Genomic DNA, 115,343 nt, shown 5'->3' with positions numbered 1-115,343 from the left:
CACCCGGTCCACCAGGTATACGCTGCAACCCCGGCGGAAGGCCTCCTCGTCCAACGCCGACCCTTCCTTGACGTAGTAACTGACATCGGCGATATGCACCCCGAGCAGCCAATTGCCGTTCGGCAGCCGTTCCAGGGAGACAGCATCATCCAGATCCTTCGCGTCCTCCCCGTCGATGGTCACCATGGCGCGATCCCGGAGATCCCGCCGTCCCACAAGGTCCTCGCCCTGAACCGTTTCCGGCACCCGTTCGGCCTCCGCCAACACATCCTCGGGAAATTCCTCGGGGAGTTCATATTTGCGCACCACGGCCAGCACGTCCACACCGGGGTCGCCCGGCCGCCCCAACACCTCTATGACCCGCCCTTGGCAACTGGTGGCCCTTTCGGGATAGACGGTGATCTCCACCACCACTTTGTCCCCGTCATTCGCCCCGCCGAAATCGTCCGGAGCAATAAACACGTCCACGGGAATTCGCCGATCGTCCGGCCGAACAAAGGCGTAGTAGCGCATCGATTGGAACGTTCCCACCACCGTGTGCAGGGCGCGCTCCAGGATCCGGATCACCTCCCCCTCCGCCCGTTCCCCGTGCCGCTGGTGAATCCGGGCCACCACGCGGTCGCCGTGCATCGCGCCCCCGAGATCCCCGGAACTCACGTAAAGGTCCGGAATCCCCGGTCGATCGGGGATCACAAAACCGTACCCCCGCTGTTTCATCTGCAGCCGCCCGACGAGAAGGTTCATCCGCTCAGGCACGCCGTACCGATGGGTTCGGGTGCGGACTACCTGCCCGTTCTCCTCCATGCGCTGCAAAAGCGCAAGAAACGCCTCCTGTTCACCTTCTTGTATCTGCAAAGCCCTCTGCAGTTCCGCTGCCGCCATGGGCTTATATGATAATTCTCTCATCAGCGATAAAATCTGTTCTTCCATATTCACCCTCTCATCCCCTCCGAGGGGGACAGACCCGCCACGCCTCACCCGGATCTCGACTCGTTGTTCTAGTATGTGCGCTGGCTGCAAGTTGTAACCCATTCCCTTGTCATCATGGCGCCAAATCGTGTCCCCTCAGCCATTCGAGCACATCCCGCCACACCGCTTCCCGGTCCCGGTCGACAGTCAGAATATGGCCGGACTGCTCGTACCAAAGCAACGCTTTGTCGGACGTGCCAACCCGGGCATAAATATACCGGGCGGACTTCGGGCGCACCGTTCGATCCCGCCGGGCCTGAAGCACCAAGGTGGGGACGCGCACCCCGGGCAGCAATCGCTTGGTCCGCCGGATCAGGGTCATCAGTTCGCCGACACATCGGGTGGGCGTGATGTCATAACCGGCGAGATACCGTCGAATCTCCGGAGGATACCCGGCACTTCCGTCCCGGTGAAACCGGTGAATGGGCGCGACAAAACGGGCCAAGTGCGCCCGCCGATCCTGTAAATAGATAGGAGCACACATGGAGATCACCGCATCCACCACAACCCCCGCCACCCCGGACCCGAGATACAAAGACAAAGCACCCCCCATAGACAGGCCCGCCGCCACGATCCGGGAACTCCGTTCCCGCAACTTTCTCGCTGCATCCCGGGCGGAGGCCACCCAATCCCTCCAGCTTGTTCGTTCCATATCTAAGGGAGACGTGCCGTGCCCCGCCAACAGCGGCCCCGCCACGGTGTACCCCTGCTGGGCAAGCCACTGACCCATCGGTCTCATTTCCGAAGGCGAACCGGTAAACCCGTGCACCAGCAGAATCCCCACTGAACCCCCGGGGAAGAAAAACGGCTCGGGCGACGCCTCCGTGAATTCCTGGTCTTCCTTCACCCCGACCCTCCTCTCGAAGACAAAGCCGCCCGCGGAGCGGACGGCTGCTCTCTTCCCATCCCCTATGAAACTCTTCCCTTTCAAGATCCCCGGGCAATCAACCACGCAACGACGAGCGCCACGATAAAAAATACAGTGCCCAATATCGTCGTCGCTTTCATCAACACAGCGTCGATACCCCTGGCTTTGCGCCCGACCAGCTGCTCGGCGCCCCCGGCGATCGCTCCGGACAACCCAGCGCTCCGGCCGGATTGCATGAGAACCACCCCGATGAGGGCCAAGCTCACAATCACCAGTAAGATCTTCAAAATCGCCAGCCACATGGGCCACGCCCCCGCCTTTCATCCTTTCCTGCCAGGTCACCCCCGGCCTTCATCCCGCCTTCGAGACTTCCCGGGCATCCCAATCATTCCACATCCATCGTATCATGAACGAGCCCAGGAGCACAACCACTATCGACGCAGGTTATAGAAGGCATCCCGGCCGGCGTACCGCCCGGTATACGTCAACGCATCTTCAATCCGAAGCAACTGATTATATTTGGCCACCCGATCAGTTCGGGAAGGTGCCCCGGTCTTGATCTGCCCGGTTTGGGCCGCCACGGCGATGTCGGCGATGGTCACATCCTCCGTCTCCCCGGACCGGTGGGAGATCACCGCCGTGTAGCCCGACCGTTTCGCCATTTCAATGGCCTCGAAGGTCTCGGTCAAAGTGCCGATCTGGTTGACTTTTACTAGGATCGAGTTGGCCACTCCCCGATCGATCCCCGTCCGCAGCCGAGACGTATTGGTGACAAAAAGGTCATCGCCCACCAACTGGACTTTCTTTCCCAGCCGGGCGGTCAGCGCCTCCCAACCTTCCCAATCGTCCTCCGCCAACCCGTCTTCCACCGATACAATGGGATATTTGGCGATCAATCGTTCGTAGAGGGCGATCATCTCCTCGGCCGTGCGGGTGACCCCTTCGCCGGCAAAGACGTAACGGCCATCTTTGTACAACTCACTCGACGCCACGTCCACGGCCAGCATCACGTCCTCGCCCGGCCGGTATCCCGCCTTCTCCACGGCCCGCACAATGACCTGGAGCGCCTCTTCGTTCGATCCGAGACTCGGCGCAAACCCGCCTTCGTCGCCCACCGCCGTGGCCAGTCCCTTCTCCGAGAGCACTTTTTTCAGGGCATGAAACACCTCGGCCCCCATCCGAAGGGCTTCCCTAAAGGTCGGTGCCCCCACCGGCAGGATCATGAATTCCTGGATGTCCACATTGTTGTCAGCGTGTTTGCCCCCGTTGAGGATGTTCATCATCGGCACGGGCAAAGTCCGGGCCGCGAATCCCCCCAGGTACACGTAGAGGGGAAGCCCCACGGCTTGGGATGCGGCATGGGCCACCGCCATGGACACCCCGAGGATGGCGTTCGCCCCCAGCCGGCCTTTGTTGGGCGTTCCGTCGAGGTCGATCATCAGCCGGTCGATCCCCACCTGATCCAGGGCGTCCTGTCCGATCAACTCCGGCCCGATGGTCTCATTGACGTGGCCCACAGCTTTCCGGACCCCTTTTCCGCCGTAGCGCTCCCCGCCGTCCCGCAATTCCACCGCCTCGTGGGCGCCGGTGGAAGCTCCGGAAGGAACAATGGCCCGCCCCGTCGCCCCGCCTTCGAGCTCAACTTCCACTTCCACAGTCGGATTGCCCCGGGAATCCAGCACTTCCCGGGCCGTGATTTCATAAATCGTCGTGTTCACAGCACCAACCCCCGCCCCGTCATGTCCTTTGGCTTCTCCAATCCTAACAAATCGAGTATCGTCGGCGCAATGTCGGCGAGGACGCCGCCCTCCCGGAGGTGAACCCCCGGTTTCGTCACGATGAAGGGCACCGGATTGGTGGTATGGGTGGTGCACGGGCCCCCCGTCTCCGGGTCGACCATCACATCGGCGTTTCCGTGGTCCGCCGTAATCAGGGCCACCCCGCCTTGGGCGAGCACCGCCTCCACCACCCGGCCCAGGCATTCATCCACCGCTTCCACCGCCCGGATCGCCGCCTGGAGATCACCGGTGTGACCCACCATATCCGGATTGGCAAAATTCAACACCACCACGTCCAGAACCCCGGAGCGAATCCGCTCCACCGCCTCATCCGCCACCTCATAAGCGCTCATCTCCGGCTTCTGATCGTAGGTCGCCACCTTGGGGGAAGGAATCAGCACCCGATCTTCCCCTTCGAAGGGCTCCTCCCGTCCGCCGCTGAAAAACGAGGTCACATGGCGGTATTTTTCCGTCTCAGCAATGCGCAACTGGCGCATTCCATGTCGTTCCAGAATCTCCCCCAGAGTATTGGTCAAAGACTCCGGCCCAAAGGCCACTTCAGCGCGAATCGCCTCGCTGTACTGGGTCATGCAGACGTAGTCCACCACCGGCGGCTTCGGCCCCCGATCGAACTCCTGAAAATCCTTCTCTGTAAAGGCCCGGGAAATCTGGACCACGCGGTCCGGACGAAAATTAAACACAATCACCGCATCACCGTCTTCCACGGAGCCCACCGGCCGCCCGGCTTCATCCACCATCACCATCGGGACCACGAACTCATCCGTCACCCCCCGGCGAAAGCTCGCCTCCAGGGCTTCGAGCGGATCGGTGTACGTTTCCCCCTCCCCATACACCATCGCCCGGTAGGCTTTGGCGGTTCGCTCCCATCGCCGGTCCCGATCCATGGCGTAATAGCGCCCCGACAAGGTGGCAATCTGCCCCACCCCGAGCTCCCGCATCCGTTCGATCAACTGCCGCACATACATCCGGGCCGACTCGGGCAGGACATCCCTGCCGTCCAGAAACGCGTGGACATACACCCGGTCCACGCCCTCCCGTCGGGCCATCTCCAAAAGCGCGAACAAATGCTCAATATGGCTGTGCACCCCCCCGTCGGAGAGCAGCCCCGCCAGGTGAAGCCGGCTGCCCAATTCCTTCACGTGGCGCATCGCCCCGAGCAGTGCGGGATTGCGGAAAAAATCCCCGTCCCGGATCGCTTTGGACACCCGGGTGAGATCCTGATACACCACCCGGCCCGCGCCCAGATTGAGATGCCCCACTTCGGAGTTGCCCATCTGGCCGGCGGGCAGCCCCACCGCCTCCCCGCTGGCCTGAAGCTGGGTGTGCGGATATTCCTTCCAATAACGATCAAAATTCGGTTTCCGGGCCTGGGCCACCGCATTGCCTTCCCGCTCCTCCCGAAGTCCAAAACCATCCAAAATAATCAGCGCCACGGGACGTGGACGATTCATTGTGCCTCTCCTTCCCCCGCCTGGGCAGTGGCGGCCTTCGCCGCCGAAGCCACCAAGGCGAAAAACGATTCTGGACGCAAACTCGCCGTGCCCACGAGCCCGCCGTCCACCTCGGCCTCCGCCAAAAACTGTGCAAAATTATCCGGGGCCACGCTACCCCCGTACAGAATCCGGATCTCCTCCGCCGCCGGACCCGCCAACTCCCGCAGCCGGCGCCTCACCGCCGCCGCCATTTCCCCGGCATCCCGGGACTCGGCGGACCGCCCGGTCCCGATCGCCCACACCGGCTCGTAAGCCACCACCACCCGGGCCGCCCGGCCGGTGTCAAGTCCTTCTAAAGCGGCGGTGAGCTGGGCGGCCACCACCTCTTCGGCCCGCCCCGCCGTGCGCTGTTCCAACGTCTCACCGACACAGAGAATCGGCGTCATCCCTTCTTCGAGCGCCGCCCGGAGCTTTCGCTTCACCGCCTCGTCCGACTCGCCAAAATAGGCCCGTCGTTCGGAATGGCCCACGATCACGTGGGAACACCCCACGGCCCGGAGCATTCCGGGCGACACCTCTCCGGTGAACGCCCCCCGGGACTCCCAGTGAACGTTCTGGGCCCCCAAATACACCCCCCGGGCCCGGAGGTCCGCCCCCTGCAGGGCGGGCAGAGCGGGGTAAGGCGGACAAATCACCACCTCCACCCGCCCGGTTTCCCCGGATAGCCGCCCCGAAAACTCGTGCCAAAAGGACAGGGCCTCCTCGGGCGTTTTGTTCATCTTCCAGTTCGCCGCCAAAAGCGGTTTCCGGGCCGCGTTCATCCCCGCACCGCCTCCCGGTCCAGAAGGGCCGCAACCCCGGGCAGCACGCGCCCTTCGAGAAATTCCAGCGACGCCCCGCCCCCGGTGGACACGTGGGTCATGCGGTCTGCCAGTCCCATTTTGGTCACTGCCGCGGCGGAATCTCCCCCGCCGACGATGGTGGTGCCCTTCACCCCGGCCATGGCCTGGGCCACCGCCAAAGTCCCGGCCGCAAAAGGTTCCATCTCGAATACCCCCATCGGCCCGTTCCAGATCACCGTGTGGGCATCCGCCAGCATCGCCCGGCAACGCTCAACCGTCTCCGGGCCGATGTCCAGGGCCATCCAGCCCTCCGGAACCCCCTCTTCCACCCGCACCGTCCGGCGCTGGGCATCGGCGGAAAAGCGATCGGCGATCACCAGATCCACGGGCAAAAGAAGGGCTGTCCCCCGGCCCTCCGCCGTCCGCAAGGTCTCCCGGGCGGTCTCCAGGCGGTCTTCCTCCACGGAGGAACTCCCCATGCGATAGCCCCGGGCGGCGAGAAACGTGTTGGCCATTCCGCCCCCGATGAGGAGCCGGTCCACTTTTTCCAGAAGACGGGCCACCACGCCGATCTTGTCGCTCACCTTAGCCCCACCGAGTACCGCCGCAAAAGGGTGTTCCGGGTGGCTGAGGGCCCGGGAGAGCACGGTCAACTCCCGCTCCATCAAGAGCCCGGCCACCGCCGGCAAAAACTGCGCCAACCCCGCCGTAGAAGCATGGGCTCGGTGGGCCGCCCCGAAGGCGTCGTTCACGTACAGGTCGGCCAAACCCGCCCAAGCCCGGGCCAGGGCAGGATCATTTTTCTCCTCCCCGGGCTCAAAGCGAACATTTTCCAACAACAGCACATCTCCGGGACCCATTCCCGCCGCCGCCTGTTCCACTTCCGGTCCCACCACAGCATCCACTTTATGTACGGGCCGGCCGAGAAGCTCCTGAAGGCGCCGGGCCACCGGGTCCAGCCGATACCGCTCATCCACCCGGCCTTTCGGGCGGCCCAGGTGGGACGCCAGGATCAACCGTGCTCCGCCCCGAATGAGATACTCAATCGTGGGCAGAGCCGCGCGGATTCGGCCATCGTCCACCACCCGGCCGTCCTCGATGGGCACGTTAAAATCCACCCGCACAAAAACGCGCTTTCCCTGAACCTCCACATCCCGAATCGTTGCTTTGTCCATCCCCCATCTCCCTCCGTTCACAGGCTCTCCCGCACATGCAAAGAGGAGAAGGGCCGCCTCCTCCTCATCCAACCATTCTAATCCTAACAGATTTTGCAGCGGGACGGAACTGGACCCACATCATCCCATCGGGTCAGTTTACGTCCCGGGAATGCAATCAAACGGAACTCCCTTCCCGGCTTTTAACCGCCAGCATCCGGGATGTTTACACCCCGAGGGCCGCCAGCGCTTTTTCCCGGGACGGGAATCCCTGGCGGGCCATGTACCCCGCCAAATCCACCACCCGGTTCGAATATCCCCATTCGTTGTCATACCAGGCTACCGCCTTGATCATCGTGCCCTCCATCACCATCGTGGACAGGCCGTCCACCACGGAAGACCGGGGGTCCCCATTGAAATCTCTCGAGACCAGGGGCTGATCGGTATAGCCCAGAATGCCGTTGAGCGGCCCTTCTGCCGCTTCGCGCAAAACGGCGTTCACCTCATCCACCGTGGTGGAGCGCCGCACATCCACCACCAGGTCCACCACGGAAACGTTCGGCGTGGGTACCCGCATGGCAAACCCGTTCAGTTTTCCCTTCAGCTCTGGCAGGACCAGGGCAACCGCCTTGGCCGCCCCGGTGGTGGTGGGAATAATGGACAGCCCCGCCGCCCGGGCACGGCGCAGATCTTTATGGGGAAAATCCAGGATTCGCTGGTCGTTGGTATAAGAATGAACGGTGGTCATTAAGCCCCGTTCAATCCCGAACTGCTCGTGAAGAACCTTCGCCAAGGGGGCCAAACAGTTGGTGGTGCAGGAGGCATTCGAGATAATAAAATGCCGCTCAGGATCATAAGCCCCCTCATTGACCCCCATCACCACCGTCAGATCCTCATTCTTGGCCGGCGCCGTGATGATCACTTTCTTCGCCCCGGCTTGCAAATGGGCCTTGGCCTGCTCCCGGCTGCGGAACCTCCCTGTGGACTCCACCACCACGTCGATGTCCAACTCCCCCCAGGGCAGACGGGTAGGATCGGCTTCCGCACATACCTTTATCCGCTTGCCGTTCACCACCAGGGCGTCCCCTTCCGCCCGGACCTCCGCATCAAAAATCCCGTGCACCGAGTCGTATTTTAATAGCATTGCCAAAGTTTCGGCGTCGGTGAGGTCGTTCACCGCCGCGATTTCCACATCTCCTCGGCGGTAAGCCGCCCGAAACACATTGCGCCCGATTCGCCCAAACCCGTTGATCGCCATCCTCATGCCCAGATCCCTCCACTTTTTCAATGCCACTTCGCCACCGGACCGCCCGGGCGGCCGGTCGCTCAGGAAATCTCATGAATTTCGGCGGTTTTGGCGCCCTCGCCCTGGTCTCCGCAACCCTTGTACCGGGCCAGGATCTCCCGGGCCGCGCCTTCGTCCGTCACCAACATGTGGGGCGCCACCGCCTTGGCCACCGCGGCAATAGCTCCCGCCTTGCCGCGACCGCCCGCTACGGCAATCACCGCCCGCATACCGGAAATATCCCCCAGGCCCAGGCCCAGGGTATGTTGTTGATACACGATTCGCCCATCTTGGTCAAAATAGTATCCAAAAGCTTCCCCTACGGCGCCCCGCTCTTCCAGCACGGCGATTTCTTCTGGCGGCAAGCGCCTTCTCCGGGCCATAGCTATAGCCTGGCCGATCCCGTGAACGACAATGCTCGCTTGTCGAATGAGGTGCAGTTTTTCTGCGATCTGAGGCTCGCCGGCCAAGGATCGGTACGCCTCTTCGCTGAGCCGGTCGGGGACATGAAACAGGAGGTACTCCGCCCGGAGTCGCTCGGCGAGATCGGCCGCAATGGTGTTGGCCTGGTATTCCACCCGCTCTCCCACCCCGCCCCGGGCCGGGACCACCAAAATATTCCCCGGGTGAACAGGCGGCATCCGGGCCGCCACCGCGGCCACCGTCGTCCCCCCGGTCACCGCCACCACGTCCCCCCGGCGGAGAACCTCCCGCAAAAACCGGGCGGCGGTAAACCCGAGATCGCCCTTGACTTCGGGATTTTCATCCACGTCACCGGAGACGACCCGCACGGCTCGCAACCCCAGCACCCGGCGCAATTCCCGCTCCAGATCCGCCCGCCCATCTAGAATCCCCATCACTTCCCCCAGGGCATCCAGCAGGGACTCCCCCAAAGGCGTTAGACGCATCCCGCTGCTGTCCACGGCCACGAGGCCCTGGTCCTTCAAAAAGTCCACCTCGCCCCGCAAAATGCGCTCGGTGGTGTCCATCACCTGGGCCAGGGTCCGGCGGCCCACCGGCTGCATGTCGTACATCTGCCGCAGGATGCGAAACCGGCCTTTCATCGTCTCGATCACATCGGGCACCAACCTCTGCTGCAGGGTCAGCAGACTTTTCATGGCTTCATCCCGCCGTTCCACGTTCCACGGATCCACTCGCCTCTCCCACCTTCTTTCGGGACATAATGTGTCCCGCATGTACTTTTTTTGTCCCGATCAGGGCTAAATAAGAGGCGGCTCCGTTCCATGCGGAACCTCCTTTTACTCCAGTATACGCAGGACCCTTTCGGCCGGCAAGAGGGGAATGGTCCCTCGCCGGCCTTTGGGGGGCCTCAGGAACCATGGCGCCGGCGCTGGGCTGACGAGGCAATGCGGAGTTCCTCGCGGTATTTAGCCACGGTTCGGCGGGAGATCCGAATGCCCTCTTGCTGCAAAAGGTCGGCCAGGCGCTGGTCGCTCAGAGGGTCTGACCGATCCTCCTCCTGGATCCATTTGCGAATCTTCGCCTTGATGCTCTCCGCCGATGCCCCTTCTCCGCCTCGGGTCTGAACCCCTGAGCTAAAGAAATATTTTAACTCCAATACTCCCCGGGGCGTCTGGGCGTATTTGCCCGTGGTGGCCCGGCTGACGGTGGATTCGTGCACCCCGACCCGCTCCGCCACCTGGCGCAGGGTCATCGGGCGCAAGTACTCCAATCCCCGGTCGAAAAAGTCCCTCTGCAGCTCCACAATGGCTTCGGTCACCCGCAGAATCGTCTGTCTTCGCTGCTCCAAACTGCGGATCAACCACATGGCCGATTGGATTTTTTTCGACAGATAGGATTTCGCCTCCCGGTCCGCCCCTTGGGTTGAGGCGATCCGGCGATAGATGGGATTAATATGCAAATGCGGCGTGAGCCGATCGTGTACCATCACCACGTAGTCCCCGCCCACCCGCTCAATGGTCACATCAGGAATCACAAACCGGACCTGATCCCCAAAAAACATCCTCCCGGGTTTCGGGTCCAAAGTTTTCAAAAGGTCGGACAGACGCTGTACTTCTTGGAGGTCGATCTGCAAAGCTTGGGCGATTCTCGACTGACGCCCCTCGGCCACATCCTGAAGGTGATGATCGATCAGATCCTTCAGACCAGGCTCGTCGGGATAACGTTCCCGGGCCTGAATGTTGAGACATTCCCTCAGGTCCAGCGCCCCGATCCCCAGGGGCTCCAGGCCATGCAACCGACGGCGGCACCGCTCGACCAACGCTTCCTCCACCCCGAGCTGTGCGGCCATCTCGGCGCTGGACATGGACACATAGCCGCGTTCGTCGATATTCCCGATGACGTAGCGCAGCACCCGTTTTTCTAAGGGGCTCAGTCGGAGATCGGACAACTGAACCATCAAATGGTCTTCGAGATTCTCGGATCTGGCCGCCACATCCGCCGGGGGCTCCCGATACGACTCGCGCATCGAGCGAAGCAGCCCCGGGTCTGGACCGGATTCCCGCAACCAAGCGTCAAATTCCCCCCATCCCTCAGCCCCGGCCGCCTCTTCCCATTCCATCACCGGATTCTCGGCCATCTCTTGTTGTAAGTATTGCGATAACTCAAAGGAAGACAATTGCAGAATTGCGATCGCTTGGCGCAACTCTTGAGTAAGGATCAACTTTTGCGTTTGTTGCTGCCACAGTCCGAACCCCATCTGCATCCGTCCTCACCTCCTGTTCATCCCCGCTTCAATCCTTCTTTACAGTTTAACTATTTCGCGATATAGCGCAACATTCCTGCCGCGGGTTCGACAAAAATCCCTGGAAATCGGCATGTTGTTGCCCGGCAGGCCGTACAATTCAATAATGACCACGCATCTCTGGGAGGGTTGGTCATGCGCATTGGGTGTATCGGGACCGGGACCATCGGAAGCATGTTGATCGAGGCGTTGTCTTCAAAACTGCCCGAACCCCCGGACTTTGTCGCTTGCAATCGCAGCCGGGACAAAATTGCCGCCCTCGCCCGGCGGGTTCCCAGTCTGGTCATGGTGGCGACGGCAGCGGAAGTGGCCCAGCGGTCACAAACCCTATTTATCTGCGTTAAATCGCCAGATCTCGACCCGGTGATCGACCAAATTCGCCCCTTTCTCTCGCCGGACCACGTCCTTCTGATCACCGCCAGCGGGTTTGAGGTGGAGCGCCTCGAACACCGAGTTCCGGCCCGTGTGGGAAAAATCATTCCCAGCATCACCCAGTTGGCAGGGGGCGGCGCAATCCTAACCCAGTACGGACCCCGGATGGACCGGGAAAGCTGCCGGAGCGTGGACGGGCTCCTGTCCTTCATCGGCACCCCTTTACCGGTCACCGACGATCAGATTCGGGTGTACGCAGACCTCACCAGTTGCGGGCCGGCATTCTTCGCCGCCATCCTTCAAGCCTTCGCCCGGGCAGCGTCAGCCACGGGCCGAATCGGTGCCGGTGACGCCGAGCATCTGCTACAACTGACATGGAGTGCCACCGCCCGCCTCTTTGAAAACGGGATTACCCCCGAAGACGTGCGTCGGAGAGTTTCGGTCCCCGGCGGCGTGACCGAAGCTGGGCTCGCCGTGCTCGACCCCGGTGCCGACACCCTATTCCGCGATCTGTTCGCCGCCACCCAAGCGCACCATCTCAGCCACCGGCCGAGCCCCGGGCAAACCCGGGACAAATGGCCCGATACGGACAGACCCGGCACATCGAGAGGTCCTCTGTAAAAGGATACGCTTCGATGCGCCATTCTCGCGACAAATGATTGAGCCTAGCATCCACGCGTTCCAATGCTTCCCTCACGTTCTCGGGATCGACCGGCACCGGGGCGAGTACGCCCGGGTCTGTGAAGTACAGATACGCCTCATCCACAAGGGCGAGATTTCGTCCCACCGCCCACGCGTACAGTTGGACTTGAAGCCGATAATGATCCACCAGGGCCCCCACCCCGTCCGGCGCCGTGCGGTTCGTCTTAAAATCCACCACCACCGTGCGGCCGTCGGCGACAAAGATTTTGTCCACCTGCCCATGAAGGTCCCAGACCCGTTCTGCTCCTTGTAACCGGAGGTAGAAAGGCCACTCACTCCACACGCGCTGGGCCCGGTTTAGCCGTTTGGACAACTCCCCGTCGGCGTAACGGAGCAACTCCTCCCGCACCTCTTCCCGAGCCCTGCGGCCGAGCGGGCCCATTAAACGAAATTCCTCCAACACCTGGTCCAAGCGGTCCAGAATCGGTTCCGCCCCGGTCCAGCGCTCACACACCCGGTGAACCACCGTACCTCGGAGAAGAGGAGACCAACCGACTCCCTCGATCTCCGCTGGCCCTTGATCCCCACCCATCTCTGGGTCAGGGATCTCCTGTTCACCTGGCACTCCGTCCCCACTCGCCGTTTCAAAGGCCTGATCGAGGGCGGGCAGGCGCAAAGCCCAGTGATAGTAGTAGCGCCGGGGGCAGATATCATACTCCAACAAACGGCTGGCGGACACGGTGGCCATCTCCGGACGTCCGAGAGGCCCGCCGCCAGGCGTGATCACGAAATCCTCTCGATCCCAGCCCCCCTCGGCATCCCCCAGGGTGAGAATGTGGTGGACCAGTCGGGCGGCCTCTCCTTTCGCCTGGCCCTCCGCCATCTGTGCGCCGGAATCAAGGGATTCGATCACCTCCGGGCCTTCGCCGGGCCGGTCCTCGCTGACGCCTCTGTTTTTGGGCTGCGGGCGGGCCGCGTCTATGGACCCGACCATTGGATCCGGCGCTGCCACCCGGGTCCAGATCACGCCTTCGCCTGCATGGCCAACCAACTCCTCGGCGCCCGAAAGGTCGCCCTGAGCGAGGGAACAGATCAGCCAATCAAACCAACTCCGGGCCTGGTCCACCGTCAGCGGATCTTTTTCCTTGGAGGGCAGCTTTCGAGTGCCAAAAAGGGCGAGGTGATCCCGGGCCCGGGTCAATGCCACATAAAATTTGCGCATCTCCTCCTCCCGGTCTTTGCGCGCCTCTTCTTCCCGCACCCGCTCATACCACCCGAAGCCGGCGTACTCCCCGACCCCGGGCCATTTAACCGCCAAAGCCCCGTCTTCGTCCATGCACCACATCTCTCTCCGGGAGCGAAAAGGCCGGGCCAAATCCGGTAGCACCACCACGGGAAACTCCAGACCCTTGGACTGGTGGACCGTCATCACCGTCACCGCATCGGCCCCGTCGACAACCTGGGCTTCCTCCTCGTCGGTGTCGTCCTCGATTTGCCATTGAATCCAGGAAAGAAAAGCGGATAGGGACACCCGTCCCTCAGCTTCCCTCTCGTAGGCCATTTCAATAAAACGACGCACGTTCTCCGCCTTTTGCCTGCCACCTGAGGTTTGCAGGAGAGTCGGCACGATCCCCGTTTCATCCACGATCCGCTCCACCAGGGCCCCCGCCGATTCCCAGGCGGCCCGTCGGCGCCACTTGGCGACCTGCCGTGCCGCATCCTCCGCCGCCCTTCGATCCCATGGGGAAAGGGGAAGTTTGTGACTTCCGTCGACCCACCCGAGCGGATCCGCCGAGAACGCCAGCAGTCCACTTTCTTTCCTTCGGCCCGTGGCCAGGGCGATGATCGTCAGCCCATCGTCCGACATGCCGAACAAGGGCGAACGCAGCGCTCCAATCATGGCGACCTCATCACCGGGATCGTACACCCACCGCAAAACCTGGATGAGATCCCGGACTTCCTGGCGGCGAAAAAAGTTCCGGCTTCCGGCGATGCGGTACGGCACCCCGGCCTCTTGAAGGGCGAGTTCGTACACGGGCAGGTGTGTGGAGACGGCGAGGAGCATGGCCACGTCACCGTAGCGGGCCGGACGGGGACCGGATTCGTCCCCCACGGTACCCCCGCTTTGTATAAAACGCCGGATCCAACGAGCAGCCTCGGTGGCTTCGACCAGGCGACCGGCCAAACCTTCGGAATCGATGTGCACGATTTCGACCGATCCCCCCATTTTCTCGCGGGTCGGGACGAGGGGTTCGTACTCGATTTTGGAGGATTGCGGGGCGGCGTTGTTTTCCCCGTTCTCCGATTCACCCATAACCGGACCGAGGACGCGGTTGACAAAGTCTAAGATGGGGCCCTGGGAACGGAAGTTGTGTCGAAGGGACACGGCGACCCCACCCTTTTCCTGCACCTGCTGGCGGGTTTCGACGAACACAGACACATCGGCTCCACGAAACCGGTAAATGGACTGTTTCCCATCCCCGACGACAAACAGCCGCGCGCCGCCATCGAGTAAGAGTCCCACCAGGCGGGCCTGAAGGCGGTTCGTATCCTGAAACTCGTCCACCATCACATACCGCAAGGAAGCGATCCAGTGGCGGCGCACCTCAGAGTCTTCCAGCAGCCGCACCGCCCTCAGTTGCAGATCTGTGTAATCGAGAGCCCGGTGTCCGGCCTTTTTCTCTTCGTACCGCCGGGCGACCCGATCCCACAACCGGCACAGCCCCTCGGTGACCTCAGGGAGATCGGCCGCTTGGACCGCTTCTGCCGCCGCTTTCACCGCGGCCTTCCACTCTGCCACCGCATCGCCGAGGACCTTGGGAGCGTTACCGCTCCACATCTCTTTATCCAGTCGGCGCAGCCGCTCCTCCCAGTCTTCGGTGACCCGGCCGTCCCAGGAAGCTAGGGCCTCCTCCATCTCCGGCCAACTCGCCGCAAACTTCATGATTTTCTCGTAAGCCTTCGTGGTGGACGACACCTTTTGTCCGTCCTCCACCATTCGCCGTCCGGCATCGAGCAGGGCTTCCCGGACCTGCAACCACCGCTTTGCTTCCCGGGCCAGGGATTCCCGGGAGACCGCCCACACCTCAGCCCCGGTTCGGTCCTCCTCCCGCCAGGTGGTCCCCAGTTGCAGGACCAGGTCCATCGCCCCTGTCTCCCCGTAGACGAGCAGGGCGGTGCGAATCGCCGGCTCCTCTTCCTTCAAGGCCTCCAGGATGGCCTCCTGGGCCGATTCCCGGAGGATTCGCCGGGCCTCGGGCTCGTCCAGCACCACGAAGTCCGGGTCCACCCCGGCCTCAAAAGGATACCGCCGGATCAGAGCCGCGCAGTAGCTGTGGATCGTGCTAATCGGGGCGGTTTCCAGCTCTTCTTCGTAGGGCAAGAGCCTCGTTTCCCCCGCTTCGATCAACTGCCTCAGCCGGGCCCGGATTTTTCTCCGCATGTCCGCCGCCGCCGCTTCGGTAAACGTAATGGCGATGATCTCCCCCGGCCGGCAAGGCGCGCCGGTCGGAATGGGCGCATCTGTGTCCTCGGGCGGAGGAAGGGTAGGCCGCCCATTCAACATGGCCGCATATCGCTCGGTCAACACCCAGGTCTTCCCGGAACCCGCCCCAGCGGTCACCACCACATCGGACCTGAGGGCTGTAATCGCCTTCCACTGATCTTCAGTCGGCCTCAGCACCGCTCTGATCCTCCCCTTTGGACCCCACACCTTTTCGCAACAGCAAGACGTCATGTTTGCGGCATGCGTGCCCGAATTCACAACTCCGCTCCAGACAAGCCCCGGGAGCCACCGGGTAATCGCCTGCCCGCATCCGGCCGTGATATTCCAGAATATAGTCCAGGGCTTGATTGATCAACGCCCGCCACTCCTCGTCCCCAAGGCCCACGCGGGGGCCCAAGCCGTGGTCCGCCCCTTTACGCCAGAGGCCTTCCTTTTGACGATCCGGGCGCTCTATCCCATAATACGCCGCACCCAGGGGTTCCCCATCCGGGTAAAGCGCTTGGCGGACAATTTCCATATAAAGGGGCAGTTGCACATCGATTCCTTTCGCGATGGCCGCTTTGCCATGCCGCCCGCCACCGGTGGTCCGTTTGTAGTCGTAAACGATGAACCGGCCCTGGGCATCGGCGTCAATCCGGTCCACTCGCCCCTGAAACAAAAGCCCCTCCACCGCCATGGGGGTCGGAGAAGATGCCGGGTCGGACGAATCGTCCTCGCCCCCGAAAGCCCATTCAAAATACCTCGGCCGCAGGCCAGATCCCCGGCGCTGGCTCCAGTCGTAAGCGACCCACTTCCAAATTCGGTTCCTCATCCGTTCTCGTTGGAGGGACCAGGTCGGGAATTCCTTCAACCCCAACCGCTCTTCCAGGGCCTGCACTTCCTCCCCCCACCGTCGGTCCAGCAGCCCCAGCACCCGGTCGATATCGAACCACAGGTTCCCGTCCCCTGCTTCTGCCAGATCCCGAACTTCGCGAAACAATCCGCTCAGCACCCGGTGATACAGCAGGCCCGCCTCCAGCGCGTCCAAAGGTTCCCGGGCCCCCCTCTCCACTTCGATCTTCCAGACCCGCCGCAGTAAAAAGCGAAACGGGCACGTCCCGTAATCGTTGAACATCGATACGCTGTAAACCCGGTCCTCGGAAAAGCGCTGGCCGAACTCGGCCTGGGCAAAATCACTGGACAGTCGGCCTTCCCACGGGGAAAATTCCGGACTTTCGCGAAGTTTTTCGATCATCGCCTTGGCCGCGAGCCTTCGCCACCGTCCGGACAGGGGATCGCCAACCGGATCGGCAGGAGCGTCCATCCAAATCTCTGGCGCACCTGCGGCAAGCGCCCTCTGCGCCTCCCACTCCCGCCACTGGGCCACATGGGCAAAGGGAGGTCCGGCCTCCCTGGGATCTCCGGGTTGTTGGGGAAGCCCTGCGACCGAGCCGAATTCTTGCCCACCCCCGGGGAGACATTGCCCACTCCGCCACAGTTGCTCAAGAATCCGAGACGGAAGCTTCCCTTCCGCTTCTATGTAAGTCAAAGCCACCTGGATACCCGGGGTTGCCAGGAGACGCAACAGGTGTTCTTCATGTTGGGTTCGCACTTCTGCCGGCCGGGGCCATTCATAGCCCCGGCGTTCCAGTACATCGTAGAGGGATTCGGGAAACCCTTCTTCCCGCTCCGGGGGAGGCCAGATCCCTTCGTTCACATCCGGAACCACCGCCGCTTCGAGATCCAAAACCCAGGCCGTCTCCGGAGACACCACCCGGATCCCATCTTCTTGACCCGGCCGAACGATCAACCGGCGACCCTCCAGCTCTTCCCGCAACCAACGCGCCCATTCCCCCCGGGTACACCTCCCCGGCCATCCCACCCAACTGTCCGTCTCCCGCCACTCCCGCAGCATGGCCCGCAACACGGCATAAGCTTCTAGATCCTGGCGTATCCCCTCCCATTCCTCCGATCCAGCTTCTCGCGCCCGACGGCGCAGGGCCCGCTCTACTTCCATCTCTTCCAGCAAGCCTTCCAGGGCGTCCGCCCATTCGGACAACGACCCCTTCTCCGGCATCGCCGCCAGCCGGTCCCGCAACTGTGCGAGCCATGTGAGAACATCCTCCAGTTCCCTACGCTCCCCGGGTAAAAGATCGGTCTCCGCCTCCAGGGCTCTCCGGACACCGGCCATCCACCCGTCGGCCCCCGCGCGTTCCAGGCGTGGGTCTGCCCTCCGGGCCAACACCCAGTGCCGCGGTCGTCCGTCCGGGGCGTACACATCGGACGCCACGGTAAAAAGCGCCGCCCGGCTCCAAAGCCCCTGTGCCAACTCCAATAAACTGAGCACAAATTGAATCAACGGCGCCGCCGTTCCGGGGCGTACCACCGGCTCGGCCAGGGAGATCCCCCGATCCGCCAAAGCCCGAACCAAAGCCGAGTCCGGCGTCGGCGGCCGGCTGGTGACCACGGCGATCCGCCGGGGTAAAAGGCCCTCCGCCAGCCGATCCGCCACCCAGCCTGCGACTCCCGCCCACTGGCTCGCTTCGTCGGGAAAAGCAAGACTTGCCGCCGCTGGGCGACGACCGCCTTGAGGCAACAGATTGCCCCCTGGTTGCATGGTAAAACCCTGGCGGGTCAGAAGCCTCCATCCACCCCGTTCCAAAGGCCCGCTATCGCTGAGCACCCCCGGGATCTCGACAGGGGGAAGACAGACCTCCACCGCCTCAACGCCCCGTATCGCAGCCACAAACCGGACAGCCGCGGCACTCAACCTGGAAAATCCGTACACAACAACCCGGCTCACCCCGGGCAGCCACTCCGGAAGGGGGCGCTCCCCGAGGAGAGCCGCCGCCCGTCCCAACATCTCCGCCTCGTCCGCCGCCCCTCCGCGCATTCCCTGGGCCTCCACCACCGCCCGAAGCAGCCCGGCCAGCCAGCGCACCCGGCCCGCCTCCCGCCGGGGCAATCCTTCCGCCGCCTCTTCCAAAATCTCCGGGGGGATTTCCGCTTCCCGCAGCCGCTGAATGAGCCTCGCCGCCCTGCGCCGGACACCCGGCCAAGCGAGGGGATCCAGCGCCGGTCCTCCGCAGGGCGCCCCGAGCCGAGCCATGGCACGGCCGACCAGACGCATTCGGACGGCCCTGGAGATGGGAATCCAGCGTTCTCCGGCGGCCGAAAGAAGACTTGCCGCCGCTTCTTCCAACGTCCACACTCTACCGGAGCCGAGGCTGTCAGCGACCTCTAGCCACCGGTCCCGGACCGCCCGGGCCACCGCCCCGTCCGGGACCAACCACAGGACCCCGGCCCCGGGCGCTGTCTCCGACCGATCAAAGGGCGAACCGGCCACGATCTGCCTCCTCGTACTCACCCATTCACCCCTCCTCTGGGCCGCTCTTTCTCACACGTCCCGGTGCCCCCCTGCCTTTTGCCAACCCGGCCCCCCATATCTTTGTCCGCCAGCGCACACCCAGTCCGCCCTCCTGCATACACTGGCCTAGGTGACCCCGGCGGAAGGAGGCATCCGTCATGATTCAAGAACACGACCGGGATCTCAGCGAAGGTTGGTGGAACGGCAAGCCCGTGCGCTTCCTCGCCGGTGGGCCGACCGCTCTGGCACCGGCGGGAATTTATATCGCGGTGCGAAGCTGGAGTTCAGAAGGACGTCCCCAACTCGTCGAAGGCCATCGGCCCATCCTCGATGCCCTGCCGGGGCGGCCGGGCTACAGCGCCCTTCGCTTTGTGCATTATTTTGAACTCCACTCCGGCCTTCAGCCCGATGCCGTCCGCAGCGTGACCGACGTTCTGAACCGGGCCAGCCGCATTCACACCCCCGGACACGTCGTGCATACTCCCGTGGTCCCCCCATCTACCCGGACGCTGTGGCCCACCGTGCTGGCCTGGCACGACAGCAACGAAGTCGCCTTTTTGGACGGGGGCCTCGCTCCCCTGGCCGTCAACCGGATCTACCTCGGCATTCGGGGCGTCGACCGCAAACAGAACCGCCTCATCTACATCCCCGGACAGCGGTGGATCTTCGAATGGGCACCGGGTCATCCGGCCTATGGACCCATCGCTCGGGTCCACTACGTAGAACTCGCCGACCCCGACTCCGGCGGAGGGCCGCGCAGTGTCGCCGACCTCCTGAAACAAAGCCGGGCCCTTCACATCACCCGGACCTTCGTCACGGCGGCGATTTTGGAAATCGACGGCAAACAAGCCTCCCCGACCCCACCCCCGGGCCGTCCATGAGGAAGAGACTAACCTCCGGACTCCCTCACCCGCCTGGCCCACTCGTCCAGTTTGCGCAACCGATGATTCACCCCGGATTTCGTCACCCCGCCACCCAACAACGCCCCCAGCTCTTTCAGATTGATGTCTGGGTGGCGCAGGCGCAGTTCGGCGACCTCCCGGAGTTTCGGCGGGAGGTTGTCCAAGCCGATGGTGCGCTCTAAGAGGCGGATATTCTCGATCTGCCGCACCGCCGCCTGAACCGTCTTGCTTAAATTCGCCGTTTCGCAGTTTACGAGTCGATTCACTTGATTGCGCATGTCCTTCAAGATGCGAACGTCCTCGAAGCGGAGCAGGGCTTGGTGGGCCCCGACGAGGTTCAGAAATTCGACGATCTTTTCCCCTTCTTTGAGATAAACGATCTCACCCCGTTTGCGTTGGATCGCCCGGGCATCCAAATCATAAGTCCCCAGAAGTCGGAGAAACCCTTTACTCAACTCCGCATCGCCGAGGGCGATCTCCAAATGATACGAGGCGCCCTCGGGGTTGTTCACCGAACCCGCCGCCAAAAATGCCCCCCGCATATACGCTCGGCGACAACAGTCCCGACCCAGAAGCCGCGTCGGCACTCCTCCTTCCAGGCTCTCCCCTCGCCGGGAGATCTCCAAAAACTCGAGCACTTCCTCTGCCCGCCTGGAGATTCGAACCAGATACACATTATTTTTTCGTAGCCGCATTTTCTTGCGGACCAAGACCTCTGCGTGCACCTGAAAGACATCTTTCAGCAACAGGTAGATCCGCCGGGCGATGGCAGCATTTTCCGTGGCAATGTCCAGGACCTCTCGATTCTCCACCGTGTGAAGGCTGCCGTTCAACCGCAAGAGCGCGGACAGCTCCGCCCGCTTGCAACACGGTTTGTTCACCACCCCGGTCAGCTCTTTTTTCGTCTCCGCCGCAAAAGACACGGCCGATCCCCCCTTTAACGGCGCCGCCGCCATGACCTCCGGGCACGCCTGGCCAACTGCACGATGCGTCGGCTCACTTTTTCGGCGTCGTGCCACGCATACCGGTCCAGGCGGAGAAAATCCCCGGTGATCACCCGGACACCCATGCGCTCCAGGGCCGAGACGTCCGCCGCCACGGGATGCGCCCCCTCGTTCCGATACCGGCGCAGGGCCTCCTCCGGAATGGGAGCTGTGTGTACTACGGCAAAGTCAAAAAAGGGAAATCCAATGTGGTCGTATATCGCTTTCACATGATCGGAGGCTGTGAACCCGTCCGTCTCGCCGGGCTGGGTCATCACATTGCACACATAGACTTTCCAGGCCCGGCTGCGGCGAATCGCCCGGGCGACCTCCGGGACGAGCAAATTCGGAATGATGCTGGTATACAGGCTCCCCGGTCCCAGCACCACCACATCGGCTTTCTCAATCGCCTCCACCACCTCTTCGGGCGCCTCGGCATCCGCAGGGGCGATGGCCACCCGCACAATTCGCCCCCCGGCGGCGGGAATCCGAGACTCTCCGGTGATCTCCCGACCGTCCTCCAACCTCGCCTTAAGAACCACTGCCCGCCGGGCTGCTGGCAACACCCGACCCCGCACCGCGAGTACCCGGCTGGCCTCCCGGACCGCCGTCTCAAAATCCCCGGTCACGTCCGCCATCGCCGCGATAAACAAATTGCCGAAGCTGTGCCCGGCCAGGCCGTCGTCATCACCCTGAAAGCGGTGCTGCCACAACTGTTCCATGAGCGGCTCCGTGTCGGCCAGCGCCACGAGACAATTGCGTATATCCCCCGGGGGAGGCATCCCAAAAGCCGAGCGCAGCCTCCCGGAGCTCCCTCCGTCGTCGGCCACCGTCACCACGGCGGTCAACTCCACCTCGTGCATCTTGAGCCCCCGGAGGAGCACCGATTGACCCGTTCCGCCGCCGATCACCACCACCCGGGGCCGGTGCAGGGGAGCCAACCGCTCCCGCCAGTTCCGGCGCTTTTCCCACCACGCACCTAGAATCAGCACCAGAACGCCAAACACCAGGGCCGACCACCCGAACACCGCCCGCTCGACCCCCGCGGGTCCCAGTTCCCGCCCCGCCGCCAGAACAAACCCCAGCCCGAAGGCCGCTACTCCCCAGCCCCAGGCCCACCACGTCTTACCCATCCACATCGGCGCCTTTCGCCAGATCCCGGTGAATATCCCGGTGGTACACGTGGACCTTCTCCCGGGCTTGATAATGTCGGCGCAACAATTCCACCATCGCCACGGACCGGTGTTGCCCACCGGTGCACCCCACCGCCACCACCAATTGGCTACGCCCTTCTTTCACGTATTGGGGGAGCAGAAAGTCCAGCATATCTGTGAGTTTGTCGGAAAAGGTCTTCGCCGCAGGCCATTTCATCACATACTCGTACACGTCGAGATCCAAACCCGTCAAAGGGCGAAGGGCGTCCAAATAATACGGATTGGGAAGGAATCGAACATCGAATACGAGATCTGCATCGATGGGTACGCCATACTTGAATCCGAAAGACACCAAATGCAAAGTCAGCCGATTGATGTCCGACCCGCTAAAATGCGCCGCAATCTTCTCTTTCAGCTCCGCCGGCTTGAGAAGACTGGTATCGATGATCCAGTCGGCCCGGTCCCGGATCTCCTCCAAGAGCCTGCGTTCTTTTGCAATCCCTTCCAGAATCCGGTTGCCCTGGGCCAAGGGATGCCGTCGCCGGGTCGCCTTGTACCGCCGCACGAGCACCTCGTCCCGGGCTTCGAGAAACAGGATCCGGTACTGCACTCCGTATTGTTCCTCCAGGTCTTTCAGCGCCATCAGCAGATGCGAGAACCAGGAACCGCCGCGGATGTCGCACACCAGCGCCAACCGGGACACCTTCCCTTCAGATTGGCGCATCAATTCCGCAAACTTGGGGATCAGCGCCGGAGGCAGGTTATCCACGCAAAAATACCCCAGGTCTTCGAGACTTTGTACCGCCACGGTCTTTCCGGCCCCGGACAATCCCGTGATGATGACCAACTGCAAATCTCTCTCCACCTGTTCCTCCTCCATGCCGTCATCCCCCCACCTCTTCACCCATAAGCATATCACGGCACAAAAAGAAGAGACAATGAAGTATTCTTAATACCAAAAATCCAGGGCCGGGTTCATTTTCTCCACAAAAAAAGAAGGCGTCCCAAGACACCTTCGCAACTGTATCAGATCAAAGGGGGTCAGATGTGATACATCTATATCTTAAACCGATCGTGCCGAGGATGGGTGATGATCTTCTAAAGAATGTGTGGAGATCTGTTTAGAATTCCGCCCACGTTCATGCCGATCCCCCCAGACCACCGGACGACCAAGCCAAGCCCAACTTAATCGGTCAACATACAGGTCTCGATGATCAACCACAGCCGATCCCCCAGCCCCTGCTGGGAGACCTTGTAACGCTCGGCCACCTCTTTCCGGGAGAAGGGCAAATGACACCGATGACGGGCCGCACACTCCAAAGCTCCGGCCCACAACTCCGGCTTGCGCACCCGGGGGGCCTGCAGATGAATCAATTGGGTGAACTCCGACCAAATCTCCATCGCCACTTTGGCTAGCGTCGTTTCCCCCCTGCCCTGGAGTTCCTGAACCGCCAGTTGTACAATCCGCTGCCACTCCGGGCGCCCGGCCAGGGATCTCGCGGACTCCGGGCGAAAATCCACCGGCAGAATCCTGGAAGGGAGGCCAATCTCCACAATCTCCTCGGGCTGAAGTTCAAACATCCCTTTCAGCGCGGCCTGTTTCACCGGCAGATACTCATCGTCATCCAGAAGCAAAAAGCGCAGCGCCCGCTCCACATCTTCTCCGCCAAAACTCACCACCAACGGAATGACTTGCTTTTTCGTGACGGGATCCCCGTGGCGGAGCACCCACATGAGAGACGAACGGACCACCGACTCCGGCGGCCAAAGTTCCCGCCCCAACTTCGACCCCGGGTCTTCAGAACCGGGACCGTTTAAACGAGTGGTATCCGCATAAGGAAGAACATATTGATAGCTGACAGGGAGCACCTCGAGGCCGCGGCTGATCGCCTCCCGAACTACCTCTTCGTAATAGCGCCCGATCCCGGAAGAAGGATCCAGGACATGCACCTCTTCCCAGAGGCGGGCCGCCTTTCGCAACCGCCCCAGGTTCGCGGCCGCCGCCGCCAAGGCGTGAACCACCGGCGCCTCCGGGCGCGGTAAGAACCTCACCAGATGGTTAAAAATATCATAAGCCGTGCGGTGTTCTTGAAGAATGCCCATGGTGGTCCCCAGTTTGTACGCCAGTTCGGGCTGTATCGGCCTGAGTCTCCGCAGTTGATCGAGGAGGGCTTGGGTTTGTTCTTCCTTTCCCGCAGAACGGTAAAAAATCGCCAAATTGCACACCGCGTGGAGGTTGCCAGGCTGAAGCTCCAGGACCCCTTTGGCCGTTTCGATGGCTTTTTCGACATCTCCGAGGTAATAATACGCTAAGGACAGGTTGTTTCGGTCCACGGTGGCGTCAGACGACTCTTGAACCTTCGCTTCAAGGTAAGCCGCCGCATCGAGAAACCTTCCATCTTCCAGAAAACGCCGCGCCACGTCCTCGTCGCCCCTCAACCGAATCCGACCGTCTCGGCGCCTGCGCACCATGCGGGTCCCGAACTCGGTCACCAGGATATCCAACATTTCTTCAGCTTCCTCCGCGAATTCCCCTTCGGGATCCACTTCCAGGTAACGCGAGGCATATTCCTGGGCGAGGTCGTACAACCCGAGGTTGGCAAAATTATTGGCCATGTAGAAATAACACTCGTACATTTTCGGATCCAGTTCGAGAAGAACCCGCTCCAACACTTCATTCGAAGCCTGATAATCCCCGAGCTCGGACAGTACCCCCGCCAAATTGCAGTGGTTGACCGGGTTCGCCGGCTCATATTCCACGACTTTCCGGAAGTATTTCAAGGCCCGGGGAAGATCGTGTCGATCCAGCGAGCGCACGGCCCGTTCAAAAAAGAACGTCGCATCCATGCGCACGAGCGCCACCTTGTGACCTTTGGGTTTGCCGCTGGTACCCCCCTGCTTCGCCATCCCCAACACCTCCTCAACCCCGCCTTTGGGAAAACCTCTGCCTCCAGTGTACCAATGATCCCCATCTTACGATAGAGGGATTTTTTCACACCGTCTCACGGTCTGACCGCCATGCCAGATAGACCATAAATCCCGCTGCCAGCACAACCACCGCCACGCTGGTCCACTGGGCAGCCGTCCAGCCGAAAAGAAACCGCGGGCTGTCCCCCCGAAGCATTTCTAAGAAGAACCGCGCTCCATTGTACAGGATCACATAAATGAAAAACACCCACCCCTTGGGCAATCTCCACTGTTTCAGGATCAGGAGCAGGGCAAAAATCACGACGTCTGCCTGGCCTTCCCAGATCTCAGCCGGCCACAGGGGTTGGTCCCCGTATACCTGGCGGGCCAGTGATCCTTGGGGATACAAAATCCCGAAATCCCCGCCCGTGGGCCCCCCAAAAGCGTCGCCGTTCATCACATTGGCCGCCCGGCCAATGCTCTGCCCGAGCACCAACCCCGGGGCTGCGAGATCCATCAATTCCCAAGTGTTGAGCCTATGCCGCCGAACGTACCACAGACCCATCACCAGGGCTCCGACAACCCCGCCTTGAATCGATAGGCCCCCGTGCCAAACTGCGGGGATCTCCCAGGGATGCGCTCGGTAAAACGGCCAATCAAAAAAGAACACCTGCCAAAACCTCGCCCCCACGACCCCGGCCAGAAACAGCCACGGAGCGAGATTCCACAGGTGTTCCACATACCGCTCCTTGCGTTCCACTTTTGCCAAATACAAAGTCACACCGAACCCGAGCAAAAACGCCAGCACGAACAAAGTGCTGTAAGCTCTGACGGGAAATGGGCCAATGTGAAACCAATACGGATGCATGCCTCAACCCCCTGGGCCGCCGCCCCAGACGGCAAACTACGGTACGCTGACGGTGGCCTCCCGGGGGGTACCCACCGGCCGGTGATCCCGATCCACCAAGACCACCCGCACCCGGTGGACACCCGGGTCCACGCCTTGCAACACCACCTTGGGGCTGTAGAGCTCGGCCAGTAAACGACCATCGAGGAACACTTGCGCGCCTCCGGTTTGCGGGGCCGCGGACGCATGATCACCCACCCAGGCAAACCCGTGGGGCGTGATGCCCACCTCCACGCCGTCGGACACGCCCTGTACCCTCACATCCACCTCGGGTCCCGGTCCCCCAGCGGGAATCCGCCCGGGTCCACCGTTCACTTCCAAGAATACCATTCCCACCACGACAACGCCAAGCACGACCACCGCCATCTTTAGCCGCTCCGCCGCGAACGTCCAACCCGAAACCCTCCGCATGCCGCCACCCTCCCTGTCCACCTCGGAGTTCTATCCGATGTGTACGCCAAAGAGGGCAAGGACATGACCCTTGTCAGCGCCGACCGCGCGGGGCTTGGGCCGACCTGGCCCGCTCCTCACCGCCCTGAAACAGCCAGGACTTCGGGCGCCCGGAGTCCCCGTGCACCTCTGCCTCGGTCTTTTCCACGCAAAATGGACAAATGATTTCGTTGTTGTGGGTATTGTCCTCCCGCTTTCCGATAAAATGGCGCCCACACACGACGCAAAAAAGCATCACGGGCACCCACTCCTCCTTTGGCACACGATGTTGAGGGTTAGCGCGGCACGGATCCGGCGCAGTCCGGCATCCACCCGGCTCGGCGACGGCAACCACCCCGCGTTGGCTTTAAGTTTACCGCATTCCCCCGAGGAAGTACCAGACCCTTTTTGTGGGTTTTACAAAAAAATGTGGTGTCCGTCCACACCCCCTTGTCGGGGAGTGGCATAGGAATATGGCAGAGCGTCGACCATTCACCTTCGGCGCGTGAGGAGGAAGGCCATGACCCCGAACCCGCAACAGACCCGGAGGCCGTCCGTTCGCCCTGGACAGCGCATCACCGTCGCCACGCCCCAAGGCACATACCGGGGCATCGTGTGCGCCGTGCATCCCGAAGGAATGTGGCTCATGTCCCCTGAGGATCAAGCGCCGCCGATTATTCCGTTAAATCAGGCTCCCGGCGGGCAGATCGAACCTGCATTTTTAGGACTATTCCGACTTATGCCTATGCTTAGAGGCCGGGGACGGCCCCCTGCACCCGATCCCCCCGCTGCAGACGGTTGGGCGCCGGGGCCGCCCTTTACGCCCCTGCATGGAACTGTACAGCCGGCGGGACCCTGGTTCGGCCAAAATCCCGGTGGAGCGCCACCTTCCCCTTCGGCCGAGTCTTCCGCCGAGTCCGGCTCATCCCGGGGGTTCCTCGGTTTTCTGGCCGGTCGGAACCGGTTTTGGTGGCTGCCCCTGGCCTTTTACGGGCTGCGGCTTTTTTTCTGAAGGGCCACAGCCCTTCCCGGTCATCGAAGTCCGTTGAAACCCCTTCGCCAGTCTGTCACTTCGCCGGTTTTCGTCCGGTCACCACCACATAACCTAAGTGCTTTGCGTGTCGCGCCATCAGCTCGGTGTTAGCCCGGAGCACCTCCCGGACTTCGGCGTCGTCCAGGGCGGTGGATCCCAGATCCCATCGATCCGGGTCGTCCCATTCGTCCTTCAAAGCCCGATTCAGGTCGATTCTCCGGGCCTCGACGAGTCGCACGTCCGAGAATCCAACCCGACGGTACAACGCCTCCCAATCCCCATAGAGTGGTAAATCCTTCACTCCGTACAGATCCTCGATCGCCCGGGCGGTCTCGGCGGGCAGGGCGTGTCTGGCCGCCATTTCCACGTCCAGGACTCCGCCCCCCGGCACCAAAAGCTTTCGGTACTGCTCCACGGCCTTCTCCCGGGACACGAACACCGTCACCGATTCGGCGATCACCCAATCAAAAGACGCCTCGTCGAAGGGAGGGGCGAGCAAATCCCCCGGGACGAACTCCGCCGCAACGCCTTCCAGGCGGGCCCGACGCCGGGCCTTTCGAATCATCAGTGGCTGAAGGTCAAGACCTGTCACCTGACAGCCAAACCGTTTTGCCATGTAACAGGCTGTGCGCCCCGTGCCGCAACCCACGTCCAGGACCCGGGTATCCGGGCCGAGGGACAATTGACCGATCCATTTTTTTGTCAGGGCAAAGCCACCGGGATGGGCGCTCCCCGCCCCGACTTTCGCCAGCACTTCCTGGTACCGATTCACCACCGACGATCCCTCCCTGCTGTGACCATTGTATGGAGAAGCAGGGAAGACCGCCCGGGCGCGGGACAGGTCCCGGGGCGGACAGGCAGGAGGAGCCCAAAGGGCTCCCCACGGGACTCGACAAAGGTCGGTTCTGGACGCGCGAAATCATTGCACGCGCTTGTCCCGGCCGGACCAGTACCGCTCCCGAAGCTTGAATTTCTGCAGTTTTCCCGTGGCCGTGCGGGGAAGCTCGTCCACGAACTCGTAGTCTTTCGGGCACTTAAAGTGGGCCAGGCGCGCCCGGCAGAATTCGTTCAGTTCTTCCGCGGTAACTTGATGGCCCGGTTTCACCACCACAAGCGCCACCGGCACCTCACCCCACCGCTCGTCGGGCCGGGCCACGACCCCGACATCCGACACCGCCGGGTGTTGATAGAGCACCCCTTCCACTTCCACCGAAGAAATGTTTTCACCGCCGGAAATAATCACATCTTTGAGCCGGTCGACGATCTCGATAAATCCGTTCGGGTGCACCACGGCGAGATCGCCGCTGTGGAACCAACCGTCCCGGATCGCCCGAGCCGTCTCCTCGGGCTGCTTGTAATACCCTTCCATGACCACGTTGCCCCGGGCCACGATCTCCCCGATCTCCCGACCGTTCCACTCCACCTCGGAACCGTCCTCCCGAACCACCTTCGTTTCCCCGCTGAAAACCATCTCGACCCCTTGGCGGGCCTTGAGAACCGCCTGTTCCTCCGGCGACAAGCTCTCGAATTCCTTGCGCCACTCGCAGTAGCTGATAAAAGGGGAAGTCTCCGTGAGCCCGTAAACGTGGATGACTTCCATGTGGAGGTATTTTTGCACCCGGTCGATGATGGCAGCGGGGGGAGGTGAACCGGCCGTCCCCATCCGAGGCCGGGTGGTGATGCGCACCTGTTCCACGTTCGGGGCTTGGACCAACATACTGAGCACCGTGGGAGCCCCACAGGCCAGGGTGATCCCCTCTTTCTCGTAGAGGTTCAGGATCTTCACCGGATCCACCTTGCGCAGGCAGACGTGGGTCGCCCCTACGGCCGTGATCGCCCAGACCCCACCCCAGCCGTTGGCGTGAAACATGGGCAGGGTGTGCAGGTACACGTCATCATGAGACACTCGAAGATGAAAAAGAAAATCGGCGGCATTCAGATAATTCCCTCGGTGGGTCATGACCACCCCTTTGGGTTTCGACGTGGTGCCGCTGGTGTAGTTAATGCTGATCGTCTGGTTCTCATCGATTTCCACATCGATCGGCTCGGGGGAAGATTCGGCCAAAAGGGCCTCGTAATCCATGGCTTCCAACGGGGAGGAGAAGCCGGAGTCGATCTGGATATACTGGCGGACCTTCGGCAGCCGGGAACGAATGTCGTGAATCCGTTCGCCCCATTCCGCATCGACGATGACCACTTCGGAATCGCTGTGGTCGATGACGTACCCGAGCTCATCGGGATTGAGGCGGATGTTGAGGGGTACAATCACCGCTCCCATTTGACAAATCCCGTAAAAGCATTCGAGCATTGGATGGGTGTTGGGCACCATCACAGCAACTTTTGTGCCCGCCGCCACCCCAAGTTTGCGGAGAGCATTCGAGAGGCGGTTCACCCGGTCATCAAACTCCCGGTACGTGAATCGTTTGTCCTCGTCAATCACTGCGATCTTGTCTGGATAGAGTTTCACGGCACGGCGTTTCCAATCCAGTGGCGTCAGTGGCGTAATCAACGCTTGTCCTCCTTTACCCGTCATTCATTCTCCACTCAAGTGTAGTATAACAGAACACGCCCGACGCTGTTGCAAAAAAAGGTGCCTGTCTGGCACCCGTCTCACTCCCCTGTTGCCATTGCCACCACCGTCACCACCGGAGGTCCGCATTACCTGCTCCCACGCCAATGTCTGCCTGTGTCCTCCGATTGGGGGTAAGATCGGGTTATAATGGAAAAGTCGGAAACTGTTTCAGCGAGGGAGGCCGAGCCCATGTTGACGGGGAATGCACTGCGCGACCAGTTGCGCAAATACGCGGAGTTAGCGGTCAAAGTCGGGGTGAACCTGCAACCGGGGCAACACCTGGTGATCGGCTACGGAATTCGCCAGGTGCTGCCGGAACACGTGGAATTCGCCCGGATGTTGACGGAAGTGGGGTACGAGGCGGGAGCGAAGTTTGTCCACGTGGACTGGGGGGACGAATGGTGGGTGCGGGAGACCATTTTGCGGGGGGATCTGGAAACCTTTAAATCCCGGGCCCGCCACCAGGTGGAATGGGTGCAGCGCCTGGCCGACGAGGGGGCCGTGTATTTGGCCCTGCCCGCCACGGACCCGGACCTGTTTGCCGGGATCGATCCAAAGCAAGTGACGGCCTTCCTCAACGCCCAGGCGGAGATTTTCCGGCCCTTTAACGATAAGCGGACGAACGACGAGTACGCCTGGTCCCTCATGTCCGCACCGACCCAGGCCTGGGCCGACAAGGTCTTTCCGGAGCTGCCGCCGGAACATCGTCTCGACGCCCTGTGGAACGACATCCTGATCTGCTCCCGGGCGGACGGGCCGGATCCCGTGGGGGCGTGGCGGGAGCATTTGGAGAATTTGAAGAAGCGGGCGCAGTGGTTGACAGACCTTCGGATCCACCGCCTCCATTACCGCGCTCCCGGGACGAACCTCACCGTTGAGTTGCCGGAAACCCACTATTGGGCCGCGGCGTCGAACCAAACGCCCCAAGGGGTGGCCTTCGTGGCGAACATCCCCACCGAAGAAGTGTATACGGTGCCGCTTCGGGAGGGCGTTGAAGGCACCGTGTCCAGCACCATGCCCCTCAACCACAACGGCTCCTTGATTGAGGGCATCCGGTTGCGCTTTGAAAAGGGGAAGATCGTGGAAGCCACGGCGGACCGGGGCGAAAACGCCCTGCGCCACATCGTAGAGACAGACGAGGGCAGTCGATATCTCGGGGAGATTTCCTTGGTCCCGGTGGATTCGCCCATCTTCCAGCGGGGGCGACTCTTCTACAACACCCTGTTCGACGAGAACGCCTCGTGCCATCTGGCCATCGGGAACGCCTACCCCCTCATTGAGGGCGGACATGATCTCGATCGAGCCGCCTGGCGGGCGGCGGGGCTCAACCAGAGCCTGGTGCACGTGGATTTTATGGTCGGATCCGACCAAATGGACATCGACGCCGAAACCCGGTCCGGGGAGACCGTGCCGATTTTTCGGAGCGGGCGATGGGCTGAGTCGGTGTGAACCCGGCCTCATCCGGGCCATGGGCCCCCCGCCCGGCCCGGATGATTGTTCTGCTATCGTGCCGTTTTACTCTTCCTTTTTTGACCACACGGTCGTTCCATCCTCCAACCAAATGGCCTTCGGGGGGATTTTCCATCGATATCTCCTTGAGGGCTCCAACCTTCACCTGATCCCGGCCCTGAACGGCTGCCCCCGCGGCGGGAAGGAAAGACGCCGCCCGCCGGAGGGTCTCGGGATTGGCCTGAAGTGTCACAGTCCCTCCCTCCTCCGAAAAACCCTGACCCCATTGATTCACACCCGAATTATACGGAAGTCTAAAAAACCAGGTCAAGAGAGAGTTCTGACGATATCGGTTATGATTGCCCCCACCAGGCGCCTGCGGATATTGACAAATCTTTAGCGATGCGTTTGAATTTTTCCGTAACGCGATAAAAGTAGGGGGGGTCGGAATGGACGGTCAAATTGCGGCGAGGTTGGACCGATTGCCGGTGACTTCGCTCCACCGCAAGCTCATGTGGTTGGTAGGCATCGGGGTATTTTTCGACTTATACGACGTATTTTTGGCAGGAATCATGGTGAACGTGTTTAAATCGACTTTCGGTATCGGTGCCGGCCAGCAGTCCGCCTTCATCGCCGCCGGGTTTATCGGCATGTTTGTCGGGGCCGCGACCTTGGGAGGATTGTCGGACCGCTATGGCCGAAGGACCATGTACCTGGTCAATCTCGGGATTTATTCGCTTTTCACCCTCTTGGCCGGATTCGGGCAAAGCTTCGAATGGATTCTGGTCTGTCGCATCATCGCCGGCTTGGGGCTGGGGGCGGAGCTACCCCTGTCCGACGCCTATCTGAGCGAGATGCTGCCGGCTCGGGTGCGTGGGAGGTATATTGCTATCGCGTACACCCTCGGCTTCTGTGCCGTACCAGTGGTCGGGTTCATCGCCCGCTGGCTGGTGCCCACCCAGATACTGGGATTGGCAGGATGGCGGTGGGTGTTCATCCTCGGGGCAGTGGGAGCCATCCTCGTATGGATCGGCCGGCGAGGCTTGCCAGAATCACCGCGTTGGCTCGAGGTCCACGGACGCCGGGAGGAGGCGGAGCGATACGCCGCCCAGATGGAGGAAACGGCAATTCAGGAAGGCCGCGGGACCCTGCCGCCACCCCAGCCCCTCGCCGTGGAGCCGAGTGAGCGGATTCCCATCGCCGACCTCTTTCGCGGGGAGTACCGGAAGCGAACCATTATGCTCTGGTTGTTTCAAATCCTCCAAACGGTAGGGTACTACGGGTTTGGGTCCTTAGGGCCTTTGGTGCTGGCTCACAAGGGATTCGACATCGTGAATACGCTCATGTACTCCGGAATCATGTTTCTGGGTTATCCCATCGGATCATTGCTTTCCCTTCCCATCATCGAACGTTGGGAACGGAAGGCGTGGATTTGCAGCACGGCCTTTGGGATGGCCGTCTTTGGCCTACTCTTTGCGTACAGCACATCGGCGGCTGGTGTTCTCATCTTCGGATTTTTGTACACGGCGGTGAGCAATATTTTCTCCAACGCATTCCACGTGTACCAGGCGGAGATCTATCCCACCAGGGTCAGGGGGACGGCGGTGGGAAGCGCTTACAGCCTCAGCCGGCTGACCAGCGCGGTGATGCCTTTCGTTCTAGTGCCCCTGCTCCAGTCCCGGGGCGCCGCTGCGATGTACGGGGTGGTGGCTTTGGCCATGCTGGTGCTCATCGCAGATATCGCCTGGCTAGGACCGCGGACCACGAAAAAAGCCCTGGAACAGGTCTCGGCGTGAGAGACCGTTGTGAGGAAACGAACACCGCCGGGTCAGTATAAAAAAGGCACAGTACGGATGCACGTATGAATTCCGGCGTGGTAGAATATCCTTGAAGAAGCAGGAGGGGCAACAGCTCCTCCTGCAGCGGTCATCAGCGGCCTGCTCTCCTAAACCTACACAAATCTCACATTGCACAGGGTTTGGGTTTGGGGCTATCATGTCTCGCCCGGTGGATCCCCCCGCCGTGGGGCGTGTAATCCCCCACAAACACCCCGTCATACTCCCGATACAGCCGGTTCGCCACCGTCCGCAGGTACGCCTTCGTCTGTTCTCGGCGCACCCGCCACAGCTCGTCCAACCGCTCGTTCAGCTTCTTCCACCTTCGCGACGGCAACCACACCTCCGACCCGTGTTCTCTCACCACCCGAACGGACTTCCTCTTGCACCGGTCCCGAAGGGACTTCACTTCGGCAATCCTGCGGTCCAGAATCTTCCCTGTCACAGGGCGACCTCCCGCCCGATCCGGGCGGACCGATACGCCGCTTCCACCACCCGCTCCACCGCCCACCCGTCCTCCGCCGGGGCCAAAGGGCTCTCCGGTGGCATGCGACCGGCCCGCACCGCCTCGACAAAGGCCTCTACCATACATATATAGGGGTCATCCCCGTAGATCCGCCGGTGCACCCCCTGTTCCCCATACTCCTTGACAAACTCGGAAAAGGCGTCCATCTCCGCCGTGCCCTTTTCCCCCACGAGGCGAAGCTGAAGCCCGCCCCAGGTGGGATATGACGCCGGCCTGGACCAGCTGGGATCGAGCCCGGCGATCCATCCCCTTGAAAATCTCAACTGCAAATGAGCGGCGTCCTCCACTTCAATGTCCGGATGGAAAAGGGTGGCGGACCGCGCGAACACAAACTTGACCTCATCCCCCGTCATCCAGCGCAATAAATCGATCAGGTGGACGGCGTGGTCCCAAATCGCACCGCCTCCAAACCCCTTCTGGGCGAACCAACCCCCGGGCATTTTTCCGCAATTGGCCCCCACCGCAGCGACAAGGGCCCCGAGAGCTCCATTGTTCATCAGAGTTTTCAAGCGAATGGCCGCCGGGCTGAAGCGAACGGCGAAGGCCACCGCCAGGACCCGCCCCAGCCGCTGGGCCCGGGCCACCAGATCCCGGGCCCGGCTCGCCGCCCCAGCCAAGGGCTTCTCGCACAGGACGTGTTTCCCCGCCTGCAGGGCGGCCAACACCACGGGGTAATGGCGACTGTTCTCCGCCGCCACCACCACGCCATCGCACCGCTCCAGCAGGCGATCGAGATCCGCCTCAAAGAGCACCCCGTGACGTTCCGCCAGATCCCGGCCGCGGTGAAGGACGTGATCCCAGATCCCCACCAACTCCGCCCCGGGAAGCTGCCGAAGGGTGGAGACGTAGGTGTCCGCATGAACATGGGCCCCGGACAAAACGGCCATCCGCACGGGATTCATGAGACCACCTCTTTCGGGGATACCGGCCGCCGGCTTTCCGCGGAACGAAGGGCGGCCCAGGCCACGGCCGCCGATTCCAATGCCGCTTCCCAGGTCACCGGAGGTGCTTCGTTCCGGCGCAGGCTGTCGAAAAAAGCTTCGAGCTCCCGCTGATACGGGGTCTTCCCCAGGGGCAGCCGGAAAGCCCCGGCCGCCGCCCCGTCATCCCCCCGGGTCCACACCCGCAGGGGCACCGCAGCCGCACTGCTGTACTGGAGCAGGTACCCCTTCCCCGCCAGCTCGAATTCCATGGTGAGGCCAGGGGCATCCAGCCAGCTCCCTTCGATGTGAGAGAGACTTCCATTGTCGTGCACCAAAGTTGTGAGGGCGTACCGTCCCCCCGCCGCCGTCCGGCAGAACACCTCCCGCACCGGCCCCAGGGTCCAGCGGCAGAAATCAAAATCGTGGATGGATAAATCCAGCACTACGCCTCCGCTCTTCCCCACGTCCCCGTACCAGTCGTCTTCCCCCGCCGGCATCGAAGACCGCCGGGCGGCCCCGGCCACCCCTTTCGCGCCCCGGGCCAGGGCAATTCGGTGTAACTGTTGATACTCTGGAAAAAATCTCAACACGTGGCCGACCATCAACTGAACCCCCGCCCGCTTGATGGCATCCCGGATCGCCGGAACCTGTTCCGGGCGACGGACCAAAGGCTTTTCCAAAAAGATGTGCTTGCCGCACTCCGCCGCAAGCTGAACCGCCTCCAGGTGCAGGTGGGTCGGAAGACAAATGTCCACCACGTGGACATCTTTGCGCGCCACCAAAGGCTTCATCTCATCGTATCGGGGCGCCGGCCAGACTCCCGGCACCGGTCGGCGGGTGTAGATGCCCACCACCCGAACGCCTTGGATCCGGCGAAGCGCCTCCACGTGAACCCGCCCCATGGTTCCATACCCCAAAACGGCCACCCCGAGCACAAGGATCCCCCTTCGGGTCGACGTGCGGCCGTTTTCATCTCCGGCCGCCCTTTTCCCCATGCATATTCGCGCGGGAAGGCAACTAGAAGTCAGCCAAAGCAATCGGCAGCGGCCCGGCCTGCGCGCGGACATCCGGCAGTCGCCAAATCGGCCGGGCCACCTGCAAAAAAAAAAGGCGGGCTACTGATCCCGCCGCTTGAATCCCGGCCCTTTCCTGGGGCTGACATCCTTGACCAAGTGGCGCCCCTGCAGTTCCCCCCACACTTCCTCGGGTTGCAGCCCGACCTGGCGCCACAACACCATCAGGTGATACAACAGATCTGCCGACTCGTAGCGCACCTCCGCCAAATCCGGCTCCCCGGTCTTTCCCTTGGCCGCCACGATGGTCTCCGTGGCCTCTTCGCCGATCTTTTTGAGAATCTTGTCCAACCCTTGCTCGAACAAATAGGTTGTATACGACCCTTCCGGACGGGTGCGGTACCGCTCGTCGATGGTCTCCCAGAGTTCAGCCAAGACCGTCTGCGGCGGCCCCCCCGGCGACCTGTCCGCCCCCTCCTCCTCGTCCGGCTCCCCGAGGCTTCGGTAAAAACAGGTCCGCTCCCCGGTATGACAGGCGGGGCCGGCAGGTTCAACCCGCACCAACAGGGCATCCCCGTCGCAGTCCACCCGCACCTCCACCACCCGCTGGGTGTTGCCCGAAGTTTCCCCTTTGTGCCACAGGACAGCCCGGGAGCGACTCCAAAACCAAGTCTCCTTCTCGGCCAAGGTGCGCTCCAGGGCCTCCCGATTCATATACGCCACCGTCAGGACCTCCCCGGTCCGGGCGTCTTGGACCACCGCCGGGATCAGCCCTTTTTCATCGAAGGACAGCGCCTCGGGATCGATCAACGCACCGGCACCCCCTTCTGCCTCAGGTAGCGCTTTACTTCTTGAATTGTCGTCTCCTTAAAATGAAAAATTGACGCGGCCAGGGCGGCGTCCGCTTTCCCCTTGGTGAACACCTCATAAAAATGCTCCTTTTTCCCCGCTCCTCCCGATGCAATAACGGGGATGTTCACCGATTCGCTGATCACCCGGGTAAAGGTCAGGTCATACCCGTCCTTCCGTCCGTCCTGATCAAAACTGGTCAACAAAATCTCCCCCGCCCCGAGATTTTCCATTTTTTTCGCCCACTCAACGGCAGAAAGACCGGTTCGGGTCCGCCCCCCGTTGATCAGAACCTCCCAATCCCCTTTTTGCCCGTCGTATTTTCCATCGATGGCCACGACGATGCACTGCTGCCCGTAGCGCTTGGCCGCTTCCAACACCAGCTGCGGGTGTTTCACAGCGCCGGTATTGATCGACACTTTGTCCGCCCCGGCCTTGAGCAGCACCCGAATGTCGTCTACGGATGTGATCCCTCCACCCACGGTGAGGGGAATAAACACCTCGGCCGCCGTCCGGGCCACCACATCCACCATCGTGGCGCGCCCTTCCACCGAAGCGGAAATGTCCAGCAGCACCAGTTCGTCCGCCCCGGATTCATCGTAATACCGGGCCAACTCCACCGGATCTCCGGCATCCCGCTCGTTCGTCAAAAAGCTGACGTTCTTGACCACCCGACCGTTCTTTACGTCAAAACAAGGAACAATGCGCCGGGTCAGCATACCCGTCCCCCCTCTCCGCCGTACCGAACACCTTCACTGCCATCCTCGGCTGGGGAGGGCTCGTCCCACTCGTCCTCCATTTCGTGGTCCGTCGGACCGGACCGAAGCCAGGCCGTGGCCTCTTTCAGAGAGAGATCCCCGGTATACAAAGCCCGGCCCGCCACCGCTCCCGCCACCCCGCGGTGCCGCAGAGCGTAGAGCCGTTGAATGTCCCCGAGATGCCGCACGCCCCCCGAGGCAATCACGAGCAGTCCCGTCTCTTCCGCCAACTCCGCCGCCGCCCTGCCATTGGGCCCGGCCATAGCCCCGTCCCGGCGGATGTCGGTGAACAGCGCTCTTCGCGCACCCCATTCTTTCAGGCGCCGGCCCAACTCCACCGCCGCCACCCCGGTGTTCTGCAGCCAGCCCCTCACCGCCACCTTCCCGTCCCGGGCGTCCAGCCCCACCACAATGCGCTCCCCGTATTCGGCCAGCACCTCTTTCATCCAGACCGGATTCTCCAGCGCCGCGGTGCCGAGCACACACCGGGCCACCCCGAGGGAGAATAAGGCCCGCAGGCTCTCGCCGTCCCGGATGCCGCCTCCGACCTGGACAGACAGGCCCGCGGCCTCCACCATCCGCCCGATCAGCGGAAGGTGCATCGGATGGCCCTCCTTCGCACCATCCAGATCCACGACGTGCAGCCACCCGGCCCCCTCGTCCCGCCACCGCCGGGCCACCGCCACCGGGTCGTCGCCGTACACCGTCATTTGCCCGTAATCCCCGTAGCGCAGTCGCACCGCCCGGCCATCCGAGAGGTCGATGGCCGGATACAACTGGAATTCCGCCGACTCCGTCACGCCTGCCCCACCCTTTCGCCGCACAGATCTGCGAAGTTCCTCAACATCCGCAGCCCGATATCGCTGCTCTTCTCCGGGTGAAACTGCATCCCCATCACTTGATCCTTGGCCACAATGGCCGGAACTTGCACGTGGTAGTCAGTATCTGCCACCACCACCCCGGGATCCTGGGGCTCCGCATAATACGAATGAACAAAATACACAAAATCGCCATTTTTCACCCCGTCCACCAGAGGGTGGTCCGGCCGGCGAATCGTCAAATCGTTCCAGCCCATGTGGGGAATTTTAAAATCCCCCTGAAAGCGCCGCACTTTTCCCGGAATCAGATGCAGCCCCACGTGACGGCCGTGCTCCTCGCTTTCCGAAAACAGCAACTGCATCCCCAGACAAATGCCGAGCAGCGGGCGTCCCTCTTTCACCACCCGCCGAATCGCGTCCAACATCCCGAGGTGCCGAAGATTAAACATCGCATCGCCAAAGGCGCCGACGCCGGGCAGCACCACACCATCCGCCTCGACCACCGCCCGGGGATCCGAGGTGACCCGGGCCTCGACCCCGACTTTGGCAAACCCTTTGGCCACACTGTGCAAATTCCCCATGCCATAATCGATAACGGCGATCATCTTTCTATAACACCCCTTTCGTCGACGGGACTTCCATCGGCCCGTCCAGGAGCACCGCTTCCCGCAAGGCGCCGGCAAAGGCCTTGAACAGACCTTCCACCATATGGTGGGCATTGCGCCCGTACAAAACCTCCAAATGCAGCGTCACCCCGGCGTGGTGAGCGAAAGCCCGGAAAAACTCCTCCACCAGTTCCACGGAAAAAATCCCCACGCGCTCCATCGGAAAATCCGCCCGGAACACCAACATCCCCCGGCCGCTGACATCCACCACCGCCCGGGCCAGTGTCTCGTCCATCGGGGCATAGCGGGTGCCGTACCGCCGAATCCCCCGCTTATCTCCCACCGCCCGGGCGAAAGCCTCCCCCAGGCAAATCCCGATATCTTCCACCGTATGATGATCGTCCACTTCCGTGTCCCCGGTGGCCTGGACCGTCAAATCGAACCGTCCATGTTTCGCAAAAAGATCCAACATATGTTTCAAAAAAGGCACCGGCAGCTCAAGACTCCGCCGGCCCTCACCGTCCAAATCCAGCATCAGCCGGATGTCCGTCTCCCCCGTGGTCCGATGGATCTCACCGCGCCGCGCCATCCCGGCCCCTCCCTCCCCGCTCCATGCGAGCTTCCACGGCTTGGGCGTGGGCCTCCAGCCCCTCCGCCCGGGCGAAAAGGGCGATCCTCGCCGCCTGGGTCCGCAGGGCCGCCTCGCTGTACTGAATGACGCTCATCCGCGTGACAAAATCGTCCACCGATAAGGGTGAGGCAAAACGGGCCGACCCGCCGGTGGGCAGGACGTGGTTCGGCCCCGCAAAATAATCCCCCACCGGCTCCGGACTCCAGGGGCCGAGAAACACCGCCCCCGCCGATTCGATCATCCCGAGCCAGCGGTGGGGATCCGCCACCATCAACTCGAGATGCTCCGGGGCCACCAGGTTGGCCACGGCCACCGCCTCCTCGATGCTGTCCACCAGGAGAATCCCCCCTTGCTGTTCCATGGACTGCCGGGCGATATCCCGGCGGGGAAGCTTGGCGAGCCGGCGCTCCACCGCCTTCATCACGCCCTGGGCCAAGGTTTTCGAGGGCGTGACCAGCACCGCGCTGGCCATCGGATCGTGTTCCGCCTGGGACAATAGGTCCGCCGCCGTCCACTCGGGGTCGGCAGCTTCATCAGCCACGATCAGAATCTCGCTGGGCCCGGCCATCATGTCAATGCCCACCCGTCCGAACACCGCCGACTTGGCCAGGGCCACATAAAGGTTGCCGGGTCCGACGATCTTATCCACCGCCCGGATGGTCTCCGTGCCAAAAGCCAGGGCCGCCACCGCCTGAGCCCCGCCGATCCGGTACACTTCCCGGACCCCCAGTTCCCGGAGGGCCACCAGCACCCCGGGATTCCACTGCCCCTCCGGCGTCGGCGTCACCACGGCCACTTCTTTCACCCCGGCCACCTGGGCGGGGATGACGTTCATCAACACCGAGGAGGGATAGGCGGCCCGGCCACCGGGCACATAAACCCCCACCCGGCGAATCGGCCGCACCACCTGACCGAGAAAACGCCCATCCTCTTCGGACATGAACCAGGAACTGCGCCGCTGATGTTCGTGAAACCGCCGGATGTTTCCGATCGCTTCCCGGATCACCGCCCGAAATTCGTCGGTCACCTTCGCTTCCGCCGCCTCAAACCACGCCTCGGGCATCCGCAGATCCCCGAGTTCCATGCGGTCAAAAGTTTTCGTATAACTCCGCACGGCCTCATCGCCGCCTTCCCGGACGGCGGCAATGATCTCCTCCACCACCCGCCGCTCTTCCTCGAAGCGGAATCCTCGGCGCCGTCGGGATAAAAACGACTCGACATCCCACATATTCAACACGAATCCCCCCCGCCAACAACCCTCTGAAGCGCTTGGGTCACCCGATCGATGGCTTCCCCTTTGAGGCGAAAACTCATGCGGTTCGCCACCATCCGCGTCGTAATGGGCGCGATCACCTCGTGAATCACCAGCCCGTTCTCTTTCAAGGTGCGCCCCGTCTCCACCAAATCCACAATGGCATCAGCCAGCCCGACCAAGGGCGCCAATTCCACCGAGCCGTTGAGGTACACCACCTCGACCTGCTTACCCTGGTCGCGAAAGTAATCCGCCGCAATGTGCGGATATTTGCTGGCCACCCGGTGAGTCCGCCACACCAGATCCGGCAGCCCACACAGGCACATGCGGCAACGGCCAATGCCGAGATCGAGAAGCTCGTACAAATTTCGCCGAGCCTCCAATAGCACATCTTTCCCGACAACTCCCAGATCCGCGGCACCATATTCCACATAGGTCGGCACATCCACAGGTTTCGCAAGAATAAACTGAAGCCGTCCGTCTGCGCTCGGGAGGATCAGCTTTCGGGATTCGTCCAGATCCTCGGGAACCTCCAGACCCGCCCGGCGGAACAGGGCAACCGTCTGCGGCAGAATCCGCCCCTTGGATAAGGCAATGGTAAGCGGTTCCATCATCGCAAAGCTCCCTCCCGCTGACCGGATCGTCGCCATTCTTCAAACCAGCCGGCCATCTCTGCGCTTCCGGACGTCCCTCCGCCATCCAACCAGAACACCGGCTCACCGTCCGCATCCCGTCCTTGCAAGCTACCAGCTTGTCCCTCCCCGCTGCCGGCCGGGTGACATTCCAACGCCACGTTCCGGCCCTTCTCCCGAAGCCAGAGAGCAAAAGCCACGGCCTCCTGGCGGCGCTGAGGCACATAGTGAATCCGGGGCACCACCACCGGCGGGCTCGGCGCCTCCCGCTCCAGGGCATCCAACACTCGTTCCACGCCAATCATAAACCCCGTCGCCGGACTGCGCCGTCCGAACCGTTCCAATAACTCGTCATAACGCCCTCCGGCGCACACCGGAAAGCCGACTCCGGAGGCGTATCCCTCAAAGATCATGCCCGTATAATAGGATAAATCCAGCATCAGACTGAGGTCGATCTGAACCCGGTGGCTCACCCCGTACAAGCCGATGATTCCCCATAATTCCCCCATCCTGTCCAGGGATCGCCTGGCCCTTGGGTGGGTGGTGAGGGCTCGGGCCCTCTCCACCACTTCAGGACCCCCCCGCAATCCGGGGACAGCCCGGAGTGTTTCCCGATTCGCTTCCGGCAAGTCCGCGTCCTCCAACTCTTGCTCGAATCCGACAAAATCTTGCTTCACCAAATGGCTTCGCAGCCGCTCCGCCAGAGGCTCCCCGGCGTGCTCAGCGAACAGACCCTCCAAAAACCCCACGTCCCCCACCGCCAACCGAAACACCCGAACCCCGGCTTCCTCCAGGGTCCGGACCGCCAAGGCAATCACCTCCGCGTCCGCGTCGACGGATCCGTCCCCGATCAACTCGATCCCGGCCTGGGTGAACTCCGCATCCCGACCCGCCACCCGCTCCTGCCTGCGAAAAATGGCAGCCGTATAAGACAGGCGAATGGGCAAGGGCTCGGCCGCCAATTCCGAGGCCACCACCCGGGCGATGGGAGCCGTCATGTCCGGGCGCAGGACCACCGTCCGGCCCGAACGGTCGATCATCTTGAACACGCGGTCTTCTCCGCTGCGGAGCGCCCCGTTCTGAAACGTTTCCAAGAACTCCATCGTCGGGGTGATCAGTTCCTGGTATCCCCAGCGGCGGAACACCCGCTGGCAAGTCGCCTCCAACTCCCGTTTTCGCCGTGCCCAGGGAGGCAGATAGTCTTTCACACCGTGCGGTTTTTCAAAAATCAAGGGTTTGTCCACTCTGTTCACCTCAGCCTTTTCGGTCAGGCCAACCGGACAAAAGGACACTCGTATCGTACCCGGCATCCCAGACACTGTCAATCCAAACGGCCTTTCTTTCATGATACACCAAAATCGCCCGGGGACAGCGGCCTCCCAGCTTCCCCGATCGATTTCCTGAATCCGTTTAGCCTGTCGGTTCTAGTCCGAGCCGCGCACAAAAAGATAGGCAACCAATCCAAGAGGACCGAGAATGAGGACGATCAGCGACCACAAACACCCGAGATTGCGGCCCCGGCGTTTCGAGGCATCGGCGAAAACCCACCACATCGCCAGAAATCCGATAATCCAACTGGCGAATACCACCCACATGGCAACTCACCCCTGTCCATCCGGCCCACCGGACCATAGCCCTGTTTTTATCGCCTATATATGCTGAGAGGAAGCCGATGGCCACAGAAATCGGTGGTGGGAGCCCGAGGTTTTTTGTACAATAAAAAACGGAGTCGAGATCATGTCGAAAAAAGGAGTGATACTCATGGACGAACAAGCCAAAAAGACAGCACTGCGCGGCATTACATATGGACTCTACGTCATTGGTACCAAAGTGGGCGACGATGTGAATGCTTTTACCGCCAACTGGGTGACCCAAACTTCCTTCAATCCGCCCTTGGTGGTAGTGGCTGCGAAAAAGGGGACCACCTCCTGCGATGGTATCAAATCCAGCGGCGTGTTCTCTGTCAATGTTCTTGAAACCGGACAAAAGGATCTGGCTTTCGCCTTTTTCAAACCGGTTTCCCGGGTGGGGAACAAGTTTGGGGACATCGAATTCTACACGGAACAAACGGGCAGCCCGATTCTCACGGACGCCCTCTCCTGGTTCGAGTGCAAAGTGGTGGATGTCAATGAGCGGGGCGACCACACCATTTTCGTCGGCGAAGTGGTGAATGCGGGGGTTCATCGGCAGGGCGACCCAATGACCTTACGGGAGACCGGCCTCAACTACGGCGGCTAGAGCCATCAGCGTCAAAACGGTCACGCCCCCGGGTGCACGTTCTCCCGGGGGCGTTCGTTGTCCATCCCATGCCATGCGCCGGGGAATTGAGAGCCGCCGCCACGTGGCCCGCCACAGGCCTGATCAACTGTACGGCATCGGATTGACCACATGACCACCCACGCGAACCTCGTAGTGCAAGTGTGGCCCTGTGGCTTCGCCGGTGGCGCCGACATGTCCAATCACTTGACCCTGGGCCACCGCCTGACCCGGGGACACCAGCACTTGGGACATGTGTCCATAGATCGTCACCACGCCGTTGCCATGATCGATCCTCACACAATTGCCGTAACCGCCTGAATCCCATCCGGCAAAAATCACCCGACCTCCATTACTGGCATAAACCGGCGCCCCATATGGAGCGGCAATATCCACCCCGGGGTGGGATTCGCGTCCCCGCCATTCCCCGTAGGGCGAGCTGATGAGGTGCGCGGTGGTCGGCCAGATCCAGTTCGGCCCGGCATATCCCGCCGCCGGCCCGGTCCCCCGGGCCACAATCTGATCCACTTTATCTTGAAGCACTTGCTCGCTTAAAACCTCTTCCCGCACGGGACGTCCGTTCTCGTAGTGAATGCGGACCGTCTGCTGCTTCCGCCCTTCCGCCCCATCCCGGATCACCTTCGATTGGCCGGTGGGCATGGACGAGTCATCCTGATACTGAACATCGTAGGGAATGGCCACCTCCCGGGTGACCGTCTGCACCGCTTCCACGTGCACGTAAGGTTGCACGGCGTTGAGGTTAAGCGTATCCCCTTCTTGAATCTCGTCCGGGTTCGCCAATTGCGGATTGGCAGCCTGCAGTTGGTCCACGGTGGTGTTGTGGGCCGCCGCAATGGTCCACAACGTATCTCCCCTAGATACCAGATAATGTTTTTGCACGTTCGTCCCCTGTTGGAGAATCTGCACCGCTTCATCGACCGTTCGCACCGTGGCGCCGCTCCATCGATCGACCGGGCCAAAGTCTACCCTTTCCCGAAAGGCCACCTGATCCACGTGGCCGCCCGGAGGGGTATACAGGGCTTTCACCCTCTCGATCGCCGCCTTGGCGTCGTCTTCTGTGGCCACTGCCACCACCGGCTTCCCATTGACATAAACGGCGTACACTTTTGGCACTGCCGGGGAAGCCGCCAGGGATCGCCAAAACTGCTCGGCCGTCGACGCCGGCAAAGCCATATGTACTGTTCGCACATCCACTTGGGCTTCTGGTCCCAAACGGTTCCTCAGCCGATCCACGCTATGTATGTCCGGCGTCACCCCGACATAAATCCCGTTTACATAAACCATGTAAGCGAGCGGAGCCCGATTGATGTGAGATTGGACCACCGCCACACCCACCGCCGCTACGGGCACCATCGCCGAGAGGACCACCACCGTCCGCCCGCTCAACTGCCGGCGGAACTCCCCCACCACCGATCGGAATCTCAGACGGGAACGTAAGCCGATCCATTCCTCTTGGACATAGTTTCGACAACTTTCGACAAACTCTCGCCATGTTGTGCTTCTCTCTTCTTTTCCCGGCATCAAACCCCTCCCCCGCGCACACACACAACGACATTAAGAATTCGACATCCTTCGCGAAATTCCTCCCCCACTGCATAAAAAATCCCCCTTTGGAGGGAGGAGCAGTGATACCGTGTCAATGATACGCCTCTATTGTATTCAGAATCCCGTTTCTTGATGAATCTCCTCGGATTAAGGCTACAGAATGCTGATCACTTTGTTGACAATAAAACTCACCACGGTGACCAAAAGACTGCCGAGAATGGCGGCACCCAAAGTGCGGACTTCAAACCCTTGTACCAAATTCCCCACAAGGTAAAACAGGAAACCGTTAATCACAAAGGTAAATAACCCCAAAGTTATGATGTTCAAGGGGAGGGTGAAAAAGAGCAGAATCGGGCGGATGAGAGTATTCACAATACCGAGGATCAAGGCGGCGATCACCGCCGACCCAAACCCTCGAACGTGAATGCCATCGATCCACCGGGCAGCCAGGAGCAAAGCCAGCGCATTAACAATGAGAGAAACGATCCAACGCATGGGACACCCCCTTTCTCCAATCACCCTGTGGAAGGCACGGCCACACTCGGGCGGTCGCGGCGGCCCGCTGACCGTTTGCGGTCCCGTTCAAGAATGGGACCCAGGAATCGGCCGGTGTGGGACGCCGGATTGGCCGCCACGTCTTCGGGAGCACCTGTGGCGATCACCTGGCCTCCGCCATCCCCGCCCTCCGGGCCGAGGTCGATGAGATAATCGGCGGTTTTGATGACGTCGAGGTTGTGCTCGATGACAATGACCGTATCCCCAGCCTCCACCAGTCGTTGGAGGACATCCAAGAGTTTCCGAATATCGGCGGCGTGAAGGCCTGTGGTGGGCTCGTCGAGAATATAGACGGTCTTCCCGTTACTCCGGCGGTGCAGTTCCGAAGCCAACTTGATCCGCTGGGCCTCGCCACCGGACAGCGTGGTAGCCGGTTGCCCCAGTCGCATGTAACCGAGGCCCACATCGGACAAAGTCTGCAGCTTCCGCGCGATCCGGGGGACAGCCTTAAAGAACTCCGCCGCATCTTCCACAGTCATGTCAAGAACTTCAGCGATATTCTTCCCTTTATAACGGACCTCCAGGGTCTCCCGGTTGTACCGCCGCCCTTTGCACACCTCGCAGGGGACATAGACGTCGGGGAGAAAGTGCATTTCGATCTTAATGATGCCGTCACCCCGGCAGGCCTCGCACCGTCCACCCTTGATGTTAAAGCTGAAGCGCCCCTTCTTGTACCCGCGCATCCGCGCCTCGGGCGTCCCGGCGAAGACCTCGCGGATATCGTCGAACACCCCGGTATACGTGGCGGGGTTCGAGCGGGGCGTCCGGCCGATGGGGGATTGATCCACATCGATCACCTTATCTACGTATTCAAGGCCGCGGATTTCCCGATGCTCCCCCGGCCGCACCCGGGTGCCATTGCACTGGGACGCCAAGGCCTTATAGAGAATCTCGTTGACCAACGTACTTTTTCCGGATCCAGACACTCCGGTCACACAGGTAAAAAGACCAACGGGAAACTTCACGTCGATCCCTTTGAGGTTGTGCTCCGAAGCCCCCACCACTTCAATCCATCGGTCGCTGGGCTTTCTTCGCTCCGCAGGGAGGGGGATAAACTCCCGGCCGCTCAGGTAACGGCCTGTCACCGATTGGACGTTCGCCATGACTTCCCGGGGCGTCCCCGCGGCCACCACCTCGCCGCCGTGCACCCCGGCGCCCGGCCCGATATCGATGATGTAATCCGCAGCCAACATCGTCTCCTCGTCGTGTTCCACGACGATCAGCGTGTTTCCCAGATCCCTCATCCGCTCCAGGGTGCGGATCAACCGCTCGTTATCCCTCTGATGGAGGCCGATGGAGGGCTCGTCGAGAATATACAGCACCCCGGTCAGACCGGATCCAATCTGGGTCGCTAAGCGAATGCGCTGGGCCTCGCCGCCGGACAGACTCCCTGCCGGCCGGTCCAGGGTGAGATAATCCAAGCCCACATCCCGGAGAAAACCGAGTCTGGCCCGAATCTCTTTGAGGACTTGCCTGGCAATGTGCGCTTGCTTGGGGGTGAGCGACAAGTTTTCGAAGAAAGCGAGGGCTTCCGTCACCGACAGCGCCGTCACCTCGGCGATATTTTTCCCGCCAAGCTTAACAGCCAAAGCTTCGGGTCGCAACCGCCGCCCTTGGCATGCAGGACAAGGCTTTGTACTCATAAATTCCTCAATGAACTCCCGTACGTGTTCCGATCCCGTCTCCCGATACCGCCGTTCGAGATTGGGAATGACCCCCTCAAAATACACTTCTGCAGTCCGCATGTGGCCAAAATCGTTCTCATACGAAAACCGGATTCTCTCCCCCGGCGCCCCGTACAGCAACTTCTCCACCAGTTCTGGATCCAAATTTTCCACAGGAACGTCCTGATCCACGCCAAAGGCTTTGCATGCCGCTTCCAGCAGTTGTGGATAATAATTCGACGTACTTCCCACCCAAGGCACAATCGCGCCTTCGGCGATGCTGCGGGTGCGGTCCGGAATCACCAACTCCGGGTCGATCTCCATGTTCGTGCCAAGACCCGTACACGCTTCGCATGCCCCGTACGGACTGTTAAACGAAAACATCCTCGGGCTCAGCTCCCCAACGCTAATCCCGCAATCCGGGCAGGCGAGATTCTGGCTGAATAACCATTCTTCCCCATCGATCACAGACACGGTCACCAGGCCTCCGGCCCGATCCAAAGCCGTTTCGATGGAATCTGCCAACCGCTGCTCAATGTCGGGCTTGACAATAATGCGATCCACCACCACATCCACCCGGTGCTTGCGGTTTTTCTCCAGGCGGATGGGTTCTGTCAACTCCCGGATCTCCCCGTCCACCCGCACGCGCACAAAGCCCTGTTTCGCCAAATCCTCAAAAAGCTTCACATGTTCCCCTTTGCGCCCCCGGACCACCGGGGCGAGAATCTGAATCCTCGTGCGCTCAGGCAGTGTCATGATGCGGTCCACCATCTGTTCCACCGTTTGAGAAGTGATGGGACGACCGCACTTGGGACAGTGAGGTTCCCCGGCCCGGGCGTACAGGAGCCGCAAATAATCGTAAATCTCCGTCACCGTTCCCACCGTGGACCGTGGATTTCGGCTGGTGGTTTTCTGATCGATGGAGATGGCCGGGGACAATCCGTCAATACTGTCCACATCGGGTTTATCCATCTGACCCAAAAACTGGCGCGCATAGGCGGACAGCGACTCCACGTAGCGCCGCTGCCCTTCGGCATAGATAGTATCGAAAGCCAAAGAGGATTTCCCCGATCCGCTCAATCCGGTCAATACCACGAACTTCTCCCGGGGTATCGTCACATCGATATTTTTTAAGTTGTGCACTCGCGCGCCTTTGATCACAATCGCTTCCTGCGGCATGCCCTTTGAGTCACCTCGTCCCTTCGACACACTGATTGATTTCCCGGGAAATATGTCGAACTAAGACGCCGACAATTCGACAATTAAATCCCGAAGTTCCGCTGCCCGTTCGAATTCCAGGGCTTTTGCCGCCTCTTTCATCTCTTTTTCCAATCTGCGGATCAGGTCGGCTCGTTCCCGTTTGGACAGTTTCTGGGCTTTTGGCACCACTTCATAAACGGCAGGTTCTTCCGCCGCCTTGGTCGCCTCGATGATGTCCCGAACCGCCTTGCGCACCGTCTGTGGCGTTATCCCGTGTTCCTGATTGTACCGCATTTGTTTGGCCCGTCTGCGTTCCGTTTCGCGGATGGCCGCCGCCATGGAATCGGTGATGGTATCGGCGTACATGATGACGTGGCCGTCGGCGTTTCTGGCCGCCCGGCCGATGGTCTGGATCAGAGAACGCTCGGCCCGCAAAAAACCTTCCTTGTCCGCGTCGAGAATTGCCACCAGCGAAACTTCCGGAAGATCGAGACCTTCCCGGAGAAGGTTGATCCCCACCAGCACGTCGAAGACGCCGAGGCGCAAATCCCGGAGCAACGCCATCCGTTCAATTGTTTTAATATCCGAGTGTAAATATCTGACCTTGAAACCTAACTCTTTGAGATAATCGGTCAGATCTTCCGCCATGCGCTTGGTCAGGGTGGTCACCAGCACCCGCTCGTCCCGGTTGACCCGTTTTCGGATCTCACCCACCAAGTCATCGATCTGGCCCTGGATCGGACGGACTTCCACCTTTGGATCCAATAGCCCGGTGGGACGAATGATTTGTTCCACCACCTGTTCGCTATGTTCAAGTTCATAGGGACCCGGCGTGGCCGAAACGTAGATAACCTGGTGCACCTTTTTCTCAAATTCCTCAAAGGTCAACGGGCGGTTGTCCGCCGCCGAAGGCAGGCGAAATCCGTGCTCAATCAACGTATCCTTGCGGGTTTTGTCCCCTCCGTACATCCCGTGGATCTGGGGCAATGTCACGTGGGATTCGTCGATCAGCAGCAGGAAATCGTCAGGAAAATAGTCGAACAGCGTATTCGGGGGGCTCCCCGCCGGCCTCCCCTCTAAATGCCGAGAATAGTTTTCGATGCCAGGACAAAAACCGAGTTCCTGCATCATCTCGAGATCGTAATTGGTGCGTTGCTCAAGCCGCTGAGCCTCCAGCAACTTTCCTTGACTGCGAAGCACCTCCAGTCGTTCCGCCAATTCGACGCGAATATCCCGGATCGCCCGCTCCAGGCGCTCCCGGGACGTGACAAAGTGAGAAGCCGGAAACACCGCCACGTGCTCCCGCTGCCCGACCACCTCGCCGGTGAGGACGTCCACCTCGGTGATCCGGTCAATCTCATCTCCAAACAGTTCCACCCGAACGGCCTGCTCACTCCGGGATGCGGGAAAAATCTCAATCACATCGCCACGAACTCGAAAGGTCCCGCGGACGAAATTGATATCGTTTCGTTCGTACTGCATGTCCACCAAACGGCGCAGGATCTCCCGGCGGCTTTTCTCCATGCCCACCCTGAGGGACAAAACATGGGTCCGATATTCGTCGGGATTTCCCAACCCATAGATACAGGAGACGCTGGCGACGATGATCACGTCCGACCGCTCAAATAAAGCGCTGGTGGCAGAATGGCGGAGTTTGTCAATCTCATCGTTAATCTTGGCGTCTTTTTCGATATAGGTATCCGTATGCGGAATGTACGCTTCAGGCTGATAGTAATCGTAGTAACTCACGAAATACTCGACGGCGTTATTCGGAAAAAACGCCTTGAATTCCGCAGCCAATTGGGCCGCCAAAGTCTTGTTGTGGGCGATCACCAAAGTCGGCTTATTCACTTGGGCGATGACATTGGCCATCGTATAGGTCTTGCCGGAACCCGTGACCCCCAGCAGCGTTTGATGTCGGTAACCCCGGCGGACCCCTTCGGTCAGCCGGGCGATCGCCTCGGGTTGATCCCCCCTCGGCTCATAATCAGAAACCAATTGAAACCGTCCCGCCGTCATGGACACTCCCCCTCGGCCGGCATCGGCGGCTTTCCCCACTCTCTTTATTATAATACGTCCAGGATCCAGGCGCGACCGTTCCCACAAACAAATGTACGCGAGCCCTCGGGTATGAGCCGCCGCCGTTCTCGGCATTCTAACATTGCGAAAGCCCGATCTTAGATACAGGAGGCGGTCTCGATGGAGCGGCAGGACCCAAAACCGGACAACCGCGCGGACAACAGCGCGCGTAACATGGAAATTGCCAGGGAAACCAAAGAAAACCTGCTGGAAGCTGAAGATTATTTAGCGGAGCGGGGGGATTCCCTGAGTGAGGAAGAGCGCCGAAACATCGTCAACAAAAACCGGCGCCGCATGGAAAGTATCCGGGCCCATATGGAGGAAGCTATGGACGAGCTGGACGAGATCGGCGAGAACGCCAATCGGTTAGAAGATTAATTCCCACCCCCCCCGGAGAAACCGGGGGGCTTTTCCGCTGCAGACTCTACCGCCCCGGACCCTAGGGATGCGGATCACAACGGAACGAGCTCCCGTCGATTGCCATCTCTGTGGCCGGGAACACTGCCCGGGCTTCTGCCAGGAGTTCCAGTTCCCGGCCAGCGTAACGGGGGCTCAGGTGGGTGATCACCAACTTCCCCGCCTTGGCTCGCCGGGCTAGATCGGCCGCCTCCGCCGCGGTGGAATGTCGGCTCCTGCGGGCGAGGGGCTCATCCCGGCTAAGAAATGTCGCCTCGTGCACGAGCAGATCCGCTCCCTCGGCCAAAGTCAGAGCCCCTGTACACGGCTCGGTGTCGCCCAGCAGGACCACCCGTCGACCAGGGCGGGGCGGATCGGTGACATCCCGGCCCGCCACAATGCGCCCGCCCGGAAGCACCACCGTCTCGCCCCGTTTGAGCCGGGCATAGGCAGGCCCCGGTTCCACTCCCAACGCCAAGGCTTTATCCGGGTGAAAGCGCCCGGGCTGCGGGGGTTCCTCCACCCGGAACCCGAGCGATTCCACCGAATGGCACAACTTCCCGCACCTGACCGTCCAGCCGCATGCAAAGGTTCGAGCCCAGCCGTCACCGATCTCTTCCACCTCCAGTGCAAACCCGAGGTGGGTATCGGTAAACTGGAAGACACTCTCCAAATATCCCCGAAGCCCGGAAGGTCCGAAAATCGCCAGGGGGGAGGTCAGTCCCAGAAGGGAGCGGCTTGCCAGGAGGCCGGGCAAACCAAACACATGGTCGCCGTGCAGATGGGTGATAAAAACCGCCTCCAGGCGATTCCATTTAAAGGGCGACTCCGCCATTCGATGCTGGGTCCCCTCGCCGCAATCGAATAGCCACCACCGTCCGGTCCGGGGCTGCCTCAGCCCCACCGCCGACACATTCCTCTCTTTGCTCGGCGCACCGGCCCCCGTTCCTAAAAAATATAGCTCGATTCCAACTCCCTCCGATCCGCGGCAGGCTTTTTACTAGTTTATCCCAGTCCACCAGCCATCCGCCGTCGAGCCGTGATTTCCGCAGCCCGATACAATCGGCCAATTCCCATCTCAAGGGCCGGACAGATTAGGCGCCTGATCAGCAGGTCCGTTGATTGCGCTCGTGCGTTCAATGGTGATGTTCACCCGTCGGTTCAACGCCTGCCCCTCGGGATTGTCGTTTGAAGCCACCGGTCTCCACTCTCCGTACCCCGTGGCGGACAGGCGCTTCGGATCAATGCCCTTGGCCTGCAGGTACTCTAGCACCGTCAGCGCCCGGGCCGTGGACAACTCCCAGTTCGACGGAAACTGGGCGGTATGGATCGGACGATTGTCCGTATGCCCCTCGATCTCCAGAGGATTGCCCACCTGGGCGAGAAACGGGAGAAGGCCGTCCAACAACTTGCGGGCCTCGGGCTTGAGATCCGCCTTTCCCGTATCGAACAGGATGACGTCTCTCAGACTAATGAGCAGCCCTTTGGGTTTGTCCTCCACCACCACTTGGCCGGCGACGCCCTGTTTCTGAATGAACGACTGCAGCTGGAGCTTGATCTGGGCCAACTGGCGCTCTTCCGCCACCTGCTCCGGCGTTTTTAGAAAATCTGGCGCTGGAGGGACCTGCCCGGGCGGACCCGCCGACGGTTGGGCCGCGATGAGTCCGGTGGTGCCAAGCCCCTTGAGCTGCACCTGGTTCTGGTTATACAGCGCTTGGGACAACGAGGCGGAAAGATTGACGAATTTATACATGTCTACCTTCGACATGGTGTACATGATCACGAAAAAAATCATCAACAAGGTGATCAAATCGGAGTATGTGATCAACCAGCGTTCCTGGTTGATCTTTTCAGCCTCAGGCCGCCTACGCCGCCTCACGACTGTCGCCCTTCCTCTCCTCGACTTCGCGCCATTTCGGCGGTAAGAAAGCCTTCAATTTCTGGCCGAGCAAAGTCGGATTCTCTCCGGCCTGAATCGAGAGCACCCCTTCGATAATCAACTCCCGGATCATGATTTCTTCTTCACTGCGCAGTTTCAGTTTGGTTGCGATGGGAAAATAGATCAAGTTGGCCGATGCCACGCCGTACAAGGTAGCAATAAAAGCGGTGGCGATAAGGGGTCCGAGGGACTGTACATCGCTCAAATTGCTGAGAACGTGGACCAATCCCATCACCGTGCCGAGGATGCCCATGGTCGGCGCGTATCCGCCGGCGGACTCGAAAATCGCTACCCCTTGGCGGTGGCGATTTTCCAGAAACTGAACATCGGTCTCGAGCATGGTGCGCACCAACTCCGGATCAACCCCGTCGACGATCAATTGAATGCCTTGTTTCATAAAAGGATCCTCGAACTCCTCAATTCGTTCTTCCAGAGCCAGCAGCCCTTCTTTGCGGGCGGTGCCGGCCAACTCCACCAGATCGCGGATCAACCGGTGCGGGTCTTTCGTCTTTCCAAAAAAGGCCACTTTCAATAAAGCCGGGATGGCCCGGATCTGGTCCCGGGACAAGCCCACCACCGTCGCGGCGAAAGTGCCGCCAAAAACAATGAGGGCCGCCGTGCCCTGAAAGAGTGCATAGATGTCTCCCCCTTCGAGCACAAAGGCGGTCACCAATGCGCCGATACCGGCGATCATACCGAATACCGATGCAAAATCCATCACCCTTCACCCCTAACCGGTTCTTTCCTGGTCGATCGCCCGCGGAGGAACTCGCTCAATATCGAAAAAGTACGGCCGAGAACGGTCAGAACCTGCGCCTCCACTTCTTCTTCCTCACCCGGAGAGGCGACCACCCCCAGAAGATGCGGTTCGCCTTCATAACGGCTGCGGGAGCAGATCCGCACATCCCCGGCGGGATCCCGCACTTCCATGCGCACAAAGGCCGGCTGAAGGCGGATCGCCTCATACAAAGAGGTCAAAGAATGAACCTCCCGCCCGTTGACCTCCGTCACCGTGTCCCCGGGCCGAAGTCCAAGAGCCGCCGCTGGGGAGCCGGGCACCACAGCCAACACCCGGATCCCGCCCGGCCCTTGGGCAAAGCGGGGCGACCCCGACCACTCCCGCCGGAAACTCCACAAGCTGATCCACTCCCGGGCAACCGGGGCAAAAAGGGCGGCCACCCAGGCGAGGGCGGAACGTTCCCGCGCCACCCAAGCGAGGGCCAGGAGGATGCACCCGAATAACGCGATCATCCCTGCACTGGCCAGGGCTCGCTCCCGAGGTAACCGGGCCACCGCCGCCGTTTCAAAGCCGACCGTGATGGGAACTGGCGCAAGGCCGCCAGGAAGAATCGCACCCGCCGGCCAAGAAAGGAAGGAGGCTGTCGTCACCGCAGGCATCACCCAAAATTGCTGCAGGAGGTACCCTCCCACAGCTCCGCCCCGGCGTCCGGGCAAGTGCGCGGGGATGGCCCATAAGTGGCCGATCACCGCCACGAGCGCACCTTCCACCACCCCGAAAACCCCGGCCGCCCCCAGCATCGAGGACACATCGAGATGAGTCAAGCCCGCCCAAAACCCCGCCCATCCTGTTGGAATCCATCCTTGGGGGAACCATCCGGCCGCCAGGCTCGCCAAGCTGACAACTCCCGCCCCATAGGCGAAAGTCATCCACCGACTGCGCACCCATCCCAAAACCAGGGTGACGGCAGCTGCCCATGCCACGCCCGGCCCCTCCCCGGCGAGCCCCAGGACCCACAGCACCATTGAGGCCACGAATCCACCGGCCATCCCCAGGACCAGGGACATCACCCACCGAATCGACGCCGGGTGCATCCTGACCCCGTGCAACCGCCGTTCCACCCGGACCTGGGCCAAGTACCTGAAAAGGACCGTCAGGGCGGCCCACCACGCGAAAGGTTCCGCCCACACCGCGACAACCGCCGGAACCACTGCGCCCCAACCGGCCATGGTTTCATCCCCCCGAAAACAAGAAACCCCACAGATTCCTCTGCAGGGTATAACTTCGACACCGGATCCTCCGATCCCTGTTTATGTTTAACCGTGATCCGGATCCTCAGACCTTTATTAAAGACTTCAGCACCTCGATCCCTTTTTGCATCACCGGGTCGCTCTGCTTTTCCTTGGCGATGACCGCATCATTCAAAGCCATAGCCGTATCCGGGTCGAGGATGCCGGTGGGCGAAAGCCCCTTCGCCTGCTGAAACGCCCGCAAAGCCTCCGTAGTCTGCGGACTGAAATACCCATCTGTCCGTCCCGGGGAGTACCCGAGCGCCTCGAGAAAATTTTGCATGATCTTCACGGAGGTGTCTGTACTATCAGGAGTTATCGGCCTTGTAATGGACAACGGAGGCAACTGCCAATAGTACGGCAGGGCCACCGGGTAATTCGGTTGGATTCCCTTTTGGTGAATCCAATTCCCATCCGGCGTTAGCCATTTGGCCATGGTGTACTTGATGTTGCTGCCGTCGGGAAAATCAAGCTCCGTCTGGACCGTTCCCTTGCCGAACGATTTTTGTCCCACCAGGGGATCGTGGGCCGCCTCCTGCAGGGCCGCGGCGAGGATTTCCGCTGCACTGGCGCTGCCGCCGTCAATCAGGGCGACCACCGGAAAGGGCGCCCTGTCCAGGGTCGAACGATGGACGTCCTTCCTCCCCGCCCGGTCCACCACTTGAACGATAATCCCGTGGTTCGGGATGAGTTTATTGGCGATTTCCAGGCACGCCTCCAGATACCCCCCGGGATTCCCGCGCAAATCCAGGATCAAGCCGCGCATTCCCTGGGCCTGCAGCTTGGCGAGGGCATCGTCGAACTCCTTGCCGGTGTTCTCGTTAAACTGGGTAATGGCGATTCGCCCGATTCCCGGCTCCACCATGGACGAATCCACGGTGGTCAAGGGAACGGTGTCGCGTACCACTTTGATGTGCAGGACATCTTTCACCCCTGGGCGCTGGATCTCCAGATCCGCCACAGTGCCCTTTTTCCCGCGGATTAGCAAAACCGCGTCGTTGACATTCATGCCTTGGAGACTTTTTCCGTTCACAGACAGAATTTGGTCGTTGGCCCGAAGGCCCGCCTTTTCCGCCGGCGAACCCTTGATCGGCGCCACCACGACGATCTTCCCGTTCTCCGCTTTGACCTCAGCGCCGATGCCCTCGAAAGAGGACCCCAGCGATTCGTGAAACTGTTGAGCCGTCGATCGGTCCATGTAGCTGGAGAAGGGATCGCCCAGAGCCTGGACCATGCCTCCGATGGCGCCGTCCACCAATTTTGCATCGTCTACCGGTTGGTAGTACTGCGCTTTCAAAGTTTGAAAGGAACGAAACAACTTTTCGAATTCAGCCCGGTCCGCCGCCGTCAACGGTACCCCGGGACTGAGCAGGTCGCCCCGCCACTGGAGAATTCCATAGGTGCCGGCGCTCCCCACGATCAGGGCCAGGACCACGGCGATGACCAGACTGCGAAAACGAACTTGCATGAACGCAGCACCACCCCTGACTCAATGTACGGCGCCCATCGACACCGTCTTACCTTGTATCTTGGCCAATCTCAGCCGCCGAGACAATAGCTGCATCCAGACAATCCGGGCGGTTCACCCGACCCGGCGCCCCGTCGCTCCGGGAGTCGTGGCAAACCGCCCGCGCTCGCCCGTTTTCTTCCATGAGCCACTGGCCGTCCCGGCGCACCCTGCGGAGCCCGAGCCGAGGAAACTTTTTACCTTTCCTCACACCCGCAGGAAGCGCCGCATCGATACCACGCTGCCCCAAACCCCGATAAAAGCCCCCACCCCCAACAGCAGGGCCGCCATCTGTTCAAGCAGGGGATGAGCAGGCACCAACTGAAAATAATAGAAGCTCGGTACGGCATCCACGAGGTATCGATACGCGACGACGATGACCACGATGGGGAACAGTGCCCCCAGTGCCCCGAGGAAGATCCCTTCCACAAAAAATGGCCAACGGATGAACCCGTTCGTGGCGCCCACCAGTTTCATGATCTCGATCTCCCGCCTCCGGGCGAAAATCGTCAGTTTAATGGTGTTGGCGATGAGAAACATGGCCGTAAACAAGAGCCCGACGATGAAAATCAAACCGATGTCCCGGACGATCCGGGTCACCTGGAACAACCGCTCCACCATGTCCCGGGCGTAACGCACCGAGTCCACCTCGGGCAACTTCTCGATGGCCGCCGCCACCTGTCCCGTCATCCGCGGATCCTTTGCCTGCACCACGAATTTGTCGGGCAGGGGATTTTGCTTATCCAGCCCATCGAGCAAATTGCTGTCCTGTTTGAGCGACGCCCGCAAATTGGCCAGCCCCTGCTCCTTGGACACGAAGGTCACCTTCGCCACATCCGGGCGGGCCACCAGCCACTGTTGCACCGCCTTGATCTGCTCCGGCGTGGTGCCGTCTTTTAGAATCACGTTCATCTGCACCTGCTGCTCCACTTGCCTGGACAGGTTCTGGACGTTCCAGGCCATTACCACAAACACGCCCAGGATGAGCAACGTCACCGCCACGGCGCTGATCGAGGCGACGGTCATCCACCCGTTACGCCCCAGGTTCAGCAGGCCTTCGCGGCAATGTCGACCCAGGGTACGCACCTTCATAATCCGTAAACCCCCCGCTCCTCGTCACGGACGATCCGGCCTTGCTCAATGGCGATCACGCGCTTTTTGCGGGTGTTCACAATATCCCGGTTGTGCGTCGCCATGACCACCGTAGTTCCGCGGTCATTGATCTTTTCCAGCAAGCGAAGAATCTCCCAGGACGTTTCCGGATCCAGGTTTCCCGTGGGCTCGTCCGCAATGAGCACCACCGGATTATTCACCAGAGCCCGGGCCACCGCCACCCGCTGCTGTTCCCCTCCGGAGAGCTCATTAGGCCGGGCGTGCATCTTGTGGGACAGCCCCACCAGCTCCATCACATCCGCCACTCGACGTCGAATCTGCCGCCGGGGCATCTCGATCACTTCCAGGGCGAAGGCCACGTTTTCCGCCGCCGTCAGCTGTGGAAGCAATTTGAAGTCCTGGAACACAACGCCAATATGGCGGCGCAGATAAGGAATGCGCCGCTCCCTCATGCGGTCGATATTGAAACCGTTCACGAAAATCTGCCCTTTCGTCGGCCTCTCCGCCCGGTACATCAACTTGACGAAGGTCGACTTTCCGGCGCCGCTCGGTCCGACCACGTATACAAATTCCCCCCGGTCGATCCGGATATCGATGCCTTGAAGGGCCGTCGCACCGTTCGGGTACGTCTTCCATACATCGTGCATCTCGATCATGCCGGCGATGTCCCTCCCTCTGCGTCCGCCGCCCGATGCGAGGATGATCCATAACCAGATTCGACACTGTAAATAAAAATTCCTGTCCGATTCGCCAAATCGGACAGGAATCGACACAGTCGTTTTTTCCCATCTCGCATCCGGGCAGCCACCCGCCACCCGCAGCACCCCTGAGCCCGTCCTGGGTTCTACGGGTGGGCCGTCACCCGCTCCGCCGGACGGGGCGGACCGAGGTGCAGATCGGTCTTCCCGCCGTTTCAGCCCCATAGAATCAAAGGTAGTTCCATACCCGGCGCCGGCGATGCCACCGACGGACCGGCTTCGGCCGGTTCGCCTCGCCGGCGGCCGTCAACTCGTCGATGCTCTCCTGGAGTTCCATGTGGCGCACCAAAAGCTTTACCCGATCCTCCGGCGAAGCAAACAGATACATCTCCATCACTTCGTCCTTTTGGCGCTCCAAGTCGCGCAGCGTCTTCACTTGCGCCATCCTCCCCATCCTCCTCTCGGGTATCCGCAGATCGGCGTCGGGACCGGAAAACCGGCACCGCCGAGGCCTTTATTGTTGCGTTAGCTAAATGGCAACTTTGCTTATTTGTACTGTACCAAAAAGAAACGTTATATGTCAAGTTAACCTAACGTAAAATTGCTCCAAAAATCGCCGCTTCTTTACGCGCCCTTCAAATAGATCCCGGCTTCCGCACCGGCCAAGCCGGACTGCCGATCAAACACGGCCGCAGAACTTCCCTGACACGGTACACCCATGCCTGCAACGGCCGCACCGACCGGCTCAGGGCACGAAGGACACAGCCCCCTCGCTCCAGGCGGGACACGCCACCGTAAATCTCCTCCTCACCGGCCTCCGTCACTTCCCGAAGAAGTTCGATTTCCTCCTCTCCCAACTGATCGGACACCACCCACAGCGTGGCCATGTGGGTAAACTCCCCCCAGGCGGTACCCATCGGCATCCCGGCCGGTTCTATCCACAGCGAATCCCACGCCGTCCACACCCCATCGCAATAAATGGACGTTTGCAGGCGCAAGTCCGCAAACCGAAACACCTCCCCCATTCCCCACCGCCCCGGCGTCACCGTTTCCGCCACCAAGGCGACTCCTCCCGCAGCCACTTCCAGCACCGTCTCTCCGCGGTGGCGAGACCCGGCAAAGGGCACCACCGGGTCGGGAAAATATTCCAAAACGGCGCCCCGTTCCACCCGGAACCGCTGAATGAGCACGCTCTCCGCCTCTTCGGCCCCGGGGTGGAGGCGGCAGGACGATTGGGTGGTCAAAAAGAGGCGCGCCCCGGGACCCAAGGCGCACGCGATCTCGTACCGATCGCCGCCCAAAAGACCCGGGGACGCGTCCATAAGGTAAATCACCATGGTTCCGTCCTCGGCGTAGAACGGTTTCGCCACCTTCAGCGGCGCCTGTTGGTAACTGTCGGCAAGCACCGTCCGGCCCCCGCGCACCGCCGCCGTCCCCCGCCACACTCCGTGGACCCGCCGCTCCATCCTCAGCCGGCCGCCTCGGCCCTGTGATACTGATCGGCCAGCCAGCGGGCGATATCCGCCACCCCGACATTTTTCATCAAATTCGTGAACACGAACGGCCGGTCGCCCCGCATCGCCCGGGAATCCCGGTCCATCACATCCAGGCTCGCGCCGACGTACGGAGCCAGGTCGATCTTATTGATCACCAGGAGGTCCGACTGTCGCACCCCTGGGCCGCCCTTCCGGGGAATTTTGTCCCCCTGAGCCACATCGATGACGTAAATGAACAGATCGGCCAATTCCGGACTGAAAGCCGCCGCGAGATTGTCTCCGCCGCTCTCGATGAAAATCATATCCAGATCCGGAAAACGCTTCTCCAATTCTTCTACGGCATCCATGTTCATCGAAGCGTCCTCCCGGATGGCGGTGTGCGGACAACCTCCCGTCTCCACCCCAATGATGCGCTCCCCGGGAAGAACGCCGGTTCGGACCAGAATCTCCGCATCCTCTTTCGTATAAATATCATTCGTAATTACCGCCACACTGTAAGTATTTTTCAGCTCCGCGCACAATTTTTCCACCAAAGCCGTCTTTCCGGATCCCACCGGCCCTCCGACCCCCACCCGCATCGGCCTGCCGCCGGCAAAACTCCGATGCCGCCACTCGTGATGATGATGATCATGACCTTGACACACGGACTCTTCCTCCTTGGTCTCACTCGATTTCTTGTCCGCGCGATCGCTGGCCGGAGACGACGCCGGCCGATCACGACATGAACAGCCTGGAATACAGCGTCTCGTGGCGAATTCCCGCCACCTCTTGAAACACACACGCCGCCCCCATCTGCCAGGGTTCCGGACGGAGCCGAACGATCTCCCCCGCCACCGCCTCCACATCGGGCAAAAGATCCCGAATCGTCCTCTGGGCGTCGGTCTGGCCCACCACCGACAGGCGGAGCGCGCATTGGACCACCCCGACCACCCCGGCATACAGATACCCCGCCACGGCGTCCTCGGCCCCGCCGCCGAGATGCGCCCACAACCATCCGTGGACCACCGGGGCCTGGCCGAAGCACCCCCCTTCTTCAATCCATCTCCGGTACCTTTCGATGCCGGCTTCCGGGTACACCGCTTCCGCCAGTCGAACATACCGCCGACCGATCTTCACACTCCCTTCCCGGGATTCCCGCGCCAGCCGGATGAGAGTGAGACGCCGGTCCACCTCCTGGAGGCGCTCCTCTCCGAGCGAGCCCGGGGAGGTGAGTCCGCCTCCCGACACGACGGCGTGGGCACAAAACACCCCCACCCCGTCGGTCCGACCGGTTCCCGCCCACACCGACGCCTCCAGCCATCTGCGCAGCTCCCCCGGACCGGACACGCGGCCTTCCCGCACCGCGGTCTCCAGGCCGAACGAGTGGGCGAACGCGCCGGTGGGAAATGCGGAATCCAACAGAGGCAGCCCCCGCAGATCGAGACGCATTGCCCGTCCCCCTTCAAAAAAGAAAATACCGCTGACCCATGGAGACGGTCCGGATCGGTTCACACGCCGCCAGGACACCGTCCACCCAAACCTGATAGGTTTCCGGATTCACCTCGATCCGGGGCGTGGCGGAGTTGTTCACCATATCCTTTTTTCCTAGGTTTCGACAGTTCTTCACCGGAACCACCTCCCGGCGCAATCCCAACCGATCCCGAATGCCCGCCTCCCAAGCCGCTCTGGACACGAAGGTAAAACATCGACCCGGGGCGGCCGCCCCGAACGCCGCGAACATCGGCCGGCCGAACACCGGCTGGGGCGTGGGAATCGACGCACCCGCATCTCCCATGGCGGCATGGACGATCATCCCGCCTTTGATCACCAGTTCCGGTTTCACCCCGAAAAAAGCCGGTTTCCAAAGCACGAGATCCGCCCATTTGCCCGGTTCCACCGAACCCACGTAATCGGCGATCCCGTGGGTGATGGCCGGGTTGATGGTGTATTTCGCAATGTAACGCTTCACCCGCTCATTGTCGTTGTCGCCCCGTTCTTCCGGAAGGCGGCCCCGCTGTCGCTTCATTTTGTCCGCCGTCTGCCAGGTCCGGAGAATCACCTCGCCCACCCTTCCCATGGCCTGGGAGTCGGAGCTCATCATGCTCAGCGCTCCGATGTCGTGAAGAATATCCTCGGCCGCGATGGTCTCCGGGCGAATGCGCGAATCGGCAAAAGCCACATCTTCGGGGATCCGGCTGTCCAAATGGTGGCAGACCATGAGCATATCCAGGTGTTCATCGATGGTGTTCACCGTAAACGGCCGGGTGGGATTCGTCGAGGACGGCAGGACATTCGCCTCGCCCGCCAGGCGAATGATGTCCGGAGCGTGGCCGCCGCCGGCCCCTTCGGTGTGATACGTGTGAATCGTCCGCCCGGCGATGGCCGCAATGGTCGTCTCCACAAACCCCGCCTCGTTCAAGGTGTCTGTATGGATCGCAACCTGCACGTCATGCCGGTCCGCCGCCCGAAGGCACGCGTCGATGGCCGCCGGGGTGGATCCCCAATCTTCGTGAAGCTTCAGCCCGGCCGCCCCGGCCAGGATCTGCTCGTCCAAGGCGGCCTCGGTCGAGGCGTTGCCTTTGCCTAGAAAGCCGAGATTGACGGGGAAACCCTCCGCCGCTTCCAACATGCGATGAATGTTCCACGCCCCCGGGGTACAGGTGGTGGCATTGGTGCCCGTGGCCGGCCCGGTCCCGCCTCCGATCATCGTCGTGATTCCCGAAGCCAGGGCGACCTCCACTTGTTGCGGACAAATGAAATGGATGTGGGTATCAATCCCGCCCGCAGTCACGATGCACCCTTCCCCCGCCACCACTTCAGTGGAAGCGCCGACAATCATGTCCGGGCGCACCCCGTCCATGGTGTCCGGGTTTCCCGCCTTTCCCACTCCGACGATCCGCCCATTTTTGATCCCGATGTCCCCTTTGACAATGCCCCAGTGGTCGATGACCAGGGCGTTGGTGATCACGAGATCGAGGACGCCGTCCCGGCGGAGCGCCCTGGCCGACTGTCCCATCCCGTCCCGCAGCACCTTCCCCCCGCCAAACTTGCATTCATCGCCGTACACGGTAAAATCTTTTTCCACTTCGACGACCAACTCGGTATCGGCCAAACGAACCCGATCACCGACCGTGGGTCCGAACATCCCCGCATACGCCTCCCGGGTCATCACCAGCCCCCCTCCCGGGGTCGGGGAGCCGTCGGCTCCCCCGGCAGGACCGTTCACACGCCCGCGATGGCCGTACACCTCCCGGGTCCCGCCGAATTCCACCAGGGTGACCTGTTTCTCCTCCCCGGGCTCGAAACGCACCGCCGTCCCGGCGGGGATGTTCAGCCGCATTCCCCAGGCTTTTTCCCGATCGAAATCGAGCGCCTCGTTCACTTCGTAAAAATGAAAATGCGACCCCACCTGGATGGGGCGATCGCCCCGATGGACCACGGTGATCGTCACCATCCGCCGCCCCTCGTTGATCCGGATGACGTCGGGACGCAGGAACAATTCCCCCGGATTCATCGTATCGCCGCCCCTTCCCCAGTCACAGCGCCCCCATCGCCCGCACCGGGGTCCGCGTCGCCCCGATCGGCGTCCCCGCCCGGCTTTGCCTTGGGCTGAATCGGCCGGTGAACCGTCACCAACTTCGTCCCGTCCGGAAAGGTGGCCTCGACCTGGACCTCTTCGATCATGTCCGCCACGCCTTCCATGACGTCGTCCTCGGTGAGCAGCGTCCGGCCCCACTGCATCAACTCCGCCACCGATTTTCCGTCCCGGGCCCCTTCGAGAATTTCGTGGGTGAGAATGGCCACCGCCTCGGGATAGTTGAGCTTGAGCCCTCGGCTTCGGCGGCGCCGGGCCAGATCCGCGGCCACCACCACGAGCAGCTTTTCCTTTTCCCGCTCCGTCAGGTGCATTCCGCCCCCTCCTTCCCCCAACCCTATCCCCCATGGGTCACTGCGAATCAACTGCTTCCATGATAGAAAGATTCCGTTCATCCGTCAAGAATATATCTTACAATGTATGTTAGATTCTACTTTAGCCTCATTCAGCACGCTTACCGGCGATCTCTCGAAATCTGGCGGTCGCTTGATCAACATCTATGGTCATTGAACTCGAGCGCCACTCTCTCTTCGGCAACGCCCTGCTTCGAGGCCGCCGTCCTCGTGATCCTGATCGATGGATATTTGTGCCTTCGTCCCCGATTCCACCGAAAGACCCATTGCCGCCCGGTGTAAGTTGGTCTATATTTTGACATGACAAAGTGATCGGCGCGGAGAACGCGCCCGCAGGAGGAACGGTTGTGGACGGCGAGAGCGGACCAAAGCGACGGAGCAACGAGACCGCCGGCGTGTTCGGCGAGGCGTGGCAAACCATACGGACATCTTCCATTTTCGTCAAAACGGTGGGCACACTGCTTCTGACGGCGGTGCTGTTGCTCTCCCTCACGCCGGTCGTGGCCGTCATTCCGTTTCGGGCGGGGTTGGGGGCGCTGATCATCGGGTTTTGGGCGCTGGGGCTGGCGGTGGTCGCGTACCACAACTGGCCTCTGTCCATGGGCCTGTCCGCCGTTCATGTGGTCCTGTTGCTCCATCTCAACGGAAGCCGACTCTTTTCTGACGCCGCCGCCAACTTCTCGTCCACCGGACTGCTGCTCATCCTCAGTTCAATAATGTACGTGGAACTGTTGGTCCTCATGATCTATTACGCTTACAAAATCAGTTTACAGCGGCGCCCTCGTCCCCTGGCGGAACATCCTTGGGCCGGGCTGTTGTTCCGCCTTGATCTGACCTTGTACAGGCTCCGGATTCTCGTCATCCCGGTGCTCTACGTCGTGATTGTGATCGTCACCATCCTGACCTTTGGCCAGATTTACAACGATCTCATCTCTTTCACGCCAAACAACATGATCTATTTCAGCACCGGAGAAACCATCGACCCTTGGGACACGGTCTATTTTAGCTCGGTGACCTTTTTTACCATTGGCTACGGGGACATCATTCCCCAGGGGCGCCTTTTGAAGCTGTTCGTCCAACTCGAAATGGTGATCGGCCACCTCATCAACGTGTTTTACGGCGCCATACTCCTCAACTTTGTGGTCACCAACATCGCTCGCCCCCGCCGGGACAACTAAGGCCACCACAATCATTGCGCCGCGTCCGGCACGTTTCGGGGATACCAATCCTTAAATTGTTCCCTTAATTTCGACTTCAGGAACTTCCCCGCTGAAGTCCTCGGAATCTCATCCAAAAACACAAAGCCGTCCGGCAGCCACCATTTCGCAAATCGGGCCGCCAAGTATTCCCGCAGTTCTTCCTCCCCTGCGTCGGCCCCCCGCTTCAACACAACCGCCGCCACGGGGCGCTCCTGCCATTTTGGATGGGGAACCGCGAAGACCGCTGCTTCGGCCACCGCCGGATGACCCATGAGGGCATTCTCCAGGTCGAGAGAGCTGATCCACTCGCCGCCGGATTTGATCAAATCCTTGGCCCGGTCGGTGATCTTCACATACCCTTCCGGATCGATGACGGCGATGTCCCCGGTGCGGAACCAGCCGTCCTCGGTAAAACTGTCGGCGCTCTCCGGGCGATTGTAATAAGACGCCGCCACCCAAGGCCCCCGGATCTGGAGCTCGCCCATCGTCTGGCCATCCCAAGGCGCCACGCCGTGTTCGCCCACGATCCGCAGATCGAGCAACGGAAGGGCATAGCCTTGTTTGGCCCGAAAGGCGTATCGTTCATCCTCGCTGAAGTGTGACAACGTGGATTTTACATGGCCCAGGGTCGCCACCGGGCTCGTTTCGGTCATTCCCCAGCCGTGCACCACCTTGAGCCCGAAACGGTCGAAAGCCCGGATCATCCCCTCCGGCGCCGCCGCCCCGCCCACCAACATGCGCATGGGCTGAAGCCTCCATCTCTCCGGTTCCCGCTCCAATTCTTGCACGATCCCCAGCCAAATCGTCGGCACTCCGGCCGTCACCGTCACCTGCTCCGCCTCGTAGAGCTCAAGCAGGCTCACCGGATCGAGATGGGGACCTGGAAAAACTTGCTTGGCCCCCACCATCACCGAGGTAAAAGGCAGTCCCCAGGCGTTGGCGTGGAACATCGGCACCACCGGAGTCACGGTATCTTCTTGGGCTATGCCCACAGCCCCCGCCATAGCGCTGGCCAGAGAATGAAGGACCAGCGCCCGGTGGGAGTATACGACCCCCTTCGGTTTCCCCGTGGTCCCGGAGGTGTAGCACATCCCCGCCGCCTCGCGTTCATCCAAATCCGGGTATTGAAAATCCCCACTTGCCGTCGCCAAAAACTCCTCATAGCTCTCGTAACCATCCGGAATCTTTTGACGACTTAGGGGAACCACGAAAACCCGTTCCACCCCAACCCGATCCTTGACTTGTTCGAACAAGGGTACTAGGACGTCGTCCACGAGAAGGAACCGGTCTTCCGCATGGTTCATAATGTAGGCGATGTCGTCGGGATGCAGCCGCAGATTTAACGTGTGCAGCACCCCTCCCGCGGCGGGTATACCAAAATACGCCTCCAAATGGGCGTAATGGTTCCACATCAACGTCGCCACCCGGTCACCCCGCCGCAGTCCCGCTCTTTGTAACGCTTCGGCTAACTGCCGGCTCCGGTGGTAGAAATCCCGGTAACGATACCGGTGATACGACTTGTCTGGTCTCCTCGACACGATTTCTACATCCCCGAAGTAGATCCCGGCATGCTCCAGAAACGACGTCAACAAAAGGGGGGTATCCATCATGGTGCCGTACATGTCTTTCGACCTCCTCGGTCATTATTCTTCATTATACATGACTATCTGTATTTTTGAAGTGTTCCGTTACAGGTGCATCGAGTAGGAGGGGGCGGCTAGCCCCCGTCCTCTCACACCACCGGACATGCGGATCCGCATCCGGCGGTTCACCAAGCTTGACGAAGCCTTCGGTAACGTTCGGTTAAACTCATCAGACCTTGAGCCTGCCAGTAGGCGTTGCCCAGGGCTCTGTTCATCGGCCCATGGGCCATTCGCCACGGCCCTTTGCGGGCATTGGCAAATGGGTGCACCACCCACTCCGGCAACCCCAGTGCACGCAGTTCACGGTATCGCGTCCGCACCCGTTTCCACTGTTTCCAGAGACACATCCGCAGCCTCCGCCGTATCCATCCATCGATTTCTTCGAAGATGCTCGGCGTTTCCGCCAGGGCAAAATACCCGATCCATCCACCCAGATACGTGTTCAGCCGTCGGATTCGTTCCTCCATGGCGATCGGTGTGTTCCTCGCCGTGAGGGCTCGGATCTTGGTCTTGACCCGGTCGATCGACTGCCTCGCTAGGCGGATTCGGATTTCCCCGGCTTTGGGTTTATGCATGCTGAACCCCAGAAACTTGAGTTTCCACGGTCGGTCCACCGTGCTCTTCTGCTCGTTGAGCTTGAGTTTTAACCTCTCCTGCAGGAATTTCCGGACACTGGCCAAGACTCTCTCCCCCGCCCGTCTGCTTCGAACGTAGATGTTGGCATCATCTGCATACCGGACGAACTTGTGGCCCCTCTTTTCCAGTTCTTTATCCAGGTCATCCAGAAGGATATTCGCCAACAGTGGACGGGGCGGCCCACCCTGGGGCGTCCCTTCCTCCCTTTCCATGACCACCCCGTTCACCATGATCCCTGCCTGGAGGTACCGGCGAATAACCTTGAGCACTCGTTTGTCCGTGACCTTCCGGGCTACCCGGGCCATAAGGATGTCATGATTCACCCGGTCAAAGAACTTTTCCAGGTCCATGTCCACGCCCCATTCGTATCCTTCTTCCACATACTGCCTCGCTTTCTTGACCGCGTCGTGGGCCCTTCTTCCGGGGCGGAAACCGTAGCTGGCCTCCGAAAATTGCGGATCAAAGATCGGCGTCAGCACTTGCAGGAGGGCCTGTTGGATCAGGCGGTCCATCACGGTGGGGATCCCCAGCATCCGCTTGCCTCCCCCGGGTTTCGGGATTTCGACCCGGCGCACGGGCTGCGGTCGGTAGGTCCCCGCGAGCAGTTCTTCCCGGATGCGCGGCCACTCGGCTCGGATCTGTTCCCGGAGGTTTTCCGTGGGAATGCCGTCCACGCCGGGGGCACCCTTGTTCTGCTCCACCCGCTTCAGGGCGGCCAGCATGTTATCCCTGGCCACCACCTTCTCCATCAGGCTGTCACCTTGATCCCCGCGAGGTGAGGTTCCGCTTTGTGCCGGAGAAGGGCTCGGCTCTCCCACGATCCCCCGTGGCTTCACCACTTCCTCCCGTGGGCAGTCCCTGTTCAGGGTTTTCGGCTGTCTTCGTCCTTCTCGCGAACGCACCGGTCTCACCTCTGACTTGATGTTCGGGCCTTCCTCTCAGGTTCATGATCCCCGGAGTACTATGCCCTCTGCTGACTCCTGCCGGTTCAGCCGAACCTCTCGGTTCGGGTTGCCAGTTTCTCTGGCGTGTCCGGCAGGCCTCCCCGGGTAAGAACGCTGACCTTCCCCCCGCGCCCGCCTCATATACTCCACCGCTCCTTGGCAGCCTTGGATTTCGCTGTGTTGCGCCAGCTCATCCGAACGGCGCAGCCTCGTATGAGGTTCTTGTTCATCGGGCCGTGGGTTTGCCTCCGGCTTCCTTCGGATTCCGCCTCGCAGCGGACACCCTTGCCTTTGGCTAGCAGACTCGTGCTGCCTCGCCTGCAGTGGACTTTCACCACCAAGTCAACGCCCATGCCGGGCACACATCGAGTAGGAGGGGGCGGCTAGCCCCCGTCCTCTCACACCACCGGACATGCGGATCCGCATCCGGCGGTTCACCAAGCTTGACGAAGCCTTCGGTAACGTTCGGTTAAACTCATCAGACCTTGAGCCTGCCAGTAGGCGTTGCCCAGGGCTCTGTTCATCGGCCCATGGGCCATTCGCCACGGCCCTTTGCGGGCATTGGCAAATGGGTGCACCACCCACTCCGGCAACCCCAGTGCACGCAGTTCACGGTATCGCGTCCGCACCCGTTTCCACTGTTTCCAGAGACACATCCGCAGCCTCCGCCGTATCCATCCATCGATTTCTTCGAAGATGCTCGGCGTTTCCGCCAGGGCAAAATACCCGATCCATCCACCCAGATACGTGTTCAGCCGTCGGATTCGTTCCTCCATGGCGATCGGTGTGTTCCTCGCCGTGAGGGCTCGGATCTTGGTCTTGACCCGGTCGATCGACTGCCTCGCTAGGCGGATTCGGATTTCCCCGGCTTTGGGTTTATGCATGCTGAACCCCAGAAACTTGAGTTTCCACGGTCGGTCCACCGTGCTCTTCTGCTCGTTGAGCTTGAGTTTTAACCTCTCCTGCAGGAATTTCCGGACACTGGCCAAGACTCTCTCCCCCGCCCGTCTGCTTCGAACGTAGATGTTGGCATCATCTGCATACCGGACGAATTTGTGGCCCCTCTTTTCCAGTTCTTTATCCAGGTCATCCAGAAGGATATTCGCCAACAGTGGACGGGGCGGCCCACCCTGGGGCGTCCCTTCCTCCCTTTCCATGACCACCCCGTTCACCATGATCCCTGCCTGGAGGTACCGGCGAATAACCTTGAGCACTCGTTTGTCCGTGACCTTCCGGGCTACCCGGGCCATAAGGATGTCATGATTCACCCGGTCAAAGAACTTTTCCAGGTCCATGTCCACGCCCCATTCGTATCCTTCTTCCACATACTGCCTCGCCTTCTTGACCGCGTCGTGGGCCCTTCTTCCGGGGCGGAAACCGTAGCTGGCCTCCGAAAATTGCGGATCAAAGATCGGCGTCAGCACTTGCAGGAGGGCCTGTTGGATCAGGCGGTCCATCACGGTGGGGATCCCCAGCATCCGCTTGCCTCCCCCGGGTTTCGGGATTTCGACCCGGCGCACGGGCTGCGGTCGGTAGGTCCCCGCGAGCAGTTCTTCCCGGATGCGCGGCCACTCGGCTCGGATCTGTTCCCGGAGGTTTTCCGTGGGAATGCCGTCCACGCCGGGGGCACTGCCCTTGTTCTGCTCCACCCGCTTCAGGGCGGCCAGCATGTTATCCCTGGCCACCACCTTCTCCATCAGGCTGTCACCTTGATCCCCGCGAGGTGAGGTTCCGCTTTGTGCCGGAGAAGGGCTCGGCTCTCCCACGATCCCCCGTGGCTTCACCACTTCCTCCCGTGGGCAGTTCCTGTTCAGGGTTTTCGGCTGTCTTCGTCCTTCTCGCGAACGCACCGGTCTCACCTCTGACTTGATGTTCGGGCCTTCCTCTCAGGTTCATGATCCCCGGAGTACTATGCCCTCTGCTGACTCCTGCCGGTTCAGCCGAACCTCTCGGTTCGGGTTGCCAGTTTCTCTGGCGTGTCCGGCAGGCCTCCCCGGGTAAGAACGCTGACCTTCCCCCCGCGCCCGCCTCATATACTCCACCGCTCCTTGGCAGCCTTGGATTTCGCTGTGTTGCGCCAGCTCATCCGAACGGCGCAGCCTCGTATGAGGTTCTTGTTCATCGGGCCGTGGGTTTGCCTCCGGCTTCCTTCGGATTCCGCCTCGCAGCGGACACCCTTGCCTTTGGCTAGCAGACTCGTGCTGCCTCGCCTGCAGTGGACTTTCACCACCAAGTCAACGCCCATGCCGGGCACACACAGAAAAGCCCGGGTATCCGTCGACACCCGGGCCACTCCCCGCTATTTCAATTCCAATAAGCGATACAGCACCACCGCCGCCTGGGCTCGGCTGGCCGGATCGTCCGGGAGGAACTTGCCGTCGGACCCCCGCATGAGTCCGAGCCCCGTCACCACCGCGGCATCGGCCAACTCGCGATCGGATCGGCCGCTCATATCGGAATAGGGATTCTGAAAAATCCCCGTAACTTTTGTCAAATCCTGATAACCCTGTTCCCGAACCAGGATGTCGGCCATGGCGATCCGGGTCAACGGTTCATCCGGATGAAACTGCTTCCCGGCGTCGATCCATCCCCGCTGCAACGCCCACTCAATATAGGGGTAATCCGGGTGGTTGGAAGGAACATCCTCAAAACTCGGCATATCCGGGATCGGGCCGCCGTAAGGAGAGACCGCCCGCATCAACGCCGCCACAAAATCCCCCCGGGTGATGGGTTGATCCGGCGCGATCTTTCCGTTCACGGGCTGCATAATCCCCGCTTGAAAGAGAGCGCTCAGTTCTTTTTCCGCCCAGTGGCCGCGGATCTCATCCAGGTTTACGTTGCCGGGCTGTGCGCCGAACGGCTGGATCCACTGGCCTGTGAGGGCATCCCATCCGATGAGCGGCGCATCGCTGACCGGCACGTAAACCAAGCGCACCGGGCCGGGCTCGCCGCTGTTCGGTTGCATCAACTGGACATAGGCCAGGGTCATGTGGATCGCGTTCAGATAGGCCTGCCTGGCCTGCTCGCTCGGTTTGGGCTGTCCTTCCGGATAATTGATGCCCATTCCTGGATCGTCGGCAAACCGGGCATAGTAGTTCGTGACCTGCCCGGTGGTTTTGTCCACAGAAACGCTGACGTTAGAGAGATCGTCGATCACCCCGTGGTGGAGGTGGAGGGCATTGACCACGTAATTCTGGGCAATCGGGGGTTTGACGATCGCCGGCCCGGCCGGAATCATGGGTCCCGCCATCGATTTGTTGAAGAGAATCGGTCCGTCCTCAGGCTGGTTCTCGGGTACGGCCAGCGCCCCAAGCCGGTTCGGCAATACACGTTTCAAGAAGTCGAGCGCCACCCGCCGCGCCTGGTCCGCAGTCACCGCCGGGGGACCCGCCGCACTCTTCTCATTCATCGGTATCGGGCGCCCGGTGTTGAATGAAACGACCTCGCCGCTCATGGCATCGACGCCCACGTTCACCGACGTGTTATCCGGTTCCGTAAAGGTGAAGGTCCACGTGGGATGCTGGCCCCGGCCGCCGTCGTTGAGATTGCTGGTGACCAGGGTGGCTGAAGTCGAAAGCTCGGAGAGCGAGCGGGCAATGCGCTCGGCTGCGCTTTCATCGAGGGGCTTGCTGAAGAATGTGGGAACCTCGGGGCCGCCCGGCATCAGCGGGGTCGGGGTCGGAGCGTCGGGTACCGAAAGCGAGTTCCCGTTGCCGTCGATCCACTGGGCGCTCGACGCATCCAAGACCATCGGGCCCACCGGAGCATAGCCCAGGCCCGGCGTGATGGTGGAGGCCGCAACATTGGCCTGATACACCATGCGCACCTGAGCCACCCCCGCCCATTTACTGGGATCCGGTATGTAATGAGCGCTCACCCGCAGGGTGTTGGCCAACGTCGCCTGAGCCTGCCCCTCGCCCAGCGCCGGCTTGCTGCCCGGAAACAGGACATTCGTCGACCACACAAAATCGTACGAGCTCACCTGGCCGTCCGGGCTGATCATCACTCGAAAACCGTTGGACGGAAACGGCACACCGTCCTGCACCCGGGCAAAGGCAAAGACAAACCCCAACAAGCCCTGCGGCCCCATGGCCTCCTGAACCGGCCAGGCGGTAATCTGCTGGGATTCCACCGGCTGCAGTTTTTTGACGAGGTCGAGGGCCGTTTCCCGGGCCTGTTCCCGGGTCACGGTCGGTGGAAACGCTTGATCTTTGCCCTTCCAATGCTGATAAGACAGGATCGCACCGCTGTCCGCGTCCACCGAGGCATTGTAGCTGTCGCCCGGCCCCCCTTGAAAGGGAGGGGTCTGCCAACTGAGGTTCCAGCGGCGTCTGCCGTCCGGCGCCCCGGACATGAACGAATAATTAAACGTCATGTCCGGCGTAACGCGAAATCCGAACGCATCCATCACTTTCTGTTTTGCAGCATCGATGGAAACCCGAGCATCTTTCGGCGGTGCCTGGACCACGCCGCCACCGGGGGTCGAGGCCACGCCGCCGGGTGTGCCGCTCACCGGAAGGCCGGGTCCCCCGGGGCCCCCGGGTACAATCGGCACGGCCCCCGCCGCCACAGCGGGCACCACCGGGCCAGCCAAGAGAGCCGCCACCCCCAGAGACACGAAAACCCCTTTCTTGACCGAACTGTGACCCATCTCGTTCACGCTCCTCCTCTCACCTTACGACGCTTTGTCGCTAGATCTATCATACCGGTACTGCCGGCTCGAAATAAATGCCCGTTTTCGCCCCGGATTCGCCCTGGCCCGCCCGGGTGTGCCGTTTCAAGGGCTCACCCTTTCGGGCCGAACATCGGCATCTTCGCCACCTTCCCGTCTAGCAATTTCCTGCTTTACAAACCCCTCATTTTGTGACAAAATCATGTCAAACGCCGGAAGAAGGTGTGGACATGAAAGCAATGCGTTCCATCGCCATCGGAGTGTTCGCCGGTCTGTTCGCCGTCGTCTCCTTGGTCATTCTTCCGATTCTCCTGATTGTCGGAGATTTTACATTTTGAACCTGTTGGGTTGATTTCATAACGGACATGAGCCGACACCAAAAAAGGGCGTCTGCGGAACCCCTGGGTTCCACGGACACCCCCGCCGGTGCCGGCCCGGTTTCCCCGGTGCCGGCCCTTCTTCCTTCACCGTCACGACCCTTCCTCTTGGTTATCCCCCGCTGCGGGTTCGGCGCTCGATCGGGCGTCCCCCGGCTCAGGATCCGCCCCGGTATCCGAACCTTCCGACCAGTCCTCCAGCCACCTGGCGGCTCGCTCCAGCTGTGCCTTCACGGCCCCGGTTCCGGTGCCGCCCCGAACATTCCGGGCGTCCACCACACGGCGGGGGTCCAGCGCCTGGAAAACGTCCTCGTCGAAGAGCGGTGAAAACTCCCTGTACTCCTCCAGGCTGAGGTCGCCCAGGAAGCAGGAACGCTGAACACAGTGGAGCACCAGCTTGCCGATCACCTCATGAGCCCGGCGAAACGGCAACCCTTTGCGCACGAGATAGTCGGCGAGATCGGTGGCACCCGAGAAATCCTCCGCCACCGCCCGGGCCAACCGCTCCCGGCGCACCTCCAGGGCGCGGATCAAGCCGCTGAACAGCGCCAGGGCGCCTTTCAGGGTGTCCACGGTGTCGAACATGCCTTCTTTGTCTTCCTGTAAATCTTTGTTGTAGGCGAGCGGCAGCCCCTTCATCACCGTCAGCAAGCCGACCAGATGGCCCACCACCCGGCCCGTCTTTCCCCGAACCAACTCCGGTACATCGGGGTTTTTCTTTTGGGGCATGATGCTCGACCCCGTGCAATAAGCGTCGTCCAGTTCGATAAACCCGAACTCGGTCGACGACCACAGAATGAACTCCTCGCTCATCCGGGACAAGTGGACCATGAGGATCGCCGCCGCCGCCAGAAACTCGAGAATGAAATCCCGATCGCTCACGGCGTCCATGCTGTTTTCGTACAATCGCCCGAACCCCAGTTCCCGGGCGACGGATTCCCGGTCGATCGGAAACGTCGTACCGGCCAGGGCGCCCGCCCCGAGCGGCATCATGTCCACCCGCTTGCGCGCATCCCGCAGTCGCTCCGCGTCCCGGGCAAACATCCAAAAATACGCCGCCAAGTGGTGGGCCAGAAGAACCGGCTGGGCCCGCTGGAGATGAGTGTAACCGGGGAGGATCACATCCAAGTATTTATGCGCCGTCTCCACCAGGGCCCGCTGGAGATCGACGATGAGCTCGATGATCTCGTCGATCTCCCGGCGCAGGTAGAGATGCATATCCAACGCCACCTGATCGTTCCGGCTCCGGCCGGTGTGCAGCTTGCCGCCCACCGGCCCGATGAGATCGATCAGGTGTTTCTCCAGGTTCATATGGACATCTTCCTGGGCCACGTCGAACTCCAGAGTTCCGGCCTCCAGGCGGCGCCGGAGTTCCTCAAGCCCTTCGGCGATCTTCTCCACGTCTTCTTGGGGGACAATGCCACACCGGCCGAGCATTTTCACATGGGCCAGGCTGCCTTCCAGGTCTTCTTTCGCAAGACGCCGGTCAAAACCGATGGAGGCCGTGTAGGCCTCCACCAACTCGTTCGTGGGTTTCGTAAACCGTCCGCCCCAAAGCTTCACCGGACCGTCTCCCCCGCCTTCTCGGCCCCCGGGGCTACAGGCGCCCCCGCCGATGCGGCACCTTCCACACCGGCCGCCGACCCCCGGTGCACCTGAGCGTACACTTTGGTGGGCAAGCCCCACAATTTGATGAATCCCTCCGCCGCATGATGATCAAACGCATCCTCGGGGTTGTAGGTCGCCAATTTAAAATCATACAGCGACACCGGCGATCTCCGGGCCACCGCCTGGAACTGACCTTTGAACAGTTTCACCTTCACCTCTCCGGTCACCGTGCGCTGGGTCTCCCGGATAAAAGCGTCCACCGCCTGCTTCAACGCCGAAAACCACAGGCCATTGTACACGAGCTCGGTGTATTTTAGCTCCAAAATCGGTTTAAACTGGGCGACTTCCCGGGGCAAGGTAATCGTCTCCAACTCCTGGTGCGCCCGGATCAGGATCAAGGCCGCCGGGGCCTCATACACTTCCCGCGATTTGATCCCGATGAGCCGGTTCTCCACGTGATCGATCCGCCCGACCCCGTGCCGGCCGCCGATCTGGTTCAGCCGGGCGATGAGGGTCACGAGGTCCAAGCGCTCGCCGTTCAGCGCCACGGGCACCCCTTTTTCAAAGGCGATCACCACGTCTTCGGGCTCGTCCGGCGCGTCCTTGGGATTCACCGTCCAGTCAAAAGCTTCCTCGGGCGCCTCCGCCCAAGGATCTTCCAGCACCCCCGCCTCGCAGCTGCGTCCCCAGAGATTCGCGTCGATGCTGAACGGATTTTCGGCCGTGATGGGAATGGGAATCCCGTGCTCCTTGGCGTAGCCGATCTCCTCGTCCCGGGACCACGCCCACTCCCGAACCGGGGCGACGATCTTCAGATTCGGATTCAAAGCGGTCACCGACACGTCGAACCGCACCTGGTCGTTCCCTTTGCCGGTGCAGCCGTGGGCCACCGCCACCGCCCCGACCTTCTCCGCCGTCTCCACCAGATATTTTGAGATGAGCGGCCGGGACAGCGCCGCCGACAGGGGGTATTTGCCCTCGTACAGGGCGTTGGCCTGCAGACTCGGGAGGATAAACTCCCGGGCAAAAGTGTCCCGGGCGTCCACGACGTAGGACTCCACGGCCCCCACCTTCAGGGCCTTCTCCCGGACAAAATCCAAATCCTTCCCTTCCCCCACATCGAGGCACAGGGCCACCACGTCGTATCCAAATTTCTCCTCGAGCCAGGCGATGGCCACGGAGGTGTCGAGCCCCCCGGAGTACGCCAACACGATCTTTGGCTTGCTCATCTTCTCCTCGTCCCCGTTTCGTTAGAAAATGTCCTTGAGTTCATTATGCACGCAAAAGTATATTTATGCAAGCCGACCGGCCATGGTGGCCACCAGAATCGCCTTCTGAGCGTGCAGCCGGTTCTCCGCCTCGTCAAAAATCACCGAATGCGGCCCATCGATCACCTCGGCGGCGACCTCTTCCCCCCGATGGGCGGGCAGGCAGTGCATAAACAGGTAATCCGGCGCCGCCTGGGCGGCCAAGGCCACCGTCACCCCGAACCCGGCAAAGGCGCGCAGCCGCTCTTCCCGCTCGGCCTCCTGGCCCATGCTGGCCCACACGTCCGTGTAGATCACGTCCGCCCCGGCCACCGCTTCCCGGGGGTCGTGCACCAGGCTGATCTCCGTCCCCGCCCGGGCCGCCAACTCCTTGGCCCGGTCCACCACCCCGGAGTCGCACTCGTAGCCCGGGGGGGTCGCCACCCGCAGGTTCATGCCAAAAAGGGGCGCCCCCACCAGCCAGGAGTTGGCCATATTGTTGCCATCCCCCACATAGGCCACCGTCACGCCTTCCAGGCGGCCCTTGTGCTCAAGGATCGTCATGGCATCGGCCAGCACCTGGCAGGGGTGGTGCAGGTCGGTGAGGCCGTTGATGACCGGCACCGTGGCGTACTCCGCCAACTCCCGCACCGACTCGTGACTGAAGGTCCGGATCATGATCCCGTCCACATATCGGGACAGCACCCGGGCCGTATCCGGAATGGGTTCGCCCCGGCCCAGCTGGGTGTCCCGGGAGGACAAAAACAGCGCGTGGCCCCCGAGTTGCACCATCCCCACCTCGAAGGAGACCCGGGTGCGAGTGGAGGATTTTTCAAAAATCATCCCCAACGTTTTCCCCATGAGGGGTTGGACCCGCTCCCCGGCCTTTTGTTTCTCTTTCAGCACCGCCGCCAACCGGAGCAAGCCCCGCAGCTCCTCCGGGGTAAAATCTGCCAGATCGAGAAAATCCCGCCCTCGCAGATCGATCGTCCCTTCCGCCATCCCCTCGTCTCCTCCCCGTCATCTCTATGGATCCCACCCGGGTCCGGGGGCGGCCGGGACACCCGACCGGCCGCCCCCGGACCCGGGCTCACTTCCGCATCGCCTCGGTCCCATGCCCATCCCGGCCAGGCATCCGAATCCCGGCCCGGGGATCACTCCAAGGGCAGCACCCGGACGCCGGATTCCCGGCGCCTCGCCCGCAGGCCCTCCACCAAGGCCCGAACCGTATCCCCGGCCGTCAGGCAGGAGACCCGCATCTCCACCGTCATCCGCCGCAGGGCAAAGCCGAACCGCTGGGCGTCCTGGCCTTGAGTGGGCAGATTGATCACCAGCCCCACCCGGCCGGAGCGCAACAGATCCGCCACCGCCTCCACATTTTTCTCCACCCGCCGGACCGGGACCCCCCGCCCCTCCAGGGCGGCCGCCGTACCCGGCGTGGCGAACAGGGTGTAGCCGAGCTCCGCCAGAGCCACCAGGTCGTCCATCACCTGGGGCTTTTCCCGATCGCTCACCGAGGCAAACACCCCGCCGCCCTCCTGCACCTGGATCCCCGCGGCGGTAAAAGCCTTTTCCAGGGCTTCTCCGAAGCTCTCCCCGACCCCCAGGACCTCCCCGGTGGATTTCATCTCCGGTCCCAGGTGAATATCCAGACCGGACATTTTCGAGAAGGAGAAGACCGGGGCTTTCACCACCACCCGGGAGCCCGGGGGACGAAGCCCCGTCCCCCAGCCGAGTTTGCTGAGTCGCTCCCCCTGCTGTACCCGGACCGCCAATTCCACCATGGGCACGCCGGTGACTTTGCTCAGAATCGGGACTGTCCGGGATGCCCGGGGGTTGACTTCCAGCACGTACACCGTGCCGTCAAGAATCACAAATTGAATGTTCATCAGTCCCACGATCCCCAGGGCCCGGGCGATCCGCTCGGTCGCCCGGATCATCTGGGCCCGTTCGTCCTGGGTCAGAGTCTGGTCCGGATAGACGGCCATACTGTCCCCGGAATGCACGCCGGCCCGCTCGATGTGCTCAAAAATCCCGGGGATCAGGACATCCCGGCCGTCGGAGATCGCGTCCACTTCCACTTCTTTCCCCGGCAGATAGTGGTCCACCAACACCGGGTGGTCCGGGGTGACCCGGGCCGCCCGGGACATATAAGCTTCCAGCTCCCGGACATCCCAACACACTTCCATCGCCCGGCCGCCGATCACATAGGACGGCCGCACCACCACCGGATATCCCACCGCCTCGGCGATCGCCTTCGCCCCGGGGACATCGAAAGCCGTGCCGCCCCGGGTCTGGGGAATCTCCAGCCGATCCAGAAGTTGGCGAAAACGCTCCCGGTCTTCGGCCGCATCCAGGGATTCCACCGGGGTGCCGCAGACCGACAGGCCGTACCGAGCCAGCTCCGCCGCCAGATTGATGGCCGTCTGGCCGCCGAACTGGACGTAAATCTGCTCGATCCCCTCCCGCTCGATGACGTTCAGCACATCTTCCGCCGTCAGGGGTTCAAAATACAGTCGGTCCGCCGTGTCAAAATCTGTGGACACCGTCTCGGGGTTGTTGTTGATGATCACCGTCTCGAACCCCAACCGCCGCAGGGCCCACACGGCGTGGACGGAGCAATAGTCGAACTCAATCCCCTGCCCGATCCGGATCGGCCCGGACCCGAGGACCAGCGCCTTGGGACCCGTCCCTCCGCGCACCTCGTCCTCGCCCCGGTACGTAGAATAGTAATAGGGCGTCCGGGAGGCGAACTCCGCTGCGCAAGTGTCCACCACGAGGTAACTGGGCCGGATCCCCCAAGCGGTTCTTCGCCGGCGCACCTCCTTGACGTCCAGTCCCGTCAGCTCCGCGATTCGCCGGTCAGAAAATCCCATCGCCTTCCAGATCCGCGCCCGCTCCGGCGAGGTGAATCCCTCCCGGAGCATATGCTCTTCCTCATTGAGGATGGTGCGGATTTTCCACAAGAACCACGGGTCGATTCCCGTCCAGGCCGCCACTTCATCCACGGGGTGCCCCCGCCGGAGGGCCTCCGCCACGTAAAAAATCCGCCGGTCATCGGGCTCCCCCGCCAGGCGCTGTTGTAACTCGCCGTCAGACCACTGGTCTCCGTCGGGCCACGCCAAGCCCTCCACCCCGATGTCCAGGGAGCGGACCGCCTTCTGCAACGCGGCCTCAAAAGTGCGGCCCAGGGCCATCACCTCACCGGTGGCTTTCATCTGCGTCCCGAGCCGCCGATCGGCCTGGGGGAATTTATCGAAGGGCCAGCGGGGGATCTTCACCACCACATAATCCAGCGCCGGCTCGAAGCTCGCGTAGGTCGTTCCCGTCACCGGGTTGAGAATCTCATCCAGGCGCTTGCCCACCGCGATTTTCGCCGCGATCTTGGCGATGGGGTAGCCCGTCGCCTTGGAGGCCAGGGCGCTGGACCGGCTCACCCGGGGGTTGACCTCGATCACATAATATCGTTCACTTTGAGGATCCAGGGCGAATTGCACGTTGCAACCGCCTTCGATCTCCAGGGCGTCGATAATCCGCAGGGCTGCGCTGCGCAGCATTTGGTACTCCCGGTCGGTCAGGGTTTGGGACGGGGCCACCACGATGCTGTCCCCGGTGTGCACCCCCACCGGATCGAGATTTTCCATATTGCAGACCGTGATGCAGGTGCCGGCGCCGTCCCGCATCACTTCGTATTCAATCTCTTTCCAACCCCGGATGCTCCGCTCCACCAGCACCTGGCCGATGGGGCTCTGGCGCAGGCCCCGGACCAGGATCGCCTTGAACTCCTCCAGGGTCTCGGCGATGCCCCCTCCTGTGCCCCCCAGGGTGTACGCCGGCCGGAGGATCACCGGGAGGCCGATCTGCTCGACAAACGCCAGACCTTCCTCCATATTGTGGACAATGGCGCTTTCGGGCACCGGCTCGCCGATCCGCTCCATCGTTTCTTTAAAAAGCTCCCGGTCCTCCGCCTTTTGGATCGACGCCAGCGGCGTCCCCAGGAGGCGCACGCCGTAGCGGTCCAATACGCCCCGCTCCGCCAGGGCCACCGCCAGATTCAACCCCGTTTGGCCCCCGAGGGTGGGAAGCAGACCCTCGGGCCGCTCCTTGGCGATAATCGCTTCCAGGGACTCGGGCGTGAGGGGTTCCAGGTAGACCACATCGGCCATGTCCAGGTCGGTCATGATGGTGGCCGGGTTGCTGTTGACGAGAATCACCCGGTAGCCCTCTTCCCGCAGGGCTTTGCACGCCTGGGTACCCGCGTAATCGAATTCCGCCGCCTGGCCGATGATAATGGGGCCGGACCCGATGACCAGGATCCGGCTCGGGGATTGCTTCTCCGTCTCCCGCTGCGGACCGGCGGACGCCGTCTGCAGCACAGCCTGTGCGTTACCCGGCATAAATGGCGTGTACCCCCTTGCCTTCTTCCATCAAAGCGATGAATTGCTCGAATAAGTAAAAAGAATCCGCAGGCCCGGGATGGGCCTCGGGGTGGTACTGCACCGAAAAGACCGGCAGCCCCCGGTGCCGGAGCCCTTCCACCGTGCCGTCGTTGACGTGCCGGTGGGTCACTTCGAGCTCCCCGGGCCAATCGTCCTCGGTCAGGGCGTACCCGTGATTCTGGGGGGTGATCCACACCCGGCCGGAGCGCAGGTCCTTCACCGGATGGTTGCTCCCCCTGTGGCCGAATTTCAACTTCTCCACCTTCGCCCCGAAGGCGAGACCCAGCACCTGGTGCCCCAGGCAAATGCCGAAGGTGGGCCACCGCTCCGCCACCCGCCTGGCCTCCCGGGCCACTTCGGGCACATCCCGGGGATCGCCGGGGCCATTGGATAACACCACCCCGTCCGGTTCCAGGGCGGCGATCTGCTCAAACGTATAGAAGGAAGGCACCACCGTCACCCGGCATCCGAGCTGCGCCAAGCTGTCGACGATGTGCCCTTTGGCTCCGAGATCCATCACCACCACGTGAAACAGTCCCGTCGGCGCAGCCGTATACGCCTCGGGCACCGTCACCTGCCGCACCCAGTCCCGGGGCAGGTCGGGAAACGCCAAGGAGTGCCCCGACGTCTTCGGGTTTACGGCGCCCTCCGCCTCCATGGCCTCCCCGGGCACAATCCAGCCCTTCATTGCCCCCTGGTCGCGGATCGTCCGCACCAAAGCCCGGGTGTCCACCCCGGTGAGAGCCGCCACCCCCTGGCGCCGCAGGTACGCGTCCACCGTCTCCCGGGAAGCATGATGGCTCGGCCGATCGCACAACTCCGCCGTCACAAACCCGGATAACCACGGCTTCCGGGATTCAAAATCGGTCTCGTTGACCCCGTAATTTCCGATCAGGGGATAGGTCATCGTCACGATCTGACCCGCATAGGAGGGATCGGTGAGGATCTCCTGATATCCCGTCATCCCGGTGTTGAACACCACTTCCCCGTACCGGCGCTCGGGCCGCCCCAGCATCTCCCCGGTAAACACGCGCCCATTCTCCAGGATTAAACTCCCCTTCACCGCCGTCCTCTCCTTCCCCGGCACCTTTCCGCCAACATGATCGTGAATGATTATACATCCGCATGTATAAAATTGCAATCACCGCGCCCTGTTGTACCGAAGCCACACCCGGGTTTGCGCCAGAGCGATAAAAAAGGACGGCCGATCCCGGACCTACCGGCGCGCCGCCTCCCGGTCCATCTTCACTTCATTGGAACAATAGCGGAGCAGGGGGGGCACCCCCCGTTGGTAGCGCAATGAAAGGACGGGACACTCCGGAAACTGGCCGCCTTCCCGTTGACAAGACCACAGTCCTCGGGTATCCTTTAATTAGATATTTATCAAAATATCAAAGTGGTGAGAGGGATGAACGATGCGTTCAAAGCGCTGTCAGACCCCACCCGGCGGCAAATTTTGCGCCTGTTGCGCGGAGGCGACCTCACGGCCGGGGAGATCGCCGATCATTTTTCGTTGACAAAACCCAGCATTTCGCACCATCTGAACATCCTCAAGCACGCCGGGCTGGTCCTGGATGAGCGGCGGGGACAACAAATCATTTATTCCCTCAACACCACCGTGCTTCAGGATGTTCTCGCGTGGGTGCTGGAGATGGTCAGCCGGGAAGAGGGAAAGGAGAAGGATTCGCATGAGTGAGGCCAAGGCCAAGTGGACTGGCGTGGATTGGGCAATTCTGGTCATTGCCCTGATCCCCCTCATCATCGCAGGACTGTACTGGGACCAGTTGCCGAACCAACTGGCGGTGCATTTTGATCTTCACAATCGGCCCAACGGTTTCCAGAGCAAGGGGTGGTTTCTGGTGATGGCCGCCGGCCTCAATCTCGGAATCGCCGCCCTGATGAAGGTGGCCATGTGGATCGACCCCAAACGGGAAAACTACATGAAATTCTCCGGATTCTATCAGGCATTCCGCTTGCTCATGGCCGCATTTCTCTCGGGGATCGACGTGGTCCTGATCTATTACAACCTCGGGCAGCGTTTTAATATCCAGCTGATCGTGCTGGGAGGCATCGGGGTCGTGTTCATCCTGCTTGGCAATTTCATGGCACGGATTCGATTTAACTATTTCATCGGCATTCGCACCCCCTGGACCCTGGCCAATGAGGAGGTGTGGCGCCGGACCCATCGTATGGCGGGCCCCCTGTGGGTGGCGGCGGGGTTCCTGGCTTTTGTGAGCGCCTTTCTGCCGGGTGACCTGGCCGTGTGGATCTTTCTCGCAGGAACCCTGGCGGCGGCCCTTATCCCCACCATCTACTCCTTTGTGGTCTATCGGCGAATCAGCCAGTGAAAAGGGGTGGAATCGAGCAGGCGGGGGCGGCAGTCCCCGCCTGGCGCCGCCTGGAGGGGAAATCCAGGCTTGAGGAGCTGCTGTGCACACGCAACCGCTGATCCAGACAGTACGATGTCCATTTGTTCCCGTTAATCCAATGACAGGAGGTTCTTTTGTTTTCCACGATTAAATTCTTACTCAAAAACGCCCGCTCATCCTCCCTCTTGAGCTCTCCTTAAGTCGGCTTTGCATCGGCCGTAATTCGAGCAGAAAAGAGCGAGCTGCCCGTCACTGCCGTCCACCTTTCCTGCGTTGTACTTGCTGTCATCGCCAGAGCTATCACATTTCCACATCGTGGCCAGAAACCACCGCCGCATCGCCCCAGCGGGTGGATCGAACCGAAAAGCCCGCGTGGTCGGTTCCTGTGAAGCGCTGGCGCGCCACAGTGCCGCGACGGTGAACGGCCGTTGCCGCGGACAGGTCCCCTCGCCCCACCGGGCGGCCCAGGCCGGTGGACAAAATTTTTCGCAGCCGAGCGTTTTCTTGAAACCCGGCACCCACGGGCCGGGTATAGTGGGGATGGAAGGGAAGGGAGTGGGGCCGGATGCCCGCCGGAGAAGACCGCCGGCTGATCCTCCTCTGCCGGGAGGGGGCGGAGGAGGGGTATCGGGAGTTAATGCGGCGCTATGAAAAATATGTCTACACTCTGTGTTTTCGCCTGACGGGCAACCGGGAAGACGCCCTGGATCTCACCCAGGAGACCTTCATCCGGGCTTTTCAGCACCTGGACCGGTTTGAACCCGGGAGACCTTTCAAGCCCTGGCTGCGCCAGGTGGCCGTCCGCCTTTCACTCAACCACCTCCGGGACTCCCGGGCGGGAACCGGTGAAAAGCCCCTTTCCCTGGAATACGCCTTGGGGGAACAGGTCGTTCTGGCGGACACCCTGACCTCCGGGGACGACCCCGCGGCAGCAGTGGAATGGCGGGACCTGAGCGCCCGGATTTGGGAGGCCGTGGGACGGCTCCCTCCCGTGTATCGCCTGGTGGTCACCCTCCGCCACCAGGAGGGGATGAGTTATCAAGAAATCGCCGAAGCCGCCGATCTCCCGGTAGGCACGGTCAAAACCTATCTGTTTCGCGCCCGGAACCGGCTGAAAGCGGAGCTCGCCCGGCTCTACGGATGGGAGGTGTGAAAGGTGGAATGCGACCCGATGTTGTTGCAGGCGTATTTGGACCAGGAGTTGGAGCCCGAGGCGGAGGCGGCGGTGCAGCATCATTTGGCGATTTGCCCGACGTGCCGCCGGGAACTCGCCGCGCTGAAACTGTTGTGGATGGAGTTGGACCGGGTCGCCGATGTCGAGCCGGCCCCGGAACTCGTCTATCAGCGCCGGCAGGTACTGGCAGCCGTAAAAGCTCATCGTGAACAGGTCCGGAGGGATACCGCAGGAGCAGGGCCCCACGGCGAGAGCGAGTCCGCGCCGCGGTCCTCCCCTCTCCCGGCCCGCCAGGCCGCCCTTCTCTGGCTGAAAGCGCAGCCGGCGATCATGCGGCCGGTATGGACGGGGATGCAGTATATCCCCGGGGCACACCTGTTGACCCGGCCCCCGGCTTCCTCCGGCCGGGCATCACATTCCCCCAAGACGGGGAGGCGAAAAAAAGGCCGCCTCGGAAGGCTCCTGGGCCTGATTCCCCGTCCAAGGTAAAAACGGGGGTGCCCGGCGGATCAGCCCGCAGTGCCGGGCAGCCTTCGGAGCTGATCACAAAGGCGCCGGGGGGCGGAGGAGGTCCAAGACATGACCGCGCTGTTGTCCATGGTTCACTGGGCCGCCTGGACGGTGGCTGCCCTGGCGGTGATTTTGCTCGTCTTCGTCCTGCTCGGCCCCTGCCGCCTTCAGGCCGCCGGCCGGGTCGGGACAACCTCAGAAGGAAGCTTGTCCGCGACGTGGTACTGGGGGGTTGTCCGGATACGACTCCGGGTCGGGGAACCCCGGCGGGCGGACGGGACGCCCGAACCGACGAACGGGAGGTCCGAACCGACCAGCGGGGGATCCGGCCTGGGGATCGAACCGCTCCTACCGGCTATGGAGGGATCCGGCAGCCCGACTGCCCAGGAGACCCTGCCGGGCAGTGGGCCGGACGCCCGCCATCCGGGGCCCGAGCTTGAACTGCGCATCGCGGGAATCCCCGTGGCGAAGCGGCGGGCCGGCCCCAGTCGCGCGGGCGCGACCCGCCGAGGGCGGAAGAGGCGCCGAGCCCGCCGGGACACCCGCCAAAAGTCGGCCGGCGGACGGACGAGTGGCTTTGACGCCCGGGATCTGCCCCGGCTTCTCCGGCGAATGAGAGACGAAGAATGGATCGCCACAGCTTTCACGGTTCTGGGGCGTTTGGCCAAAGCCCTTCACCTGGAATTTCAGGCCCGCGGAACCTACGCGACCCCGGACCCGGCCTGGACCGGCTGGATCGCGGCCCTCCAGGCGGCGCTGGAGCCGGTCGCAGGCGCGGCAACAAAGGAGCGGATCTCCCTCGGAATTCAACCGGATTTTGTCAACACCGTCCCGGACCTCACCCTGCGGGGCCAAGCCCGGTTCACCCCCATTGCCATCCTCGGCACCGCCCTGTCGCTTCTGGCCAGAAAAGACGTACGCCGGCTGCTCCGGGCCTTGCGGAACCTGTGGCGGGCCCCCGGCAGGCGCGATCGGACTCAACAAGGAGGCGCATTGACATGGTTAAGGAAACGATTGACGCCGTTGTCGCGCATTTGGAAAATCTCGTCAATACGAAGACGGTCATCGGAGAGCCCATCACCGTCGGCAACACCACGCTCATCCCGGTAGTGAGCGCATCCTTTGGATTCGGCGGCGGTGGCGGACAAGGCAATGAACCGGAAGGCTCAGGCGGGACCGGAAGCGGCGGCGGCGGAGGGGCCAAGCTCGTCCCCGCGGCCCTGGTGATCATCCGGGACGATGAGGTCAAGGTCTTCTCCCTCAGCCAAAAGGGGGCTTTAGAGAAACTAGCCGAATTGGTTCCGGAGTTGGCCTCAAAGATCAGCCAGTTCCGCAAACCCCAAGAACAGAAAGACTGATCTGCGGCGATGCCCTTGTCACACCGGGCTCACCCTGAAAGACCACGGCCTGTGGATTTGATGGACAACCAAAAGCGGGTTGTCCACAAGCTCCACAGGCCCTATTCAGGGGAGGGCGCTCCGCTCCGGCCTCACGGCCATTCACCCCTCCCGCTCCTCCTCCACAGGGATAGGGATTGGGTTAGATATTTATGTGAGTGAGCTATACCCCTTCGGTAAGTCATAATGAACGAGGCTGGCCCCGTTTCGTAAGCCGTGGGTTACAATGGAAGTTGACAGACCATTGCAGAGCCACATACGAAAGGAGCCAGCACTATGAAGGATACCACAAAATTCGTCGGTTTGGACGTCTCGAAGGACACGATTGCCGTGGCGGTTGCAGAAGGTGGACGGGGGGAGGTTCGTTTTGTCGGGACATACCCTCATACGGTCGAGGCCGTACACAAGGTGGTAAAGCAACTCGGAGGCCCTTCCGTTCGGCTGGAATTCTGCTACGAAGCCGGACCAACCGGATACGGGCTCTATCGCCTGCTTCGAGCGATGGGACTGTCTTGCATCGTGGTGGCACCGTCGCTCATCCCCACCAGACCCGGAGATCGAGTAAAGACCGATAAGCGAGATGCGGTTCGCCTGGCTCAACTGCTGCGAGCGGGAGAGTTGACACCGGTCTGGGTGCCGGGGGAGGTCGATGAAGCCCTGCGTGATCTTGTCCGTGCTCGGGAAGACGCCGTCCAGGATCGTTTACGGGCGCGGCATCGGCTGTCGAAGTTTCTGTTGCGGTGGAATCGGCGTCCTCTCGAAGGGACACGGGCCTGGTCCAAGGCTCATCGGAATTGGTTGGATCAATTGTCCTGGTCGGACGTGCGATTGCAGACGGTCTTTCAGGAGTATCTGCACGCACTCGACGAAATCGAGGGGCGGATTCAGCGGTTGGAGGCGGCGATTCACGAGCAGGCCACCCAGAGTGATCGGGCGCCGGTGATTCAGGCGCTACAGACCTTGCGTGGCGTTGCCGAAGTGACGGCCGTGTCGCTGGTGCTGAGGTGGGCGAGTTTTCACGGTTTCGCAACCCCCGTCAGCTCATGGCCTACGCGGGACTCGTACCGAAAGAGTTTTCCAGTGGGACACGGCGCTGGCAGGGAGGGATCACGAAAACGGGCAACGCCCACTTGCGACGGGTACTCGTTGAGGCGGCGTGGAGCTATCGATACAAACCGGCAATCAAAGGACAGATCAGGAAGCGACAGGAAGGACAGCCGGCCAAAATCACCGACATCGCCTGGCGTGCCCAGGACCGGCTCCATCGCAAGTATCGGAGGATGTATCGGAGGATGGTAAGCAAGGGCAAGCCGATAGGCGTTTCGGTGACGTCTGTAGCCATAGAACTTCTTGGCTTTGTATGGGCGATTGCTTGCGGGAGGCCGTCCCCTCGTCGGGCCGGGCTCTTCACGGAAAAACAAAAACCACGGGGCCGGGTACTTGACAGCCTCGTTCATATCAGATTATTGAAATTGAAGTGCTTCACGTATGGCAACGTTCGTATTCCTTTGGAATGTAGAAAGTCCAATCGTTTCCCTTTTATAAATCCATCCTTAAGCAAAGACCCTCTTCAACCAATCAACCAATTCTTGTGCCACCGGTACCCCAGCATCCAAATATCGTTTCGAAATCGCTACCCCAATTGGTTTACCCGGTTCTTTTTGCCAGGCCAGCCATGTGTGGAGACGCGCTTTTGACCAGTCCTTGTCTTCAAATCGGTTAGAACAGAAAGGAAGATTCTGTAAACATCCCTCGACCCGAGGCCACAAGGGATCGTTCGGCGGCACAAGGAAGGCCACGAAATCTTCTAGAATTCCGGGAACAGTGTTATTTGGCATGATCCATATGCCAATCACTGGCCCTTCGGGATCCTTGATGACGGTGCCCGAAGGCTGCGGCTTAAGAGGAATCGAAGTATATCCTGCCTGAACAAGCATTTTCCTGATACTTAGCCATCTGGATTCAATATCCAGGTCGGCATCCACGATGATCCCGATCCTCTCCTTGTTCGAGGGCTTTTTGATGAGGACACGAAAGACGTCGAGCAAATGCTCGACCCCTTCCGCATCATCCACATCAAAGGTCTTCGGGACACCATGAATATTACAAAGATTGGTGACGACGTGCAGGTCGTCTTTCCCTTCCACAAGCAAAATCCTGTTGCCCTGAAACTTTACTTTACCCACCGTTATCGCACCTCAACATGATCCCGAGTAATCACCGCCAGGTCTTTTTCGTCATATATCGTAGCCACAACGCCCTGCTCCCGCCGGTTCAGGCGGATGAGATACCCGATTCCCCGCCCATCCTGTTCGCCATGTTGCAAAGCCCTTTGGAAGGCCTCGATGCAGTCCCAACTGTGGGTGGTTGCAAAAACCTGAACATTGAGCCGCTTCGCTGTATGAATGATGATCCGCCAGAGCTCCGGCTGAACGGTGTAATGGACGCCGTTTTCAATTTCGTCAATCAACAGCAGGCCGTTCTTGGCGTTGACCAGCGCCAAGATGATGCCAAAAAGCCGGTTCATGCCGTCCCCGAGGCTGCGTAGGGGCACCGGGAATGAAGTACCACGGATTCTCACAACGGGGACCCCACCGAACCTTGGCATAAACGCATCTACCATCGCCACCCGTTCCACGTCCGGCTCAATGAGTCGTAACGCCTTCAGAACATCTTCTTCTTCTTCGGTCAGAGCCACCCTTTCCCACCACCAAGCAATTTCGAACGGCCTGAGCCCCCCTGCAGGAACGTAACAACACAGCCTCCCTCGATCCAGAAGCCTATCCGAATTGAGGATTCGTCTATGCCGCATCAACATGTCATCCAACCACAAACGCCCTTTTTCAGAATCTCCCCATCGAATCGTCAAAGCGGAACGCAGGTCTTGTCGCTCCTCATCCGTCGTTCTCGAAACCGGCTCCCAACTCGGAGGCCCCTCCTGAGTCGGCACCGCTCGATACCAATTGAGAGAAAGAGACAGAATCTCATCCGGCATTCCAACAGGCCCCATCTGAATCATGCCTGCACCATTAACTCCGACCTTGTACCCGTGAAAAAGGAAGACTACACCGACAGATCTGTGATCCTCTGGATCCGTAAACTCCGGGCGATCCTCCGGATACACAAATTCCGCTCGAGGGGGTTCGCGCAATTCATTTCTCGAATTTAAAATTTCCATGATTACCGCCGGAGAACCCCGAGAACTGTACAGCCTGAGCGCTTCCAGCAAAGACGATTTGCCCGAGTTGTTTTTTCCAATGATGAGATTGACCGCTCCCAGGGTATCGATCTTTAAGTTGGAAAAGGCCCGGAAATTGGTCACCTGAAATGATTCGAGCACTACCCCCACCTCCTTGGGGCGAAATAGACGCGCATTTGTTTAAACGCCCATCCCAGCACAGCGGTTTTGCTATAGTCAAACATCCCAATATTCTATTGTCTCCGCATTTCCACCTTAACAAACGGCCACAGGGAATGTAAAGGGAGGCGGGTTTCTACTGTCTGACCTGCTCCCGTCCACTTAGTTACGGCGCCAGTGAAGAAAACCTTCAAATCTCTCGCCGCTTTACTCAAGATCAGCTTCACGCAGCTTCTCCTTCAGCCACGATTCCGTTTCCTCCGCACTCAAAAAACCTTCCGCCGCAGCCTTGCGAGCTTCTTCTCCCAACCCGGCATCCTCCAAATCCTGCAAACGTAGAAAATCTTCACAGGGTAAAATCACCGCCACAGGTCTCCCTCTTTTCTCCATCAATACCGGTTCTGCTTTGATTCCTTAAACGGCCAAGGGGAACCCTCACCCCTCCCACCGGGCGAACACATCCGTCTCCTCCTTCGCCCGGTCGGTCCGGGCGATGTGCAGGGCCTGCCGGCGCCCGGCGTCCGCCGTCCCCGCCGGGCGCAGCTCCGTCAGCCGCCAGCCGGTGCCCTCCAGGGAAAGGCGAACGATCTCCAGGGGATCCGCCTTCCGCGACCGGATCCCGCCGAACCGGAAGACGAGCTGGGCCCCGGGAGCGCACACCTGCCCGACCCGCATCCACACCCGCCGGATCTGGGCAGCAAACTCCCCGGGACTGGAGTGGCGGATCTGCCCCTCGGCCCCGTAGGCCACCTCGGGCGCCCCCCCGAGAAACCACAGCCGCAACCACTGATCGGGCAAATATGTATTCATTCCATAATAAGGAGGCGAGGTGACGACCCACCGGATCGCCCCGGACGCCCCGGCGGGAAACCGGCGGTACACCGCCTCCTCCCGGCTGTCGCCCCGCAAAATTTTGCCCCGACCGCGGGTCCGCTCCCCGCCGAAATAGCGGTCCGCCCGCTCCCGGATGATCCCCAGCACGTCCACCGGCTCCGGACGCAGATCCCTCCGTTTCCAAAAGGTCACCGCATAGTTGGGTTTGGGCGCATAGGTCCGCTGGCACTGGTTCGAAAAATACGTCCGTTTCGTTTTTCCCCGCGGCCCGTGGAGAGCACCGAGCAGGAGGGCGCGCAGAGCCTTGCGGGCGTGGGACCGGCAGTTGGCGAGCAGCCCCTCCCGCAGGCGGCACACCACCGCCAGCACCTCCGTGTCAAAGGCCCACTCCCAGAACTCCCCCTCCGGCACCTCCGCCGGCACCGGCACCTCTTCCAGAATCTCCTCCGCCGCCCGGATCACCCGTTCGGGCGTCGTGTTGACCAGCTTGGCCTCGGACAGGGCCACGGCCACCGGACTGCTGTCGATTCCCACCGAGGGCAGCCCCAGGAGCCGGGCGGCATAATTGGTCGTGCCCCGGCCGCAAAAGGGATCCAGCACCCATTCGCCCTCCCGGGCCCGCTCTTTCAGAATGGCGTACGGGAACGACAGGGGAAACATGGTAAAATACGGCGCGATGCCGTTGAGGGCGGTATGTGCCAACCCCTCCGTCGTGTTGTCCAAAACGGTGCCGTCCGCTTCGCCGTTCACGAGGCCGTCTCCTCCCCGGTTTTCAAAAACACAAAGGTCTTCCCGTTTTCCCTTCGGGTCCCCCAGCTCTGTCCCTCCGCCCCAAATACTGTATTCATCGCCAGAGGTACGAGCTTGAACGCATACTGATGGCGCTCCTCCTCATCCATATCCTGAGGCAGCGCCTCTTTCAACACCTTTTGGACCTCCCACCATGGCACTCCCTGATCCTTCATGCGGGAAATCAGCCGGCCCGCACTGCGAAGAGCTTCGAAAGTCCGCTTGTGTAGGACCTCCAAATAATCCTTCGCATTTTCCTCTCGCCGGCCTTCGCCCGCCTCGATCTCTTCCTCCCCAAACTCCGGCGGATGAGCAAACCACTGCCTGAGCTTCGCGGCATAGGTCGGGACCGGCAGCTGATCGAAGCCGGGATCCCGTGGGCTGTACAGCCCTTCAAACGAGAGCACCCGGATGGGAATCGGATACGGATTCCCGCTCACCGAGCTCCAGAAGACCCCCTGGCCTCGGATCGGTTCGTTGAGCAATGACGACAACAGATCCTCACTGAAGTGGGAATTCGCTTTGCGCAGGGTGGTGAGGTCGGCGGCGGACAGCAGGTGGAAGATGAACCAGTTATCACCCTGGCTCAAAATCTCCGTGGAAATGCTCCCGGGCTGCTGGGTGACCATCAGCATTCCCAGATCGTATTTGCGCCCCTCTTTCACCCAGGCGATGTAGGGCTCGGCGGCCGATGAGCGCTCGTCGAGAACCGCCTGGGCCTCCTCCACCACGGCAATGGTGGGAATGGTGCGCGGTTCGGCCTCGGTGAACTCCTTTTGGTTGTGCTCGAAAACCCGGTGAAGAATCAAGCCCGAGAGGATCATCGACTGACCGCCCCGCATTTGGGACAGATCCACGATGCACAGTTTTCCATCCGACAGGGCCCGGAGGAGCATGTCGAGCAACCGGCTGTTCGGGTCGTGGATCGTCCGGACGATGGCCGTCATGTTCGCCCGGGCGGCCTGGGCCTCCACCTCCTGATTGGCGTCCAGTTGAAGAAGTTTCTGAATTTCCTTGAGATCGGCCTGATTGCCGTCCTGGTGAATCAGATTGACCAGGCGCACCCACCGGTCCCAGGGCAGCCCCTTCAGCTTCCGCACATTTTGCTGTTCTTGCCGTTCGGGGCTGAGGGCCAGACCGACCACGTCGGAGGGCTGAAGTCTGCGAATATCAAGCCTGACCCCACCCGCCACAAAGGAGCCGTAAAAAGGACTGGGGGGCTGGCGCTCGCTGAAAACCACCAGCTTGTCCTGCAGGCGCGGCACATCGCACAAGCCGGGCCGCCCCTTGTCGTCCGGCCAAAAATATTCGCCTTCCGGGTCGAAGATGAGCGTCCCCACCGGCACCCGCCGGCCGCCGCGCTTCTCCACCGTCGGCGTCTCCCGGTACAACATGCTGAAAAGCAATTTGTTCAAGTTCGATTTGCCGAATCCCGCCCGGGCGAAAATAAACGATCGCCGGGAGACCAGATTTTCGACGGGAAATTTGACGAGCACCTCGGGCTCCCGGATCTGCATCCAGTCCTCCTCGCGGACGTACCGGGATCCGGCGGCGTAGATGTACTCGCCCAGGGCCAGGTGGCCGATCGGGGCCCCCGGGGCGTTGTGTCCGGCGATCTCCCGCAGCACCTCCGGCGACGGAAAGGCCACTCTGCTGCCCACGTGGGGCAGGCGCCGGTGGGAGGGCACAAAGACGAGCCTGTCGCCGGCCCGCTGCCGCAGCACCCCCAGCACCCGGATGTTCACCCGGTAGCGCAAATACTGTTCGCGCAGATCCTCGGGGATCGGCCGGTCCTCGCGCACCGCCCGGATGTTGAACTCTTCCCCGGCCCCGGCCGTCAGCCGCCCCTCCGCCGACAGGGAGGTGATCCGCCCGAGCACCGCCTCCTCGGGCGTCTCCAGTTGGACCAGCAGGAACTGCCCGTGCATGGGAATATTTTGAAAATCATTCCGGTACGGCAGCACGAGGTCCGCGTGAAATTCCATTCCACCCTCCCGGAAGCCGCGGAACACCCCCACCACCTGCTCATCGGGAAACAGGCGAAGCGCCGCCACCCTCAATCCCTCCCGTAGCGGAGCCGGGCCGGATCGCCGTCCCGGAGGCGAAAGGCGTCAAGGACCTCCGCTTCCGGACCCAGGGTCTCCCGGATTCCTTCGAAAATCTGGTCCTGCAGCACGGCGATGTCAAAATCGACGAGGGCGGCGTGTTCGTGCGCCTTCTGCAAACAGCGGGGATAAAGGGGGATCGGGAAACCTTCCACGGCGTCGGCGAGCAGAAACCCCAGCACCACCGGCGCCTCCGGGACCTGGGGGAGAAAAATGTCCACCGGCCAGACGGGATCCCGACGCCCGGAGCCGAATTTGACGAAAAACATCTTGCCTCCGACCATGATGTTCTCTGTTTCCCCGCCACCCCCGGTCCGGTCGTCCCCCTGGGCGTACTCGGGCCACACGTACGCTTTTTCTTCCATCTCCCGGGGCACCTCGACATAGGCGGGGTAGTCCGTGGTCAGCACCTGTTCGAGAGCCATGGCCAACCGGTACCGGTCGAGCACTTTGCTCTTTTTGGCAACCCCGGCCAGGTAGATCTTGCGCCTGGACTTTCGAGCGCGGATCTCCACGGCGTCCTCGATCTCCCCGAGAAGCCGGCGGAAAAATCCCTTGGCGAAAACTTTGCTGCGAAGCAGTCCGTCGTAGACAACGAGGGTGTCGGCGGCAAAATCTTTCGTGCGGAGGATGGAGAAGAGGACCGCCCATTCGGTCAACTCCCGGTAGACCTGGATCCAGGATGGGCTGACCGGCCGGCCCGGAGCGGATTCCCGGATCATGGGGCTGAGCTCCGACAGGTGGCGCACCCCGAGGGCGGCCATCATCTCGCCGAGGGGAGTGGCCGGTTCGCGGCCCCGGAACTGTTTGGCGCTCAGCTCCGCCACGCTGGTGGTGGGCGTCACGGCTTCCAGGCAGTATCCGTTGTTGGAGGAATCCACCACCCGGATCAATTGCACGAGGAAGGGATCGAAGTGTAGGCGGTTGTCGCCCCCGTCCGTCCCCACCAGGGAGATGGACGTCGTCGTGCGGGGCTGAATCTGCCTGACCTGGTGTTTGAGCGGCCGGATCTCCTCCCGAAGCTGGTCGAGGAGATAGCGTTCCACCCCGATCCGCCGCCGGATTTCTCTTTGCAGCACCCGATAGTTGTCCGCTTCGATCATCCCGATCCCCCCGTCCCGGCCAAGACCCGGCGGCTCCCGATTCCCGCGGGCGCCCACCGACGTCGGAGCTCTGCTCAATCGTCGGCCTATGGTCGTCACCCCGCCTCCGATCGCCCTGGTGGTCTCCCGCCTCCGATCGCCGCACCGGGCCGGAAACGCCCCGGCCCACCGCCGGCTTCCCGCCGCCGGCTCCCGGCCCGGAACTCCCCACTGCCGGCCTTCCGCCGCCGGGTCACGGCATCGAAGCACCGGTCTTCAGACCGGTAACCCAGACCCCTTTCCCGGCACGGCACCCCCGGCCGCATCGGTTGACGAAACTCTCTTGCAAACAAGGTACAATATTCCATTTGAAGTGTCAATAAAGGGGTTGAACAGCCCTTCGGGACGGGGGTATCAGACGGCCGCCCGCCGGCAGACCCGGAACGTGTATCGGGAGAATCATCTATTTCAACGGGGCCGCGGCTTTCTGCCGCGGAGCAACACTCCTCACCTCATGAGGGATATTCTTCGGAAGTTAGATTTTTCCCTTCCAAGCATCGGAGAGGGCGATAGAAACTGACTTTTCGCACCGTCCGGCCCGGTCGTCCATGGGCGATGCGGGATTTTCCAAGTGCTCCACCAGGTCATGGCGACCAACGCGAAAACCCCGGCCTCTCGATTGCCGGGGAAATTTTTTCGCCGGGCAATGGGTCGGGCTGAAAACTGCCGCCCAACATCCGGGTATCGTGAGGGTGGGATCGGGAAAAGAAAGCGCGACCGGATGGCCGCCGACGAAGACCGCCGGCTGATCCTCCTCTGCCGCAACGGAGATGAAGAGGGATACCGGGAGTTGATGAATCTCTACGAAAAATACGTGTACGCCTTACGCCGCCGATTGAGCGGGAACCGAGACGATGCCCTGAACCTGACCCAGGAAACGTTCATCGGCTCATGCCGCAATTTGGACCGATTTCAACGCGGGAGGCCCTGTAAACCGTGGCTGCGCCAGGTGGCCATACGCCTTTGCCTCAATCATTGCGCGATGGAAGCCGGATCCAGGCGGTCCTCGTGTCCGGGTGCTTTTCCACACATCAATGATTGACACGGGGCGCGCACAATTCTTATGATAATGTTGTCTGATCACCGGGACACCTTATGTCTATGCCTCCTCAACCTGGAATAGAGTCCCCAGGATCGGCGTATGATTTTCCTGTCGTGAACCATCGGCAGGTCAGGAAGGAGTTTTCGTATGGCTCATCCAAGTTCGTGGAGTGGTATCGGCGCCCTGGACCGACCGACCACTCGGTTCCGCTGGTGGTTTGCCATCGCCCTCTGGATTCTTCTACTCATTTCGTACATCGATCGCACCAACATCTCCATCGCCGGACCGGAGATGGTCAAAAACGGCGTGGTCACCGCCGCGGCCCTGGCCCTGGCCAACAGTTTGTTTCTGTTCTCCTACGGCCTGGCCAATATCTTCGGCGGCTATCTCGGAGATCGCCTGGGCCCCCGCAAAGTGGCACTGATCGCGTTGGTTTGGTGGTCGGTCATGACCCTGTTTACCGGAGCGGTATGGAGTTCCGTGGCCCTGGTGCTCTCCCGGGTCCTGCTCGGCCTCGGGGAAGGGATGCATTGGCCCATGAACTCCAAATGGGTCAAGACGTGGTTTCCACCTGCCGAGCGCGCCCGGGCAAACATGTTCTGGGAGTTCGGACTCACCGTGGGGCCCATCATCACGGGCCCGCTGGTGACCTGGTTGATCCTCAGTTCCGGGTCGTGGAGGGTGCCCTTTTATGTGATGGGGATCATCGGACTGGTGATCGTGGTCCCGCTCATTTGGTGGGTGGCGAAAGACCGGCCGGAGCAAAGTCGATTTGTCTCCGAGTCGGAAGTGGCCTATATCCGCGCAGGCGCCGAAGCGGAGACGGAAAGTGTCGGGGAATCGGTCACCATCGGCGACGTGCTGCGCAAAGGGGATTTCTGGCTGCTGCTGATCAACTGGTCCGGGATGGCCACGGTCTTTTACGGGATCACCTTCTGGCTACCGAACTACCTGATCAAAGTGCGGCACATCGACCTGCACATGACCGGGTTCTGGTACATGCTGCCGTATATTCTGATGACCTTGTTTATGATCATCACGGCACTGACCAGCGACAAGCTCATGAAGCGCTCGATTTTCGCCGGCATCGGTACCCTGATTGCCGGTTTGGGCTTATGGCTCGGTACCCGGGCCGCCGACCTGACGCTGGCCATGATCCTCATTTCCATTTCTGCGGCCATGAACGGTGTGGTCCTGCCCACCATCTGGAGTTCCCTGCAACGGATGTTTCCCAGCCGCAACGTCGGCATCGGAGCGGGTCTCCTGAACGGTCTGGAGAACATCATCGCCGCCGTGGGCACTTATATTCTAGGAATCTCCTTTGCCATCGGCTTTCCGTACCTCATCATTTTCGCCTTTGTCGGGGGCATCAGCGGGCTGGTGCTCACCAAACGGGGATACTGAGCCAGGGCCGCCGGCGATCCGAACCCAAGATCGCCGGCGGCCAGTTGGGCTCTGCTTTACGCCCCGGGGGCAGGGGGTGTGGGCTCCACCCGCACCGACTGCAAAGTGAGCTGACCCCCCGACAACACCCAGCGCGACACCGCCGTGCCCAGCCGGTCCACGTGGGCCGCCCCTGCAATCGCCTGCTTGCCGATGAGGGCATCATAGACGCCATCCCCGTTCTCATCCACCGGAGTCAAGGAAGACAGCGGATCCACCCAGCCCTCTTGATTTTTCAAAAGCCGACCCTGGTCATTGTAAAGCCCCAGAGCGATGTACTCGTCTTTGCGATCGCTCACGTCGAAGGTCCATTGAACGTGAACCGACGGAATGCGAAGCTCGGCCAGAAAGCCGGGCAAAAACCGCACCGACGCTTCTTTGCCGACCCCGTCACTGAGGACGGCGGTATCGATAACCGGATGTAATAGCCCGTCCTTCACGGTCCACAAGCTATAATAGGAGGTCCCTCCACTGCCGCCGGTCTCAATGCTCGCCAAAATCACTTTCTGCCCGGCTTCCCCGAGAGGACCGACCCAGAGCAGGGGGGAGTACCCTTGGTCTTCTCCGTCGAGTCTAAAAATATGGGATGCCCCCGTCGCCCCGTCCACCACCGCCGGGGAAATATTCCACCACATGGCACCGTTGTCCGGCCGCCGGGTGCCGAGCAGCAACACAGAATCCCGCACCCCGTCTCCATCCATGTCGGCGTAGCGGGAATCCAGGATCGTCTCGGGAGGCCACGTGCCGGGCTCAGAAAATTCGCTTCCCACCGGATACTTTGGAGCGGGCTGGTTGTCCAGGGAGGGGTCCGCCGCCGCAGCTTTCGGGCCCACCGTCAAAAACCGGACATCCCGCAGTTCGAGCTTGCCGTCTTGGAGGGCCCAGGTGGAGGACAACACCGCCAAACCGTCGGAACGGTAGGCGCCGGAGAGCGTCTGCCTGCCCTCAAAAACTTGGTGTCCATCCGGCTGCCGCGCCGGCACGAAGACGCTGTATCCATCCACAAACCCCGACACCGGCTTCAGCAATTTGCCATTTTGGTCGAAAATCCCCAACCGAAGGTAATCGGTTTTGCGGTCCCGGAGGTCAAGGGTGACCGATCGGCCGGTTCGGGGCTCTGTGAGCCGCGCCTTGAAGCCGTCCAGATACTCAATTTTCGCCTGCAGTCCCGCATTCAGTTCCTCCCTGGGAACCACCTCCCGGGCGACGCCCTCCGCAAAGGACACGAGAAGGCTCGTCCGGGTGCCTCCACTGCCCCCGTTTCCAAATCGAGTAGGAGGGGGCGGCTAGCCCCCGTCCTCTCACACCACCGGACATGCGGGTCCGCATCCGGCGGTTCACCAAGATTGACGAAGCCTTCGGTAACGTTCGGTTAAGCTCATGAGTCCTTGGGCCTGCCAATAGGCGTTCCCCAAGGCTCGATTCATCGGCCCATGGGCCATCCGCCACGGTCCTTTGCGGGCATTGGCAAATTGATGAACGACCCACTCCGGCAGCCCTAGCGCGCGCAGTTCACGGTATCGCGTCCGTACCCGTTTCCACTGTTTCCAGAGACACATCCGCAGCCTCCGCCGGATCCATCCTTCGATTTCTTCGAAGGTGCTCGGCGTCTCCGCCAGGGCAAAGTATCCCATCCATCCGCCCAGATACGTGTTCAGCCGCCGGATGCGTTCCTCCATGGCGATCGGTGTGTTCCTCGCCGTGAGGGTTCGGATCTTGGCCTTGACCCGCTCGATCGACTGTCTGGCCAAGCGAATGCGGATTTCCCCGGCTTTGCGTTTGTACATGCTGAATCCCAGAAACTTCAGTTTCCACGGTCGGTCCACCGTGCTCTTCTGCTCGTTGAGTTTGAGTCTTAGCCGCTCCTGCAGGAATGTCCGGACACTGGCCAGGACTCTCTCCCCCGCCCGTTTGCTTCGAACGTAGATGTTAGCATCATCCGCATACCGGACGAACTTGTGACCTCTCTTTTCCAGTTCTTTGTCCAGGTCATCCAGAAGGATATTCGCCAACAGGGGACTCAGCGGCCCGCCCTGTGGTGTCCCTTCCTCTCTTTCCATGACCACTCCGTTCACCATGATCCCTGCCTGGAGGTACCGGCGAATGACCTTGAGCACTCGTTTGTCCGTGACCCTCCGGGCTACCCGGGCCATCAGGATGTCATGATTCACTCGGTCAAAGAACTTTTCCAGGTCCATGTCCACGGCCCATTCGTATCCTTCTTCCACATACTGCCTCGCCTTCTTGACCGCCTCGTGTGCCCTTCTTCCGGGTCGGAACCCGTAGCTGGCCTCCGAAAATTGCGGGTCAAAGATGGGCGTCAGCACCTGCAGAAGTGCCTGCTGGATCAGGCGGTCCATCACGGTGGGGATCCCCAGCATCCGCTTGCCTCCCCCGGGTTTCGGGATTTCGACCCGGCGCACGGGCTGCGGTCGGTAGATCCCCGTGAGCAGCTCTTCCCGGATGCGCGGCCACTCGGCTCGGATCTGTTCCCGGAGGTTTTCCGTGGGAATGCCGTCCACGCCGGGGGCACCCTTGTTCTGCTCCACCCGCTTCAGGGCGGCCAGCATGTTCTGCCTGGCCACCACCTTCTCCATCAGGCCGTCACCTTGTTCTCCGCGAGGTGAAGCTCCGCTTTGTGCCGGAGAAGGGCTCGGCTCTCCCACGGTCCCCCGTGGCTTCACCACTTCCTCCCGTGGGTAGTCCCTGTTCAGGGTTTTCGGCTGTCTTCGTCCTTCTCGCGAACGCACCGGTTTCACCTCTGTCTTGATGTTCGGGCCTTCCCCCGGAGTTCATGACCTCCTGGGTACTATGCCCTCTGCTGACTCCTGCCGGTTCAACCGAACCTCTCGATCCGGGTTGCCAGTCCCCTGGCGTATCCGGCAGGCCTCCCCGGGTAAGAGCGTTGACCTTCCCCCCGCGCCCGCCTCATATACTCCGCCGCCCTTTGGCAGCCTTTGGATTTCGCTGTGTCTTGCCAGCTCATCCGAACGGCGTAGCCTCGTATGAGGTTCTTGTTCATCGGGCCGTGGGTTTGCCTCCAGCTTCCTTCGGATCCCACCTCACGATGGACACCCTTGCCTTTGGCTAGCAGACTCGTGCTGCCTCGCCTGCAGTGGACTTTCACCACCCAGTCAACGCCCATGCCGGGCGCACTAGAAACGAGAACTCCGGAACCCCGCTGCCCTGGAATGTCCACTGGATACAAGACGGGCTCCAGGCCGACAAAATTTTTCGGACCCAGGGGCAGGATGATTTTCGTGCCCCCCACCCCGTGGGTCATCGTCAGGACAAAATCGCCCAGCATGGGGCTCCCGGCCATGAGGGGCCGGCCCATCAGATCCACGGTATCCGGGAAATCGTCCCCGGTGACATCGACGTGCAATTCCGCCAAAACCTTGGCCGCTTCCGGCTCCTGCCCGGGCGAAGTATCCCTCGCCGGTGCACCGGTTGGCACCGCCGTTTCAGACACCGGCGCCGCTCCGGCACCCGCCACAGCTCCCCTGGGGGAACTTGCGGTATCTGCCCCGGCCGCTTCCACCTCTCCGCCCGCTGCACCCGCGGCGATCAACCCCGTCCCCAACACCGCGGCCACCGCCCGCCTCCTCCAACGCCCCATCTCGCCCACGCTCCTGTTCCCAATAAACGACCAGAAAAAATAGTTCTGTCTATTCCCAGTATAGCAATCGCCGATTTGCCCGTCATCCGCCCGAATACTGTGCGTATCCGGCTCATCGGGCTGGATTCCACCTGGTCAACGCCCATGCCGGGCAACAACACGTATGCCGGGCAACATGCGAAAGGGACCGGCCGAAACTGGTCCCTTCCACGTGAACGGATTACCTGGACGGCGGAGCCATAAACTCCGGCCCCACCGGATCGGTGACGCTCCTCTCGAGGATCTCGTCCACCCGTTTCAAATCTTGCGCCCGGATGTGCCATCCGTCCACCCCGGGCACATCGGCCAATTGTTCGGGGTGCCGCGCCCCCCACAGGGCCACCGACGCCCCCGGCTGATCGAGCACCCAGCGAACGGAGAACTGGGGCATCGTCTTGTTGTACTCCCGGGCAATGGCCGAGATTTGCTCCACCGCTGAGAGGTATTGATCATAGCGGGGCTGCTGAAACTTCGGATCCGTCTTGCGCAGATCGTCCCCCTGGAAGGTGGTCTCCCGTTTCATTTTGCCCGTGAGCAGCCCCCGGCACAAACTCCCGTACATCAAGGTGGCGATCCCGTGCTCCCGACAGAACGGGAGAACGTCCTTTTCGATCTCCCGCTCAAAAATATTGTAAGGGGGCTGGGCGGTGTGAAGGGGTGCCACAGATAGCCATTCCTCCATCTGGGCGGGTGAAAAATTGCTCACACCCACGGCTCGGATCTTGCCCGCTTTTAACATGTCGTGAAGGGTATCAGCGATTTCCGCGACGGGCACGAGGGGATCCGGCCAGTGCACCTGGTAGAGGTCGATGTAATCGGTCTGCAGTCGGCGCAGGGAATCATCGAGCTCCTTCTGGAGCGCCTGTTTGGTCGCATTTCGCCGGACCCCGCCACCAGGCAGCAGTTCAAGGCCGACCTTCGTGGCGATGACCACGTCTTCCCGATGGCCGTACTGTTTCACGGCCTTCCCCACGATCTCCTCCGACAAGCCCGCCCCGTAGGCGGGAGCGGTGTCGATCAGGTTGATCCCCAGTTCCAGCGCCCGCAGAATGGTCCGTATGGATTCTTGTTCGTCCGTTCCACCCCACATCCATCCGCCGATCGCCCAGGTTCCCAACCCGATTCGGCTGACTTGGATGTTCGAACGGCCAAGTTTTGTTTGCTCCAACTCCGACACCTCCAACAGACATTATAGCCCAATGCGTGCCGGAAGATGGAATCTGACCGGCTGCCAGGCCCGTCACCGGGCCACCTTTGCTCCGGGCCCCCAACAACAGGGCCACCGCCTCCGCTTGGGTCGTCATCCCCTCGGGATCGTAGCGATTTTCGTCCCGGCCGTTATAAAAGCGCTCATACCGTTTGCTAAGCGTCTCCAGAGCGAAAGCCGCCCGTTCATAGGCCCCGGGTCCGGCGAGGGAGAACTCGCCTTCGCCCAGAGGCGGTACTGCGGTGGTTTCCGAAAGCTGTTCTCATTCAGGGCTTCGGGCAAACGGAATCTTTCGGCATGATTGCCGTCACCCTGCCTGAAGAAATGATCCGCTTCCCGAAGTCGACAGGTCGCGCCATCTCTCCGGCTGTCGTATTCGCGTGGTGGATGACGGCGATCATGACCTTCGAGTAGACACCGTAGGAGAACCAGCAGCGAGATCGAGAAATTCAACCTCCCGGCCATGTTGGCAATGGGGAGGAACGCAAAAAGGCGGGCCCCATCGCCCGCCTTTTCCGCACATTCTCCTGCTCGCATGATCGTTTCAGCCGTCCACCTACCGATTCACCCGCCGACAGGTGTTGATGCCAAACAACGAATACAGGGGACACCATTTCGCCACCGCCGTGAACAAGGGAATGATGCCGATAAGACCGATATACTTGGCATTGCCCGGCAAGATGAACAACAGTGCCAACAAAACGATTCCAATCACGGCTCGAACGATGCGGTCCACTTTCCCAACGTTCTCTTTCATGAGGCTCCCCTCCCTGTTGGGACATCAGGTTCCTCTTTCAGTATTTCAAAAAGCGAGGAAAAAAACCACTACCCGGGACATATTGTCATCGAACATCCCAGATTTTGCCTCAGTTTTGTCGAGTTTATTCTCCCCATGACGCCGCGTGAAAGGGCGGCCCGCGCGACCGCCCCAAGTTTCTATCACGTTTCTCTTGCCCGCTTTCACTCAAAACGGTATCGCTTCTGCAGCAGACGCCCCGCCACAACAATCAGGCCATACAACACGATGGAGACGATGACCAGAAGCGCAATGCTGGTCATCACGAGATTCATTTGGAACACTTGGCCGCCATAGAGAATCAGGAACCCGAGCCCCGCCTTGGAAGAGAGGAACTCCCCCATGATCACGCCGACCAACGTCAACCCGATGTTGACCTTCATGGTCGCCACCAGACTGGGAACCGAAGCCGGGAGGACGACGAGCTTGAACATCTGCCATCTCGTTGCCCCCAGGGACTCCATCAACTTCAATTTGTCCCGGCCGGCCTCCCGGAAGCCGGACTCCAGCATCAGGACCGTCACCACAATGGAAATGGCCACCGCCATCCCATAGATAGAATTTCGGTCCCCCAGCCAAATATAAAAAATCGGCCCCATTGCCACTTTGGGCAGTGCATTGAGGACGACGAGGTACGGCTCCAGCACCTTGGAGAGGAACGAAGACCACCACAGGACCACTGCGGCCAACCCGCCCACCGCCATGGACAAGACGAATCCCCCCAGTGTCTCCTGGACCGTCACCCAGGTGTGATAACCGATTTGCCCCTGCCCGGCCAAGGCACAGAAACTGGTGGCGATCTGGGACGGCATGCTGGTCAACATGGGATCGACCCAGTGCAGCCTGGCCGCAAGCTCCCAAATCCCCAGCACCACCAGGAGCAGCAGCCACCGCCCCGCTCGGATGCGGCGAATTCGTCCCCGTTGCCACCGCAGGTAAGCCCGATAGGCCGCACTGGGCACAGCCCGGGTCGCCGCCGGATTCTCCGCCATCCCGCCCCATCCTTTTTCATCCAACTCCCCAAACTGCTCAAACCCAGACATGATCTTTCAACTCCTCCCACACGCGGTTAAAGTACCGGGAAAACTCCGGTTCTTTTCGCAGAGCCGTGCCTTGGATTCCCGGGCCTGCCGCCTCGCTGGGGTCCGGACTTTTTTCGCCGGTACTTGGACGCTGTTGACGCAGTACACAAGCCGTTAGGAGGGACCTGCATGCAGACATGGCAAGAATCGCTCTCGACATTCATCCTATTCAAGCGAGCCGAAGGGCGGTCACATTACACCGTTCGGGACTATCGGAGAATTGTCGGGGCCTTTTTCCGCCGCCCCGAAGCTCAGAGCGCCTGGCCGGACGCCGACCGCCTCCGTCGGGCCGTCCTGCAACACTTCACGGACATCCGGGGGTTAGCCGCCAGCTATCATAACCAACAGCTTCGAGTGTTGCGCTCGTTTTTCAATTGGGCCGCCGACGAAGGGCTTGTCTCTGGGAATCCGACCAAGGGGATCAAGCAACGCCGCGAGGATCAAACGCCACGTCACCTGCCCGATGACATCCTATCGAAGCTCCTGAGATTGCCAAACCAGAGCGCTTTCGTGGGGGTCCGGGACTACGCTTTGATGCTGTTTCAGTTGGACAGCGGAGTGCGCCCAGGTGAGGCGCTTCAGCTAACGCCGCGAGACCTGAACCTTGCCTCACTGGAAATTACCATACCTGCCCATGTGGCTAAGGCGCGAGTCTCCAGGACGGTCGTCATCAGTCCGCAGACAGCGAAGGCCATTCGCAAGCTTCTAAGTGTCCGCCCAGCCGACTGGGATGACAGCGTCCCCGTCTTTGCCTCCGCCTCTGGCCGCAAGTTGGCAGAGGAAAGCTGGTCGCGAATAATGCGCCAATATGGGCGCAAGCTCGGTGCCCGAGTCACGCCGTACATGCTTCGCCACAGTTCTGCCGTCATGTTCTTGCGGGGGGGCGGCCATGTCTTCGCCCTCCAGCGCCAGCTGGGACACGCCGATATCACCATGACGCGGCGCTACATCGCCCTGGCCGATGCCGATCTCCACGAACAGCACGCCGTCGCGTCCCCCGTGGCCAACCTCCTGCCCCAGCGCACCCGGGCGAGGAAGGTGAAGTGACATGAAAGTGAAGTGCCTCTACGAGGTCAAGTCTCCAAACGGGCCGTGGTACCCTTTTTGGGCCTATGACAGCCGGGACGCCAAAAGGCAGTATTGCAAGATGCGCGGCCTGCGGCCCAATGACCATTGGACGGGCATGAGCATGCTTCGGGCAAGGAAGGTGAAACGATGAGCACGCCTCAGATGTTCATGGTCAGGGACAAGAGCGGGGGAATCTACTGGCTCACCGTCGGCGGGGACGCCGATGCGGCGACAATCAGAGTGGACTACGAGACACCCGCTTACCGGGACGACGACGGCAACTTCTACCCGGTCTTCAAACGCCCTGTGTTCTCCGGGGAGTACCACGCCGGTGATTCGCTCCTCCGATCATTCATCCGAGACTTGCGGGGTCAAGGGCTCAATGCGCTGGCTGAGATGCTGTCATCGGGGAGGGCTTCCCGTGACTGAGTTCCCGGACATCACCGCGCTGTCACCGGCGGAAGCCATCGCATGGTTCGTCAGGCAGGTCAAGGACGTGTCCCGGCTGTCCCCGTTCGATAAGACCAAGGGACGGCGGGTCATGGAGCTCCGGCAGTGGAAAGATACGGTCCTCGTCCCGTGGCTGGAAGACGTTCACCGGCGGCGGACGTGGTGAATCAAGAGGGGAGGGCAAGGCGGATGATCGCATACCAGACAAACGGGCGTTGGTTCGTCCGCGTGGAGGGCGGCCACCGAAACAGGGACACCGTACCGGCGGAGACGCTTGAAGTCCCGGAGAAGCCTCAGCCGGTCGCCTGTTGGCGGGACGAGCATGAGGATTCGTGCGGACATGGAACGTCGTGGTTCACCCAGTTCCGGGCGGGGGACGTGACTTTCTGCGTCGAATCCTTCGTTTGGCACCCCGCTCCGGGCTACTCGTGGCTCGAATCCTGGGAGTCGTTTTCCGACATGGAGCCGCCACAGATGGGGGAAGCATGGGCGTGGACGGGGAACGGTTGGGAGCCGATCGAGCACCCGATGAGCGCAGAGGGGGTCTCGCAATGAGATACGCCATCTACGAGCGCCGATTCGGAGGGCGGCCCATCGTCGTGGGCCTTGAGCCGCTACCCGGCATTGCTCTCGCCGACAACCTGTACCCGGCCTGGAGCTATGAGACGGCCACGCCGATGCTCGTCTCCGAGGCGGACACCGACTTTTGGGCGGACGTGGTGGAGGTCTCGGGCACGGAGAAGGCCATCGTCGTCCGCGCCCTGGAAGGGGAAGCGGGAGTGCAGGCGCTCCTGCGGGATGCTGTCCGGCTCCATGAGCGCCTGAGCCGTGAGTACGCGGAGAGGCGAAGGGCTTAACAAAACTTAGCATACCTTAGCATGTTAGCATTTGTTATCATGGGCCGGGAACTGTCCCGGCCTCTTGTCGTCTACCCCGTGGGTCCCCGTGGGGCTCGGCGGGGGTCCGGCCACTGCTCAGGATGAGGATGAGCGGAATGCTGTTCCGGCCACCGGCTCAGGTTGGCGGGGTCTGACTGCTTTCCGGGCGATTCCCGGAAATTCCGGGAAACTCCGGGAAGTTCCCGCCGCCGCAGAGCACCGCAAAAGGCCGCACAATGCCGCACATCAGCGCCAAGATGCGCGTCGTGTGTCCTCGGGAGGTCCTCGAGAGGTCCGGCGGATGTCCGAAACTGCACGTGCGCATCACGTGCCTTGCACGTTCGATGCACGTGCGGCTTAGGAATTCTTAGGTTACAGCACCTCCGCCGCCTCCCGCTCTTCCTCCGGGGTCAGGAGACCAAACACAATGGCCAGCTTCACCAGGGCGGTAGCCTTCGTCCGGTGGGCGGTTCGTTCGCAGATCGCCAGTTCCTCGCAGATCTCAATCGTCGTCATGTCCCGGAAATACGCGCATTCGATGATCCGCCGCTCCATCGGCTTGAGCGCTTCAAGGGCCCGGTGCACCCTCTCCACGTGCTCCCGGCGTTCGCGCTCGCCGTCTGTGTTGCGCTGGGCAGTGTCGCCGGTCGAATCCTGCACAACGTTCGTCTCTCCGCTGGGGGCCAGGGAATAAGCGGGCGTGATTCGTGGCTCGTACCCCGGATGGACGCCCGCCTGCACATACAAACGGTACAACTTCAGGGCCCTGACAATCTCCCGCCGCTTCTCCTTCGCCAGCTTCATAAGGCCACCCCCGCCGTCCCCAGTGCATGGGGTTGTTTTTGTGTGCGCCTTGTTCCGCTCCCCGGCCAGCTTGTTACCCTTGTTACGCTTGACGGCGATTCGTTACGGCTATGCGTACCGCTCCAGGGTTAATACCGTGTGAACAGTCATCACCATGTGAACAGTCATCACCATGAGTACAGTCATCACGGTGATAACTCACCCCACCCGCAGGATGTCGCGAATAAGCCGGTCTTCCGCCTCTCGCCTTTCGATGTCCTCGGGGTCCGTCGGGCCGGTCGGCTCCAGGTTGGCACCGTACAAACCAACGCACCGCAGGATGTGCACCGCCGCCGACTGCCGAAGCTTCGGGTCATCGGTCTGCTCAAGGTCCTGCTCCAGCACGTCCACGGCGCGGGCCACCAAGTGCCTGAGCCTCTCGGCCTGAGCGCCCCATACCTCCTGCCGCCGTCGGTTCAGTTCCGCCATGAACGCGGGATTGCGGTTCCTCCACTCCGTCACGGTCTGCCGGGCCACACCGACGGCCTCGGCAACCTCCCGGTCGCTCTTGCCCTGCACCAGCATGTCAATCGCGTTCAGTTGCTCAATGCTCAGTTGTCGGCTTCTGTCCGCTTTGGTCACGTGGTCCACCTCCGCCACCCCTGGTAGGGGTTCAGTTCAACTGAAGCCACCGCAATGGTACTGCCAGTGTCAGCACCCTAACGAAAGGGCGTCGATTCTGCCGACGCCCTCCAAAACGGCCTCCTAGGAGCCATTTTAAGCGCCTTTTTCGTGCACGGTAATGGTATGATAGCCACCCCCGGCATTCGACGCCTCTACGGGCGATTCTGGGGCTCTGGAGGGTATGTCCTTTTTAGGGGGGCCAGTTGGTCGCTTCAGTCCCGCCCGGCGTCATGCCAGCCATACAGGACAGCCGAATATGCCCCGGCGAAGAGCAGGACGGCGGCCAGCACCCAAATAACCACGTGCCACACCCCCTTTCGGCGGTTGCCCGTCACGCCGCGTCACCACCGCCCCCGCCGCCCATCGGCTTCATGCGCAGGCCACAGCGGGGACAGACGGGGGCCAGGACCACGCGGCCCATGGTCTCGACGGTCCTTGCCGCCCGGCATTTCGGGCACTGGTAGACATGCTTGCGGAGGGCGGGGGTTGCGGTCGTCCTTCTCATGATCTCACCCCCTGCCACGCGGCAGATAGCAGATTCGCAGGGGCTTCCCGGCGGCGTCCCGAATCTCGATCCGCACCGTATGGCCAGGGCGCGAGGGAGTGGAGCGGACGACGGCGGCCAGGGCCTCCAGGGCCTCCGCCATGCTCCCCAGGGAGGCCACCGGGGAGCCGTCCGCAGTGACCACATAGGCGGGGGCCTTCACGGGCTCCTGTGAGGCCACAGCGGGCTCCATGGGCACCAAAGCCGGGGGCAGGCTTGCCTCTTGGTGGCTCCCCTCCTGGTACCCGAGGTCATAGATCGTCTTTAAGGGAGCCAGTCGCTTGGGCTTGCCCGTGGGGATTGCTTTAGACTTCTCGGGAAGCTCGATCTCATGAATGGTCTTCATCGGGGCCAACCGCTTGGGCTTGTCCATCGGGATAACCTCCCCCTCCATCATGGATGAATTTCCAGCACCTTTGGGCTCTCATTCATTTTCTTACTCGACACTCGACACATAGCCTTTAATGCCTTGTGCCACAAGGGGTTTCGGCCTTTTTTTTGCACTCGACACTTAAGTCGACACTACTCGACAGTTCCTAACATTTATTGGTAAAGTGTCGAGTAGTGTCGAGTGATTTGTCGAGTACGTAAATCGCCTCTAATCCCTTGATATGACTGAGAAAATCGGGCTTGTGTCGAGTGTCGAGTGGATTTATAAACTAGAATCAGGTTCTTTCTCTTCCATTACCAGTTGAATTTTGGTAGTTCGCGAATCCGTTACCTTGGTCGCATGGCCGCGCTTGATAAGCAGGTTGGCCAGGGCTTCGGCGTCGTCGGCTGTCTTGGTCCCTGCCACCTTGTAACGTACTAGGTCACGGATGGTCGCCTCCCCGCCTCTCTTCTCCAGCCACGCCACCGCCTGCCTCACCTTGCGATCTTCGGGGGTCTCCCGGAGTTGGCCATACACTCGGCGGGCGTGGCTTTTGAAGTACCGAATGAGCTTGTCCACCCGGCGCATGGTCTCGGCGTCTACATCGGCGTCGTCCGGGATCTCTCCGGCCACCGCCCTGAGAAGGTGAACCACCAGGGCGAGGCGCAGGGCGTATGCATCGATCTTCGCCCAGGGACCTTCAAGATATTCCGGGAAGTCCTCGGTGTTCTGCTCCGCGTAGTGGTCGTCTTGCCATGCGTTCCATGCTTCCAGTCCATCCGGAGAGAATGCGAACGGATAGGGGCCGTTCTCGGCGGGCTGAAGGTCCCTGAGTGCCTGGCATGCCTTGCTCCATGACTCTTTGGCCTCGGAGGACAGGATGGCGTCCGTCCTCCGTTTCTGCACCCGGTCGGGCTGAACGATCAGGAAGCGGTGAATGAAGCCGTCAGCCTCCGACATCTCATTCCTCAACTGGGCCAGGACATCGGGCTGAATGCCGCCGGTGAAGCCGACGAACGGCTTGGGAACGTATATGGCTTGTTTCCCCTTGCGGTTTCCCACAATGGGAGCCCCGCTCCAGAGGGACAGGGCGTTCTGCTTGTCCGATCCCTTGCCGCCCTTGTACTGGTTCATGCTCAACACCCACCCGGCGGCCTCTTCCTGGTAGATGAGCAGCCCCCTTTGGTTTCGGGACAGGAGTTCAGCCAGGGCTTCAATCGTGGTGTCCGTTGTGTAAATCTGCTCCATCACCGGCGGTTGCGGCCTCGGTTGCTTCCTGTCCTGCGCCCAGCGGGTCATGGCGTCCTCATAAGCGGCCTCGGCAAGATCAAAGCGGTCTTTTAACTCCGCCTGGATCGAATGAAGGGGTTCCAAGACGGTTTCCAGCGCCGGGGTCTTCGCACTCCCCGGGTTGCCCACCACGATTGTCCAGATACGGGCGTACTCCGTCCGGTCTGGCTTCGGGCGGATGACGTTGCTTGTCCCGATGAGCGCCCCGGCCACTGAAAGCATGGGCACCCCGATGAAGTCGGGAGGGCAGTTCAGGGACGCCGCGCCCTCGGCCACAAAGCGGGCCAGGGAGGAAGGGAACACGTCCACCGGGAACGGCTCCACGGTCTCGGTCTTGAAAGGCACCGCCGCCCGTTCCGTCCCGTCCGCGAAGTCCTCCCGGGCCGCCCGGAGACGCCTTGCGTTCTGCAACTCGATCAGGCCAGTCAGTGCGTTGCTTCCGTCCATGTTCACGCCCCCATCTCCTTCCGCGCTTGGCGTTTGGCAATGCTGTTTATCGTCCTGTGAAGCTCCCGCAAGGGCAGGGGAGGGCGGTTGGTCAGGTTCCATGCCTCCAAGAGAGCCGCCGCCACGTTTGGGTTCATCCGGCGGAAAGAGAACAGATACCCGGCCAGCCGGGCGGCGGCCTGGTTGCGCTCCCCTTGCCCTACACCAAGGGCTATGCGCTCGATGTCGTCGCCAATGCCCTCCAGTTGGATGCTGACACCCCTTGCGGGCTCCTGCGGCTGGTTCAGCAGTTCCTCCACCCACTCAGGGAGAGGCGGGGGCTCGATCTCCAGGATGGAGCGCCCCCGCACCCATTGGTACGCCGCCCCGCTTGGATGCACGGACGGCGGGGCCGCCACGTACCCCCCGTCACCCCGAACGTCCACGCCGGGGAGAAGCTTCACGGCGTTCTGTACGGGATGCCCGGGATGCCGGAAATACAGATGCCACCCCTTACCGGTCTTGACCACAGGGCCGACGGCCTCAACGCCTTTCTGCTTGATCTCCTGGGCGGCCTCGGGGGTGTCCAGGTCCAGGACCACCACTCCGCTGACCGCCCCCGTCACAATCGCCCAGTTGCACCCGGGATGATCCTGGGACCAGCGCATGACTTGCTCCCATGTCGGGCGCTTATGCTGAAACGGCTCCCACCTGATGAGCGGGCGCTTGCCCTTGGGTTCGAGCGGGATGATGGAAAGGGCGTGCTTGATGTATGTTAAGGGCGTGATAGCCATGATCATCACCTCAATTTTTCGGGTACAAAATACACGTTTTCGTGTTGACCATCTAATCGAATTCGTGTAATGTATTAGATGTGATATTAGATGCCCCACCGTGGTACATGAAAATCGCCCAAGGGCGGGTGCTCCGGCCCAAAGCCAAGGGCACACCACGGCCATACCTGCCTGTAGGCACAGGGAGGCCATGATGCGCCCGATGATCTCAGCCGCAGTCTTTGGCGGAGGGGTTGTCCGTGCGTGCCAAGCGATATTGGCGCTCGTGGAATCGTTCTCCGTTGGGGCCAGGCTTGCGCCTCATTTCGATGCGCCAATAAGGCGGCAGGGATGCGCGGATCTCCCTGAGCCGCCGCAGGCCTTCGCTCCCGCCGATAGAGGGATGCGTGAACACGTGGGCGTCTACCCATTCCCCCATGTGGTCGGTGAGATAGCGCCACACTGCCTCGCGTTTGGTCCGGCGGTGGGCCATGTCCGTTTGCAGTTGTACGATTTCCATGCGATCAATCATCCTCCTAGTCCCCGGGCCAGCATCCCGGGGGTTGTTTTTTGTTCACCCCACCAGCCGCTCGAGACCTGCGGGGTCCACTTCCTTGGCCATGCCGAGGTCGTCGAACAAGGTGGATTCCGACACCCCGTACAGCTCCGCCAACGCCTTGCGCAGTTTGGGATAGCTCGAGCGGACACGCCTTTCGATGTGCGAAATGAGGCCGCCCGACACGCCGATCATTTGTGAAACGTCCGTCTGCGTCCAGCCACGGGCGCGGCGCAGGACCTCCAGCTTCGTGAGTCCAGTCATGTTTTCACCTCCCAAACTCTAAAATTCGACAGCATGGGCTGAAATCCTACCTGAGACTATCACCCCCGAGGAAATGTTCACAGTTATACTAGAGGTTGTTCGGTCGTAGATAAAATCCGGCTTTCGAACGAAAATCCAAAAAATCCGTGTATCTCTCTTTCTTTCTCGCTCATACTTCGGAATTCGCATGGTGGCTTTATGTGGTGTCTAAAAAACGGATTCTTAGGTTATCCACAGGATATATAGCGTCGATCACTCTCTGCCTCCGACAGGGGCCAAAGAATCACATTCCGCCGCCCTGTTGTGACCGCTCCTGTTCCCCTGTTGACTGTGGTCTATTTTCATGGTACATAAATAGCAACCCTACTTAGACGTTGACAGCACCAAGCCGCGAAAAAAAGGCGAGCAGGAGGGGCGCTTTCCTCCAACTCCCCAAACTGCTCAAACCCGGACATGATCTTTCAACTCCTCCCACACGCGGTTAAAGTACCGGGAAAACTCCGGTTCTTTTCGCAGAGCCGTAGGAGGAAGCCGCCCGGCCGCGTACCGCACCGGGTGCTCCGCGGTAATCGTCGCCGGCCGCCTGGACATCACCACCACGCGGTCCGCCATAGTGATCGCCTCGGCAATATCGTGAGTCACCAAAACCACCGTCTTTCCCTGGTCGCGCAAAATACCGGCCACCTCATCCCCAAGACTGAGGCGGGTTTGATAATCCAGCGCCGAAAACGGCTCATCGAGAAGCAAAATATCTGGGTCGAGCAACAGGGTCCGGATGAGAGCCACCCGCTGGCGCATCCCTCCTGATAGCTGCTTGGGCGCGTGGCCGACAAAACCGCCGAGGCCATAGCGTTCAAGTAGTTCCAGCGCCCGCCGCCGGGCCGGCTCCCGGTCGAGCCCGCGCACCTCGGCGCCGATGAGGACGTTGTGGAGAACGTCCCGCCATTCGAACAAAGAGTCGTTTTGCAACATATATCCCACCCGTCGGGAGGGCCCGGTGAGAAGCTCGCCGAACAGGCGCACCTCCCCCTGGGTCGGCCGGATCATCCCAGCCAGAAGTGACAACAGTGTACTCTTCCCGCAGCCGCTCGGCCCCACGATGCTGACGAATTCTCCGGTTTCCACCTGAAGATTCACATTCCGCAGAGCCTCGGTTTCTTCTTTCATGGTAAAATATCGGTGAGACACACCGCGCACCTCAATCTGCGCCATCGGCACCCCCTCCTTCCGGTGATACCCGGGGCCGCCGTTGGGCGGGTCCCCTCTCCCGTGCCCCGGCCAGGGGGGCCCCAGGGCCGCAGAAAAGCCGTCCCGCGACCACCCCTGACATGCCTTTGCTCTGTGCCATTCATTGGCCGCCCGCCGCTTTTTGGGCGAACCGGGTCTCCACCACGGCGTTGTATGAAACCTTTTGATCCGCTTTGATCGTCCCGGCTTCGACGAGGACATTTTGCAGAATCCCGAACTGTGCCTCCGTCAGGACTGGATTGTCCGGCCAGGTGTGTTGTTGTTCGTAGCGCTGGACCGATTGTGCAATCAGGTCTTTCGGCGTGCCTTCAAAATACGGAGCGATCACGTCCGCCACTTCGGCGGGGCTGTGGCTTTCGATCCACCGAGTGGCCTGGTGCACTGCCGTGCACCATTTTTGAATCACGTCGGGGTGAGCGTGAACGTACGCGTCCGTTGCTTCATAGGCCGTCTCAGGATACGATCCGCCGGCTTCGCCCAGGGAAGCCACCACTTTTCCGACCCCCTGTTGTTCCAACATCGAAGCCAGGGGTTCATAAACCTGAATATAGTCCCCCTGCCCGCTGCGGAACGCCCCCACCATGGCCTGGGGGGCGATATTGGTGATGACCTTTGCGCCATGCACGCCCTGTTCGGCCAACACATGGTTCAGAACCATCTGCGGAGAACTGCCGGGCCGCCAACTGATGATCGTCTTGCCGTTTAAATCCTGCCAACGGAAAGGTTTCGACGTCGGCCGCCCCACCAGGAATGACCCATCCACTCCGGTCAGTTGATAAAAAGCCTTGATGCTCTTTTCCCCGTGCTGGTTGTAAATGTAGACGGAGGTTTCCGGGCCGATCAGGGAGATATCCGCCGTCCCCGCAAGGAGGGCCGCCGCTCCCTTATCCGAACCTTGGGAAGTCACCATGTCCACCTTGAGCCCTTGTTGTTGAAAAAACCCCTTGGCCAGTGCCACATAATGGGGTGCGTAAAAAATCGACCGGATCACCTCGGAGAATCGAATGGTCTGGGTCTGGGCCCCTAGGGCATCGCCCCCTCCGGGCGCCGGCCCCGGCGCCCCGGGCACTGTGCCTGTGGCCCCACATCCGGCAACCAAAACTGCAAGCGCCACCGCCACCAGGGCCGCCCACCATCTTCGTTTCCGTTTGACTCCTTTCATCGCTCCTCTCCCTCCTGCTCCACCCTATGCGGCGGTTGCCCATTTTGCCTCTGGGCGTTGGGGTGTGATCCGGTGGTTGACATATCCCCCTGGGGGGGTTATATTCAGGGTCATGGAGGCGTCTGCCATGGGACATCATTTACACAAATATCGAAAGCAAGTGATCAACCGATTGGCACGGATTGAGGGTCATGTTCGGGCCATTAAAGAGATGGCGCAGGATGACAGGGACTGCTCGGATTTGTTAATCCAAATCGCCGCCGTTCAGAAGGCTCTTGATGGGGTGGCCAAGGTGATTTTGAAGGACCATCTGGAGGTGTGTGTGGCCGCAGCTGGCCACGAAGACGACTTGAACAAGGTGTTGGGCGACTTGCGCAATGCCTTGGATCATTATATTCGATAGGAGAGGGACGGAATGGGGTTCGGACACGGTCACTCTCACCACCATGACGGAGGACACAGCCACACACATCGTGGTGTAGACAGCAGTATCGTTCAAGACAAAGAAGCGACCAGAGTTTTGATGATTTCGTTTGTGGGTCTCCTTGTGACAGGCATCGTGCAAGCCGCCTTTGTGGCGCTGTCGGGCAGTGTCGCGCTGCTGGCAGACACAATTCATAACTTTGGAGATGCATTCACCTCCATCCCGCTTTGGTTCGCATTCATCTTGAGTCGCCGCCTGCCTACAAGGCGATTTCCGTATGGGTTAAACCGCACTGAGGACATTGCCGGTTTGTTCATTGTCCTGGTCATTCTGGTGAGCGCCATCGTTGCAGCCTACGAATCAGTTCTAAAACTCATCCACAGTTCTTCGATCAACCATTTGGGAGTTGTTGCGCTGGCATCAGTCATCGGTTTTTTGGGAAATGAGATGGTCGCTGTCTACCGCATCCGCATGGGCAAGAAGATCGGGAGTGCAGCCCTGATTGCCGATGGTCATCACGCGAGGGTGGACGGCCTTACTTCTTTAGCCGTGCTCATTGGGGTGGTCGGTGCATGGCTGGGTTATCCCATCGTCGACCCAATTGTGGGTCTCGGTATCACTCTCATGATTCTTCTTATTGTCAAAGATTCCGCCAAAACGGTGTTGACCAGAATCCTCGACGGTATCGAACCGGAGAAGATTGACGCAATGGCCGCTTCCGCTGCGAGCGTATCCGGTGTCCTGAAGGTCAATGACGTCAAGGCTCGTTGGTTTGGTCATGAAGTTTTGGCTGACATCAGCATCACGGTTAACTCAAATCTTTCCGTGAAAGATGCACATCAAATCGCTAAGAATGTCATTCATCGGCTTCAACATGATATTGACCATCTATCCACAGTACAAGTCCATGTGGACCCTGTGGAAGAACAGGGGGAATCTTTTCATCACCGCGAAAGTTTCCACGGCTATCATGGACAGGACCATGATCATGGTCACAATCATCATCATAGACTTGTGCGTCGTCATAGCCGGATCCACCCCTAATATAAAGGGAGCTGTCAGCCCCGCATCCGTCCTCCCCCCACGGTTCACCACCTAAGGACGTCACCACAACTAAAGCCAATGCCCGGAGACGGGCACATTTTTCACAGTTCCTGCATAGATTGATGGGGTAAAACGGTTCTATAAAGCCCTGCGGCGAGACAAGCGT

General features: G+C 61.2%; 103 protein-coding genes and 2 pseudogenes (1 of these 105 only partly in view). 24 read left to right on the top strand and 81 right to left on the bottom strand.

The genetic code is table 11. The annotated features are described in order from the left end of the window. The 10 genes from rnr to rpoN form a co-directional block, all read right to left on the bottom strand. Window positions 1-936 carry the 5' end (the start) of a ribonuclease R gene (gene rnr, locus CVV65_RS02640; RefSeq protein ID WP_100666828.1) on the bottom strand. Its footprint begins 1,455 nt before the window's first position, so 936 of the gene's 2,391 nt are visible here — the first part of the coding sequence; its start codon is at window positions 934-936; the stop codon falls past the left edge of the window. Window positions 937-1,042: 106 nt separating this feature from the next. Continuing rightward, window positions 1,043-1,816, bottom strand: a complete 774-nt coding sequence (locus tag CVV65_RS02635) for an alpha/beta hydrolase (RefSeq protein ID WP_100666827.1) — start codon at window positions 1,814-1,816, stop codon at window positions 1,043-1,045. An 80-nt stretch (window positions 1,817-1,896) separates the two neighbouring features. Continuing rightward, entirely contained in the window at window positions 1,897-2,139 is a 243-nt protein-coding gene (secG, locus tag CVV65_RS02630) for a preprotein translocase subunit SecG (protein WP_100666826.1), read from the bottom strand. 129 nt (window positions 2,140-2,268) lie between these two features. Continuing rightward, a complete protein-coding gene (gene eno, locus CVV65_RS02625) occupies window positions 2,269-3,555 on the bottom strand; it encodes a phosphopyruvate hydratase (RefSeq protein ID WP_100666825.1) in 1,287 nt (428 codons plus the stop codon). Then, window positions 3,552-5,087, bottom strand: coding sequence for a 2,3-bisphosphoglycerate-independent phosphoglycerate mutase (gene gpmI, locus CVV65_RS02620; protein ID WP_100666824.1), 1,536 nt, complete (start codon window positions 5,085-5,087; stop codon window positions 3,552-3,554). The genes eno and gpmI overlap by 4 nt, the downstream gene beginning before the upstream one ends. Then, a complete protein-coding gene (gene tpiA / locus CVV65_RS02615) occupies window positions 5,084-5,890 on the bottom strand; it encodes a triose-phosphate isomerase (protein ID WP_100666823.1) in 807 nt (268 codons plus the stop codon). The genes gpmI and tpiA overlap by 4 nt, the downstream gene beginning before the upstream one ends. Next, window positions 5,887-7,086, bottom strand: coding sequence for a phosphoglycerate kinase (locus CVV65_RS02610; RefSeq protein ID WP_100666822.1), 1,200 nt, complete (start codon window positions 7,084-7,086; stop codon window positions 5,887-5,889). The genes tpiA and CVV65_RS02610 overlap by 4 nt, the downstream gene beginning before the upstream one ends. 205 nt (window positions 7,087-7,291) lie before the next feature. After that, complete coding sequence (gap, locus tag CVV65_RS02605) at window positions 7,292-8,329, bottom strand: type I glyceraldehyde-3-phosphate dehydrogenase (RefSeq protein WP_407928378.1); 1,038 nt, start codon at window positions 8,327-8,329, stop codon at window positions 7,292-7,294. Between the two features lie 62 nt (window positions 8,330-8,391). Continuing rightward, window positions 8,392-9,504, bottom strand: a complete 1,113-nt coding sequence (locus tag CVV65_RS02600) for a sugar-binding transcriptional regulator (RefSeq protein ID WP_232070034.1) — start codon at window positions 9,502-9,504, stop codon at window positions 8,392-8,394. A 176-nt stretch (window positions 9,505-9,680) separates the two neighbouring features. Continuing rightward, entirely contained in the window at window positions 9,681-11,036 is a 1,356-nt protein-coding gene (rpoN, locus tag CVV65_RS02595) for an RNA polymerase factor sigma-54 (protein ID WP_100666821.1), read from the bottom strand. 174 nt (window positions 11,037-11,210) lie between these two features. Between rpoN and CVV65_RS02590 the strand changes: the two genes are divergently transcribed. Then, window positions 11,211-12,068, top strand: coding sequence for a pyrroline-5-carboxylate reductase dimerization domain-containing protein (locus CVV65_RS02590; protein WP_100666820.1), 858 nt, complete (start codon window positions 11,211-11,213; stop codon window positions 12,066-12,068). Here CVV65_RS02590 and CVV65_RS02585 read toward each other — a convergent pair. Both CVV65_RS02585 and CVV65_RS02580 read right to left on the bottom strand, forming a co-directional pair. Next, complete coding sequence (locus CVV65_RS02585; RefSeq protein ID WP_198592101.1) at window positions 11,986-15,771, bottom strand: UvrD-helicase domain-containing protein; 3,786 nt, start codon at window positions 15,769-15,771, stop codon at window positions 11,986-11,988. The genes CVV65_RS02590 and CVV65_RS02585 overlap by 83 nt on opposite strands. Next, window positions 15,755-18,940, bottom strand: coding sequence for a PD-(D/E)XK nuclease family protein (locus CVV65_RS02580; protein ID WP_133121198.1), 3,186 nt, complete (start codon window positions 18,938-18,940; stop codon window positions 15,755-15,757). Before CVV65_RS02580 ends, CVV65_RS02585 begins: the two co-directional genes overlap by 17 nt. Window positions 18,941-19,098: 158 nt before the next feature. Between CVV65_RS02580 and CVV65_RS02575 the strand changes: the two genes are divergently transcribed. Continuing rightward, window positions 19,099-19,821: a hypothetical protein gene (locus CVV65_RS02575; protein WP_100666817.1), complete on the top strand. Its 723-nt coding sequence runs from the start codon at window positions 19,099-19,101 to the stop codon at window positions 19,819-19,821. Window positions 19,822-19,829: 8 nt separating this feature from the next. Here CVV65_RS02575 and whiA read toward each other — a convergent pair whose 3' ends face one another. The 7 genes from whiA to CVV65_RS02540 all read right to left on the bottom strand — a co-directional run bounded on the left by whiA (window position 19,830) and on the right by CVV65_RS02540 (window position 26,487). Beyond that, window positions 19,830-20,765: a DNA-binding protein WhiA gene (whiA, locus tag CVV65_RS02570; RefSeq protein ID WP_100666816.1), complete on the bottom strand. Its 936-nt coding sequence runs from the start codon at window positions 20,763-20,765 to the stop codon at window positions 19,830-19,832. 14 nt (window positions 20,766-20,779) lie between these two features. Next, a complete protein-coding gene (locus tag CVV65_RS02565; protein ID WP_100666815.1) occupies window positions 20,780-21,964 on the bottom strand; it encodes a gluconeogenesis factor YvcK family protein in 1,185 nt (394 codons plus the stop codon). Next, on the bottom strand, window positions 21,951-22,859 hold the full coding sequence (rapZ, locus tag CVV65_RS02560; RefSeq protein WP_100666814.1) for an RNase adapter RapZ: 909 nt from the start codon (window positions 22,857-22,859) through the stop codon (window positions 21,951-21,953). The genes CVV65_RS02565 and rapZ overlap by 14 nt, the downstream gene beginning before the upstream one ends. Window positions 22,860-23,164: 305 nt before the next feature. Further along, window positions 23,165-24,886: a tetratricopeptide repeat protein gene (locus tag CVV65_RS02555; RefSeq protein WP_100666813.1), complete on the bottom strand. Its 1,722-nt coding sequence runs from the start codon at window positions 24,884-24,886 to the stop codon at window positions 23,165-23,167. 85 nt (window positions 24,887-24,971) lie between these two features. Then, on the bottom strand, window positions 24,972-25,754 hold the full coding sequence (lgt, locus tag CVV65_RS02550) for a prolipoprotein diacylglyceryl transferase (protein ID WP_100666812.1): 783 nt from the start codon (window positions 25,752-25,754) through the stop codon (window positions 24,972-24,974). A 36-nt stretch (window positions 25,755-25,790) separates the two neighbouring features. Beyond that, window positions 25,791-26,204: a hypothetical protein gene (locus CVV65_RS02545; RefSeq protein ID WP_100666811.1), complete on the bottom strand. Its 414-nt coding sequence runs from the start codon at window positions 26,202-26,204 to the stop codon at window positions 25,791-25,793. Window positions 26,205-26,277: 73 nt separating this feature from the next. Continuing rightward, window positions 26,278-26,487 (bottom strand): hypothetical protein, encoded by a 210-nt coding sequence (locus CVV65_RS02540; RefSeq protein WP_100666810.1) that lies wholly within the window; start codon window positions 26,485-26,487, stop codon window positions 26,278-26,280. A gap of 255 nt (window positions 26,488-26,742) precedes the next feature. On the opposite strand from CVV65_RS02540, the gene CVV65_RS02535 reads away from it, so the two are divergent. Then, window positions 26,743-27,234, top strand: a complete 492-nt coding sequence (locus CVV65_RS02535) for a hypothetical protein (protein ID WP_100666809.1) — start codon at window positions 26,743-26,745, stop codon at window positions 27,232-27,234. Between the two features lie 55 nt (window positions 27,235-27,289). On the opposite strand, the gene CVV65_RS02530 is transcribed toward CVV65_RS02535, so the two are convergent. Both CVV65_RS02530 and CVV65_RS02525 read right to left on the bottom strand, forming a co-directional pair. Then, window positions 27,290-28,030: a class I SAM-dependent methyltransferase gene (locus CVV65_RS02530; protein ID WP_157935346.1), complete on the bottom strand. Its 741-nt coding sequence runs from the start codon at window positions 28,028-28,030 to the stop codon at window positions 27,290-27,292. Between the two features lie 144 nt (window positions 28,031-28,174). Continuing rightward, entirely contained in the window at window positions 28,175-29,764 is a 1,590-nt protein-coding gene (locus CVV65_RS02525; RefSeq protein ID WP_100666807.1) for a long-chain-fatty-acid--CoA ligase, read from the bottom strand. 252 nt (window positions 29,765-30,016) lie between these two features. Here CVV65_RS02525 and CVV65_RS02520 point away from each other — a divergent pair, with 252 nt between their 5' ends. Both CVV65_RS02520 and CVV65_RS02515 read left to right on the top strand, forming a co-directional pair. Next, window positions 30,017-31,276: an aminopeptidase gene (locus CVV65_RS02520; protein ID WP_198592100.1), complete on the top strand. Its 1,260-nt coding sequence runs from the start codon at window positions 30,017-30,019 to the stop codon at window positions 31,274-31,276. Between the two features lie 449 nt (window positions 31,277-31,725). Next, the gene (locus CVV65_RS02515) at window positions 31,726-33,072 is read left to right on the top strand and encodes an MFS transporter (protein WP_100666806.1); all 1,347 of its coding nucleotides are present in this window, start codon (window positions 31,726-31,728) and stop codon (window positions 33,070-33,072) included. Between the two features lie 166 nt (window positions 33,073-33,238). Here the strand turns inward: CVV65_RS02515 and CVV65_RS02510 are convergent, their stop codons facing one another. The 12 genes from CVV65_RS02510 to CVV65_RS16670 all read right to left on the bottom strand — a co-directional run bounded on the left by CVV65_RS02510 (window position 33,239) and on the right by CVV65_RS16670 (window position 42,713). After that, window positions 33,239-33,556 carry a hypothetical protein gene (locus tag CVV65_RS02510; RefSeq protein WP_232796689.1) on the bottom strand — a complete coding sequence of 106 codons (318 nt, stop codon included), beginning with the start codon at window positions 33,554-33,556 and terminating at the stop codon, window positions 33,239-33,241. Continuing rightward, the gene (locus CVV65_RS02505) at window positions 33,553-34,539 is read right to left on the bottom strand and encodes a Gfo/Idh/MocA family protein (RefSeq protein ID WP_100666805.1); all 987 of its coding nucleotides are present in this window, start codon (window positions 34,537-34,539) and stop codon (window positions 33,553-33,555) included. Before CVV65_RS02505 ends, CVV65_RS02510 begins: the two co-directional genes overlap by 4 nt. Beyond that, on the bottom strand, window positions 34,536-35,495 hold the full coding sequence (locus tag CVV65_RS02500) for a Gfo/Idh/MocA family protein (RefSeq protein WP_157935345.1): 960 nt from the start codon (window positions 35,493-35,495) through the stop codon (window positions 34,536-34,538). Before CVV65_RS02500 ends, CVV65_RS02505 begins: the two co-directional genes overlap by 4 nt. 180 nt (window positions 35,496-35,675) lie before the next feature. Beyond that, window positions 35,676-36,383, bottom strand: a complete 708-nt coding sequence (gene hisIE / locus CVV65_RS02495) for a bifunctional phosphoribosyl-AMP cyclohydrolase/phosphoribosyl-ATP diphosphatase HisIE (protein WP_100666803.1) — start codon at window positions 36,381-36,383, stop codon at window positions 35,676-35,678. Next, the gene (hisF, locus tag CVV65_RS02490) at window positions 36,380-37,141 is read right to left on the bottom strand and encodes an imidazole glycerol phosphate synthase subunit HisF (protein WP_013076129.1); all 762 of its coding nucleotides are present in this window, start codon (window positions 37,139-37,141) and stop codon (window positions 36,380-36,382) included. The genes hisIE and hisF overlap by 4 nt, the downstream gene beginning before the upstream one ends. After that, window positions 37,135-37,980 (bottom strand): 1-(5-phosphoribosyl)-5-[(5-phosphoribosylamino)methylideneamino]imidazole-4-carboxamide isomerase, encoded by an 846-nt coding sequence (hisA, locus tag CVV65_RS02485; protein WP_100669117.1) that lies wholly within the window; start codon window positions 37,978-37,980, stop codon window positions 37,135-37,137. The genes hisF and hisA overlap by 7 nt, the downstream gene beginning before the upstream one ends. After that, window positions 37,977-38,603, bottom strand: coding sequence for an imidazole glycerol phosphate synthase subunit HisH (gene hisH, locus CVV65_RS02480; protein ID WP_100666802.1), 627 nt, complete (start codon window positions 38,601-38,603; stop codon window positions 37,977-37,979). Before hisH ends, hisA begins: the two co-directional genes overlap by 4 nt. Window positions 38,604-38,607: 4 nt before the next feature. Next, window positions 38,608-39,192 (bottom strand): imidazoleglycerol-phosphate dehydratase HisB, encoded by a 585-nt coding sequence (gene hisB, locus CVV65_RS02475; RefSeq protein ID WP_100666801.1) that lies wholly within the window; start codon window positions 39,190-39,192, stop codon window positions 38,608-38,610. Continuing rightward, complete coding sequence (hisD, locus tag CVV65_RS02470) at window positions 39,176-40,462, bottom strand: histidinol dehydrogenase (protein WP_052300613.1); 1,287 nt, start codon at window positions 40,460-40,462, stop codon at window positions 39,176-39,178. The genes hisB and hisD overlap by 17 nt, the downstream gene beginning before the upstream one ends. Window positions 40,463-40,464: 2 nt before the next feature. Continuing rightward, window positions 40,465-41,100 (bottom strand): ATP phosphoribosyltransferase, encoded by a 636-nt coding sequence (gene hisG / locus CVV65_RS02465; RefSeq protein ID WP_100666800.1) that lies wholly within the window; start codon window positions 41,098-41,100, stop codon window positions 40,465-40,467. After that, a complete protein-coding gene (gene hisZ / locus CVV65_RS02460) occupies window positions 41,097-42,362 on the bottom strand; it encodes an ATP phosphoribosyltransferase regulatory subunit (protein ID WP_232796688.1) in 1,266 nt (421 codons plus the stop codon). Before hisZ ends, hisG begins: the two co-directional genes overlap by 4 nt. A gap of 180 nt (window positions 42,363-42,542) precedes the next feature. Further along, the gene (locus CVV65_RS16670) at window positions 42,543-42,713 is read right to left on the bottom strand and encodes a hypothetical protein (RefSeq protein ID WP_157935344.1); all 171 of its coding nucleotides are present in this window, start codon (window positions 42,711-42,713) and stop codon (window positions 42,543-42,545) included. Window positions 42,714-42,879: 166 nt separating this feature from the next. Here CVV65_RS16670 and CVV65_RS02455 point away from each other — a divergent pair, with 166 nt between their 5' ends. Beyond that, window positions 42,880-43,356, top strand: a complete 477-nt coding sequence (locus tag CVV65_RS02455; RefSeq protein ID WP_100666799.1) for a flavin reductase family protein — start codon at window positions 42,880-42,882, stop codon at window positions 43,354-43,356. Between the two features lie 123 nt (window positions 43,357-43,479). Here the strand turns inward: CVV65_RS02455 and CVV65_RS02450 are convergent, their stop codons facing one another. The 4 genes from CVV65_RS02450 to uvrB form a co-directional block, all read right to left on the bottom strand. Beyond that, window positions 43,480-44,916 (bottom strand): peptidoglycan DD-metalloendopeptidase family protein, encoded by a 1,437-nt coding sequence (locus CVV65_RS02450; RefSeq protein ID WP_100666798.1) that lies wholly within the window; start codon window positions 44,914-44,916, stop codon window positions 43,480-43,482. Between the two features lie 177 nt (window positions 44,917-45,093). Next, the gene (locus tag CVV65_RS02445; protein ID WP_100666797.1) at window positions 45,094-45,435 is read right to left on the bottom strand and encodes a phage holin family protein; all 342 of its coding nucleotides are present in this window, start codon (window positions 45,433-45,435) and stop codon (window positions 45,094-45,096) included. A 20-nt stretch (window positions 45,436-45,455) separates the two neighbouring features. Continuing rightward, window positions 45,456-48,338, bottom strand: coding sequence for an excinuclease ABC subunit UvrA (uvrA, locus tag CVV65_RS02440; protein ID WP_100666796.1), 2,883 nt, complete (start codon window positions 48,336-48,338; stop codon window positions 45,456-45,458). Window positions 48,339-48,398: 60 nt separating this feature from the next. Next, the gene (gene uvrB, locus CVV65_RS02435; protein WP_100666795.1) at window positions 48,399-50,378 is read right to left on the bottom strand and encodes an excinuclease ABC subunit UvrB; all 1,980 of its coding nucleotides are present in this window, start codon (window positions 50,376-50,378) and stop codon (window positions 48,399-48,401) included. 180 nt (window positions 50,379-50,558) lie between these two features. On the opposite strand from uvrB, the gene CVV65_RS02430 reads away from it, so the two are divergent. Further along, window positions 50,559-50,816, top strand: coding sequence for a small acid-soluble spore protein Tlp (locus CVV65_RS02430; protein WP_100666794.1), 258 nt, complete (start codon window positions 50,559-50,561; stop codon window positions 50,814-50,816). 61 nt (window positions 50,817-50,877) lie between these two features. Here CVV65_RS02430 and rnz read toward each other — a convergent pair whose 3' ends face one another. From rnz to CVV65_RS02365, 13 genes and pseudogenes are all read right to left on the bottom strand, one after another. Further along, on the bottom strand, window positions 50,878-51,801 hold the full coding sequence (gene rnz / locus CVV65_RS02425) for a ribonuclease Z (RefSeq protein ID WP_100666793.1): 924 nt from the start codon (window positions 51,799-51,801) through the stop codon (window positions 50,878-50,880). Between the two features lie 111 nt (window positions 51,802-51,912). After that, window positions 51,913-52,713, bottom strand: a complete 801-nt coding sequence (locus CVV65_RS02420) for an OmpA family protein (RefSeq protein WP_197945540.1) — start codon at window positions 52,711-52,713, stop codon at window positions 51,913-51,915. Beyond that, on the bottom strand, window positions 52,700-53,491 hold the full coding sequence (locus CVV65_RS02415; RefSeq protein WP_100666792.1) for a flagellar motor protein: 792 nt from the start codon (window positions 53,489-53,491) through the stop codon (window positions 52,700-52,702). Before CVV65_RS02415 ends, CVV65_RS02420 begins: the two co-directional genes overlap by 14 nt. Further along, complete coding sequence (locus tag CVV65_RS02410; RefSeq protein ID WP_100666791.1) at window positions 53,491-54,741, bottom strand: PDZ domain-containing protein; 1,251 nt, start codon at window positions 54,739-54,741, stop codon at window positions 53,491-53,493. The genes CVV65_RS02415 and CVV65_RS02410 overlap by 1 nt, the downstream gene beginning before the upstream one ends. 106 nt (window positions 54,742-54,847) lie before the next feature. Beyond that, window positions 54,848-56,269, bottom strand: coding sequence for a S41 family peptidase (locus CVV65_RS02405; protein WP_100666790.1), 1,422 nt, complete (start codon window positions 56,267-56,269; stop codon window positions 54,848-54,850). Window positions 56,270-56,515: 246 nt separating this feature from the next. Further along, a complete protein-coding gene (gene ftsX, locus CVV65_RS02400; RefSeq protein ID WP_100666789.1) occupies window positions 56,516-57,400 on the bottom strand; it encodes a permease-like cell division protein FtsX in 885 nt (294 codons plus the stop codon). Next, the gene (ftsE, locus tag CVV65_RS02395; RefSeq protein WP_013076147.1) at window positions 57,397-58,077 is read right to left on the bottom strand and encodes a cell division ATP-binding protein FtsE; all 681 of its coding nucleotides are present in this window, start codon (window positions 58,075-58,077) and stop codon (window positions 57,397-57,399) included. Before ftsE ends, ftsX begins: the two co-directional genes overlap by 4 nt. A 271-nt stretch (window positions 58,078-58,348) precedes the next feature. Continuing rightward, window positions 58,349-58,564, bottom strand: a complete 216-nt coding sequence (locus CVV65_RS02390) for a hypothetical protein (protein WP_100666788.1) — start codon at window positions 58,562-58,564, stop codon at window positions 58,349-58,351. 190 nt (window positions 58,565-58,754) lie between these two features. Continuing rightward, window positions 58,755-59,585, bottom strand: coding sequence for an urease accessory protein UreD (locus CVV65_RS02385; RefSeq protein WP_100666787.1), 831 nt, complete (start codon window positions 59,583-59,585; stop codon window positions 58,755-58,757). 2 nt (window positions 59,586-59,587) lie between these two features. Next, window positions 59,588-60,259: an urease accessory protein UreG gene (gene ureG, locus CVV65_RS02380; RefSeq protein WP_100666786.1), complete on the bottom strand. Its 672-nt coding sequence runs from the start codon at window positions 60,257-60,259 to the stop codon at window positions 59,588-59,590. Between the two features lie 70 nt (window positions 60,260-60,329). Continuing rightward, complete coding sequence (locus CVV65_RS02375) at window positions 60,330-61,043, bottom strand: urease accessory protein UreF (RefSeq protein WP_100666785.1); 714 nt, start codon at window positions 61,041-61,043, stop codon at window positions 60,330-60,332. 13 nt (window positions 61,044-61,056) lie between these two features. Beyond that, entirely contained in the window at window positions 61,057-63,108 is a 2,052-nt protein-coding gene (gene ureC / locus CVV65_RS02370; RefSeq protein WP_100666784.1) for an urease subunit alpha, read from the bottom strand. 95 nt (window positions 63,109-63,203) lie between these two features. Next, window positions 63,204-63,503 (bottom strand): annotated as a pseudogene (locus CVV65_RS02365) (urease subunit gamma); the annotation flags it as partial. A gap of 386 nt (window positions 63,504-63,889) precedes the next feature. Between CVV65_RS02365 and CVV65_RS02360 the strand changes: the two are divergent. Continuing rightward, a complete protein-coding gene (locus CVV65_RS02360) occupies window positions 63,890-64,720 on the top strand; it encodes a potassium channel family protein (protein ID WP_100666783.1) in 831 nt (276 codons plus the stop codon). Window positions 64,721-64,731: 11 nt separating this feature from the next. Here CVV65_RS02360 and CVV65_RS02355 read toward each other — a convergent pair whose 3' ends face one another. The 9 genes from CVV65_RS02355 to carA all read right to left on the bottom strand — a co-directional run bounded on the left by CVV65_RS02355 (window position 64,732) and on the right by carA (window position 81,370). Further along, window positions 64,732-66,363 (bottom strand): long-chain fatty acid--CoA ligase, encoded by a 1,632-nt coding sequence (locus CVV65_RS02355; protein ID WP_100666782.1) that lies wholly within the window; start codon window positions 66,361-66,363, stop codon window positions 64,732-64,734. A 146-nt stretch (window positions 66,364-66,509) separates the two neighbouring features. Next, window positions 66,510-67,922, bottom strand: a complete 1,413-nt coding sequence (gene ltrA, locus CVV65_RS02350; RefSeq protein ID WP_198592099.1) for a group II intron reverse transcriptase/maturase — start codon at window positions 67,920-67,922, stop codon at window positions 66,510-66,512. A gap of 476 nt (window positions 67,923-68,398) precedes the next feature. Next, window positions 68,399-69,814 carry a group II intron reverse transcriptase/maturase gene (gene ltrA / locus CVV65_RS02340; RefSeq protein ID WP_198592097.1) on the bottom strand — a complete coding sequence of 472 codons (1,416 nt, stop codon included), beginning with the start codon at window positions 69,812-69,814 and terminating at the stop codon, window positions 68,399-68,401. 449 nt (window positions 69,815-70,263) lie between these two features. Next, window positions 70,264-72,615 (bottom strand): S-layer homology domain-containing protein, encoded by a 2,352-nt coding sequence (locus CVV65_RS02330; RefSeq protein ID WP_100666778.1) that lies wholly within the window; start codon window positions 72,613-72,615, stop codon window positions 70,264-70,266. A gap of 491 nt (window positions 72,616-73,106) precedes the next feature. Further along, on the bottom strand, window positions 73,107-74,576 hold the full coding sequence (gene argH, locus CVV65_RS02325; RefSeq protein ID WP_232796687.1) for an argininosuccinate lyase: 1,470 nt from the start codon (window positions 74,574-74,576) through the stop codon (window positions 73,107-73,109). Further along, on the bottom strand, window positions 74,573-75,850 hold the full coding sequence (locus tag CVV65_RS02320) for an argininosuccinate synthase (RefSeq protein ID WP_100666777.1): 1,278 nt from the start codon (window positions 75,848-75,850) through the stop codon (window positions 74,573-74,575). The genes argH and CVV65_RS02320 overlap by 4 nt, the downstream gene beginning before the upstream one ends. A 63-nt stretch (window positions 75,851-75,913) precedes the next feature. Then, window positions 75,914-76,870, bottom strand: a complete 957-nt coding sequence (gene argF / locus CVV65_RS02315; protein ID WP_100666776.1) for an ornithine carbamoyltransferase — start codon at window positions 76,868-76,870, stop codon at window positions 75,914-75,916. 152 nt (window positions 76,871-77,022) lie between these two features. Next, entirely contained in the window at window positions 77,023-80,265 is a 3,243-nt protein-coding gene (gene carB / locus CVV65_RS02310; protein ID WP_198592096.1) for a carbamoyl-phosphate synthase large subunit, read from the bottom strand. After that, complete coding sequence (gene carA / locus CVV65_RS02305; RefSeq protein WP_100666775.1) at window positions 80,255-81,370, bottom strand: glutamine-hydrolyzing carbamoyl-phosphate synthase small subunit; 1,116 nt, start codon at window positions 81,368-81,370, stop codon at window positions 80,255-80,257. The genes carB and carA overlap by 11 nt, the downstream gene beginning before the upstream one ends. A gap of 345 nt (window positions 81,371-81,715) precedes the next feature. Between carA and CVV65_RS02300 the strand changes: the two genes are divergently transcribed. From CVV65_RS02300 to CVV65_RS02265, 7 genes and pseudogenes are all read left to right on the top strand, one after another. Then, a complete protein-coding gene (locus CVV65_RS02300; protein WP_100666774.1) occupies window positions 81,716-82,003 on the top strand; it encodes an autorepressor SdpR family transcription factor in 288 nt (95 codons plus the stop codon). After that, complete coding sequence (locus tag CVV65_RS02295) at window positions 81,996-82,655, top strand: SdpI family protein (RefSeq protein ID WP_100666773.1); 660 nt, start codon at window positions 81,996-81,998, stop codon at window positions 82,653-82,655. Before CVV65_RS02300 ends, CVV65_RS02295 begins: the two co-directional genes overlap by 8 nt. A 586-nt stretch (window positions 82,656-83,241) precedes the next feature. Beyond that, on the top strand, window positions 83,242-83,829 hold the full coding sequence (locus CVV65_RS02285; RefSeq protein WP_100666771.1) for an RNA polymerase sigma factor: 588 nt from the start codon (window positions 83,242-83,244) through the stop codon (window positions 83,827-83,829). Window positions 83,830-83,832: 3 nt separating this feature from the next. Continuing rightward, entirely contained in the window at window positions 83,833-84,339 is a 507-nt protein-coding gene (locus tag CVV65_RS02280; RefSeq protein ID WP_198592094.1) for an anti-sigma factor family protein, read from the top strand. Window positions 84,340-84,429: 90 nt separating this feature from the next. Beyond that, the gene (locus tag CVV65_RS02275) at window positions 84,430-85,470 is read left to right on the top strand and encodes a hypothetical protein (protein ID WP_100666769.1); all 1,041 of its coding nucleotides are present in this window, start codon (window positions 84,430-84,432) and stop codon (window positions 85,468-85,470) included. After that, entirely contained in the window at window positions 85,359-85,718 is a 360-nt protein-coding gene (locus CVV65_RS02270) for a GerW family sporulation protein (RefSeq protein WP_100666768.1), read from the top strand. The genes CVV65_RS02275 and CVV65_RS02270 overlap by 112 nt, the downstream gene beginning before the upstream one ends. A gap of 315 nt (window positions 85,719-86,033) precedes the next feature. Then, window positions 86,034-87,151: pseudogene (locus CVV65_RS02265) on the top strand (IS110 family RNA-guided transposase); the annotation flags it as partial. A gap of 159 nt (window positions 87,152-87,310) precedes the next feature. Here CVV65_RS02265 and CVV65_RS16500 read toward each other — a convergent pair. From CVV65_RS16500 to CVV65_RS02240, 6 genes are all read right to left on the bottom strand, one after another. After that, on the bottom strand, window positions 87,311-87,943 hold the full coding sequence (locus CVV65_RS16500; protein WP_133121196.1) for a DUF3226 domain-containing protein: 633 nt from the start codon (window positions 87,941-87,943) through the stop codon (window positions 87,311-87,313). 2 nt (window positions 87,944-87,945) lie between these two features. After that, window positions 87,946-89,097 carry an AAA family ATPase gene (locus CVV65_RS02260; protein WP_198592093.1) on the bottom strand — a complete coding sequence of 384 codons (1,152 nt, stop codon included), beginning with the start codon at window positions 89,095-89,097 and terminating at the stop codon, window positions 87,946-87,948. Between the two features lie 225 nt (window positions 89,098-89,322). Then, window positions 89,323-89,484, bottom strand: coding sequence for a type II toxin-antitoxin system Phd/YefM family antitoxin (locus tag CVV65_RS02255; RefSeq protein ID WP_232796686.1), 162 nt, complete (start codon window positions 89,482-89,484; stop codon window positions 89,323-89,325). A gap of 66 nt (window positions 89,485-89,550) precedes the next feature. Further along, on the bottom strand, window positions 89,551-90,699 hold the full coding sequence (locus tag CVV65_RS02250; protein ID WP_198592091.1) for a DNA methyltransferase: 1,149 nt from the start codon (window positions 90,697-90,699) through the stop codon (window positions 89,551-89,553). Next, window positions 90,696-92,792, bottom strand: coding sequence for an ATP-binding protein (locus CVV65_RS02245; RefSeq protein WP_100666765.1), 2,097 nt, complete (start codon window positions 92,790-92,792; stop codon window positions 90,696-90,698). Before CVV65_RS02245 ends, CVV65_RS02250 begins: the two co-directional genes overlap by 4 nt. Before the next feature lie 2 nt (window positions 92,793-92,794). Then, entirely contained in the window at window positions 92,795-94,195 is a 1,401-nt protein-coding gene (locus tag CVV65_RS02240) for a hypothetical protein (RefSeq protein WP_198592090.1), read from the bottom strand. A 511-nt stretch (window positions 94,196-94,706) separates the two neighbouring features. Here CVV65_RS02240 and CVV65_RS02230 point away from each other — a divergent pair. Both CVV65_RS02230 and CVV65_RS02225 read left to right on the top strand, forming a co-directional pair. Continuing rightward, on the top strand, window positions 94,707-95,027 hold the full coding sequence (locus CVV65_RS02230) for an RNA polymerase sigma factor (RefSeq protein WP_100669112.1): 321 nt from the start codon (window positions 94,707-94,709) through the stop codon (window positions 95,025-95,027). A gap of 147 nt (window positions 95,028-95,174) precedes the next feature. Next, window positions 95,175-96,431, top strand: coding sequence for an MFS transporter (locus CVV65_RS02225; RefSeq protein WP_100666763.1), 1,257 nt, complete (start codon window positions 95,175-95,177; stop codon window positions 96,429-96,431). Window positions 96,432-96,487: 56 nt separating this feature from the next. Here CVV65_RS02225 and CVV65_RS02220 read toward each other — a convergent pair whose 3' ends face one another. From CVV65_RS02220 to CVV65_RS02195, 6 genes are all read right to left on the bottom strand, one after another. After that, the gene (locus CVV65_RS02220) at window positions 96,488-97,696 is read right to left on the bottom strand and encodes a hypothetical protein (RefSeq protein ID WP_100666762.1); all 1,209 of its coding nucleotides are present in this window, start codon (window positions 97,694-97,696) and stop codon (window positions 96,488-96,490) included. Between the two features lie 111 nt (window positions 97,697-97,807). Further along, window positions 97,808-99,220 (bottom strand): group II intron reverse transcriptase/maturase, encoded by a 1,413-nt coding sequence (gene ltrA / locus CVV65_RS02215; RefSeq protein WP_198592060.1) that lies wholly within the window; start codon window positions 99,218-99,220, stop codon window positions 97,808-97,810. A gap of 86 nt (window positions 99,221-99,306) precedes the next feature. Continuing rightward, a complete protein-coding gene (locus tag CVV65_RS02210; RefSeq protein ID WP_133121194.1) occupies window positions 99,307-100,089 on the bottom strand; it encodes a hypothetical protein in 783 nt (260 codons plus the stop codon). Between the two features lie 220 nt (window positions 100,090-100,309). Next, the gene (locus tag CVV65_RS02205; RefSeq protein WP_100666759.1) at window positions 100,310-101,296 is read right to left on the bottom strand and encodes an aldo/keto reductase; all 987 of its coding nucleotides are present in this window, start codon (window positions 101,294-101,296) and stop codon (window positions 100,310-100,312) included. Window positions 101,297-101,891: 595 nt separating this feature from the next. Further along, entirely contained in the window at window positions 101,892-102,092 is a 201-nt protein-coding gene (locus tag CVV65_RS02200; RefSeq protein ID WP_100666758.1) for a YgaP family membrane protein, read from the bottom strand. A 203-nt stretch (window positions 102,093-102,295) separates the two neighbouring features. Then, window positions 102,296-103,174 (bottom strand): ABC transporter permease, encoded by an 879-nt coding sequence (locus tag CVV65_RS02195; protein ID WP_100666757.1) that lies wholly within the window; start codon window positions 103,172-103,174, stop codon window positions 102,296-102,298. A gap of 168 nt (window positions 103,175-103,342) precedes the next feature. Between CVV65_RS02195 and CVV65_RS02185 the strand changes: the two genes are divergently transcribed. From CVV65_RS02185 to CVV65_RS02165, 5 genes are all read left to right on the top strand, one after another. Next, on the top strand, window positions 103,343-104,260 hold the full coding sequence (locus tag CVV65_RS02185; RefSeq protein WP_100666756.1) for a tyrosine-type recombinase/integrase: 918 nt from the start codon (window positions 103,343-103,345) through the stop codon (window positions 104,258-104,260). A 168-nt stretch (window positions 104,261-104,428) separates the two neighbouring features. After that, a complete protein-coding gene (locus tag CVV65_RS02180; RefSeq protein ID WP_100666755.1) occupies window positions 104,429-104,710 on the top strand; it encodes a hypothetical protein in 282 nt (93 codons plus the stop codon). Further along, complete coding sequence (locus CVV65_RS02175) at window positions 104,703-104,897, top strand: hypothetical protein (RefSeq protein WP_232796685.1); 195 nt, start codon at window positions 104,703-104,705, stop codon at window positions 104,895-104,897. The genes CVV65_RS02180 and CVV65_RS02175 overlap by 8 nt, the downstream gene beginning before the upstream one ends. A 23-nt stretch (window positions 104,898-104,920) precedes the next feature. Beyond that, window positions 104,921-105,286: a hypothetical protein gene (locus CVV65_RS02170; RefSeq protein ID WP_100666753.1), complete on the top strand. Its 366-nt coding sequence runs from the start codon at window positions 104,921-104,923 to the stop codon at window positions 105,284-105,286. After that, window positions 105,283-105,588 carry a hypothetical protein gene (locus tag CVV65_RS02165; RefSeq protein ID WP_100666752.1) on the top strand — a complete coding sequence of 102 codons (306 nt, stop codon included), beginning with the start codon at window positions 105,283-105,285 and terminating at the stop codon, window positions 105,586-105,588. Before CVV65_RS02170 ends, CVV65_RS02165 begins: the two co-directional genes overlap by 4 nt. A gap of 393 nt (window positions 105,589-105,981) precedes the next feature. Here CVV65_RS02165 and CVV65_RS02160 read toward each other — a convergent pair whose 3' ends face one another. From CVV65_RS02160 to CVV65_RS02120, 10 genes are all read right to left on the bottom strand, one after another. Then, the gene (locus CVV65_RS02160; protein ID WP_100666751.1) at window positions 105,982-106,413 is read right to left on the bottom strand and encodes an ArpU family phage packaging/lysis transcriptional regulator; all 432 of its coding nucleotides are present in this window, start codon (window positions 106,411-106,413) and stop codon (window positions 105,982-105,984) included. Between the two features lie 198 nt (window positions 106,414-106,611). After that, window positions 106,612-107,043, bottom strand: a complete 432-nt coding sequence (locus CVV65_RS02155) for a phBC6A51 family helix-turn-helix protein (RefSeq protein ID WP_100666750.1) — start codon at window positions 107,041-107,043, stop codon at window positions 106,612-106,614. 364 nt (window positions 107,044-107,407) lie between these two features. Next, window positions 107,408-107,581, bottom strand: coding sequence for a hypothetical protein (locus CVV65_RS16665; protein WP_157935343.1), 174 nt, complete (start codon window positions 107,579-107,581; stop codon window positions 107,408-107,410). A 4-nt stretch (window positions 107,582-107,585) separates the two neighbouring features. After that, window positions 107,586-107,993 carry a hypothetical protein gene (locus CVV65_RS02150; RefSeq protein ID WP_133121193.1) on the bottom strand — a complete coding sequence of 136 codons (408 nt, stop codon included), beginning with the start codon at window positions 107,991-107,993 and terminating at the stop codon, window positions 107,586-107,588. Between the two features lie 279 nt (window positions 107,994-108,272). Then, complete coding sequence (locus CVV65_RS02145) at window positions 108,273-109,727, bottom strand: YfjI family protein (RefSeq protein ID WP_232796747.1); 1,455 nt, start codon at window positions 109,725-109,727, stop codon at window positions 108,273-108,275. Window positions 109,728-109,729: 2 nt separating this feature from the next. Then, complete coding sequence (locus CVV65_RS02140; RefSeq protein WP_198592088.1) at window positions 109,730-110,500, bottom strand: bifunctional DNA primase/polymerase; 771 nt, start codon at window positions 110,498-110,500, stop codon at window positions 109,730-109,732. A gap of 208 nt (window positions 110,501-110,708) precedes the next feature. Further along, window positions 110,709-111,011, bottom strand: a complete 303-nt coding sequence (locus CVV65_RS02135) for a hypothetical protein (protein ID WP_133121192.1) — start codon at window positions 111,009-111,011, stop codon at window positions 110,709-110,711. A 42-nt stretch (window positions 111,012-111,053) separates the two neighbouring features. Continuing rightward, entirely contained in the window at window positions 111,054-111,299 is a 246-nt protein-coding gene (locus tag CVV65_RS02130) for a helix-turn-helix domain-containing protein (RefSeq protein WP_100666745.1), read from the bottom strand. Between the two features lie 441 nt (window positions 111,300-111,740). After that, entirely contained in the window at window positions 111,741-112,511 is a 771-nt protein-coding gene (locus CVV65_RS02125) for an ABC transporter ATP-binding protein (RefSeq protein WP_100666744.1), read from the bottom strand. Between the two features lie 136 nt (window positions 112,512-112,647). Continuing rightward, window positions 112,648-113,709, bottom strand: a complete 1,062-nt coding sequence (locus tag CVV65_RS02120) for an ABC transporter substrate-binding protein (RefSeq protein WP_100666743.1) — start codon at window positions 113,707-113,709, stop codon at window positions 112,648-112,650. A gap of 127 nt (window positions 113,710-113,836) precedes the next feature. Here CVV65_RS02120 and CVV65_RS02115 point away from each other — a divergent pair, with 127 nt between their 5' ends. Both CVV65_RS02115 and CVV65_RS02110 read left to right on the top strand, forming a co-directional pair. Further along, entirely contained in the window at window positions 113,837-114,112 is a 276-nt protein-coding gene (locus CVV65_RS02115; protein WP_100666742.1) for a metal-sensing transcriptional repressor, read from the top strand. Window positions 114,113-114,124: 12 nt separating this feature from the next. Further along, the gene (locus CVV65_RS02110; protein ID WP_100666741.1) at window positions 114,125-115,177 is read left to right on the top strand and encodes a cation diffusion facilitator family transporter; all 1,053 of its coding nucleotides are present in this window, start codon (window positions 114,125-114,127) and stop codon (window positions 115,175-115,177) included. The last annotated feature ends 166 nt before the right edge of the window (window positions 115,178-115,343 follow it).

It is taken from the genome of Kyrpidia spormannii (assembly GCF_002804065.1).
Lineage (GTDB): Bacteria > Bacillota > Bacilli > Kyrpidiales > Kyrpidiaceae > Kyrpidia > Kyrpidia spormannii.
This window is presented reverse-complemented; position numbering and strand designations above follow the sequence as displayed.

Coding starts and splice junctions, on each gene's coding strand:
- secG (WP_100666826.1), bottom strand. CDS start 2,139: ATGTGGCTGGCGATTTTGAAGATCTTACTGGTGATTGTGAGCTTGGCC.
- gpmI (WP_100666824.1), bottom strand. CDS start 5,087: ATGAATCGTCCACGTCCCGTGGCGCTGATTATTTTGGATGGTTTTGGA.
- tpiA (WP_100666823.1), bottom strand. CDS start 5,890: ATGAACGCGGCCCGGAAACCGCTTTTGGCGGCGAACTGGAAGATGAAC.
- CVV65_RS02610 (WP_100666822.1), bottom strand. CDS start 7,086: ATGGACAAAGCAACGATTCGGGATGTGGAGGTTCAGGGAAAGCGCGTT.
- gap (WP_407928378.1), bottom strand. CDS start 8,329: ATGAGGATGGCGATCAACGGGTTTGGGCGAATCGGGCGCAATGTGTTT.
- rpoN (WP_100666821.1), bottom strand. CDS start 11,036: ATGCAGATGGGGTTCGGACTGTGGCAGCAACAAACGCAAAAGTTGATC.
- CVV65_RS02590 (WP_100666820.1), top strand. CDS start 11,211: ATGCGCATTGGGTGTATCGGGACCGGGACCATCGGAAGCATGTTGATC.
- CVV65_RS02575 (WP_100666817.1), top strand. CDS start 19,099: ATGATTCAAGAACACGACCGGGATCTCAGCGAAGGTTGGTGGAACGGC.
- CVV65_RS02565 (WP_100666815.1), bottom strand. CDS start 21,964: ATGTGGATGGGTAAGACGTGGTGGGCCTGGGGCTGGGGAGTAGCGGCC.
- rapZ (WP_100666814.1), bottom strand. CDS start 22,859: ATGGAGGAGGAACAGGTGGAGAGAGATTTGCAGTTGGTCATCATCACG.
- CVV65_RS02555 (WP_100666813.1), bottom strand. CDS start 24,886: ATGGCGAAGCAGGGGGGTACCAGCGGCAAACCCAAAGGTCACAAGGTG.
- lgt (WP_100666812.1), bottom strand. CDS start 25,754: ATGCATCCGTATTGGTTTCACATTGGCCCATTTCCCGTCAGAGCTTAC.
- CVV65_RS02545 (WP_100666811.1), bottom strand. CDS start 26,204: ATGCGGAGGGTTTCGGGTTGGACGTTCGCGGCGGAGCGGCTAAAGATG.
- CVV65_RS02535 (WP_100666809.1), top strand. CDS start 26,743: ATGACCCCGAACCCGCAACAGACCCGGAGGCCGTCCGTTCGCCCTGGA.
- CVV65_RS02520 (WP_198592100.1), top strand. CDS start 30,017: ATGTTGACGGGGAATGCACTGCGCGACCAGTTGCGCAAATACGCGGAG.
- CVV65_RS02515 (WP_100666806.1), top strand. CDS start 31,726: ATGGACGGTCAAATTGCGGCGAGGTTGGACCGATTGCCGGTGACTTCG.
- CVV65_RS02505 (WP_100666805.1), bottom strand. CDS start 34,539: ATGAATCCCGTGCGGATGGCCGTTTTGTCCGGGGCCCATGTTCATGCG.
- hisF (WP_013076129.1), bottom strand. CDS start 37,141: ATGCTGACCCGGCGCATTGTTCCTTGTTTTGACGTAAAGAACGGTCGG.
- hisH (WP_100666802.1), bottom strand. CDS start 38,603: ATGATCGCCGTTATCGATTATGGCATGGGGAATTTGCACAGTGTGGCC.
- hisB (WP_100666801.1), bottom strand. CDS start 39,192: ATGGCGCGGCGCGGTGAGATCCATCGGACCACGGGGGAGACGGACATC.
- hisD (WP_052300613.1), bottom strand. CDS start 40,462: ATGTGGGATGTCGAGTCGTTTTTATCCCGACGGCGCCGAGGATTCCGC.
- hisG (WP_100666800.1), bottom strand. CDS start 41,100: ATGATGGAACCGCTTACCATTGCCTTATCCAAGGGGCGGATTCTGCCG.
- CVV65_RS16670 (WP_157935344.1), bottom strand. CDS start 42,713: ATGTGGGTGGTATTCGCCAGTTGGATTATCGGATTTCTGGCGATGTGG.
- CVV65_RS02455 (WP_100666799.1), top strand. CDS start 42,880: ATGGACGAACAAGCCAAAAAGACAGCACTGCGCGGCATTACATATGGA.
- CVV65_RS02450 (WP_100666798.1), bottom strand. CDS start 44,916: ATGCCGGGAAAAGAAGAGAGAAGCACAACATGGCGAGAGTTTGTCGAA.
- CVV65_RS02445 (WP_100666797.1), bottom strand. CDS start 45,435: ATGCGTTGGATCGTTTCTCTCATTGTTAATGCGCTGGCTTTGCTCCTG.
- uvrA (WP_100666796.1), bottom strand. CDS start 48,338: ATGCCGCAGGAAGCGATTGTGATCAAAGGCGCGCGAGTGCACAACTTA.
- uvrB (WP_100666795.1), bottom strand. CDS start 50,378: ATGACGGCGGGACGGTTTCAATTGGTTTCTGATTATGAGCCGAGGGGG.
- CVV65_RS02430 (WP_100666794.1), top strand. CDS start 50,559: ATGGAGCGGCAGGACCCAAAACCGGACAACCGCGCGGACAACAGCGCG.
- CVV65_RS02415 (WP_100666792.1), bottom strand. CDS start 53,491: ATGGATTTTGCATCGGTATTCGGTATGATCGCCGGTATCGGCGCATTG.
- CVV65_RS02410 (WP_100666791.1), bottom strand. CDS start 54,741: ATGGCCGGTTGGGGCGCAGTGGTTCCGGCGGTTGTCGCGGTGTGGGCG.
- CVV65_RS02405 (WP_100666790.1), bottom strand. CDS start 56,269: ATGCAAGTTCGTTTTCGCAGTCTGGTCATCGCCGTGGTCCTGGCCCTG.
- ftsX (WP_100666789.1), bottom strand. CDS start 57,400: ATGAAGGTGCGTACCCTGGGTCGACATTGCCGCGAAGGCCTGCTGAAC.
- ftsE (WP_013076147.1), bottom strand. CDS start 58,077: ATGATCGAGATGCACGATGTATGGAAGACGTACCCGAACGGTGCGACG.
- CVV65_RS02390 (WP_100666788.1), bottom strand. CDS start 58,564: ATGGCGCAAGTGAAGACGCTGCGCGACTTGGAGCGCCAAAAGGACGAA.
- CVV65_RS02385 (WP_100666787.1), bottom strand. CDS start 59,585: ATGGAGCGGCGGGTCCACGGAGTGTGGCGGGGGACGGCGGCGGTGCGC.
- CVV65_RS02375 (WP_100666785.1), bottom strand. CDS start 61,043: ATGCGTCTCGATCTGCGGGGGCTGCCTCTGTTGGATTCCGCATTTCCC.
- ureC (WP_100666784.1), bottom strand. CDS start 63,108: ATGAATCCGGGGGAATTGTTCCTGCGTCCCGACGTCATCCGGATCAAC.
- CVV65_RS02355 (WP_100666782.1), bottom strand. CDS start 66,363: ATGTACGGCACCATGATGGATACCCCCCTTTTGTTGACGTCGTTTCTG.
- CVV65_RS02330 (WP_100666778.1), bottom strand. CDS start 72,615: ATGGGTCACAGTTCGGTCAAGAAAGGGGTTTTCGTGTCTCTGGGGGTG.
- CVV65_RS02320 (WP_100666777.1), bottom strand. CDS start 75,850: ATGAGCAAGCCAAAGATCGTGTTGGCGTACTCCGGGGGGCTCGACACC.
- argF (WP_100666776.1), bottom strand. CDS start 76,870: ATGGCGGAAGGGACGATCGATCTGCGAGGGCGGGATTTTCTCGATCTG.
- carB (WP_198592096.1), bottom strand. CDS start 80,265: ATGCCGGGTAACGCACAGGCTGTGCTGCAGACGGCGTCCGCCGGTCCG.
- CVV65_RS02300 (WP_100666774.1), top strand. CDS start 81,716: ATGAACGATGCGTTCAAAGCGCTGTCAGACCCCACCCGGCGGCAAATT.
- CVV65_RS02295 (WP_100666773.1), top strand. CDS start 81,996: ATGAGTGAGGCCAAGGCCAAGTGGACTGGCGTGGATTGGGCAATTCTG.
- CVV65_RS02285 (WP_100666771.1), top strand. CDS start 83,242: ATGCCCGCCGGAGAAGACCGCCGGCTGATCCTCCTCTGCCGGGAGGGG.
- CVV65_RS02275 (WP_100666769.1), top strand. CDS start 84,430: ATGACCGCGCTGTTGTCCATGGTTCACTGGGCCGCCTGGACGGTGGCT.
- CVV65_RS02270 (WP_100666768.1), top strand. CDS start 85,359: ATGGTTAAGGAAACGATTGACGCCGTTGTCGCGCATTTGGAAAATCTC.
- CVV65_RS02230 (WP_100669112.1), top strand. CDS start 94,707: ATGGCCGCCGACGAAGACCGCCGGCTGATCCTCCTCTGCCGCAACGGA.
- CVV65_RS02225 (WP_100666763.1), top strand. CDS start 95,175: ATGGCTCATCCAAGTTCGTGGAGTGGTATCGGCGCCCTGGACCGACCG.
- CVV65_RS02210 (WP_133121194.1), bottom strand. CDS start 100,089: ATGGGGCGTTGGAGGAGGCGGGCGGTGGCCGCGGTGTTGGGGACGGGG.
- CVV65_RS02200 (WP_100666758.1), bottom strand. CDS start 102,092: ATGAAAGAGAACGTTGGGAAAGTGGACCGCATCGTTCGAGCCGTGATT.
- CVV65_RS02195 (WP_100666757.1), bottom strand. CDS start 103,174: ATGTCTGGGTTTGAGCAGTTTGGGGAGTTGGATGAAAAAGGATGGGGC.
- CVV65_RS02185 (WP_100666756.1), top strand. CDS start 103,343: ATGCAGACATGGCAAGAATCGCTCTCGACATTCATCCTATTCAAGCGA.
- CVV65_RS02180 (WP_100666755.1), top strand. CDS start 104,429: ATGAGCACGCCTCAGATGTTCATGGTCAGGGACAAGAGCGGGGGAATC.
- CVV65_RS02170 (WP_100666753.1), top strand. CDS start 104,921: ATGATCGCATACCAGACAAACGGGCGTTGGTTCGTCCGCGTGGAGGGC.
- CVV65_RS02165 (WP_100666752.1), top strand. CDS start 105,283: ATGAGATACGCCATCTACGAGCGCCGATTCGGAGGGCGGCCCATCGTC.
- CVV65_RS02160 (WP_100666751.1), bottom strand. CDS start 106,413: ATGAAGCTGGCGAAGGAGAAGCGGCGGGAGATTGTCAGGGCCCTGAAG.
- CVV65_RS16665 (WP_157935343.1), bottom strand. CDS start 107,581: ATGAGAAGGACGACCGCAACCCCCGCCCTCCGCAAGCATGTCTACCAG.
- CVV65_RS02150 (WP_133121193.1), bottom strand. CDS start 107,993: ATGGACAAGCCCAAGCGGTTGGCCCCGATGAAGACCATTCATGAGATC.
- CVV65_RS02145 (WP_232796747.1), bottom strand. CDS start 109,727: ATGGACGGAAGCAACGCACTGACTGGCCTGATCGAGTTGCAGAACGCA.
- CVV65_RS02140 (WP_198592088.1), bottom strand. CDS start 110,500: ATGGCTATCACGCCCTTAACATACATCAAGCACGCCCTTTCCATCATC.
- CVV65_RS02135 (WP_133121192.1), bottom strand. CDS start 111,011: ATGATTGATCGCATGGAAATCGTACAACTGCAAACGGACATGGCCCAC.
- CVV65_RS02130 (WP_100666745.1), bottom strand. CDS start 111,299: ATGACTGGACTCACGAAGCTGGAGGTCCTGCGCCGCGCCCGTGGCTGG.
- CVV65_RS02125 (WP_100666744.1), bottom strand. CDS start 112,511: ATGGCGCAGATTGAGGTGCGCGGTGTGTCTCACCGATATTTTACCATG.
- CVV65_RS02120 (WP_100666743.1), bottom strand. CDS start 113,709: ATGAAAGGAGTCAAACGGAAACGAAGATGGTGGGCGGCCCTGGTGGCG.
- CVV65_RS02115 (WP_100666742.1), top strand. CDS start 113,837: ATGGGACATCATTTACACAAATATCGAAAGCAAGTGATCAACCGATTG.
- CVV65_RS02110 (WP_100666741.1), top strand. CDS start 114,125: ATGGGGTTCGGACACGGTCACTCTCACCACCATGACGGAGGACACAGC.